At 62.1% G+C, this 111,859-nt stretch carries 107 protein-coding genes, 3 tRNA genes, 6 pseudogenes and 1 riboswitch (1 of these 117 cut by a window edge); of the genes and pseudogenes, 62 read left to right on the top strand and 54 right to left on the bottom strand.

The window, feature by feature from the left end:
• The 5 genes and pseudogenes from QM694_RS05135 to QM694_RS05115 form a co-directional block, all read right to left on the bottom strand.
• A protein-coding gene (locus QM694_RS05135) for a DMT family transporter (RefSeq protein ID WP_415005877.1) crosses the window boundary here: on the bottom strand, window positions 1-646 show its 5' portion. It extends 1,154 nt beyond the left edge of the window; 646 of the gene's 1,800 nt are visible here — the first part of the coding sequence; its start codon is at window positions 644-646; its stop codon lies off the left edge, out of view.
• Window positions 647-649: 3 nt separating this feature from the next.
• Window positions 650-1,546: a DMT family transporter gene (locus tag QM694_RS05130; RefSeq protein ID WP_415005876.1), complete on the bottom strand. Its 897-nt coding sequence runs from the start codon at window positions 1,544-1,546 to the stop codon at window positions 650-652.
• Window positions 1,546-2,448: a DMT family transporter gene (locus QM694_RS05125; RefSeq protein ID WP_415005875.1), complete on the bottom strand. Its 903-nt coding sequence runs from the start codon at window positions 2,446-2,448 to the stop codon at window positions 1,546-1,548. Before QM694_RS05125 ends, QM694_RS05130 begins: the two co-directional genes overlap by 1 nt.
• Window positions 2,449-2,537: 89 nt before the next feature.
• Window positions 2,538-2,868: pseudogene (grxD, locus tag QM694_RS05120) on the bottom strand (Grx4 family monothiol glutaredoxin).
• Window positions 2,869-3,069: 201 nt separating this feature from the next.
• The gene (locus tag QM694_RS05115) at window positions 3,070-3,306 is read right to left on the bottom strand and encodes a BolA family protein (protein WP_415005874.1); all 237 of its coding nucleotides are present in this window, start codon (window positions 3,304-3,306) and stop codon (window positions 3,070-3,072) included.
• Between the two features lie 131 nt (window positions 3,307-3,437).
• Here QM694_RS05115 and QM694_RS05110 point away from each other — a divergent pair, with 131 nt between their 5' ends.
• Window positions 3,438-4,130 carry a CDGSH iron-sulfur domain-containing protein gene (locus QM694_RS05110; RefSeq protein ID WP_415005873.1) on the top strand — a complete coding sequence of 231 codons (693 nt, stop codon included), beginning with the start codon at window positions 3,438-3,440 and terminating at the stop codon, window positions 4,128-4,130.
• Window positions 4,131-4,323: 193 nt separating this feature from the next.
• On the top strand, window positions 4,324-4,494 hold the full coding sequence (locus tag QM694_RS05105; protein ID WP_415005872.1) for a DNA-binding protein: 171 nt from the start codon (window positions 4,324-4,326) through the stop codon (window positions 4,492-4,494).
• Window positions 4,495-4,502: 8 nt separating this feature from the next.
• Here QM694_RS05105 and QM694_RS05100 read toward each other — a convergent pair whose 3' ends face one another.
• The 3 genes from QM694_RS05100 to QM694_RS05090 all read right to left on the bottom strand — a co-directional run bounded on the left by QM694_RS05100 (window position 4,503) and on the right by QM694_RS05090 (window position 7,342).
• Window positions 4,503-4,820, bottom strand: a complete 318-nt coding sequence (locus tag QM694_RS05100; protein ID WP_415005871.1) for a hypothetical protein — start codon at window positions 4,818-4,820, stop codon at window positions 4,503-4,505.
• Between the two features lie 88 nt (window positions 4,821-4,908).
• Window positions 4,909-7,134 carry a phosphoribosylformylglycinamidine synthase subunit PurL gene (purL, locus tag QM694_RS05095; protein WP_415005870.1) on the bottom strand — a complete coding sequence of 742 codons (2,226 nt, stop codon included), beginning with the start codon at window positions 7,132-7,134 and terminating at the stop codon, window positions 4,909-4,911.
• A 52-nt stretch (window positions 7,135-7,186) separates the two neighbouring features.
• Entirely contained in the window at window positions 7,187-7,342 is a 156-nt protein-coding gene (locus tag QM694_RS05090; RefSeq protein WP_415005869.1) for a hypothetical protein, read from the bottom strand.
• 168 nt (window positions 7,343-7,510) lie between these two features.
• Here QM694_RS05090 and QM694_RS05085 point away from each other — a divergent pair, with 168 nt between their 5' ends.
• The gene (locus QM694_RS05085; RefSeq protein ID WP_415005868.1) at window positions 7,511-7,987 is read left to right on the top strand and encodes a serine O-acetyltransferase; all 477 of its coding nucleotides are present in this window, start codon (window positions 7,511-7,513) and stop codon (window positions 7,985-7,987) included.
• On the opposite strand, the gene QM694_RS05080 is transcribed toward QM694_RS05085, so the two are convergent.
• The 5 genes from QM694_RS05080 to purC all read right to left on the bottom strand — a co-directional run bounded on the left by QM694_RS05080 (window position 7,988) and on the right by purC (window position 10,866).
• Window positions 7,988-8,539, bottom strand: coding sequence for an NADPH-dependent FMN reductase (locus QM694_RS05080; RefSeq protein WP_415005867.1), 552 nt, complete (start codon window positions 8,537-8,539; stop codon window positions 7,988-7,990). It abuts the gene before it with no gap.
• Between the two features lie 92 nt (window positions 8,540-8,631).
• Window positions 8,632-9,294, bottom strand: a complete 663-nt coding sequence (gene purQ, locus QM694_RS05075; RefSeq protein ID WP_415005866.1) for a phosphoribosylformylglycinamidine synthase subunit PurQ — start codon at window positions 9,292-9,294, stop codon at window positions 8,632-8,634.
• Window positions 9,291-9,839 (bottom strand): RNA 2'-phosphotransferase, encoded by a 549-nt coding sequence (locus QM694_RS05070; protein WP_415005865.1) that lies wholly within the window; start codon window positions 9,837-9,839, stop codon window positions 9,291-9,293. Before QM694_RS05070 ends, purQ begins: the two co-directional genes overlap by 4 nt.
• Window positions 9,840-9,850: 11 nt before the next feature.
• Window positions 9,851-10,093, bottom strand: coding sequence for a phosphoribosylformylglycinamidine synthase subunit PurS (gene purS, locus QM694_RS05065; protein WP_415008575.1), 243 nt, complete (start codon window positions 10,091-10,093; stop codon window positions 9,851-9,853).
• Window positions 10,090-10,866, bottom strand: coding sequence for a phosphoribosylaminoimidazolesuccinocarboxamide synthase (gene purC, locus QM694_RS05060; protein WP_415005864.1), 777 nt, complete (start codon window positions 10,864-10,866; stop codon window positions 10,090-10,092). The genes purS and purC overlap by 4 nt, the downstream gene beginning before the upstream one ends.
• Before the next feature lie 218 nt (window positions 10,867-11,084).
• Between purC and QM694_RS05055 the strand changes: the two genes are divergently transcribed.
• The 6 genes from QM694_RS05055 to QM694_RS05030 all read left to right on the top strand — a co-directional run bounded on the left by QM694_RS05055 (window position 11,085) and on the right by QM694_RS05030 (window position 15,479).
• Window positions 11,085-11,408: a DUF1476 domain-containing protein gene (locus tag QM694_RS05055; protein ID WP_415005863.1), complete on the top strand. Its 324-nt coding sequence runs from the start codon at window positions 11,085-11,087 to the stop codon at window positions 11,406-11,408.
• A gap of 1 nt (window position 11,409) precedes the next feature.
• A complete protein-coding gene (locus tag QM694_RS05050) occupies window positions 11,410-12,183 on the top strand; it encodes an HpcH/HpaI aldolase family protein (RefSeq protein WP_415005862.1) in 774 nt (257 codons plus the stop codon).
• Window positions 12,184-12,214: 31 nt separating this feature from the next.
• The gene (locus QM694_RS05045) at window positions 12,215-13,468 is read left to right on the top strand and encodes a hypothetical protein (protein ID WP_415005861.1); all 1,254 of its coding nucleotides are present in this window, start codon (window positions 12,215-12,217) and stop codon (window positions 13,466-13,468) included.
• A gap of 21 nt (window positions 13,469-13,489) precedes the next feature.
• Entirely contained in the window at window positions 13,490-14,314 is an 825-nt protein-coding gene (locus QM694_RS05040; RefSeq protein ID WP_415005860.1) for a hypothetical protein, read from the top strand.
• A gap of 128 nt (window positions 14,315-14,442) precedes the next feature.
• Entirely contained in the window at window positions 14,443-14,889 is a 447-nt protein-coding gene (locus QM694_RS05035; protein ID WP_415005859.1) for a L,D-transpeptidase, read from the top strand.
• Window positions 14,889-15,479 (top strand): dimethylsulfonioproprionate lyase family protein, encoded by a 591-nt coding sequence (locus QM694_RS05030; RefSeq protein ID WP_415005858.1) that lies wholly within the window; start codon window positions 14,889-14,891, stop codon window positions 15,477-15,479. Before QM694_RS05035 ends, QM694_RS05030 begins: the two co-directional genes overlap by 1 nt.
• Here QM694_RS05030 and purB read toward each other — a convergent pair.
• The 10 genes and pseudogenes from purB to QM694_RS04980 all read right to left on the bottom strand — a co-directional run bounded on the left by purB (window position 15,476) and on the right by QM694_RS04980 (window position 24,553).
• Window positions 15,476-16,783: an adenylosuccinate lyase gene (purB, locus tag QM694_RS05025; RefSeq protein ID WP_415005857.1), complete on the bottom strand. Its 1,308-nt coding sequence runs from the start codon at window positions 16,781-16,783 to the stop codon at window positions 15,476-15,478. The genes QM694_RS05030 and purB overlap by 4 nt on opposite strands.
• Window positions 16,784-16,840: 57 nt before the next feature.
• Window positions 16,841-17,584, bottom strand: a complete 744-nt coding sequence (locus QM694_RS05020; RefSeq protein WP_415005856.1) for a DUF2259 domain-containing protein — start codon at window positions 17,582-17,584, stop codon at window positions 16,841-16,843.
• The gene (locus QM694_RS05015) at window positions 17,584-17,820 is read right to left on the bottom strand and encodes an Lrp/AsnC ligand binding domain-containing protein (RefSeq protein ID WP_415005855.1); all 237 of its coding nucleotides are present in this window, start codon (window positions 17,818-17,820) and stop codon (window positions 17,584-17,586) included. The genes QM694_RS05020 and QM694_RS05015 overlap by 1 nt, the downstream gene beginning before the upstream one ends.
• Before the next feature lie 50 nt (window positions 17,821-17,870).
• Window positions 17,871-18,974, bottom strand: coding sequence for a branched-chain amino acid ABC transporter substrate-binding protein (locus tag QM694_RS05010; protein ID WP_415005854.1), 1,104 nt, complete (start codon window positions 18,972-18,974; stop codon window positions 17,871-17,873).
• A 117-nt stretch (window positions 18,975-19,091) separates the two neighbouring features.
• Window positions 19,092-20,207 (bottom strand): branched-chain amino acid ABC transporter substrate-binding protein, encoded by a 1,116-nt coding sequence (locus tag QM694_RS05005; protein ID WP_415005853.1) that lies wholly within the window; start codon window positions 20,205-20,207, stop codon window positions 19,092-19,094.
• 121 nt (window positions 20,208-20,328) lie between these two features.
• Window positions 20,329-20,676 (bottom strand): DUF6867 family protein, encoded by a 348-nt coding sequence (locus QM694_RS05000; protein ID WP_415005852.1) that lies wholly within the window; start codon window positions 20,674-20,676, stop codon window positions 20,329-20,331.
• 2 nt (window positions 20,677-20,678) lie between these two features.
• Window positions 20,679-21,401, bottom strand: a complete 723-nt coding sequence (locus QM694_RS04995) for an ABC transporter ATP-binding protein (protein WP_415005851.1) — start codon at window positions 21,399-21,401, stop codon at window positions 20,679-20,681.
• Window positions 21,402-21,406: 5 nt separating this feature from the next.
• Window positions 21,407-22,231, bottom strand: a pseudogene (locus QM694_RS04990) (ABC transporter ATP-binding protein); the annotation flags it as partial.
• Complete coding sequence (gene livM, locus QM694_RS04985) at window positions 22,231-23,631, bottom strand: high-affinity branched-chain amino acid ABC transporter permease LivM (RefSeq protein WP_415005850.1); 1,401 nt, start codon at window positions 23,629-23,631, stop codon at window positions 22,231-22,233. The pseudogene QM694_RS04990 and the gene livM, both read right to left, overlap by 1 nt.
• 3 nt (window positions 23,632-23,634) lie before the next feature.
• A pseudogene (locus QM694_RS04980) lies at window positions 23,635-24,553 on the bottom strand (ABC transporter permease subunit).
• Window positions 24,554-24,847: 294 nt separating this feature from the next.
• On the opposite strand from QM694_RS04980, the gene QM694_RS04975 reads away from it, so the two are divergent.
• From QM694_RS04975 to QM694_RS04965, 3 genes are read left to right on the top strand one after another with little or no spacing between them, the layout of a single operon-like run.
• Window positions 24,848-25,384 (top strand): PadR family transcriptional regulator, encoded by a 537-nt coding sequence (locus QM694_RS04975; RefSeq protein ID WP_415005849.1) that lies wholly within the window; start codon window positions 24,848-24,850, stop codon window positions 25,382-25,384.
• A gap of 13 nt (window positions 25,385-25,397) precedes the next feature.
• Complete coding sequence (locus QM694_RS04970; RefSeq protein ID WP_415005848.1) at window positions 25,398-26,540, top strand: efflux RND transporter periplasmic adaptor subunit; 1,143 nt, start codon at window positions 25,398-25,400, stop codon at window positions 26,538-26,540.
• 15 nt (window positions 26,541-26,555) lie between these two features.
• Window positions 26,556-29,750: an efflux RND transporter permease subunit gene (locus QM694_RS04965; protein WP_415005847.1), complete on the top strand. Its 3,195-nt coding sequence runs from the start codon at window positions 26,556-26,558 to the stop codon at window positions 29,748-29,750.
• A 42-nt stretch (window positions 29,751-29,792) separates the two neighbouring features.
• Here the strand turns inward: QM694_RS04965 and QM694_RS04960 are convergent, their stop codons facing one another.
• Together QM694_RS04960 and QM694_RS04955 are read right to left on the bottom strand one after the other, a co-directional pair.
• Complete coding sequence (locus QM694_RS04960) at window positions 29,793-30,128, bottom strand: hypothetical protein (protein ID WP_415005846.1); 336 nt, start codon at window positions 30,126-30,128, stop codon at window positions 29,793-29,795.
• 83 nt (window positions 30,129-30,211) lie between these two features.
• A complete protein-coding gene (locus QM694_RS04955) occupies window positions 30,212-31,486 on the bottom strand; it encodes a pyridoxal phosphate-dependent aminotransferase (protein ID WP_415005845.1) in 1,275 nt (424 codons plus the stop codon).
• On the opposite strand from QM694_RS04955, the gene QM694_RS04950 reads away from it, so the two are divergent.
• Window positions 31,485-31,841, top strand: coding sequence for a hypothetical protein (locus QM694_RS04950; protein WP_415005844.1), 357 nt, complete (start codon window positions 31,485-31,487; stop codon window positions 31,839-31,841). The genes QM694_RS04955 and QM694_RS04950 overlap by 2 nt on opposite strands.
• Here QM694_RS04950 and QM694_RS04945 read toward each other — a convergent pair.
• Window positions 31,799-32,353: a GNAT family N-acetyltransferase gene (locus QM694_RS04945; RefSeq protein WP_415005843.1), complete on the bottom strand. Its 555-nt coding sequence runs from the start codon at window positions 32,351-32,353 to the stop codon at window positions 31,799-31,801. The genes QM694_RS04950 and QM694_RS04945 overlap by 43 nt on opposite strands.
• Window positions 32,354-32,404: 51 nt before the next feature.
• On the opposite strand from QM694_RS04945, the gene QM694_RS04940 reads away from it, so the two are divergent.
• Together QM694_RS04940 and QM694_RS04935 are read left to right on the top strand one after the other, a co-directional pair.
• The gene (locus tag QM694_RS04940; RefSeq protein ID WP_415005842.1) at window positions 32,405-34,381 is read left to right on the top strand and encodes a carbamoyltransferase C-terminal domain-containing protein; all 1,977 of its coding nucleotides are present in this window, start codon (window positions 32,405-32,407) and stop codon (window positions 34,379-34,381) included.
• Window positions 34,378-34,710 carry a hypothetical protein gene (locus tag QM694_RS04935; RefSeq protein WP_415005841.1) on the top strand — a complete coding sequence of 111 codons (333 nt, stop codon included), beginning with the start codon at window positions 34,378-34,380 and terminating at the stop codon, window positions 34,708-34,710. Before QM694_RS04940 ends, QM694_RS04935 begins: the two co-directional genes overlap by 4 nt.
• 179 nt (window positions 34,711-34,889) lie before the next feature.
• Here the strand turns inward: QM694_RS04935 and QM694_RS04930 are convergent, their stop codons facing one another.
• The gene (locus QM694_RS04930) at window positions 34,890-36,197 is read right to left on the bottom strand and encodes an NAD(P)/FAD-dependent oxidoreductase (protein WP_415005840.1); all 1,308 of its coding nucleotides are present in this window, start codon (window positions 36,195-36,197) and stop codon (window positions 34,890-34,892) included.
• A 31-nt stretch (window positions 36,198-36,228) separates the two neighbouring features.
• Window positions 36,229-36,900, bottom strand: coding sequence for a 5,6-dimethylbenzimidazole synthase (gene bluB / locus QM694_RS04925; protein ID WP_415005839.1), 672 nt, complete (start codon window positions 36,898-36,900; stop codon window positions 36,229-36,231).
• 45 nt (window positions 36,901-36,945) lie between these two features.
• Window positions 36,946-37,124, bottom strand: a riboswitch (cobalamin riboswitch).
• Window positions 37,125-37,196: 72 nt separating this feature from the next.
• Between bluB and QM694_RS04920 the strand changes: the two genes are divergently transcribed.
• Window positions 37,197-38,414, top strand: coding sequence for a multidrug effflux MFS transporter (locus QM694_RS04920; RefSeq protein ID WP_415005838.1), 1,218 nt, complete (start codon window positions 37,197-37,199; stop codon window positions 38,412-38,414).
• A 1-nt stretch (window position 38,415) separates the two neighbouring features.
• The gene (locus QM694_RS04915; protein ID WP_415005837.1) at window positions 38,416-38,964 is read left to right on the top strand and encodes an SRPBCC family protein; all 549 of its coding nucleotides are present in this window, start codon (window positions 38,416-38,418) and stop codon (window positions 38,962-38,964) included.
• A 2-nt stretch (window positions 38,965-38,966) separates the two neighbouring features.
• Here QM694_RS04915 and QM694_RS04910 read toward each other — a convergent pair whose 3' ends face one another.
• On the bottom strand, window positions 38,967-40,145 hold the full coding sequence (locus tag QM694_RS04910; RefSeq protein WP_415005836.1) for a hypothetical protein: 1,179 nt from the start codon (window positions 40,143-40,145) through the stop codon (window positions 38,967-38,969).
• 130 nt (window positions 40,146-40,275) lie between these two features.
• Between QM694_RS04910 and QM694_RS04905 the strand changes: the two genes are divergently transcribed.
• Together QM694_RS04905 and QM694_RS04900 are read left to right on the top strand one after the other, a co-directional pair.
• Window positions 40,276-41,073 (top strand): oxidoreductase, encoded by a 798-nt coding sequence (locus tag QM694_RS04905; RefSeq protein WP_415005835.1) that lies wholly within the window; start codon window positions 40,276-40,278, stop codon window positions 41,071-41,073.
• Window positions 41,070-42,227, top strand: coding sequence for an MFS transporter (locus QM694_RS04900; RefSeq protein WP_415005834.1), 1,158 nt, complete (start codon window positions 41,070-41,072; stop codon window positions 42,225-42,227). Before QM694_RS04905 ends, QM694_RS04900 begins: the two co-directional genes overlap by 4 nt.
• Here QM694_RS04900 and gcvA read toward each other — a convergent pair.
• Window positions 42,175-43,092, bottom strand: a complete 918-nt coding sequence (gcvA, locus tag QM694_RS04895; RefSeq protein WP_415005833.1) for a transcriptional regulator GcvA — start codon at window positions 43,090-43,092, stop codon at window positions 42,175-42,177. The two genes, QM694_RS04900 and gcvA, sit on opposite strands and share 53 nt — an antisense overlap.
• 109 nt (window positions 43,093-43,201) lie before the next feature.
• Between gcvA and QM694_RS04890 the strand changes: the two genes are divergently transcribed.
• Window positions 43,202-43,375: a hypothetical protein gene (locus QM694_RS04890; RefSeq protein WP_415005832.1), complete on the top strand. Its 174-nt coding sequence runs from the start codon at window positions 43,202-43,204 to the stop codon at window positions 43,373-43,375.
• Window positions 43,376-43,550: 175 nt separating this feature from the next.
• A complete protein-coding gene (locus tag QM694_RS04885) occupies window positions 43,551-45,317 on the top strand; it encodes an oleate hydratase (RefSeq protein WP_415005831.1) in 1,767 nt (588 codons plus the stop codon).
• 39 nt (window positions 45,318-45,356) lie between these two features.
• On the opposite strand, the gene QM694_RS04880 is transcribed toward QM694_RS04885, so the two are convergent.
• The 9 genes from QM694_RS04880 to QM694_RS04840 form a co-directional block, all read right to left on the bottom strand.
• Window positions 45,357-45,986 carry a hypothetical protein gene (locus tag QM694_RS04880; protein WP_415005830.1) on the bottom strand — a complete coding sequence of 210 codons (630 nt, stop codon included), beginning with the start codon at window positions 45,984-45,986 and terminating at the stop codon, window positions 45,357-45,359.
• A 140-nt stretch (window positions 45,987-46,126) separates the two neighbouring features.
• Window positions 46,127-47,008 (bottom strand): metallophosphoesterase, encoded by an 882-nt coding sequence (locus tag QM694_RS04875; RefSeq protein ID WP_415005829.1) that lies wholly within the window; start codon window positions 47,006-47,008, stop codon window positions 46,127-46,129.
• A gap of 25 nt (window positions 47,009-47,033) precedes the next feature.
• A complete protein-coding gene (locus QM694_RS04870; protein WP_415005828.1) occupies window positions 47,034-47,816 on the bottom strand; it encodes a carnitinyl-CoA dehydratase in 783 nt (260 codons plus the stop codon).
• A complete protein-coding gene (locus tag QM694_RS04865; RefSeq protein WP_415005827.1) occupies window positions 47,813-49,849 on the bottom strand; it encodes an acetate--CoA ligase family protein in 2,037 nt (678 codons plus the stop codon). Before QM694_RS04865 ends, QM694_RS04870 begins: the two co-directional genes overlap by 4 nt.
• A 162-nt stretch (window positions 49,850-50,011) precedes the next feature.
• On the bottom strand, window positions 50,012-51,175 hold the full coding sequence (locus QM694_RS04860) for an acyl-CoA dehydrogenase family protein (RefSeq protein ID WP_415005826.1): 1,164 nt from the start codon (window positions 51,173-51,175) through the stop codon (window positions 50,012-50,014).
• A gap of 4 nt (window positions 51,176-51,179) precedes the next feature.
• Complete coding sequence (locus tag QM694_RS04855; RefSeq protein ID WP_415005825.1) at window positions 51,180-51,947, bottom strand: SDR family oxidoreductase; 768 nt, start codon at window positions 51,945-51,947, stop codon at window positions 51,180-51,182.
• A 10-nt stretch (window positions 51,948-51,957) separates the two neighbouring features.
• Window positions 51,958-52,311 (bottom strand): VOC family protein, encoded by a 354-nt coding sequence (locus QM694_RS04850; RefSeq protein ID WP_415005824.1) that lies wholly within the window; start codon window positions 52,309-52,311, stop codon window positions 51,958-51,960.
• A gap of 6 nt (window positions 52,312-52,317) precedes the next feature.
• Window positions 52,318-53,793 (bottom strand): 3-hydroxyacyl-CoA dehydrogenase NAD-binding domain-containing protein, encoded by a 1,476-nt coding sequence (locus tag QM694_RS04845; RefSeq protein ID WP_415005823.1) that lies wholly within the window; start codon window positions 53,791-53,793, stop codon window positions 52,318-52,320.
• A 2-nt stretch (window positions 53,794-53,795) separates the two neighbouring features.
• Window positions 53,796-54,686: a 3-keto-5-aminohexanoate cleavage protein gene (locus QM694_RS04840; protein ID WP_415005822.1), complete on the bottom strand. Its 891-nt coding sequence runs from the start codon at window positions 54,684-54,686 to the stop codon at window positions 53,796-53,798.
• An 87-nt stretch (window positions 54,687-54,773) separates the two neighbouring features.
• On the opposite strand from QM694_RS04840, the gene QM694_RS04835 reads away from it, so the two are divergent.
• On the top strand, window positions 54,774-55,709 hold the full coding sequence (locus QM694_RS04835) for a GlxA family transcriptional regulator (RefSeq protein WP_415005821.1): 936 nt from the start codon (window positions 54,774-54,776) through the stop codon (window positions 55,707-55,709).
• A gap of 2 nt (window positions 55,710-55,711) precedes the next feature.
• Here QM694_RS04835 and QM694_RS04830 read toward each other — a convergent pair whose 3' ends face one another.
• The 3 genes from QM694_RS04830 to lipB form a co-directional block, all read right to left on the bottom strand.
• Window positions 55,712-56,287: a DUF2585 domain-containing protein gene (locus QM694_RS04830; RefSeq protein ID WP_415005820.1), complete on the bottom strand. Its 576-nt coding sequence runs from the start codon at window positions 56,285-56,287 to the stop codon at window positions 55,712-55,714.
• Window positions 56,288-56,378: 91 nt separating this feature from the next.
• Window positions 56,379-56,987, bottom strand: a complete 609-nt coding sequence (gene gstA / locus QM694_RS04825) for a glutathione transferase GstA (RefSeq protein WP_415005819.1) — start codon at window positions 56,985-56,987, stop codon at window positions 56,379-56,381.
• Between the two features lie 58 nt (window positions 56,988-57,045).
• A complete protein-coding gene (gene lipB / locus QM694_RS04820) occupies window positions 57,046-57,726 on the bottom strand; it encodes a lipoyl(octanoyl) transferase LipB (RefSeq protein WP_415005818.1) in 681 nt (226 codons plus the stop codon).
• A 127-nt stretch (window positions 57,727-57,853) separates the two neighbouring features.
• On the opposite strand from lipB, the gene QM694_RS04815 reads away from it, so the two are divergent.
• The 4 genes and pseudogenes from QM694_RS04815 (at window position 57,854) to tsf (ending at window position 61,092) form a co-directional block, all read left to right on the top strand.
• Window positions 57,854-58,096, top strand: coding sequence for an acyl carrier protein (locus tag QM694_RS04815; protein WP_415005817.1), 243 nt, complete (start codon window positions 57,854-57,856; stop codon window positions 58,094-58,096).
• Window positions 58,093-59,178, top strand: coding sequence for a hypothetical protein (locus QM694_RS04810; protein WP_415005816.1), 1,086 nt, complete (start codon window positions 58,093-58,095; stop codon window positions 59,176-59,178). The genes QM694_RS04815 and QM694_RS04810 overlap by 4 nt, the downstream gene beginning before the upstream one ends.
• Window positions 59,179-59,347: 169 nt before the next feature.
• Window positions 59,348-60,097: pseudogene (gene rpsB / locus QM694_RS04805) on the top strand (30S ribosomal protein S2); the annotation flags it as partial.
• A gap of 74 nt (window positions 60,098-60,171) precedes the next feature.
• Complete coding sequence (tsf, locus tag QM694_RS04800) at window positions 60,172-61,092, top strand: translation elongation factor Ts (RefSeq protein WP_415005815.1); 921 nt, start codon at window positions 60,172-60,174, stop codon at window positions 61,090-61,092.
• Window positions 61,093-61,247: 155 nt separating this feature from the next.
• Here the strand turns inward: tsf and QM694_RS04795 are convergent, their stop codons facing one another.
• Complete coding sequence (locus QM694_RS04795) at window positions 61,248-61,718, bottom strand: DUF805 domain-containing protein (RefSeq protein WP_415005814.1); 471 nt, start codon at window positions 61,716-61,718, stop codon at window positions 61,248-61,250.
• 149 nt (window positions 61,719-61,867) lie between these two features.
• On the opposite strand from QM694_RS04795, the gene pyrH reads away from it, so the two are divergent.
• The 8 genes from pyrH (at window position 61,868) to fabZ (ending at window position 69,051) form a co-directional block, all read left to right on the top strand.
• Window positions 61,868-62,587 (top strand): UMP kinase, encoded by a 720-nt coding sequence (gene pyrH / locus QM694_RS04790; protein WP_415005813.1) that lies wholly within the window; start codon window positions 61,868-61,870, stop codon window positions 62,585-62,587.
• 5 nt (window positions 62,588-62,592) lie between these two features.
• Window positions 62,593-63,159: a ribosome recycling factor gene (gene frr / locus QM694_RS04785; protein ID WP_415005812.1), complete on the top strand. Its 567-nt coding sequence runs from the start codon at window positions 62,593-62,595 to the stop codon at window positions 63,157-63,159.
• A 14-nt stretch (window positions 63,160-63,173) separates the two neighbouring features.
• Window positions 63,174-63,911, top strand: a complete 738-nt coding sequence (locus QM694_RS04780; protein WP_415005811.1) for an isoprenyl transferase — start codon at window positions 63,174-63,176, stop codon at window positions 63,909-63,911.
• Entirely contained in the window at window positions 63,911-64,759 is an 849-nt protein-coding gene (locus tag QM694_RS04775; RefSeq protein WP_415005810.1) for a phosphatidate cytidylyltransferase, read from the top strand. Before QM694_RS04780 ends, QM694_RS04775 begins: the two co-directional genes overlap by 1 nt.
• Before the next feature lie 163 nt (window positions 64,760-64,922).
• Window positions 64,923-66,050 (top strand): RIP metalloprotease RseP, encoded by a 1,128-nt coding sequence (gene rseP / locus QM694_RS04770; RefSeq protein WP_415005809.1) that lies wholly within the window; start codon window positions 64,923-64,925, stop codon window positions 66,048-66,050.
• 105 nt (window positions 66,051-66,155) lie between these two features.
• The gene (locus QM694_RS04765) at window positions 66,156-66,452 is read left to right on the top strand and encodes a POTRA domain-containing protein (RefSeq protein ID WP_415005808.1); all 297 of its coding nucleotides are present in this window, start codon (window positions 66,156-66,158) and stop codon (window positions 66,450-66,452) included.
• Window positions 66,382-68,502 carry an outer membrane protein assembly factor BamA gene (gene bamA, locus QM694_RS04760; protein ID WP_415008574.1) on the top strand — a complete coding sequence of 707 codons (2,121 nt, stop codon included), beginning with the start codon at window positions 66,382-66,384 and terminating at the stop codon, window positions 68,500-68,502. Before QM694_RS04765 ends, bamA begins: the two co-directional genes overlap by 71 nt.
• A 72-nt stretch (window positions 68,503-68,574) precedes the next feature.
• Window positions 68,575-69,051 (top strand): 3-hydroxyacyl-ACP dehydratase FabZ, encoded by a 477-nt coding sequence (fabZ, locus tag QM694_RS04755; RefSeq protein ID WP_415005807.1) that lies wholly within the window; start codon window positions 68,575-68,577, stop codon window positions 69,049-69,051.
• Window positions 69,052-69,055: 4 nt separating this feature from the next.
• Here fabZ and QM694_RS04750 read toward each other — a convergent pair whose 3' ends face one another.
• The 3 genes from QM694_RS04750 to gltX form a co-directional block, all read right to left on the bottom strand.
• Entirely contained in the window at window positions 69,056-70,606 is a 1,551-nt protein-coding gene (locus tag QM694_RS04750) for a serine hydrolase (RefSeq protein ID WP_415005806.1), read from the bottom strand.
• Window positions 70,607-70,682: 76 nt separating this feature from the next.
• Window positions 70,683-71,984 (bottom strand): citrate synthase, encoded by a 1,302-nt coding sequence (gene gltA, locus QM694_RS04745; RefSeq protein ID WP_415005805.1) that lies wholly within the window; start codon window positions 71,982-71,984, stop codon window positions 70,683-70,685.
• 55 nt (window positions 71,985-72,039) lie between these two features.
• Window positions 72,040-73,461 (bottom strand): glutamate--tRNA ligase, encoded by a 1,422-nt coding sequence (gene gltX, locus QM694_RS04740; protein ID WP_415005804.1) that lies wholly within the window; start codon window positions 73,459-73,461, stop codon window positions 72,040-72,042.
• Window positions 73,462-73,561: 100 nt separating this feature from the next.
• On the opposite strand from gltX, the gene QM694_RS04735 reads away from it, so the two are divergent.
• From QM694_RS04735 to QM694_RS04725, 3 genes are read left to right on the top strand one after another with little or no spacing between them, the layout of a single operon-like run.
• Window positions 73,562-75,715 (top strand): ComEC/Rec2 family competence protein, encoded by a 2,154-nt coding sequence (locus QM694_RS04735; protein WP_415005803.1) that lies wholly within the window; start codon window positions 73,562-73,564, stop codon window positions 75,713-75,715.
• Window positions 75,716-75,767: 52 nt separating this feature from the next.
• Entirely contained in the window at window positions 75,768-76,058 is a 291-nt protein-coding gene (locus QM694_RS04730) for a chorismate mutase (protein ID WP_415005802.1), read from the top strand.
• 6 nt (window positions 76,059-76,064) lie between these two features.
• Window positions 76,065-78,008, top strand: a complete 1,944-nt coding sequence (locus tag QM694_RS04725) for an FAD-dependent oxidoreductase (RefSeq protein WP_415005801.1) — start codon at window positions 76,065-76,067, stop codon at window positions 78,006-78,008.
• Between the two features lie 146 nt (window positions 78,009-78,154).
• Here the strand turns inward: QM694_RS04725 and QM694_RS04720 are convergent, their stop codons facing one another.
• Window positions 78,155-78,895: a TrmH family RNA methyltransferase gene (locus QM694_RS04720; RefSeq protein WP_415005800.1), complete on the bottom strand. Its 741-nt coding sequence runs from the start codon at window positions 78,893-78,895 to the stop codon at window positions 78,155-78,157.
• 35 nt (window positions 78,896-78,930) lie between these two features.
• Here QM694_RS04720 and QM694_RS04715 point away from each other — a divergent pair, with 35 nt between their 5' ends.
• Both QM694_RS04715 and QM694_RS04710 read left to right on the top strand, forming a co-directional pair.
• Complete coding sequence (locus QM694_RS04715; protein ID WP_415005799.1) at window positions 78,931-81,021, top strand: molybdopterin-containing oxidoreductase family protein; 2,091 nt, start codon at window positions 78,931-78,933, stop codon at window positions 81,019-81,021.
• 110 nt (window positions 81,022-81,131) lie between these two features.
• A complete protein-coding gene (locus tag QM694_RS04710) occupies window positions 81,132-81,386 on the top strand; it encodes a hypothetical protein (RefSeq protein ID WP_415005798.1) in 255 nt (84 codons plus the stop codon).
• A gap of 45 nt (window positions 81,387-81,431) precedes the next feature.
• Here the strand turns inward: QM694_RS04710 and QM694_RS04705 are convergent, their stop codons facing one another.
• On the bottom strand, window positions 81,432-82,376 hold the full coding sequence (locus QM694_RS04705) for a nucleoside hydrolase (protein ID WP_415005797.1): 945 nt from the start codon (window positions 82,374-82,376) through the stop codon (window positions 81,432-81,434).
• A gap of 121 nt (window positions 82,377-82,497) precedes the next feature.
• Here QM694_RS04705 and QM694_RS04700 point away from each other — a divergent pair, with 121 nt between their 5' ends.
• On the top strand, window positions 82,498-83,211 hold the full coding sequence (locus QM694_RS04700) for a helix-turn-helix transcriptional regulator (RefSeq protein ID WP_415005796.1): 714 nt from the start codon (window positions 82,498-82,500) through the stop codon (window positions 83,209-83,211).
• Between the two features lie 190 nt (window positions 83,212-83,401).
• Here the strand turns inward: QM694_RS04700 and QM694_RS04695 are convergent, their stop codons facing one another.
• From QM694_RS04695 to purM, 4 genes are all read right to left on the bottom strand, one after another.
• Window positions 83,402-83,731 carry an ArsR/SmtB family transcription factor gene (locus tag QM694_RS04695; protein ID WP_415005795.1) on the bottom strand — a complete coding sequence of 110 codons (330 nt, stop codon included), beginning with the start codon at window positions 83,729-83,731 and terminating at the stop codon, window positions 83,402-83,404.
• Window positions 83,718-84,164, bottom strand: coding sequence for an SRPBCC family protein (locus QM694_RS04690; protein WP_415005794.1), 447 nt, complete (start codon window positions 84,162-84,164; stop codon window positions 83,718-83,720). The genes QM694_RS04695 and QM694_RS04690 overlap by 14 nt, the downstream gene beginning before the upstream one ends.
• Before the next feature lie 250 nt (window positions 84,165-84,414).
• The gene (gene purN / locus QM694_RS04685) at window positions 84,415-84,996 is read right to left on the bottom strand and encodes a phosphoribosylglycinamide formyltransferase (RefSeq protein ID WP_415005793.1); all 582 of its coding nucleotides are present in this window, start codon (window positions 84,994-84,996) and stop codon (window positions 84,415-84,417) included.
• Window positions 84,993-86,069: a phosphoribosylformylglycinamidine cyclo-ligase gene (purM, locus tag QM694_RS04680; RefSeq protein WP_415005792.1), complete on the bottom strand. Its 1,077-nt coding sequence runs from the start codon at window positions 86,067-86,069 to the stop codon at window positions 84,993-84,995. Before purM ends, purN begins: the two co-directional genes overlap by 4 nt.
• Before the next feature lie 150 nt (window positions 86,070-86,219).
• Here purM and QM694_RS04675 point away from each other — a divergent pair, with 150 nt between their 5' ends.
• From QM694_RS04675 to ppx, 6 genes and pseudogenes are all read left to right on the top strand, one after another.
• Window positions 86,220-87,311 carry a DUF2066 domain-containing protein gene (locus tag QM694_RS04675; RefSeq protein WP_415005791.1) on the top strand — a complete coding sequence of 364 codons (1,092 nt, stop codon included), beginning with the start codon at window positions 86,220-86,222 and terminating at the stop codon, window positions 87,309-87,311.
• A complete protein-coding gene (locus tag QM694_RS04670) occupies window positions 87,308-87,859 on the top strand; it encodes a CDP-alcohol phosphatidyltransferase family protein (RefSeq protein WP_415005790.1) in 552 nt (183 codons plus the stop codon). Before QM694_RS04675 ends, QM694_RS04670 begins: the two co-directional genes overlap by 4 nt.
• A complete protein-coding gene (locus QM694_RS04665; protein ID WP_415005789.1) occupies window positions 87,856-88,986 on the top strand; it encodes an AI-2E family transporter in 1,131 nt (376 codons plus the stop codon). The genes QM694_RS04670 and QM694_RS04665 overlap by 4 nt, the downstream gene beginning before the upstream one ends.
• Entirely contained in the window at window positions 88,983-89,675 is a 693-nt protein-coding gene (locus tag QM694_RS04660; protein ID WP_415005788.1) for an HdaA/DnaA family protein, read from the top strand. Before QM694_RS04665 ends, QM694_RS04660 begins: the two co-directional genes overlap by 4 nt.
• A 76-nt stretch (window positions 89,676-89,751) precedes the next feature.
• Window positions 89,752-91,928: pseudogene (locus QM694_RS04655) on the top strand (RNA degradosome polyphosphate kinase).
• Entirely contained in the window at window positions 91,925-93,436 is a 1,512-nt protein-coding gene (gene ppx, locus QM694_RS04650; RefSeq protein WP_415005787.1) for an exopolyphosphatase, read from the top strand. The pseudogene QM694_RS04655 and the gene ppx overlap by 4 nt, the downstream one beginning before the upstream one ends.
• Here the strand turns inward: ppx and rnd are convergent, their stop codons facing one another.
• Complete coding sequence (gene rnd, locus QM694_RS04645) at window positions 93,437-94,612, bottom strand: ribonuclease D (protein WP_415008573.1); 1,176 nt, start codon at window positions 94,610-94,612, stop codon at window positions 93,437-93,439.
• Between the two features lie 310 nt (window positions 94,613-94,922).
• Between rnd and QM694_RS04640 the strand changes: the two genes are divergently transcribed.
• From QM694_RS04640 to rpoC, 13 genes and pseudogenes are all read left to right on the top strand, one after another.
• Window positions 94,923-95,007 (top strand) — tRNA-Tyr (locus QM694_RS04640).
• A 48-nt stretch (window positions 95,008-95,055) separates the two neighbouring features.
• A tRNA-Gly gene (locus QM694_RS04635) sits at window positions 95,056-95,129 on the top strand.
• Window positions 95,130-95,177: 48 nt separating this feature from the next.
• Window positions 95,178-96,368 carry an elongation factor Tu gene (gene tuf / locus QM694_RS04630; RefSeq protein ID WP_415005786.1) on the top strand — a complete coding sequence of 397 codons (1,191 nt, stop codon included), beginning with the start codon at window positions 95,178-95,180 and terminating at the stop codon, window positions 96,366-96,368.
• A 57-nt stretch (window positions 96,369-96,425) separates the two neighbouring features.
• Entirely contained in the window at window positions 96,426-96,746 is a 321-nt protein-coding gene (locus tag QM694_RS04625) for a YbjQ family protein (protein ID WP_415005785.1), read from the top strand.
• A 67-nt stretch (window positions 96,747-96,813) separates the two neighbouring features.
• A tRNA-Trp gene (locus QM694_RS04620) sits at window positions 96,814-96,889 on the top strand.
• A gap of 13 nt (window positions 96,890-96,902) precedes the next feature.
• Window positions 96,903-97,100: a preprotein translocase subunit SecE gene (secE, locus tag QM694_RS04615; protein WP_415005784.1), complete on the top strand. Its 198-nt coding sequence runs from the start codon at window positions 96,903-96,905 to the stop codon at window positions 97,098-97,100.
• A gap of 24 nt (window positions 97,101-97,124) precedes the next feature.
• Window positions 97,125-97,655 carry a transcription termination/antitermination protein NusG gene (gene nusG, locus QM694_RS04610; protein ID WP_415005783.1) on the top strand — a complete coding sequence of 177 codons (531 nt, stop codon included), beginning with the start codon at window positions 97,125-97,127 and terminating at the stop codon, window positions 97,653-97,655.
• Window positions 97,656-97,750: 95 nt separating this feature from the next.
• Window positions 97,751-98,179 (top strand): 50S ribosomal protein L11, encoded by a 429-nt coding sequence (gene rplK / locus QM694_RS04605; RefSeq protein ID WP_415005782.1) that lies wholly within the window; start codon window positions 97,751-97,753, stop codon window positions 98,177-98,179.
• A gap of 4 nt (window positions 98,180-98,183) precedes the next feature.
• A complete protein-coding gene (rplA, locus tag QM694_RS04600; RefSeq protein WP_415005781.1) occupies window positions 98,184-98,885 on the top strand; it encodes a 50S ribosomal protein L1 in 702 nt (233 codons plus the stop codon).
• 343 nt (window positions 98,886-99,228) lie between these two features.
• Window positions 99,229-99,747 carry a 50S ribosomal protein L10 gene (gene rplJ, locus QM694_RS04595; RefSeq protein ID WP_415005780.1) on the top strand — a complete coding sequence of 173 codons (519 nt, stop codon included), beginning with the start codon at window positions 99,229-99,231 and terminating at the stop codon, window positions 99,745-99,747.
• 50 nt (window positions 99,748-99,797) lie between these two features.
• Entirely contained in the window at window positions 99,798-100,175 is a 378-nt protein-coding gene (gene rplL, locus QM694_RS04590; protein ID WP_415005779.1) for a 50S ribosomal protein L7/L12, read from the top strand.
• A 147-nt stretch (window positions 100,176-100,322) separates the two neighbouring features.
• Window positions 100,323-104,418, top strand: a pseudogene (gene rpoB, locus QM694_RS04585) (DNA-directed RNA polymerase subunit beta).
• 99 nt (window positions 104,419-104,517) lie between these two features.
• Window positions 104,518-108,684, top strand: a complete 4,167-nt coding sequence (gene rpoC / locus QM694_RS04580; RefSeq protein ID WP_415005778.1) for a DNA-directed RNA polymerase subunit beta' — start codon at window positions 104,518-104,520, stop codon at window positions 108,682-108,684.
• Between the two features lie 77 nt (window positions 108,685-108,761).
• Here the strand turns inward: rpoC and QM694_RS04575 are convergent, their stop codons facing one another.
• Window positions 108,762-109,166, bottom strand: a complete 405-nt coding sequence (locus QM694_RS04575) for a VOC family protein (RefSeq protein ID WP_415005777.1) — start codon at window positions 109,164-109,166, stop codon at window positions 108,762-108,764.
• Between the two features lie 472 nt (window positions 109,167-109,638).
• On the opposite strand from QM694_RS04575, the gene rpsL reads away from it, so the two are divergent.
• The 3 genes from rpsL to fusA form a co-directional block, all read left to right on the top strand.
• Window positions 109,639-110,010: a 30S ribosomal protein S12 gene (rpsL, locus tag QM694_RS04570; RefSeq protein WP_415005776.1), complete on the top strand. Its 372-nt coding sequence runs from the start codon at window positions 109,639-109,641 to the stop codon at window positions 110,008-110,010.
• Between the two features lie 21 nt (window positions 110,011-110,031).
• Window positions 110,032-110,502, top strand: coding sequence for a 30S ribosomal protein S7 (gene rpsG / locus QM694_RS04565; RefSeq protein ID WP_415005775.1), 471 nt, complete (start codon window positions 110,032-110,034; stop codon window positions 110,500-110,502).
• Window positions 110,503-110,522: 20 nt separating this feature from the next.
• On the top strand, window positions 110,523-111,859 hold a 1,337-nt coding region (fusA, locus tag QM694_RS04560), incomplete at its 3' end, for an elongation factor G (RefSeq protein WP_415005774.1).

The raw sequence follows: 111,859 nt of genomic DNA, 5'->3' as shown, positions 1-111,859 counted from the left end.
GCCAGTTGCTCACCGACATGCCCTGAATGGTATGCAGCGTGGAGGGCCGTGCGAGCATCGCCATCATCGCCAGCGTGGCAATGATGATCGACCATGCGGAAATGCTGTAGGCGCCATATTTCCGGATCAGCGGCTTGGTGAGCACCACATAGAGCGCCCAGCACAGGCCGGAGACGAACACGAACGCCGAGCCCAGCAGCATGGTGTTGCCGCCGTTACCGAAGCCGATGTCGCGCCACACCAGAAGGCCGGTGCCGGAAAAGGCCAGCGCCAGCCCGGCGATGGCCGGGAGGGAAAGTTTCTCGCGGGCGATCACGCTGCCCAGGAGCGCGATCAGCAGCGGCTGCGTGCCGATGATGAGGCTGCCGATGCCGGCCGTGACCTTCTCAAAGCCGAAGGCGGAGCCGAGGTTGTATCCCAGCATGCCGACCAGCGAGAGCAGCAGCAGGCGCGGCCAGTCTTCTCTGGCGATCCGCCAGTTGCCCATCACCAGCAGGCCCACGGCGTAGATCAGGCTCACGATGCCATAGCGGATCACCAGATGATCGCCCGGCCCCAGCGCCACCGACAGGGAGCGGATGAACACGGGCCCGATGCCCCACACCACCACGGTGAACAGAAGGGCAAGGAGGGCTTTGGTCTGCATCGCCTAGTTTTGCCCGAGAAGGCGGGGGCCGAATTGTGCGGCGGCGACGCCCGCCAGCATCAGCGCGCCGCCCAAGATCACATGAAGCGTCACGGGTTCTGCGAGGATGAGCGCGCCGCTCGTGACCGCAATCACCGGGATCAGATAGAGGAAGGTGCCTGTAGCCGCGCCCGGCAATTGTCGGCTGCCATAGTTCCACAACCATGTGCCGAGGATGCCGTTGGGAATGATGAGATAGAACAGCTCCGCCCATTGCCGCGCATCGAGTTTCGCCGCCAGCGCAGGGAGTGGCTCGGAGGCGAGGCCGATCAGCACGGGGGCGGCGATGATCATGGTGAGGGCGGTGATGGAGAAGCTGCCATATTTCACCAGCAGCGGCTTCGCCGTGATGGTGTAGATGGCCCAGCAGATACAGCAGAGAAGCAGCATCAGCACGCCCATGGGCGGCACGGCGGAAGGCGTTGCGGAGGTCAGGTCCTGCCAGAACAGGACGACAGCGCCCGCGATGGCTACGCCAACGCCAATCAGGATGAAGCGCGACAAGGGTTCACGCAGCAGCAGGAAGGCAAGTGCCGCAATCAGCAGCGGTTCCACCGTCATCACGATGGTGCCGACGCCCGCGGGCACCAGCGCGAAACCGGCATTCACGAAATGATTATATCCCGCCATGCCGGCGAGGCTGGCGAACAGCAGCCGCGGCCAATCCCGTTTCTCGATCCGCCAGCCGCCGGTGATGGCAAGGCCAATGACGTTGATGACGGTGAGGATGGCATAGCGCAGCGCCAGCGAATTTTCCGGCGAGAGCGCCAGCGCCAGCGTGCGAAGGAACACGGCGGCCGAGCCCCAGAACAGCATGGTGAGGAGGAGAGCCGCGATGGCCAGCTGTTTCTGCCGGTCCATCAGCGGCTTCCGGCGCGGCGGCAGATGAGGATGCCGATCAGGATCACCGCCGCGCTCACAAATTTGAGGAGCGTAAGTGACTCGCCCAGAATGGCCCAGGCGGCCACAACCGCGACGGCCGCCTGCATCAGCTGCGTCATCGAGGAATAGGCGGCGGGGAGATGCGCCAGCGCATAGGTCATGGTGGCCTGCCCGCCGACATGGCTGACCAGCGCCATGGCCAGCAAAATGCCCCATCCCGCGAGTGAGCCTGAGATCATCGTCGGCGCGGTGAACAGCGCCAGCGGGAAGAGCAGGGCAGCCGAAACGAGGGTTGTATAAAGCATGATGCGCTGCGTGCCATGCTTGCGGCGCAGCTTCGAGAGCAGCAGCAGGTAGGTGGCGTAGCTCATGGCCGCGCCGACGGCCAAGGCATCGCCCGTCAGCCGGTCAATCGGGGCCGCACTTCCGGCCTTCTGAATGGCGAGGGAGAAGACGCCCGCCACCGCAAGCGCCAATCCCATGATGAACATGGGATTCATCCGCTGGCCGAAGATCAGGAAGGCGCCCAGCGCCACCATGATGGGGGCGGTGTTGGAGATCAGCGTGGCGTCGGCGACGGTCGTATAGGCAAGCGCCAGGTGCCAGCAGATGATGTCGAGGCCGAAGATCAGGCCGGTGAAGATCAGCAGCCCGCGCTCCTTCGCCGTGAGCGGGCCTGACGGCGCATCGGGATAGAGCCTGGCGAGCAGCAGGACGGCGGGATAGGCCAGTGCCAGCCGGTAAAAGCCCGAGGCGATGGGCGAGAGATCGGAAAGCCTGACGAAGATCGGTGAAAAGCCCACCGCCACGCCCCCGGCGATCAGGGCCAGAAACGGCAGGCTCGAGGATTTGACGGGCGCGGTGACGGAGGGGGCGGTCATTGGCGATGAGGCATGAGATTTGTTCAACCCATGCCTGCAAGAGCGCCACCGGTCAATCGGGTGGCGGCGCTCGCCTGTTATGCGCGTCCTCAGGCGGCGGCCTGGATACCCTTTTCGGTGAGCAGCGTCTTCAACTCCCCAGTCTGGTACATTTCCATCATGATGTCCGAACCGCCGATGAATTCGCCTTTCACATAGAGCTGCGGCACGGTGGGCCAGTTCGTGTAATCCTTGATGCCCTGGCGGAGCTCGTTCGAAGTCGAGCACGTTCACGCCCACGAAGGGCACGCCGAGGTGGCTGAGGATTTGCACCGAACGGCCGGAGAAGCCGCACATCGGCATTTCCGGTGTGCCCTTCATGAAGAGCACCACGTCATTCGTCTTCACTTCATTGTCGATCCAGCTCTGGATGTCGGTCATTTTTTACCTCGGGCGTAAGTTGGTGCGATAGAGCAGCGATGGTTTGGGAACTGAATTCTTCTTTAGCACTGTCGTGACGGGAGGATCGGACTTCGTTGCCAGAAGATCGTAGAAATCACTCGTCCGGTTGCGGTTCTCTCTAACCCGTTTGTAGCTCACTAACTCAAAGAGGAAGGCAATCAACTCCAGAAGTGAGCCCATTTATCCCTCCGGCGCCGCCGTCTGCAAGGCCAGCGCGTGAAGCTCCCCGCCCATGCGGCCCTTGAGGGCGGCATAGACCATCTGATGCTGCTGCACGCGCGATTTGCCCTTGAAGGCTGACGACACGATGTTGGCGGCATAATGGTCGCCATCTCCGGCGAGATCGCGGATCTCGACCCTGGCGTCGGGCAGCGCTTCCTTGATGAAGCGTTCGATTTCGGTGGCGGACATGGCCATGCGGAACGATCCGGCAATTGTTCGGTTGGGATCAAAAATAGGTGATGCCGGGCCTGATTGCCAGTCATTTGAAATGGGCGCAGCTTGGGGGCGTCCATGTCCCAGCCATCAGCCAGGCCACAGGAGGCTCCATGTCCAAGCCCGCCGTCACCGTTACCGTCACCAGGGATGGCCCCTATGAGGTGTCGGGCGCCGTTCCCATCGCCCAGCAGATCATCGGAACGGACCGGGCAGGCAAGTCGGTGAAATGGGAGGAGGGCAAGGCCTTTCCGGCCAAGCCGAAGGTGTGGCTCTGCCGCTGCGGGCATTCGGCAAAGAAGCCGTATTGCGATGGCAGCCACAGCCGCGTCGGGTTCGACGGCACGGAGACGGCTTCTCGCCAGCCCTATCTGGCGCAAGCCAAGGTGCTGGACGGGCCGATGATGCAGTTGACCGACGCCGAGTCGCTGTGCGCCTTCGCCCGTTTCTGTGACCCTCGAGGCCAGGTGTGGGCGCAGGTGGCGGAGACGGATGATCCGGAGGTGCGCAGGACCTTCGTGAAGCAGACCTGCGATTGTCCTTCGGGCCGTCTCGTGGCGTGGGACAAGGCGACGGGCAAGGCCATCGAGCCGGAGCTGCCCGTATCCATCGGCCTCGTCGAAGACCCGCAGGAAGCGTGCAGCGGCCCCCTCTGGCTGCGTGGCGGCATCGCGGTGATCGCCGAAGACGGCTTCGCCTATGAAGTGCGCAACCGCGTCACCCTCTGCCGCTGCGGCGCCTCGCAGAACAAGCCCTATTGCGACGGCAGCCACGCCGCGATCAAGTTCACGGACGGGATAGGATAGGTTTCGCGCAACAAGTTTATTCATTCGGAGCGGAATGGCTTTATACTTGATGCTTGGCCATTTCCCCCTCTCTCCATGGCAGCCCTTGCGGCTGCCATCCAGAACTCTCAGACAGTCTCGACGTTGAAGTGCTGGATGGCTGGGTCAAGCCCAGCCAAGGAGAGGGTCAAAATAGGGGACAGGAATTGGAAACATGAAGAAGATATTGAAAACACGAAAATCCGATGCCGCGAATTATCTTCGCAGCGAAGAGGCGGCGCAGACATATCTTGAGGACATTTTCTCCAGCAAAGACCCCGCACTGATTGCTCACGGTTTGGCCGTTGTTGTCCGCGCAGGGTTTGCTGGAGCCGTGTCTCGCTAAATTTAAGACTATGCTTTGGGGTCTGACGGAAAAGTCGTCACCGTCACATCAAGCGGGAAAGTTGCGAGCTTTTGCAGGAGCGCCGCAGGCAAAGTGACCGACCACGCCGCATATTCCGTGCTGGCGAAATGGCCGATATCAAGTTCCGCATCCACGAATCCCGGCGCTGCGAGAACGCTTCGCAATTCGCCGGCGTAGCTTTCGAGAAAGGCGATCAGGCGGTCACTGAGGATGGCAATGCCTTCATCGACCGTGGCTTCGGCAACCGCAAGCGTAATGCCCAGGTGACCGTCCTTCTGGCGCTTTTCGTGAAGCTGCAGCGCCAACAATCCGGGCTGTCTCTCCGGCGAAAGCGCGGTGTAAGTCACAATCCGCAGCAATGCGCTAAAAAGCGAAGGTGAGTCCGCCACCCGTCTAAAGTTCCCCCGCCATAAAGGCCGGGAACCATGTTTCATGCGCGGTGCGGAGGTCCGAGAGGGGAATGGCAGTATGTCCCAGAATATTCAAAATGGGCTTCTCCGCAACATGCCCAATATCAAGAACAGCAACTCCAGATTTTTTTGCTTGACCGAAAATGTTAAGCAGGTTTTCTCTTCTACATGTCACAATATATCTAGCTTGATCTTCTGAAAAAAGCTGAACATGCGCAATATTTTGGCGGGGTGGTTTGGATGCGTCATGTCCCAGCCTGATATCTGCGCCTAGTCCTGACGCCAGCGCCATCTCGATCACCGCCGCGGCGAGGCCGCCGTCGGAAATGTCGTGCACCGCCGTCACCTGATGCGAGCGGATCAGCCCGCGCACGAAATCGCCGTTGCGCTTTTCAACCGCCAGATCAACGGGCGGCGGCGGGCCTTCCTCGCGGCCCAGCACCTCGCGGAGATAGATGGACTGGCCGAGATGCTTTCCCTCGCCGCCGATCAGGATCACTGCATCATCAGCCTGCTTGAAGGCGATGGTGGCCATCGCCGTGAGATCGCCGATAAGGCCGATGCCGCCGATGGCGGGGGTGGGAAGGATCGCCTGCCCATTTGTCTCGTTGTAGAGCGACACATTGCCGGACACGATGGGGAAATCCAGCGCCGTGCAGGCCTCCGAAAGGCCCTGAATTGCGCGCACGAACTGGCCCATGATCTCGGGCTTTTCGGGATTGCCGAAATTCAGGTTGTCGGTGATGGCGATGGGCTCGGCGCCCACGGCGGTAAGGTTGCGCCAGCATTCGGCCACCGCCTGCTTGCCGCCTTCAAAGGGATCGGCCTCCACATAGCGGGGCGTCACATCGGTTGAGACGGCGATCGCCTTTTTATCGCGGATGCGCACCACGCCCGCGTCGCCCCCCGGGATCTGCGCGGTGTTGGACTGGATGAGGTGGTCATATTGCTCCCACACCCAGCGGCGCGACGCCATGTCTGGCGAGCCCATGAGCTTGAGGATCGCCGCTTTCAAATCGTTGGGGGCTGGCACATCGCCGAGTGGGGCCGGTTTCTTCGGCTCCACCCACGGCCGGTCATATTCCGGGGCCTGATCGCCCATCTGCTTGATCGGCAGGTCAGCCTTCACCTCGCCGCCATGTTTGATGACGAAGCGCAGCGTGTCGGTGGTCTTGCCGACGATGGCAAAATCCAGCCCCCATTTGTGAAAGATGGCTTCCGCCTCTTTCTCTTTCGCGGGATCGAGCACCATCAGCATGCGTTCCTGCGATTCCGACAGCATCATTTCGTAAGCCGTCATGCCTTCCTCGCGGCAGGGCACCTTGTCGAGATCAAGCTCGATGCCGAGGTCGCCCTTGGCGCCCATTTCAACGGCGGAGGAGGTGAGGCCTGCTGCCCCCATGTCCTGAATGGCGATCACCGCCCCTGACGCCATGAGTTCCAGGCAGGCTTCGAGCAGGCATTTCTCCGTGAACGGATCACCCACCTGCACGGTGGGGCGCTTTTCCTCCGCCTTGCCGTCGAATTCGGCGGAGGCCATGGTGGCGCCGTGAATGCCGTCACGCCCCGTCTTGGCGCCGAGATAGACCACAGGCAGGCCCACGCCCTTGGCCTTGGAATAGAAAATCGAGTCGGCGCGGGCGAGGCCCACGGCCATGGCGTTCACCAGAATGTTGCCGTTGTAGCGGGAATGGAAATTCACTTCACCGCCCACCGTCGGCACGCCGAAGGAATTGCCATAGCCGCCGATGCCATGCACGACGCCCGAAACGAGATGGCGCGTCTTGGGATGCGACGGTTCGCCGAAGCGCAGCGCGTTCATCGCCGCGATGGGGCGCGCGCCCATGGTGAAGACATCGCGCAGGATGCCGCCCACGCCGGTGGCCGCACCCTGATAGGGCTCGATGAAGGAGGGGTGATTGTGGCTTTCCATCTTGAAGACGATGGCATCGCCGTCGCCAATGTCGATAACGCCCGCGTTCTCGCCCGGGCCCTGAATGACCTTCGGCCCTTTGGTGGGCATGGTCTTCAGCCATTTCTTGGAGGATTTGTAGGAACAGTGCTCGTTCCACATGGCCGAGCAGATGCCGAGTTCGGTGAAGCTCGGCTCGCGGCCCAGAAGCTTCACGAAGCGATCATATTCATCAGGCTTGAGGCCGTGCTGCTTGACGAGGTCCGGGGTGATCTTGGGTTCGGGGGCGCGGGTCATGGCCCGGCTTTAGCGCCCCCTCCGGCGAATCTCAAATGCCGATTGCGGGCTGTCAGGCGGCGCGCGCGGAAGGGCGTTGGGCAGGCGTATTGACGATCTTGTCGATGCGGTTCTGCAGGGCCTGGCGGGTCTGCGCGGCACGGGCCTGTTCCTCGGCCGAGGTTTCCTTCGTCTTGCGGTCGAAGAGGGTCTTAAGAATGCTTGCCATGGTGCGCGTCCCCGATTTTTCGCTGTGGCCGTTAAGAAGTGGGCAACCACATCAAGCCCGGTTTTTCAGCGTTAATCCATGTTTAACGCCAAATGCGGTGAAGCAGCCGTGAAGCCGATCCATAAAATTTTAGGCAATCCGGGATATGGACTGCTGATGGGTAACACGATGGCCGAATTCTCTCGCATTTCCGCCGACGTGCCGGACTGGACGCGGGAAGCAAAAGGATTTTTCGAGTGGAATCCCGGCAAGTCGCTGGTGGCAACGCTCCGCGCCTATCAGCGCGCGCCCAAAATCTTGCGTCCATGGCATGTGCTGCGGCACCGCTTCTGGTCAGCCTTGTCGGGGGCTGACATTCCGCTGAACTGCCAGATCGGCGGGGGATTTCTCATTCCGCATCCCAATGGGATCGTCATTCACCCGGCCAGCCGCATCGGCCCCAATTGCCTCCTGTTCCAACAGGTCACGCTGGCGGGCACCGTAGTGCTTGAGGGCCATGTGGATGCGGGGGCAGGGGCCAAGCTGCTGGGGCCGCTGACGGTGGGCAAGCATTGCGAGATCGGCGCCAATGCCGTAGTGACGCGCGATGTTCCGGCGGGGAGCATTGCCATGGGCGTCCCCGCCAGAGTTTTTGCGCGCGCCTGACTACTTCACGTAGCGCTTGATGAGCGCGTCGAAGTTCTGCAGGAACTGGCCAAGGAACTCCTTGGTCTCCTGCTTCGCCAGCCCGCCCTTGTCATCGAGAAGCGCCGCGGCGTTGCTGATATAGGCTTCCGGTTGCGCCAGCACATGCATGTTCAGGAAGGCGAGCGTTTGGCGGAGGTGATGGTTGGCACCGAAGCCACCCAGGCCGCCTGGCGAGACGCTGAGGATGGCGGCGGGCTTGCCGTTCCAGGCGCTCTTGCCATAGGGCCGCGATCCGACATCCAGCGCGTTCTTGAGAACGCCCGGCACCGAGCGATTATATTCCGGCGTGGCGAACAGCACGGCATCGGCCTTCTCGATCGCCGCCTTGAAGGCGGTGACGGCGGCGGTGGGGCTTCCTTCATGGTCCTGATTGTACAGCGGCAGGTCGCCGATCTTCACGTCAACGAATTTCATGTCCTTGGGGGCCAGCGGCTCCATGGCCTCGGTGAGCTTGCGGGTGAACGAATCCTTGCGGAGGCTGCCGATGACAGTCGCGACGGTGTAGGCCATGAATGCTCCTTGATGTGTATGAAGGGAAGTTACGCTTATACCAGTCGACAACCGGATCAAGCGTGGAAAGTTTCACGGTTTCGTGAAGAGCCTCAGGCCGCCAGCAGGCTTTCAAACAGCGGGCGGCAATCGGTCTTGCCATGCAGCGGCTCGATCATGTTTTCGGGATGCGGCATCATGCCGATCACCGTGCCCGCCTCATTCATCACCCCGGCGATGTCGTTCATGGCGCCATTGGGATTTGTGCCCTCGGTGTAACGGAACACCACGCGGTTTTCGCCTTCCAGCCGCTTCAGCGTCTCGGCGTCGCAGATGTAATTACCCTCGCCATGCGCCACGGGGCAGGAGACAACCGCGCCTTTCGCCATGCGCTTCGTGAAAAACGTGCCGTTGTTCTCGACCTTCAGCTTCACCTCGCGGCACACGAAGCGGAGCTGCGCATTGCGCACCAGCGCGCCCGGCAGCAGGCCTGCCTCGGTGATGATCTGGAAGCCGTTGCAGACGCCCAGAACCTTGAGTCCTTTCAGCGCCTTGGCGCGGATATCTTCCATGATGGGCGAGCGCGCCGCGATAGCGCCGCAGCGCAGATAGTCGCCATAGGAAAAACCGCCGGGCACCACCACCAGATCAACCTTCGGCAATTCCGTTTCCGTATGCCAGACGCTGACGGGCTTCGCGCCCGTGACTTTCTCGAGCGCCAGCATCATGTCGGTTTCGCGATTGATGCCGGGGAAAACGACGACGGCGGATTTCATTTCTTACCCCACGCTTTCTCAAGTTGCAGATATTCCGGTGCAACGGCGTCAGTCAACCACACACCATTTTCCGACATGAAGAACGAAGCACCATCGGCTGCCATTTTTCCCGCGCTGATCGAAAGCAAGGCCCAGGGACCCCGCCGCCTTACAGCTGTTTTCTCCGCCGTGGCTCTATCCAGCGATAGATGCACATGAGTCCTGTCGATTTTCTTCAGCCCTTCCAGACGTATCTTTTCGTAGGCCTGCTCCGTGGTGCCGTGAAAGAGCATGGCGGGGGGAGGGCGCGAGTCCAGTCCGAGGTTCACTTCAACGGAATGACCCTGATTTGCCCTTATCAGGCCATCCCGTATGACGAACCGCTTCTTGGGATTGGTCGCCACGAGGCGAACCAGATCTTGTTCAGTGACACCAAATCGGGCGTTCATGCGTGAGGCAAAGTCGGCAAAATCTGTCCAACCCTCACGGTCCAGCTTGATCCCGAGTGCTTCGGGCTGATGCCGCAACACGAGGCTCATGAACTTGCTGATGCGAACCTCATCCATGAACCCAAATGTCAGGCCAGTTCGATCTCGTAATTCTCGATCACCGTGTTGGCGATGAGCTTTTCGCACATCGCTTTCACTTCATCTTTCGCCTTTGCCTTGTCCGTCTCGGCCAGTTCGATCTCGAAATATTTGCCCTGCCGCACTTCGCCGACGCCGCCGAAGCCCAGATGGCCCAGCGCGCCCTCGATGGCTTTTCCCTGCGGGTCCAGCACGCCCTTCTTGAGGGTGACCTTGATCCTGGCTTTCATCAGTTGTCCGTCTTCACAAGCTTGGGGCGGGAGCGTTCGGGCTGTTCGGTGGCCGAGATGATGCCAAGCCGGCGCGCCACTTCCTGATAGGCCTCGACGAGGCCGCCCATGTCGCGGCGGAAACGGTCTTTATCCATCTTGTCGTTGGTCTTGGTGTCCCACAGGCGGCAGGAGTCGGGGCTGATCTCGTCGGCCAGCACGATGCGCATCATGTCGTTTTCATAGAGCCTGCCGAATTCGATCTTGAAGTCGACCAGCTTGATGCCGATGCCAAGGAAGAGGCCGGACAGGAAATCATTGATGCGGATCGCCATGTGCATCATGTCGTCGATCTCCTGGGGCCCGGCCCAGTTGAACGCCGTGATGTGCTCTTCGGAGACCATGGGATCGCCCAGCGCATCGTTCTTGTAATAGAATTCGATGATGGAGCGGGGAAGCTGGTGGCCTTCATCAAGGCCGAGGCGCTTGGCAAGAGAACCCGCCGCCACGTTGCGCACCACCACTTCAAGCGGGATGATTTCCACCTCGCGCACCAGCTGCTCGCGCATGTTCAGCGTGCGGATGAAATGGGTGGGCAGGCCAAGCTCGTTCAGGCGCGTGAAGATATATTCGGAAATGCGTTGGTTGAGGACGCCCTTGCCCTCGATCACGGCTTTCTTCTGCGCGTTGAAGGCGGTGGCGTCGTCCTTGTAGTGCACGATCACCGTGCCGGGCTCCGGGCCCTCATAGAGGATCTTGGCCTTGCCTTCGTAAATGCGCGTGCGCCGGCTGTTCATCTGGAAAATCCTCATCAAAACCTCAACCGCCCTCCCACATTAGGACGGGGAGGAAATTCACACCACTCATATGTCCCGAAACCGGCCGAGTCGACAGCGGCATCGCCGGAGGGAGGGCTCCTTATAACACATTGCTGCGGCGCACAACGCCCAGAACTCATTGCCTTGGAAGGCCGCACTGGCTATTTCAGGGCGCAAGGAACCAACAGGAGACGTTCATGACCACTTTCGATGAGCGGGGCGAAGGTTTTCAGCGCAAATTCGCGCTGGACGAGGAACTTCGCTTCAAGGCCACCGCCCGCCGCAACAAGCTTCTGGGCCTCTGGGCCGCTGACAAGCTTGGGCTTTCCGGCACCGCTGCGGATGATTACGCCAAAGAGGTGGTAAAGGCCGATTTCATCGAGGCGGGCGAGGAAGACGTGTTCCGCAAGATTCGGGCTGATTTCGACGCCAAGAAGGTCGCACAGTCCGATCACCAGATCCGCCGCACCATGGACGAGCTGATGGCCGAGGCCGTGCAGCAGATCAAGGCCGGGGCGTAACGTGCAGGCGCATTATGACCTGAAGGCAAGGCTCGGCAAACCCGGGCCTTTCCTGTTTTCGTGGCTCACCATGCCGTCGGGCGAACTGGCGGCGCAATCTGCCCGCCTGCCGCTCGATGGCGTGTGCCTGGACATGCAGCACGGCATGATCGGCTTTCCGGACGCCGTGCCGATGATCGCCGCCATCAACGCCGCAGGCCGCCCCGCCATCGTGCGGGCGCTGTGGAACGATCCGGGGCTGATCGGCCAGTCGCTGGATGCGGGCGCTGCCTGCGTGATCGCCCCGATGATCAACAGCCCCGCGCAGGCGCAGGCGCTGGTGAAGGCGGCGAAATATCCGCCCATCGGAGGCCGTAGCTGGGGCGGCTATACGGCACTTCAGGCCTCGGGGCTGACGGCCCCCGAATATCTGGCGCAGGCCAACCGCTTGACCCAGGTGTTCGCCATGATCGAGACGGTCGAGGCGCTGGATCAGGTGGAGCAGATTGCCGCCACGCCGGGTCTCGACGGGCTGTTCGTGGGTCCCAGCGATTTGTCGATCACACTCTCCAATGGTGCTGCCGTTGCCAAGACGGGCGAAGCGACGCTCGCCGCCATGCGGAAGGTCTCGAAGGCGGCCAGGTCCAACGGGCTGGTGGCCGGGGCTTTCGCGGGCAATGCCGATGTCATCAAGACCTACCTTGGACTGGGCTTCACCTTCCTCGCCGCGGCGGTGGATGTGGACCTCATGCAGTGGGGCTGCGCCAGGCTCCTTGAGGAGATCAAGAGCGTTTGACCTTTTTGCGCGTTTCGGCTGAAAGTGCGGCATGGACAAGCAACCGTCACTTCCCGCCGAAACCGCTGCCATCCTCGACAGGCTCGCCGACATCGCCCTGAGCGCCTGTCCGATTCCAGCCCAGACCGACAAATATTTCACCAACACCAGCCGCATCGTTTCGGCCCATGGCGATGCGCAGGTGACGTTTGCCGTGTTCATGCGCCGCCGCGTGGTGGCCGCGCTGGAGCCGACCATACGCCTGATCCGCCGCTTCGTGCCGGACGTGCAGATCAAGCGCTATTGTCAGGAAGGCGACATCGTTCCCTCCGAAAGCAAGATGATGGAGATCACCGGCTCCATGGCGAAGCTCTCGGAAATCGAGACGCTGCTGCTGCAGAAGACGGGCTTTCCCTGCGTCTCCGCCAACAACGCCTATGAGATGTGCCGGGCCATTCCCTCGGCCGGCTTCATGGACATGCACGCCCGCCACGGCAGCGGGGCAGAAATGAATATTCTCGCCGCCTATGGCGCGGCGGTGGGCAGCATGGCGGCGAAGAAGGCCGATCCGGCGGTAAAGGGCTTCGTCGGCTCCTCGCAGGATTTAACTGCGCCATTCTTCGGTCCGGGCGGCGGCATGGGCACCATGCCCCATGCGCTGATTGGCTACACCGGCGGCGATGTGCTGAAGGCGATGAAGCTGTTCGCCGAAACCATCCCCGAAGCCAAGGCGCTGATCGCCCTCGTCGACTACACGGGCGAGGAAATCACCGACTCGCTGCGCTGCGCGCACTGGTTCTATGAGCAGGCGAAACTGCAGGAGCAGGGCAAGACCTACGGCATCCGCCTCGATACGCATGGCGGGCGGTTTGCCGAAGGCCTCGACTATGAGAAATCCGTCGATACGGTTGGCCACTGGCTGGGCGTGCAGGGCGAATACAACATCGTCGAGCAGGTCCTGGGCGGCAGGGCGGTGCAGCTTGATCCCAACAACATCCTGATCGACAAGGTGCGCCGCATCCTGTTCGGCAAGGGCGTGTCGGTGGCCTCGATCATCCATGCCCGCCTCGCGCTGGACCGCGCAGGCTACAAGGAGGCGCAGATCGTCGCTTCGTCCGGTTTCGATCCGCAGAAGTGCCAGATCATGGGAGCAGCCAATGCACCGCTCGACATGGTAGGCACCGGCAGCTTCCTGCCCGCCACGTTAACCGAGACTTATGCAACCGCTGATATCATCGCCTATGATGGTGTGCGGCGCGTCAAGGTCGGGCGGGAGTTTCTGTTCGACGGGGCATCACAGAAATAGCCAAATAGGGCCGCGAAAACCATGCCGGCGACAACATCGTTCACACGCCCGATCTGGATCGCTTTCAAAGCCTGTTTCGCGACGGATGAAAAAAGACGCCAGATTGTAAAAGAGAACGAGTTGGACGTTTATCGTGCCGCGTCCATGGCGTCCTACTTGTTTCGCTGGATGGGATTGCCGCTTACATGGATATTTTTCCTGAATGGCACAGACAAGCACAGGGCAGGCGGACATCGATACGCACCGCACTACAAGCGGTTTTTCGGGCCTTACCGCTGGCGAAAGATCAAGCTTCTGGAAATTGGAATTGGTGGCTACAAAAACAGCATTGGCGGCCGTTCCATCACCGCCTGGAGGTGGTATTTCCCGTTTGGGAAGATTGTCGCGTGCGACATCCAGGATAAAAAAATACTCGAGACCCGTGGCGTCACTATCTACAAAGTCGATCAATTCAGCGATCAGGATCTATCACGTCTGATAGAATCGGAGGGCGCGTTTGATATTATCATTGATGATGGCTCCCATTTTAGCGAGCATCAGATATTTACGTTCGAAAAACTGTTTCCCTCCCTGAAGGATGGCGGAACGTATGTCGTGGAGGATATACAAACATCGTATTGGCCCGACTGGGGCGGGCGATTGATAGGAGACGGCGGCGAGACCTGCATGACGTATTTCCAGCGTCTTACACACTATCTCAACGCGTGCGAATTCACCGGGGAATCTCCGCGGAATCCGAAGCTCGAAGCGCTGGGCGATCAGATATCCACGATCTCTTTTCATCATAATTTGATTTTTATTCAGAAAGAACTGCTAAAAAAGCAATCCAATGTCATTGTTGCCTAGCATGCTTGCGGTTTTAATGGGGATTTTTAGGAATCTGGGCAGAATGCGGGAATTCGCTTTTCCTGTCTGTTCCGAAGGCAGACGCAAGACTTCCATCCAGAGAGGGGGCTCTCAGAGGTGATGTTAAAATGCTGAAGCAATTGAGTGCGGTTTTCGCCGTGTTTTTCCTCCTGCTGCAACCGGCGGCAGGGCCTGCGTCGGCCAGTTCGGCGGCGCCTGAGGTGGAGATCAATATCAACATCTCCAGCCAGTCCATGGCGGTGAACGTGAACGGCTGGCCTTATGGCCGGTGGAAGGTCTCAACTGCGCGCGATGGCTACCACACGCCGCGTGGCCGCTACCGTCCCTTCGCGCTCAGGCGCGTTTACTATTCCAAGAAATACGACAATTCGCCAATGCCGAATTCCATTTTCTTCTATGGCGGCTACGCGATCCACGGCACCTATTATGTCAAGAATCTCGGTCGTCCGGCGTCGCATGGCTGCGTGCGCCTGTCGCCCGAGAATGCCGCAAAGCTCTTTAACCTGGTTCAGCAGCATGGCCTCGGCGCCACGCGCGTGAGCATCACCGACTGATGCGCAGCAGGCCGCTCCAGCGCTTCATCGATCTGACCGAGCAGGCCATTGCCGCCCGCGCGCGCGATTGTGCCGGAGCCCAGCCCGCCGCTGACAGGATCTTTGGGGCGCTGCGTGCGCGGGGTGGAGGCCCCGGCAAGCTCGCGCCGCAGAGCTTGCCAATCACCATCGAACTGCCCGCCGCGCTCAGGCTCGCGCAGCTGGCCGATGCGCCCGTGCCGGAACTCGCACGGGCGCTTGCCTCCCTCTCGGGTGATCTGCATTGGTCACCGCGCAAGGGATCGGAGGCCGATCCCAATTTCCACTACAAGCATGCCAATGCCATGGTGGTTGGCCCGGGCGGGCTGGAAGAGCGCGAAGACGTGTGGATCGGCCTGACGCTGATGGCCCCTGAAACGTTCTATCCCAATCACCGCCATCCGCCGGAAGAGGTCTATGTGGCGCTCACCGATGGCGGATGGTGGAAGGAAGGCCATGACTGGTCATGGCCAGGCCCCGGCGGGCTGATTTACAATGAGCCCGGCGTGACCCACGCCATGCAATCGCGCAAAGACCCGATGCTGGCGATCTGGAGCCTGTGGGTAGGTTAAGCCTCGCCGAAGACGCGGCGGAAGATCGTGTCGACGTGTTTCAGATGATAACCCAGGTCGAAGAGGCTCTCGAGTTCGGTATCAGACAGATGGGCTGAGACTTCCTTGTCCTTCTTGAGGAGATCGAGAAAGTTTCCTTCGCCGCGCCACACCGGCATGGCGTTGCGCTGCACGGCGGCATAGGATTCTTCCCGGCTCATGCCTCTCTGCGTCAGCGCCAGCAGCACGCGCTGCGAATGGATGAGGCCGCCAAGGCGATCCAGATTCTTCTGCATGTTGCCGGGATAGACGAGCAGCTTATCGATCACGCCGGTCAGCCGCTTCAGAGCAAAATCCAAGTGGATAGTGGCGTCCGGCCCGATGCCGCGTTCCACCGAGGAGTGGGAAATATCGCGCTCATGCCAGAGCGCCACGTTTTCCAAAGCGGGCGTCACGGCGGAGCGCACGAGGCGGGCAAGGCCGGTCAGGTTTTCGGTCAGCACGGGGTTCCGCTTGTGCGGCATGGCGGAGGAACCTTTCTGGCCGGGAGAAAAATATTCCTCCGCCTCCAGAACCTCCGTACGCTGAAGATGGCGGATTTCGATGGCCAGCCGTTCGATCGAACTGGCGACCACCGCAAGCGCCGCGAAATACATGGCATGGCGGTCGCGCGGGATGACCTGCGTGGAGACGGGTTCGGGCTGAAGCCCCATTTTCTCCGCCACATATTCCTCAACGCGCGGATCAATGTTGGCAAAGGTGCCGACAGCGCCCGAGATGGCGCAGGTGGCGATTTCCTTCCGCGCCATTTCCAGCCGCGCCCTGCCGCGCGAGAACTCGGCATAGGCCTGCGCCAGCTTGACGCCGAACGTGGTGGGTTCGGCATGGATGCCGTGGCTGCGGCCCACAGTCGGTGTCATCTTGTATTCAAAAGCGCGGCGCTTGAGGGCGGCGAGAAGCCCGTCCACATCGGCGATCAGCAGATCGGCGGCGCGCATGAGCTGCACGTTGAAGCAGGTGTCGAGCACGTCCGAAGACGTCATGCCCTGATGCACGAAGCGGGCTTCAGGCCCGACGATTTCCGAAAGGTGGGTGAGGAAGGCGATCACGTCATGCTTGGTGACGGATTCGATCTCGTCGATGCGCGCCACGTCAAAGACAGCATCCTTGCCCATGGCCCAGATTTTGGCTGCCGCCTCCTTGGGCACCACGCCCAGTTCCGCTAGGCAATCGGTGGCGTGGGCCTCGATCTCGAACCAGATGCGGAAACGGGTTTGAGGGTCCCAGATCGAAGTCATTTCCGGGCGGCTGTAGCGGGGGATCATGCGGGCACCTTGTTGAACGGCCCGCTTCTACAAACGATCAGCCGCCGTTGCAAATGCTCAAGGGTCGGCGAAGGGAACGGCGATGTAGCGCCGGTCCTGGCCCTCGAAACCGCGCGTGTAGACGGCGATCAGCGCCACCAGCCTGCGGGTTTCGGGATAGCCGCTCGGGCCATAGACGGCGGCGATGTCGTAACCCAGGGCGCAGCCGCGCGAGGCGGGGAGCGCCGCATCGGAATGAACGGTAGCGGGCTGCGCCTGCTCACCGCGTTTCATGGTGAGGGTGAAGCCTTTCACGGGCTCTTCATAGGCCTTGCAGTTTTCCGGTATTGCCACCTCCGCCGTGGACAGGGCCAGCTCCATGCGGATTTCCGCATTGGCGGTTCCGTCCTCCGCGCCGCCGCCCGTGCTGTTGTAGTAGCGGTCAAATTTCACCATGTTGCGCGGCAAGCCCACCTGCGTGGCGGGGAAGGCGGCGAGGAGTTCCGCCGGTTCGGTGATGCCAGCCGATTTCAACAATGGAGCGGCGCGTTCAAGCGCCCTGGCATGCGAGAGGCCCAATTTGCCCGACTCATCTTCCGTCATTTCGCGGATGGGTGATCCCTTCACCCATTCGTTCTTCTCGGTGTCGATGATGAAAACATCGGCATAGGAAAACCCCGAGCCGTCCTGAATGCCGAACTGCTCGAAGGCGAAATAGCGGGCGTCAGGCGAAAATCCCAAGGCCTGGAACTGCGCGCCATCCGCGGCCTCGGCAATTACCGGGCACAGGCAGAGCAGAAGGGCGAGGGCAAGCCGCCGCATCAGAAAGCCTGGAAGGTGATAATCGTATAGGTGTCCCTGATGCCGGCAATGGGCTGGATTTTCTCGGCGATGAAGCGCCCCACGTCTTCGGCTTCGTCAAGGTAAAACTTCACCAAAAGGTCGTAACCGCCTGCGGTGGAATAGATTTCCGATGCCAGTTCGCTGTCGGCGATGGCCGTGGCCACCTGGTAGGATTTGCCGAGTTCACATTTGATCTGGACGAAGAAGGCGCTCATGGGATTATCCCGCTGAGAAGGGGTGATGGTGGGTCAAGGCGAAGCCGCCGTCAATGCACATCTGGCGCTTCCACATAGCGCCCATCCGTCCAGCGGAACCACACGAAGGGCTGCTCCAGCAAATCGCCTTTGGCATCGAAGCCGATGTTTCCAAGAACTGTTTGCACGCGGTTTCCGGCATGCAACCAGTCGGCGATCCTGTGAGCATCGGTGCCGCCTGTCGCTTCCGCCGCCTGCACGAACACCTGCACGGCGGCATAGGCATTCAGCGTATAGCCTTCCGGCTGGAAATCATCATTCGCGAAATGCTGCAGCACAGCCTTGGCGGCATCGCCCCGCTGCGGGTCGGCGGCAAAGCTCATCAGCGTGCCATCAGCCGCATCCTTGGCGATGTTACCGAACTCATCCGTGACGAGCGCGTTGCTGCCGATCAACTGGATGCCCGAGCCCATATCCCGCAACTCGCGGATGATCAGCCCGGCCTCCACATAGGTGCCGCCGATATAGAGAACGGCAGCGCCGGAATTCCGGAGCTTCACGGCGATGTCGCCATAGTCCTTGGCGCCCGGAGTGTAGGTCTCATCGATCACCGGCGTCATTGCGGCGGCCGAGAGGGCCTGCCGCACCTTTGCGGCCAGCGCCGCGCCAGAGGGTGATTTGTCATTCAGAATGGCGATCTTCTGGTCCCGGTAATGCGCGGCGATATATTTGCCCGCGAAGGTGCCTTCGGCGTCGTCACGCTGGCAGACGCGGAAGACATTCCACAAGCCGGCATCCGTCAGCTTGGGATTGGTGGATGCGGGCGAAATCATCAGGATGTTGGCCTGATTGTAAACCTTGGCAGCCGGCACCGAAGCGCCTGAGCAGAAATGGCCCGCCACCAGTTTCACGCCCTTCGACACGAAATCGGTCGCCACATCCACGGCCTTGCGCGGCTCGCACCCATCGTCCGACGCGATGAGTGACAAAGGCTGGCCGGATAGGCCGCCCGACGCATTGTAATCATCGACAGCTCTTTGCGCGCCGCGCCGCATCTGCTCGCCGAAGCTGGCGTTGGCGCCGCTCATCGGCCCTGCCGTGCCGATCAGGATATCGGCGCGCGCGGGCAGGGCCAGCAGCAGGGCAGCGCAGAGCAGGGCGGCAATCGGTTTCATGCTGCGATCCGTAAAGCCTCATGGGCCTTGCCGCAACAGCCGTATGCGGGGCTTGCGAAAAAGAAAACCCGCGCGAAGTGGTTCGCGCGGGTTTCCGGCATGGGAAAAATCCCAGGCTTAGTTGAGGGTATCGTCTTCCGTGTACTTGCCGTCGTGGAACTTGTAGAACACGTACTTGGCGTCCTTGATGTCGCCCTTCTCGTTCAGCTGCAGGTCGCCCAGCACTGTGTGAACGGTGTTGCCGGCGCGCAGCCATTCCGAGATCTTCTTGCCGTCGGTGCTCTTCAGCGCATCGGCAGCCTGGGCCCAGGCCTGGATCGCGGCATAGGCATAGAGGGTGTAGCCTTCCGGATCGTAGCCAACCTTCTTGAACTCATCCACCACGTCCTTGGCGGCCGGGTTGTTGCGGGGTTCGGGCGCGAAGGTGAAGATCATGCCTTCACCGGCGGGGCCGGCGATGGTCCAGAACTCTTCGGTGTTGAACGCGTCGCCCGAGATCATCTGGGCACCCATGCCCTGTTCACGCATCTGGCGCAGGATAAGGCCGCCTTCGGTGTGATAGCCGCCGAGATACACGGCGTCGATGCCCGCTTCCTTCATCTTGGAGACGAGGGCAGTGTAGTCCTTTTCACCGGCGGTGTAGGACTCGTCCATCACTTCCTTGACGCCCGCGGCGTTCAGCGCCTTGCGGGTTTCATCCGCGAGGCCTTTGCCATAGGGAGACTTGTCGTCGAGGATGGCGATCTTCTTGTCCTTGTAATGCTTGGCCAGGAAGTTGCCGGCGACAACGCCCTGCGCATCGTCACGGCCGCAGACGCGGTTGGTGTTCCACAGGCCCTGTTCGGTGAACTTCGGGTTGGTGGACGCAGGGGTGATCTGCACGATGCCTTCTTCGGCATAGATCGCCGAAGCGGGGATCGAGGAGCCGGAGCAGAAGTGGCCGGCCATGAACTTGATGCCCTTCGACACCATCTGGTTGGCAACCGCCACGGCCTGCTTCGGATCGCAGGCGTCGTCGCCCACTTCGAGAACGATCTTCTCGCCGTTCACGCCGCCCTTGGCGTTGAGGTCGGCAACGGCCTGCTCGGCGCCCTTCTTGAGCTGTTCGCCGAAGGAGGCATAGTCGCCGGTGATCGGGCCTGCGACGCCGATGCTGACATCGGCCAGCGCCGTCGAGGCGGAGAGCGCGGCGGCAAAGCCAAGCGCGATGCCCGACAACAGATATTTCTTCATTCGAAGTCTCCCTTGAGTTTCTTGACCGTCTGGTCTTCGGGGTTTGCGCACCCCTTGGGGCGAAAGTCTAGGCCCAAAGACGTGCGATTGGGAAGGGCCAGAAAATGGCCTTTTCCCGAATTTAAGTTGAGGATTTGGCCCTCCATGAAAAGGGCCCCGCGCGCTCCCACGCCCAGGGATATTGCGTCACCATCTGCTTCACGCGGGTGAGGCGGTAGCCCAGCAGGGAACCGGCGATCAGCACCAGCGTGTCGGTGATGAAATAATGGAGAGACAGGAGGTCGCCGTTGAACAGCGCGTAATGAAAGAAGCGCAGCGCCATTCCCAGCGGGATCATATAGAGGACGGCGGAGAGCATGGGCCGCCATTTGCTGGCCAGGCTGCGGCCGGCGAGAAAGGCAGCGCCGCCGCCGAGGATGACCGTCATGATGATGAACACCGAGAGCTTGTCTTCGACGAAGAGCTGCATGTTCAATGGCTCCCTTCGAGATAGGCGGCGCGGATTTCAGGCCGTGACAGCAGCTCGCGGCCGGTGCCGGTCATGGTGATGTTGCCGTTCACCATCACATAGGCGCGGTGGGCGAGCTTCAGCGCATGGAAGGCGTTCTGTTCCACGAGGAAAACGGTCAGGCCTTCCTTTTCGTTCAGTTCCTTGATGGCGGCGAAGATCTGTTTGACGATCAGCGGCGCCAAGCCCAGCGAGGGCTCATCGAGCAGCAGGAGCTTGGGCCTCGCCATCAGCGCGCGGGCGATGGCGAGCATCTGCTGTTCGCCGCCCGAGAGCGTGCCGCCGCGCTGGCTGCGGCGCTTTTCGAGAATGGGAAACATGCCGAAGACGCGCGCCAGATCCTGCTCGTAGAATTCGGGCTTGGAGACGGTGGCGCCCATCTGGAGATTTTCCTCCACCGTCATGCGCGGAAAGATGCGGCGGCCTTCGGGGGATTGCGAGATGCCCAGATGCACGATCTCATGCACGGGCGTCTGGGTGATATCCTTGCCCTCGAAGGTGATGCTGCCGGAGCGGGCGCGGGGCGTGCCGCAGATCGTCATCATCAGGGTGGATTTGCCGGCGCCGTTCGAGCCGATCAGGGTGACGATCTCGCCCTTGTTCACGTCAAGGTCGATGCCCTTCAGCGCCTGGATCTTGCCGTAGAAGGTTTCAACGCCGCGAACCTCAAGCATGGCCCCGCTCATGGCTTTGCTCCCACGGCGAGATCGACTTCCTCTTCATCCTCCACACCCAGATAGGCGCGGATGACGGCGGGATCATTCTTCACATGCGACGGGGTGCCGTCGGAAATCTTGACGCCGTAGTCGAGCACCACGATGTGGTCGGAAATGCCCATGACGACGCTCATGTCATGCTCGATCAGCAGAATGGCGATGCCCTGTTCCTTGCGGATGTCGAGGAGCAGGCGGTTCAGCGCGTCGGACTCGCGCGGGTTGAGGCCAGCCGCCGGTTCATCGAGGCAAAGCAGGAGAGGCTTCGTGCACATGGCGCGGGCGATTTCGAGCCGCCGCTGGTCGCCATAGGGAAGTTCGCCCGCCGGATCGTCGGCGCGGTCGATGAGGCCGATCTTTTCCAGCCAGTATTTGGAAAACTCCACCGCTTCCTTGCTGGCCCGCTTGTATCCGGCGGAACCGAAGAGGCCCAAGAAAGTGAAGCCCGAAGCCTTCATCAGCGCGTTGTGCTGCGCCACCATCAAGTTTTCCAGAACCGTCATGCCGGCGAAGAGGCGGATGTTCTGGAAGGTGCGGGCCACGCGCGCATGGCGGGCGATGCGGAAGTCATCCATCCGTTCAAGGAGGAATTCCTTGCTGTCGTCATGGGTGAGGATGATGCTGCCTTCGGTGGGCTTGTAGAAGCCGGTGATGCAGTTGAACACCGTCGTCTTGCCCGCGCCGTTGGGTCCAATCAGCGCCGTGATGTCATTCTTGTTGGCGCTGAACGAGAGATCGCCGACAGCCGTGAGGCCGCCGAAACGCATGGTCAGGTGTTCGACACGAAGCAGAGGCACAGTCATCAGCCGTGGCCCTCGGCGACGAGATCGGCGGAGACGGCTTTCTTCTCCTTGAGATAGACGGTCGGGTCACGCCGTGTCACGAAGCCGCGCGGCTTCCAGCGCATGATCAGCACCATGGCGATGCCCACGAACAGCATGCGGTACTGCACGGGGTCAAAGCCTTCCGGCATGACGGCGGTGAGGAAGTCCATTTCGCGGAACGCCTCGAAGGTGCCGATGATGACGATGGCGGAGACGACCACGCCGATCTGCGAGCCGAGGCCGCCCAGCACCACGATGGCGAGGATGATCGCCGATTCCATGAAGACGAAGCTTTCCGGCGATACGAAGCCCTGCCGTGTGGCGAAGAAGCTTCCGGCGAAGCCCGCAAACAGCGCACCGGTGGCGAAAGCGGTGAGCTTTGTGGACGTGGTGTTGATGCCAAGCGAGCGGCAGGCGATCTCATCCTCGCGCAGCGCCTCCCAGGCGCGGCCGATGGGCAGCTTGCGGAGCCTCAGCGTCACCAGATTGGTGATGAGCGCCAGCACGAGAATGACATAGAACAGGAAGTCGATGCGGTAGATCGGTTTGTGTTCAAGGCCGAAGAAGGCCGCGAAGCCATCGTCGCCCGCCGTGAAGGGCAGGCCGAAGAAGGAGGGCCGGGGGATGTTGCCGATGCCCGCCGGGCCGCCGGTGAAATCCACCCAGTTGATGAGGATGACGCGGATGATTTCGCCGAACGCCAGTGTCACGATGGCGAGATAATCACCACGCAGGCGCAATACGGGGAAGCCGAGGATTACGCCCCACAGGGCGGCGAGGATGCCCGCGAGGGGAAGCGTGATAAAGAAGGCCCATGGGATGATGCCATCGCCGAACCACGCCGGAAGGTACACCGTCGAAAGCAGGGCGTAGGTATAAGCGCCCACCGCATAGAAGGCGACGTAGCCGAGGTCGAGAAGCCCTGCGAGACCGACGACGATGTTCAGGCCCCAGCCCAGCATGATGTAGGTGAGAATGAGGATCGACAGGTCCATGATCTGCCGTTCGCGCGTGCCGGTGAGACTGGCGAGGAAGGGGAGCGCGATGGCGAACAGGAGGAGGGCAGGCCCCACGAAGCGGCCATAGTTCGGGCCGGTGGCGCTGGCGGCCTTGGCGGGCTTTGCTGCTGCAGGTTTGTTCCATGACACGAGATGGAAGAACAGGCGGCCCGCAACGACGATGCCGACAAGAATGGCAACCCAGCCCCAGCGCGTCTGCAGCGCCAGCGTGCCGGTCGCCGCCACGGTCTTGAGGCCGACGATGGGGCCGAGGATCACCGTGGCGAGGATCGCCGTGAACACCAGATCCTTGATGATCGAGGCTGCGTCCTGTTTGCCGGAGTCAGCCATGACGGCGGTGGATTTCGGAGCACCCGCCATGCGTCAGACCTTCTCCACTTCAGGTTTGCCGAGGAGGCCCTGCGGCAGGAAGATCAGCACCGCCGCCAGCATGGCGAAGGCGGCGACGTCCTTGTACTCCACCGAGAAATAGGCCGACCAGAAGACTTCCACGAGGCCGATGATGATGCCGCCGATCATCGCGCCGGGCAGCGATCCGATGCCGCCCAGAACGGCTGCGGTAAAGGCCTTCACGCCCGCCAGGAAGCCGACGCGGAAATCGGTGACGCCGTAATAGAGGAAGAACATCAGCCCGGCGACGGCGGCCAGAGCCGCGCCCATGACGAAGGTGATGGAGATCGTCTTGTTCACGTCGATGCCCAGCAGCGAAGCCATCTTCATGTCCTGCTCGCAGGAGCGCTGGGCGCGGCCAAGCGAGGTGCGGGTAATGATGGCGGTGAAGATGGCCATCAGCGCCAGGGTGGTGACGATGATGATGATCTGCATGTTGGAGAGGCGCACCACGAAGGCCCCCGGCGCATTCAAAGCCGCCCGTCACGATCGGCTGCAGGGGCTTGGGGCGGCCGTCCTGGGCGATACGGACGAATTCCTCCAGCACGATCGACATGCCGATGGCGGAGATGAGCGGGGCCAGCCGGAAGGAACCGCGCAGTGGGCGGTAGGCGACGCGCTCGATCGTCCAATTGTAGGCGGCGGCGATGATCATGGCGATCAGCACCACCAGCAGCAGGGCGAGGATGGTGAAGGCCAGCCCGGAATTGCCGCTGACGCCCATCGCCACGATGGCAATGAGGGACACGAAACCGCCGACCATGAAGACGTCTCCATGGGCGAAGTTGATCATGCCGATGATGCCGTAAACCATCGTATAGCCGATGGCGATGAGCCCGTAGATCGAGCCGAGTGTGATTCCATTGATGAGCTGCTGGAGAAAATACTCCATCCACTCCCCCTTCCTGTTTGCCCCTATGGCCGCTTTAACGCTGCCAATTTTATTGTCTGCATTGTCTCTTAAACGGCCTTTGGGCAATGCACAAGCCAACCGGGAAGCTGATAGTCACTTGCTGAGCGCTATTTTTCAGTGGAAGTCACTATCAATTGGCAGAAAGTCACGCTGCTTTCCGCTCTTTGCGAGGCTTGTTCAGTGGTGGTTGCAATTTGACCGGAAAATCAAAAACCGGTTGACTCTATACCGGAACGATATATTCCCGAGCGGAATATAGCGGACGAGTAGAAGATGAACGTCAGAACCCTGTGCCTTGGCGTCCTCACCCTTGGGGAGGCCAGCGGATATGAGATCAAGAAGGAAATCGAGGAGGGCATGTTCAGCCACTTCATCGATGCCAGTTTCGGATCGATCTATCCAGCACTCACCCAGCTTCTCGCCGAGGGCTATCTGACGGTCCGGGCCGAACAGAAAAGCGGCAAGCCGGAAAAGAAAATCTACGCCATCACCGAGGCCGGGCGGAAGATGCTGCAGCAGTCGATTTCCGCGCCGCCGGCGCGCGATAAGTTCAAATCGGAATTCCTGTTCCAGATGCTGCTGACAGAATTCGTGACGCCTGATGTCATGCTGGGGGCGATTGACCGGCAGCTTGCCAATCTGCGCTCCGACCTTGGGCGCATCCACGCCTGCGAATGTGTGCCGCAGAAGCTGGCGGGTGCTGCCTTCATCGCCGGATATGGTGAGGCCGTGATGTCGGCCTCGGTCAAATACCTTGAACGCAAACGGGCGGAACTGGTGGCCGAAGCCCCCGCCCATGCCGCTGAATAACGGAGCCTGATTGATGATCCGCCGCTTTCTTTACCTGATCCTCGCCACCGTCATCCTGGGCGGCCTCGCGGGTGGGCTTTATTATTATGCCTTTATCTTCAAGCCGAAGATGATCGCCGGTATCATTGGCAGCGCGCCGAAGCCGGTTGAAACCGTGTCCGCCGCGGATGCAAAGATGGAGACGTGGCAGCCGCAGATTTCCGGCATCGGCACGCTGGTGGCGACGGACGGCATCGACATCACGCCGCAGATCGGCGGTGTGGTGCAGAAAATCCAGTTCGACTCCGGCCAGAAGGTGAAGAAGGGCGACCTGCTCGTCGAGCTTGACCATGATACCGCCGATGCGACGTTGCGCAGCCTCGAAGCGCAGCTCGCCAATGCGCAGAGCGACCTTGATCGCCGTCAGGGCTTGGCCGACAAGGGCCTGGCGCCGCGCACCGAGATTGACCAGCTCCGTTCGCAGCGCGACAGCCTGAAGGCGCAGGCCGATCAGGCGAAAGCGCTGATTGACCAGAAATATATCTATGCGCCATGGGATGGCACGGTGGGCCTCAGGTCCATCTCGCTCGGCAGCTACGTCGCGCCGGGGCAGAAGATCGTGTGGCTGCAGAAGACCGATCCGATCTATGCCGATTTCACTGTTACGGAAGCCGACTATGGCCGCATCAAGGATGGCCAGCCGGTCACGGCCACGTTTAACGCCTGGCCCGATAAATCCTTCAAGGGCACGGTGAAAACCACCGATTCAAAAATGTCGGACTCCACCCGCATGATCACCGTGCGCGCCACGCTGGATAATCCCGATGGCAAGCTGTTGCCCGGCATGTATGCGAATATACTGGTTGATGCGGGCACGCCGGAGCAGGTGATGACCGTGCCGCAGACGGCCGTGGTCTTTTCGCTCTATGGCGACAACGTCTTTGTCGCCGTTCCAGCCAAGTCGCCGCCCGCCGGTTCTACCGACAAGGTTTACGACATCGAACGCCACTTCGTGAAAGTCGGGCCGGTGCGCAACGGGCAGATTTCCATCCTGAGCGGCCTCAAGGAAGGCGATCACGTGGTGACTGTCGGGCAGAACAAGATCGACCAGGGATCGATGGTCAGGATCGACAATTCGGTGGCGCTCAAGATCACCAAGACCGACACCATTCAATAGGGCGGAACTGCGCACATGCACTTTACCGATATTTTCGTCCGCCGGCCGGTACTTGCCACGGTCGTGAGCCTGCTTATCCTGCTGGCCGGTTTGCAGGCGGTGTTCAAGCTGCCCATCCGGCAGTTCCCCTATGTGTCGGATACCAAGATCGAAATCACCACCACCTATCCGGGCGCCAACGCTGACCAGATCAAGGGCTTCATCACCACGCCGATCCAGCAGGCCGTGGCGTCGACGGAAGGTGTCGACACCATTTCATCCACCTCGTCGCAGAACGCCTCGGTGGTGACCCTCAAGCTCAGGCTTGACGCCAACGCCGACCGGGCGCTGGCCGACGTGCTGTCGAAGGTCAACGAAGTCAAAAGCATTCTGCCCAGCGACGCCAACGACCCGATCGTCAAGCGCACCACCGGCTCCGGCTTTGACCTGATGTACATCAGCTTCAAGAGCGAGCAGATGACGTCGCCGCAGATCAGCGACTATCTCAACCGCGTCGTGCAGCCGAAGCTCCAGGCGGTGAACGGCGTGGCGGCGGCGGAAATCCTCGGCGGTTCGACCTTCGCCATGCGCGTGTGGCCCGATCCCGACAAGATGGCGGCGCTGTCGATCACCCCGCTCGACATCCGCAACGCGCTGGCCGCCAACAACTTCACGACCGCCGCCGGCACCATCAAAGGCGATTTCACGCAGACCAACATCAACGCCCAGACCTCGCTCGACACGCCCGAGGAGTTCGAGAATATCGTGATCGCCACGCGCGGCGATACGGTGATCCGCCTGGGCCAGGTGGCAAAGGTCGATCTGGGGCCGGAGAATTTCGACTCCCGCTCGAACTTTGACGGCCTCAAGGCTGTGTTCATGGGCATCCAGTCGTCGCCCGACGCCAACCCGCTGACAGTCATCAAGGCGGTGCGCGATGCGATGCCGGAAGTGCAGCGCGGCCTGCCGAACGGGCTCACCGCCAACATCGCCTATGACGCGACGGAGTTCATCAACGCCTCGATCTGGGAAGTGGCCAAGACGCTGGGCGAAGCGGCGGTCATCGTCATCGTGGTGATCTTCCTGTTCCTCGGCAACCTGCGCTCGACGCTGATCCCGGTTGTCACCATCCCGCTGTCACTGGTGGGCGTGGCGCTGGTTCTCGTGGCGCTCGGTTATTCGATCAACCTGCTCACGCTTCTGGCGCTGGTGCTGGCCATCGGCCTCGTGGTGGACGACGCCATCGTGGTGGTGGAGAATATCCACCGCCACATCGAGGAAGGGCTGACGCCTTTTGAATCGGCGTTGCGGGGTGCGCGGGAAATCACCGGCCCGGTCATCGCCATGACCATCACGCTGGCCGCCGTCTATGCGCCGATCGCCTTCATCGGCGGCCTCACCGGCGCGCTGTTCCGCGAATTCGCGCTCACGCTCGCGGGAGCCGTGGTTGTTTCGGGCATCATCGCCTTGACTCTATCCCCGATGATGACCTCGAAGCTGCTGAAATCGCATGAGCATCAAAGCTGGTTCGGCCGTCTGGTTGAAAACACCTTCGGCAAGCTGCAGCGTTTTTATCGCCGCAGGCTCGACGGTACGATCCGCCAGCGCGCGGTGTTCGCATGGATTGCGGCGCTGACCATTGTGCTCTCGGGCATTCTCTATTCCGCCATCCAGAACCAGCTTGCGCCCAACGAAGACCAGGGCGTGCTGTTCGCCTTCGTCAATGCGCCGGAACATACGAACCTCGATTATCTGACGACCTACACCGACCAGCTCACCAAGACGATGATGGCGGTGCCGGAGAAACAGAACCTCTTCGCTATTGACGGCTTCCCGACATCGCATGGCGCCTTCATGGGCCTGATCCTCAAGCCGTGGGAGCAGCGCACGCGCTCCGATCTTTCGGTGATGGCGGAGTTGCAGCCGAAGTTCAAACAGGTGGCGGGCGTCAACATCTTCGCCACGGCGCCCTCGGCGATTCCAGTGGGCGCGGGCGACCTGCCGGTTGAATTCGTGCTCACCTATCCCGGTGAATATTCGCGGCTGGCCGAGACGCTCGACACGCTGAAGAACGAGGCGATGAAGAGCGGGCTCTTCATCTTCGCCAACGCCGATCTGCGTTTCGCAACACCGCAAGCCGAATTCGTGATCGACAAGGACCGCGCCAACAAGCTGGGCGTCACCATGTCGGATATCGGCGCCACGCTGGCAACGCTTCTGGGCGGCAACAATGTGAACCGCTTCACGGTGCAGGGCCGCTCCTATGAAGTGATTGCGCAGGTGCCGCGCTCGTTGCGTTCGACCACCGACCAGATTTTGAGCTATCGCATCCGCGCGACGGATGGCACGATGGTGCCGCTGTCGGCCTTCATCACGGTCGATCATTCCGTGCAGCCCAACACGCTGGCGACATTCCAGCAGCTCAATGCCGCGACGCTGCAGGGCGTGCCGTTCCCCGGCCACACGGTGGGCGAGGCGCTGGCCTTCCTGCAGAAGAAGTCGAGCGAGATCATGCCGCAGGGCATGAACGTTGATTACAAGGGCGAGAGCCGCCAGCTCGTCAAGGAAGGCAATGCGCTGGCCATCGTCTTCGCCTTCGCGCTGCTGCTGATCTATCTCGTGCTCGCGGCACAGTTCGAAAGCTTCCGCGATCCGCTGGTCATTCTGGTGGGCCTGCCGGCCACCGTGTTCGGCGCCCTGTTCGTGCTGTTCATATTGGGCGAGATCAACGGCGCGATGCAGAACAATCCGCCAATCAACCTCGGCTCCGGCACGATCAACATCTATACGCAGATCGGCCTCGTGACGCTGATCGGCCTGATCGCCAAGCACGGCATCCTGATGGTGGAGTTTGCCAACAAGCTCCAGGAAGAGAAGGGCCTCGACAAGTATGAGGCCATCAAGGAAGCGGCGGCCACGCGCCTTCGCCCCATCCTGATGACCACCGCCGCCATGGTGATCGGCGTCACGCCGCTGCTGGTCGCCAATGGCGCGGGCGCCCACAGCCGTTTCGACATCGGTGTGGTGATTGCCGCGGGCATGGGCATCGGCACCATGTTCACGCTGTTCATCACCCCCGCCATCTATTCCTTTATCGCGGCAGACCGGCGTCCGCAGGCGGTGAAGGATCGCGCGAAGGCGGAAAAGGAAGCGGCGCGGGCCGCCAAGGTGGCGCCTCCGCCCGAGCCCGAAATCGAAGACCTGCCGCCCCTCAAGGAAGCAGCGGAATAATCAGAGAAGAAACCCCAAGGGCCGCAGCAATGCGGCCCTTTCTCATTCGAGACGGGTTTCAAGCGCCGCGCGATAATTCCCTTCCGCAAACCTGAAAGGGCCGATGTTCGTCAGCGGGATGAAGGGAACCTCTTGCAGTTCGCCTGGCCTTTCAACACCAAGATCACTCCAGATGAACTGGTGATCTTCACGCGTAACCCGGGCGGAGATGACGCCGCAATCATAGCCGCCGCATTGGGAGCAAACATAAAGAGCAACCCGCCCGGCTTCGAGCGCATCAGGCCGCTCCAGAAGAAGCTGCTGTCTGACTGTCGCATCCACCGGCACGGACGCTGTTCCCGTTCTTGGAACAAGACCGTGCCCCGCGCGCTCGACCATGTTCCACAGCGAACGGCCTGAAATGAAAAAATCCGGCCGCCGGCCGTGACGATTGCTGTCCGCCCAGCGGATTGAGAGCTCTTTCACTGCAGCGAGCCAAGGGCCGCAGCGATGCGGGTCAGGGCTTTTTCAAGATCCGCCTCGCTCGCCGCGAAGGAGAGGCGGATGGAGTTGGGCGCGCCGAAGGCGGTGCCGGGCACAGTCGCCACGCCATGCTCTTCCACGAGCCAGTCGCACAGACGGTCGGTGGTATCCATCACGTGGTTTCCAGCCTTTTTGCCGAGTAGTGCCGAAACATCGGGGAAGGCATAGAAGGTGGCGGGAATATCGCCGATCTTCACGCCGGGAATGGCGCGGAGACCTTTCAGCACCATGTCGCGGCGCTGCTGATAACGCTGGCGCATGTGCTCCACGTCATCGCGGGGGCCGGCCAGCGCTTCCAGTGCGGCGCGCTGCACGAACTGGTTGGCGCCGGTGGTGATGGTGCCCTGCATGCGCATCATCGCCCTGGTGATCGGCTCGATGGCGGCGGTGTAGCCCAGCCGCCAGCCCGTCATGGCGAAGCCCTTGGAGAAGCCGTTGACGGTGATGGTGCGCTCCTTCATGCCGGGCAAGGATCCGATCGACACCATCTTGCCGCCGAACATGATGTATTCGTAGATTTCATCCGACAGCACCATCATGCGGGGATGCGCCTTGACGATGGCCGCGATCTCTTCCAGTTCGGCGCGGTTCCACACGGCGCCCGTGGGGTTGGAGGGCGAGTTGAGGATCAACAGCTTGGTGCGGGGCGTTACCGCTGCGGCGATGCGTTTGGCGGGAACCTTATAATCCTCATCCACCGAGGCATGCAGGATCACCGGCGTGCCGCCCGCGAAGCGCACGGTGATTTCATAGGACACCCAGAAGGGCGCCAGCATGATCACCTCGTCGCCGTGATCGATCAGCGACAGCACGGCATTGGCAATCGCCTGCTTGGCCCCGTTGGTGAGGCAGATTTCGGCGGGCGAATAGTCAAGGCCGTTTTCATCCTTCAGCTTCTTCGACAAAGCGGCGCGGAGTTCGGGAATGCCGGCCACCGGCGAATAATGGGTGAAGCCCTCGCGCATGGCTTTGGTCGCCGCCTCCTGGATGTTCAGCGGCGTGTCGAAATCGGGCTCGCCCACGGTGAGGCTCACCACATCCTGCCCTTTTGCGCGGAGATCGCGGGATTTCTGCGCCATGCGGATGATGGCGCCTTCATCGGCGGATTGGGTACGGGCGGTGAGAAGGGAGGTGGGATCGAAGCTGGTCATGATGGCGGCTCTATAGGACGGAAGCCTTGCCCGGTCGAGGCTTCGCGGGCATAAGGCGGCCATGCGATTTGCGACACCCCTTCTGATGATTTGCGCCGCCGCCGCTCTCACCGGCTGCAAGACCTCCAACGACATCAAGATCACCAATGAGACGGCGGTGCAGGAGCAGCGGAAATCGCGCTCCGAGCCGATCTTCTACAACGGCAAGACCTATCATCTGGATTTCAGCTTCAACTCCGGCAGCAACGCTTTTGACATGCGCGTCTCCGGCATGGGGCCGAAGCAGGGCAAGGATGCCGTGCAGCTTGGCACCTCCAGCCTCCGCTATTTCGCCTGCACCGACCGGCAGACATCGCAAGCGGTGGGCGAGGCGCGTTATGTGTCCAATGTCTGGGTGTTCCCGGCCCGCTGCGTGTGACCGGCGCGGAGCAGGGCGTAGATTGCGTCGTCCGCCCATTCCCCTCTGAACCATTCGCTTTCGCGAAACAGCGCCTCGCGGCGGAAGCCTGCTTTTTCCAGAACGCGGCAGGAGGCGGTGTTTCGCGGATCGACAGAGGCGGTGATCCGGTGCAGCGGGAAGGCGGCAAAGGCATAATCCAGAAACGCCTTCACCGCTTCTGTGGCATAACCTTTGCCCCAGTGCGGTTTTGCAATGGTGTAGCCGATCTGGGCGAGGCGCGGGTCATCTAGAATGCGGAAACCCAGATCGCCGATGAATGCGCCCGATGCCGTGAGGGCGAACTGGAACCAGCCGGGATCGCCGGGCTGCTTCGCGTCCATGTCCTTCAGAAAGGCCTCTGCCTCGGGCAGCGTATAGCTTTCCCATGACTGGTAGCGCGCCACGTCAGGGTCGTTCCGTATGTCCATGAAGCCGGCAAGGTCAGCGACCATGAAGCGGCGCGCGATGAGGCGTGAAGACTGGAAATACATGGGCCGGGAATGGCTCTATAGTGAAACCGAGTCAATTGCGGTGAGGACGGGTTGAGCGGGCGCAGCATCATTCTGGGGGTTTCGGCGGGGCATGATGGTGCGGCCTCGGTGCTGGTGGATGGCAGGGTTGCCGCCCATATCCTGCGCGAGCGGCAGACCGGCATCCGCCATCACTATGGCATTGACCGCGATACGGTCGAACGGGCGCTGCGGGAGGCTGGCGTTTCGGCCGCCGATGTCACGCAGGTGGCTTTCACGGCGACGCAGATCGTGCCGGGCCTTGTCGATGACTGGGACTATCTGTCCTTCTCCGCGGCAGAGTCGGTCAGCCCTGATCCGTCATTCCAGAATGTCATCGCTCCGGGCAAGAGCCACCTCCTGCGCAGCATCGTGCGGCGGGGCGACAGGCAGCCCGGCTGGGTGAAGGGTTTCGTTGAAGAGTTGCAAGGTTTCTGGCGCATTCCGCCGGAGACGCACCGCGACTGGTGCATGTTCATGCATCTCTCGCCGCTGGTTGGCCCGCTGCTGTGGCAACAACCTTTCACACTGGCAGAAATGCAGGCCCGCATGGCCGCCTTCATCACCGCCGGAGTGGAGCGCGCCGTGATGCACATGCCCCTGAAGGTGCGCCTTGCCGGGCGTGAGCTTCCGGGCGTGTTCGTCAACCATCACACCTGCCATGCCGCTTCAACCTTCTATGCCTCACCCTTCGATGAGGCGACGATCATCACCCATGATGGCGGCTATGGCGCGGATGCGGGCATGGTGTTCCGGGGCCACGGGGGCCGGATCGAAGCGGTGGGGCCGCATTATCTCGACAACGGCCAGTTCTACGACACGGTGGCGGAGTTTCTGGGGTTGGGCCTGATGGGCGGTGCTGGCAAGCTCATGGGGCTTTCCGGCTATGGCAGCGGGCAACTCGCGGATGCTGTTCCTCCGGGTACGGAGGAAGATTGGGCGCGTTTCGCTCAATCGCGCTTGCCGGGCTGGACGCCGCAGACCGATTTTTTCCCCGAACTGGTGACGGCACTTCGCGCGGCGGCTGAGCGTGCGGGGCTGGATATCCGCCAGCTTGGTAACCGCCATGCTTTGCCGGAACCTGCCGCCAATGAGATCGCGGCGGCGGCTCAGGCCGTTGTCGAGCGCAGCATTCTGGCTGCGGCCAGGGCGGTGCATGGGGCGTTCAAAACTGCCGGATTGCTTGCGGATTCGCTGTGCCTGTCCGGAGGCGTGGCGCTCAATTGCCCGGCCAATACGCTGGTCCATGACGAGTTCGGTTTTTCCAGCGTCTTCATCGAGCCGCATTGCGAGGATGGCGGCATTTCGCTGGGGGCGGCGCAATATCTCCATCATGCACTGATGAACAACGGCAGGGCTGCGGACGGCAAGGCGCGGCTGAGTTCCCATGCCATGATGGGACCGGCGCATGATGTTCTGGCGGAACTCGCAGCCGCGTCCGCCACCGGATTGACTATAACGCCCCTTGAGGATTGGCCTGCCGATGCCGCGCGGATGCTGAGGGATGACAGGATCATCGGCATTTTTCAGGGCCGCTCAGAGAATGGCCCGCGCGCGCTTGGCCATCGCTCCATTCTTGCCAATCCATCGCAGGGTGCAAACTGGGCGCGGGTGAATGTCGTGAAAGGCCGCGAGGCATGGCGGCCCTTCGCGCCGGCCGTTCTGGCCCACCGCCTGCGGGACTGGTTCACGCGCGGGCCTGAAGCATCGCCCTTCATGCTCTTCACCTACACCTGCCCGGAGGACAAGCGCTCCCGCATTCCCGCCGTCATCCATGCCGATGGCACCAGCCGCGTGCAGACCGTGGAGCGCGAAGACGGCGCGCTGTTTTCAATTCTCGAACAGTTCGAGGCGTTGACCGGCCTTCCGCTTGTGCTGAACACCAGCTTCAACGGCCCGGGCCAGCCCATCATCGAAACGGTCGAGCAAGCCCTTGCCATGCTGCGCGCGACGGCGCTGGACGCCGTCTATTTCGGCGGCGAGGGCAGGGGCGTGAAGGTGATGAAATGATAGAATGGGCGAAGCGCGAAAATAATTTCGTTCCCGATCTCATCGCAGATATTTATCTCTACCCGTCCCACCTTAGTAGCAGAAAAACACCAATTCCTCCCGGCTACGGCTGTCCGTTAACCACCGGAAATCAACCTCCATTCCAAGGTTGGGATGTAAGATTTTTCCTGGCCGGCCAATCCATGGCGCTGGGCAGCAGGCGAAGATTGGGGATGATCTTTCTCTCCCGCGAAGGCTTTCAAGAGATCACCGCGGCGCAAAATTTCTTTCTTTGGGAGGCAGGGATCATCGGTGAAGGCGTGGTTGTTTCAATCGCTCCTCAGCGATAAGCCCGCCGGACACAAAATTGCGAGCGGGAAGTATCGAGCGAAGGCTTAAAACCTCAACAAAATCGTCATCCCCGCGCAGGCGGGGACCCCGCTTTCAAGCGAAAATGCGTGGCATCAAAGCGGGTTTCCCGCCTGCGCGGGAATGACGGAGCATGAAATGAAATCGAAGAGTTAGCGCTTTAGTTAAACCGCCTGTCCATCCAATCCCTCGTGCGGAAGTAGCGGCCGATCCATGGCAGAAACCATGTGTTGCCGGTATAGAGCGGGTGATCGGGAAATTCCGGCCGGTCGAAGGCGCAGACGCTGTTCACCTTGCCGGCGATCTTGCGCGCCGTCTGGTGGCCCAAATAGCTCATCATGGCGACGCCCGAGCCGTTGCAGCCCAGCGCATAATGCAGATTGTTGAACTTCCCCATGTGGGGAATCTCATCCAGCGTGAAGGCCACATTGCCCGTCCACGCATGGGTGATCTTGGTGCCCTTGAGCTGCGGAAAACGGTCAGTCATGAACTGATGGAGGATGGGCGCCGTCTCCACCGGATCGGTGTGGCCGAACTTGGCGCGGCCGCCGAAGATCAGCCGCTTCCTGTCGGGTGACAGGCGGTAATAGGTGAGCACCCGGCGCGTATCGGCGAAGGAGCGGTTCCTTGGGCTTAGCGATGCGGCGAGATCGGGAGACAGTTCTTCCGTTGCGATGATGTAGGAGCCGACCGGCACCACGCGGCGCTTGAGGTCCGGCGTCACATCGCCGGTATAGCCATTGGTGGCGATGATGACATCGCCTGCCTGGATCGTGCCGCGCGGCGTTTGCACCTGCCAGCCCGCTCCGCTTTGTGTGATCTTGGTGGCTGGCGTTTTCGATGCGATGGCCACGCCCCGCTTCACGCAGAGGTCGAGCAGGCCCTTGTAGAACAGGGCAGGGTGCAGATGGGCGGCGCGGCCCACCACCATGCCGCCCCGGTAATAGTCCGAGCCGATTTCCTCGCGCTGCTTTTCCGGCGGCACCAGATAGGCGTCGGACTTCGCATATTTGTTCAGTGTGCTGACCTTCTTGGCCATGCCGTCGAAATGGCTCTTGCACCAGGCGCCGAGGAAGTATCCTGCGCGCGTCCAGCCGCAATCGATCTTTTCGCGGGCGATCAGATCCTCGATCATGCCGAAGGCATCGGCGGCGTCGGAGAGATAGGGCGCGGATTCCTCTTCGGTCAGCGCCTTTGCCATGTAGCGCTTGCCAACATTGACACCGCCCGACACCATGCCGCCGTTGCGCGTCGATGCGCCGAAGCCCGGTTCGCTGGCGTCCAGCACCACGCAGTCAATGCCCTCGCGGTTAAGCTCCAGCGCCGCATTGAGCCCGGCATAACCCGCCCCCACGATCACCACGCGCGCTTCTTTGGGAACCGGGATTTCGGGAAGGGATTGGGGCGTGAAGGCCTCCCACCAGAAGGGGCGGGCCTTGAAATCGGACGTAAAGATGGGGGAATTCACGATAAAATCCTTTGGCGCTGCGGCGCGCACATTAGGCGGAATTTCCCCAGCGGTCCATGAAGACAAGCTCCTTGAGCGGCAGGCGCTGGCGCCAACCTTTGGTTGCCAGCTCAGGCTCGGCATAAAGCTCATCCACATAGCCAAGGCAGAGATAGGCGACGGGCACCACATGGCCGGGGAGGCCAAGGATGGCGCGCAGTTCGGCGTCGCGGAAAATGCTCACCCAGCCGACGCCCACGCCTTCCGCGCGCGCGGCGAGCCACAGGTTCTGCACGGCGCAGACGGTGCTGTAGAGATCGGTGTCGCGGTTGTGGGTGCGGCCCAAGACTACCGGCCCGCCGCGCTCCCGGTCGCAGGTGATGCAGAGGTTGAGCGGCGCATCGGTGATGCCCTGGAGCTTGAGGCGGGAGTAAAGCTCCCGCCGCTCGCCAGCGAACAGATGAGCCGCCTCGGTGTTGGCGGTTGAAAACGCATCGGCCACCCGCTGCTTCACGCGAGGCTCGGCGATCACCAGAAAATTCCACGGCTGCATGAAGCCAACGGACGGCGCGTGATGCGCCGCATCAAGGAGGCGGTGCAGCACCCCTGGCGGAATGGGCCGTGGCTGGAACTGGCTCCGCACATCGCGGCGGGTGAGTATGGCGCGGTAGACGGCGTCACGCGCGTCATCTGAAAAGGGGGCGGCAGGCGAAAGGTCGGGCATTGGCGGCTCTTTCAACACGGCAGTCCGCAAGCCCGCCGTCCACGCGGGATTGCCGTGTTGTCTGGCCGGTCTTCTGGCTCGGCTTCGTTTGAGGCGGCGCCTTCCCGGCTTGCGCCAGTGGCCTTGCCGCCCCATCCGCCTTACAGCGCTGGGCGCGCCGCGGGGTTTCACCGCGTTCCCGATTCTCCGGTTCTGCAACCGGCACCAGACGTCGATGTTCTAGCCCGCACGCAATGGTCCGGGCAAGGGTTGAACGGAAGAGGGGCGTCGTCTATCCCGCCCGCATGACTCAATCGATGCGCAACACCATGCTCTCCCTCGCGGAGTTCATTCCGCTGATGGGACTGATGACGGCGCTCGATGCGCTCAGCATCGATTCCCTGCTGCCTGCCTTTCCGGCGATCTCGCGTGATCTTTCGGTGGCATCGGGCAACAGCATCCAGCTGCTGGTTTCTGCCATGTTTTTCGGCATGGCCTTCGGGCAGATCATCGGTGGCCCTGCGTCTGACGCTTATGGCCGCCGCCCGGCGATTATCGGCGGCCTCATCGTCTATGCGCTGGGAAGTGCCCTCGGATACATGGCGCAGAGCTTCGAGGTGCTGCTGATCGCGCGGGTGATGCAGGGCTTCGGCGCGTCGATCCCCGTCGTGGTGATGACGGCGCTGGTGCGCGATCTTTATGAAGGCGCGCCGATGGCGCGCATCATGTCGTTCATCGGCACGGTGTTCATCATCGTGCCGATCCTGGCGCCATTGGCGGGGCAGGGCATTCTCCTGGTGTCGACATGGCGGACGACCTTCCTGCTCTATCTCGTCCTCGCCGCCATGTCGGCGCTGTGGTTCACGCTCCGCCAGCCGGAGACGCTGCCGAAAGACAGGCGCATGGTGCTTTCGCTTTCATCGCTGTTCGGTGCTGCAATGACGGTGCTGAAAAACCGCGTCGCCATCGGCTATATCGTGGCGGGCGGGCTTCTGTTCGGGGCCTTCCTCGGCTATCTCAATTCCGCCCAGCAGATTTTCCAGCAGACCTATGACATGGGCATTTATTTCGTGCTGCTGTTCTCCACGCTGGCGCTTGCCATCGGCGCGGCGCTGTTGACCAATGGCTGGCTGGTGGAGCGTTTCGGCATGCAGAAGATGACGCTGGCCGGATTTGCAGGGGTGGCGGGCGCGTCGATCATCTTCCTGCCCGTGGCCTTTGCGTTCAACGGCGTGCCGCCGCTGTGGCTCACCATGCTTTATCTCGCCGTCAGTTTCTTCAGCGTCGGCATCCTGTTTGGAAATCTTCAGGCGCTGGCCATGGAGCCGTTGGGCGAGGTGGCGGGCGTGGGTGCGGCAATCGTGAGCTTCGCGCAGACGATCTTCGGCCTGCCGCTCGGAACTTACATCGGCCAATCCTATGATGGCACGGTGATCCCGCTGGTGTCGGGATTCGCATTGCTGTGTTCGCTGGGCCTTGCGGCCATGTGGCTCGCGGAACGCGGGCGGGGTTTCAACGTGCAGAGGGAGAGCTGAGATGAAGCGGCTGGTGAAATGGATTGTCGGAATCGCGCTCGCGCTCTTGGTGATCGTGGCGGGCGGGGCCTATGTGTTGCCCGGCGAAGCGCATGTGGAACGCTTCACGGTGATCTCCGCCACGCCGGCGCAGATCTTCGCGGTGGCAAGCTCGCTCAAGCGCTTCAATGAATGGTCGCCGTGGGCCGGGATCGATCCTGCCACAACTTACACTTATGGCGGGCCTGACAGCGGCGCGGGCCAGACGATGAGCTGGGTTTCAAAGAATCCCAATGTCGGTTCCGGCACGCAAACCATCACCGATGTGCAGGACAACGAACGCGTGGTGAGCACCATCGATTTCGGCAGCAGGGGCAAGGCCGTCACCACCCTGTCACTGGCGCCGGTGCTGGGCGGCACGGGCGTCACATGGCGGTTCGATGCGCCGCTCAACGGCATTTTCGACCGCTGGGCCGGGTTGATGTTCGACAGCGCGCTGGGCGGTGATTTTGAAACCGGGCTTCGCAATCTCAAGGCGGTCGTGGAGAAAGCCAATCCGCCCGCGCAATGATGTCAGCGCTTCTTCGTCGTATAGGGCCCGTTGGCAATGACATCGGGATCGATGATCCACCACGGCCAGCAATAATCGCGGCGTGGATTGTAAACCAGCAGGGCCGGGCATTTGCGATGCACGGCGGCAACCGGTTTGGCGGCGCGCGGCGCAGCCTTTGTGCGATGCGCCTGCGGCCTGGGCTTCCTTGGCGGAGCGACGTGTTTCATCTTTGGCGCGCAATTGTTGATGCAAACAGATGCCGTGCGCGGCGGCTTGCGGCGGTAGGAGGGTGCTGCTGGGGCCGGAGGAACGGTTTGCGTGACTGTCTGCACCACAGGCTGCGTTTCGGCATGTTGGGGAGAGGCGAGAGCTTCGCAGGCTTCCGTTTTGGGATTCCACAGCGGCGCATCCGCCGTGCAGATGCAGGCACTATCAGGTGATGCCGTTCGCCCGCCGCTGCAGCTCAATTGAACAGGTGCGGCGCATTGGCGGAGCGAAGGATCAAAACTTTCTCCCGCAGGGCAAGCGCAGTCCTTTTTCGCCACGTCGAAGCTCCGGCCGCCGGTGCATTGCGCCGAAGCCTCGGCACACTCTCCGTCACGCAGCAGTTGACCGGCGGAACAGGCCGGCGTTTCCCGATCATTGTAACCGATGGCAACGCTCACACAGCCGCTGTCATTGGCGGAGCGGAGATCGCCGGTTCCCCATTGGCCGAACACGGCGGGAAAGAGCTTCCGGTCTTTCTGCGCCGTGCCCAGCGCGTCTTTCAGCGCCGCGAAGGCGGGCGTTCCGGGGCCGGTCCAGCCGAAAGACAGGCAGGCCTTCATCTCCGAACGCGGCGTGGGCAGCAGGCGGAAGGTGATGACGAGGTTGGCCACCCCCGCGGGCGGCAGCGTGAATGATTTGGCGGCGCAGGACAGCCGGGTGTACGTCAGTTTCCGGCACTCCCAGCCTGATGCGTCCTGTGGGCCGGGCACGGCGGCCGAGGTGAGATCGACCGCAAGGGTGAGCGGGCCATCATAGCCTGCCGAACCCAAATTCTCGATCCGCATATTCACGCGGCAATCATCAGCCGGGAGGCATGTTTTCGTCGCACGCGACACGGTGATGGAAAGGTCCGGCGCTTTGGGGGGCCATGCGGCCTCGGCATGTCCCATCAACACGGCGGCGAACAGCACGGCGAGACACAGACGCAGCATCACCCATTTCCTCTCAGGCCAGGCGTTGCCCGCCGCCGGACCCCCCGCCATTTATGACAGACCTTAACGGATCGCATTGGTGCGGGGCAACCGAATCCACTAGCTTGGGCCGTGAGCTTGGGGGGATTTCATGACGGATCAAAAGGGGCGGATCGCGCTGGTCACCGGCGGCGCGCAGGGCATCGGCGCCGCCACGGCACGGCGGTTTCTGGCGGACGGCTTTGCAGGCGTGCTGCTGGTGGACCGCAATGCCGAAGGCCTGGCAGCGGCCAAGGCATCGCTCTCGGTCCTCGGACGGGTTGAAACGCTGGCCGGAGACCTGCTGGACGCATCGCTTCCGGCCAGGGCGGTCGCGGCGGCGCTCAAAGCCTTTGGACGCCTTGATGTTCTGGTGAACGCCGCCGGCAATACGGAACGCTGCGGGCTGGACGACACGACGCCGGAGTCCTTCGACCGGCTGTTCGGCGTCAACGTCAAGGCGCCGCTGTTCATGATGCAGGAGGCCGTGAAGGCGATGCGCGGGCAGGGCGGCGGGGTAATCGTCAATGTCTCGTCGATGCTGGCGCATGGCGGGCCGCCCAACCTTGCCACCTATTCAGCCTCCAAGGCGGCGCTGGTAACGCTCACCCGCGCCTCCGCCAATGCCGTGAAGCGCGAGGGCATCCGCATCTTCGCCATCAACCTCGGCTGGGCGCTGACGGAGGGCGAGCAGAAGCTGCAAACCACCTTCCACAAGCTGCCTGAGGACTGGTCGAAACAGATCGGCAAGCGCATGCCGTCCGGCCGGCTCATCCTTCCCGAAGATGTGGCAGGGGTCATGGCATTCCTCGTGTCGCCGCCCGCCTACATGATGACCGGTGCTGTGATCGACTATGAGCAGATGCCGGCAGGCACCTTCAATTCTCATCCCGCCCTCGCGCCCGAATGACATCGCCACGCCCGCTGGCGCTGCTGATGCTGAGCATCGCGGCGGTCGGCATCCAGGCCCTCATGCTGTCGCCGCTGGTGCCCGACATTGCGTCGGGCCTTAACACCACGGCAAAGCATGTTGGCTTCGCGGCTGGGGCCTATGGCATCGGCGTGGCGCTCGCCGCGCTGATCGCCGCGCCCCGGCTTGGACGGTGGCCGAAGCGGCTGGCCATCGCCAGCGGTTTTGCCGTGCTGGCGGCAAGCCTTGTGGTGTGCGGGCTGGCGTTTCACTGGCAGGTGCTGGTGGCCGGGCAATTCATGGTGGGGCTCGCCTCGGGCGTCATCATCCCCTCCACCTATGCGCTGACCGGTGACATTTCCCCGCCCGAAACGCGCGCGCAGGCCATGGGTCGGGTGCTGTTCGGCTGGTCGATCTCGCTGGTGATCGGCGTACCGCTGGCCGCCGTCCTCTCCGCCTTCGTGGGCTGGCGCGGCACCTTCCTGCTGGTGGCCGCAGCTGCCGCGCTGATGGTGCCCGGCGGGCTGATGCTGCCGCGCGTCGAGGGGGCGGCAAGTTCAGGCCCGGTGCGGTTTTGGGACGTGCTGCGCATTCCCGGCGCGCTGCTCGGTTATTTCTGCACCTTCTGCTACATGATCGGCTTCTACCAGACCTACACCTTCATCGGCGATCATGTGCGCACGCTGCATCATGTGGGCGCGTGGCTGGGCGGCGCCATCGCGCTCTCCTATGGCGTGGGCTTTGGGCTGGCGGTGTTTGGCGACCGCTGGATTGACCGCACCGGCCCCCGCCGCGTCATGCCGCTGGGGCTGGCGCTGGTGGGCATCAATTACCTGCTTCTGCCCTTCGCCGCGGAGTGGTGGCAGGTGATCGCCGTCTATCCGTTTTTCTGGGGCGTCGTGAATCACCTCGCGATGACGGCCATCGTCGCCTTCGTGAACTCGCTGTCAGCCGAACGCCGGGGCGCGCTGATGGGGCTGTTCTCCTTCACCACCTATGCCTCGCTCGGCACGGCGGGCGCGGTCTACGGAACGGTCTATGACGATCACGGCTTCTTCGCCGTGAGCCTTGCCGCAGCGGCCACGCTGTTCGTGGCGGCGATCAGTGCGGGGTGGCCGCTGCTTCAGCGGCAATCCACTCGCGGAACGCCTTGACCATCGGGCGGCTGGCAGAATCTTTTGGGTATACGAGGTAATAGCCGAATTCCGGCGGGCTCTTGAGGCTCAGCTCAAACGGCTTGATGAGGCGGCCCGCCGCCAGATCGTCAGCGGAGAGGGATGAGTCACCCAGCGCCACGCCATGGCCGTCGATTGCCGCCTGCAGCGCCAGCGAGGAGTGGCTGAAATGCATGCCGCGCGTGCCGATGAAGTCATTCACGCCCGCCGCCTGCATCCACATGCGCCAGTCCGGCCACACGGCGCCTTGGCCCTCCCAGTCGAGATGGATGAGCGGATAATTCAAAAGATCGCGCGGCTCCCGCAGGGGTTTGCGGCCTTTCAAAAGATCAGGGCTGCACACCGGAAACATGGTGTCCTGAAACATTTTTTCCACATGAAGGCCGGGGTAATCGCCCTTGCCGAAGCGGATGGCGATATCGGTATCGTCGCGGTCGAAATCCACGGTTGTCGAGGACACATCGATTCGCACGTCGGAGCCGGGGACGGAGGCGAGGAACCTGTCCAAGCGGGGCACCAGCCATTTGGCGGCAATCGAGGGCGAGGTTGAGACCTTGAGCTGCGAGGGGTTTTCAAGCTGGCGTATGCGCTGAAGCGCCTTGTTCAACCCGGCCAGGGCTTCGGATACCGCCGTTTGCAGCACCTTGCCTTCGCGCGTCAGGTCCATGGAGCGGCTGGTGCGCGTGAACAGCGACACGCCGGTCTGTTCCTCCAACTCCTTGATCTGGTGGCTGATGGCGGCGGGCGTCACATTCAGCTCTTGCGCGGCGCGGGTGAAATTCAGGTGCCGCGCCGCTGCGTCAAATGCCTTCAAAGCCTGCAGGCCGGGGATGTGCCTAATCATTGATCTTCAAGCCGTATTAAACGATGATTCAAGAACTAGTCGTTTGTCGTTGAAATCACAATGGCTTATATTAGGGACAATTCAAACTTCTTAATGGGAATTAACGATCATGTCTCGCTCCGCCACGCTCTCCACCACCGCAGTTGCCGGTCTTGGGCTCTGGAGCCGCCTGGAAAAGGCCTTCAGCAGCCTCAACACGATGTTTCAGGCCAATGCCGATCTTGAAGCGGTTCTCCGCCAGACCGACAGCGTCCGCATCGCCAGCCGCAACCCGCTGATCTGAATATTCCCGCATACCGTCTCTCCCCGGGACGGATACGCGCTGAGCCCGCCGAACTGGCGGGCTCTTTTTCATTCAACATGCTGACGCGGGTGCGATCAAAATTCTGCCCCTTACGTGAACAACATTTGGCATAGGATCGCCAGAAGGGTTTTGTTTCAAGCGGGAGGTGTTGAACATGCAGTATGGCAGCGGCAACTATTATGCTTTTGCCCGGCCCCGCAAGCCCGCGGGCGTTGAGAAGAAGACGGCATGGTTCGTGGGCTCAGGGCTTGCCTCGCTGGCGGGCGCGGCGTTTCTGATCCGCGATGGCCAAATGGCCGGCAACAAGATCACCATTCTTGAGGAATTGAAACTGCCGGGCGGCGCGCTGGATGGCATTAAGGAGCCGGAAAAGGGATTTGTGATCCGCGGCGGGCGGGAAATGGAAGATCATTTCGAATGCCTGTGGGACTTGTTCAGGTCCATTCCCTCGCTCGAGGCAGAGGGTGCGAGCGTGCTGGATGAATTCTATTGGCTGAACAAGGACGATCCGAACTTCTCGCTCCAGCGCACCACGCAGAACCGCGGGCAGGACGTCCCCGACAAGGCCCTGCTGACGCTGAACGACAAGGCCCAGAAGGATTTGCTGCGGCTCTTTTTCGCCACGCGGCAGGAGGTGGAGAACAAGCGGATCAACGAAGTGCTCGGCAAGGATTTCCTGGCCAGCAATTTCTGGCTCTACTGGCGAACCATGTTCGCCTTCGAGGAATGGCATTCCGCGCTGGAAATGAAGCTCTACGTGCACCGCTTCATCCATCATCTGCATGGGTTGGCGGATTTCTCGACGCTCAAGTTCACGCGTTATAACCAATATGAATCGCTTGCGCTGCCGCTGGTGAAATGGCTGCAGGAACAGGGTGTCAAATTCCGCTACGGCGTCGAGGTGAAAGATGTCGATTTCGATATCGGTCCCGGGCGAAAGCAGGCGACCCGCATTCATTGGATCGAAAATGGCGCAGAAGGTGGCGTTGATTTAGGCCCCGACGATCTGGTGTTCATGACCATTGGATCGCTGACCGAGAATTCCGACAATGGCGATCATAAGACCCCGGCCAGGCTCAAGACTGGCCCGGCGCCAGCGTGGGATTTCTGGCGCCGCATCGCAGCCAAGGACCCGGCGTTCGGGCGTCCCGATGTGTTTGGCGCCCATATTCCCGAAACCAAGTGGGAATCTGCAACCATTACGACGCTTGATGCGCGCATTCCCGAATATATCCGGAAGATCACCAAGCGCGATCCCTTCAGTGGCCATGTGGTGAGCGGCGGCATCGTCACCATCAAGGATTCAAACTGGCTGTGCAGCTGGACGGTGAACCGCCAGCCTCATTTCAAGCAGCAGCCCAAGGACCAGATCGTCATCTGGTTCTATTCGCTGTTCGTGGAAAAGCCGGGCAACTATGTGAAAAAACCCATGCAGGATTGCACGGGCGAGGAGATCACGCAGGAATGGCTCTATCACCTCGGTGTGCCACTTGAAGATATTCCGCAGCTTGCGGCAACGGGCGCCAGGACGGTGCCGGTGATGATGCCCCATATCACCGCCTTTTTCATGCCGCGGCAGGCAGGCGACCGGCCAGACGTGGTGCCGGAAGGCGCCGTGAACTTTGCCTTCATCGGCCAGTTTGCGGAATCGAAAGAGCGTGATTGCATCTTCACCACGGAATATTCCGTGCGCACGCCGATGGAGGCTGTCTACACCCTTCTCAATGTCGAGCGGCGGGTGCCGGAGGTTTTCAATTCGACCTATGACGTCCGCTCGCTGCTGGCGGCAATCAGCCCACTGCGCGATGGCCAGCAGCTCGACATTCCAGGGCCTGCGTTTGTGCGCCACCTGCTGATGAAAAAGCTGGAAGGCACCGAGGTCAGCAATCTGATGAAAGAGTATAATCTCATCAGTGAATGAGTATGGAGCCCGCTTTGTTGGCGGGCTCCTTTTTGTTGCTTAGCGCGCCGCCATCTGGCGGCAGAGGCTGACGAGGCCCGCTTCGTAGGAGGCCGGGCTCGACATGATTTTCATGCAGGTCAGCGGAATGTTCTTCGCTGTCTTGCCGCCAGTGCCACCATTGCCCGTCTTAGGCGGCTGCACCGGTGTGGCGACCGCGGCGCGGGTGACGCCGCAGCTTCCGCCAGCCGACACGCACAAGGAAATGAGCTGGTTGCGATTGAGGACATTCAGGCGGGCGTCAATCAGCTTGCGCACCTGTGCCGGAGTGCCGGTCCCGCAACCTTTGCCGCCACCGGCCGTCAGGCAGAGCCGGACGAGCTGCTTCGGCGTGAGGACGCCCAGCCGGGCGTGGATGCCGCCGATCAGGGCGGAATCCGCCTTGACGCTCACGAGGGAGTTTGCCGTTCCGACAGTGGCCGATGCCGTCGTCGAGACGCTCTTGGTGACGCCGCCAACAGTGTTGCCGAGCCCGCCCACGGTATTGCCGACAGTGTTCCCCAAGCCGCCCACCGTGTTGCCGACGGCGTTCCCCAGTCCACCGAGGCCGTCAGCATATGCGCCAGCCGCCGAAGCGAGAAAGGCGATGGAGGCGATAGTCAGCACGTTCTTGCGAAAATTCGTACGCATGTAACTCTCCATAAGGTTGTGAGGTTGAGGGAAGCACGTTCTGCTATCTCAACGTCACCCCATGGAGATTGGGTTCACGCCACCTTGGCGTGTGATTTCTGCAAACTTAACAAAGCCGATGCGATTTTTCGCAAATTGACTCAGCCGAGATCCACCACCGTGATCTCCGGCGGCACGCCGATGCGCACGGGAAAGATGCTGCAGCCCAGCCCGCCCGAGACGATCAGATGGCGGCCATTCTCGACGATGTGCCCATAGGCATAGCGGTTGCCGAATTGCGACGGCGTGACGGGCGACCAGCCGAAGATCCGCACCTGCCCGCCGTGCGTGTGGCCCGAGAGCGTCAGCGAAACGCGATCGGGAATGCCGGTGAACAGGTCCGGCTCATGCGCGAGGTGGATGATCGGCGCGTCATCCGTCACCTGCGCCAGCGTCCCGGGAAGATCGTCGCGGCCTTCAAAGCGGCCGTGGCCCTTCTTGATCGCCACGATGCTGTCGGTGCCGGTCAGCCAGAAGGGCGTTCCGTCCTTGGTCAACCGCACCGCGCGGTTGGCGAGAACCGGAATGCCATTGGCCTCCATGGCGCGCTGCGCTTCGGGCGGGCCTTGCTCGGAAAGCTGGGCGAAACGGTCGTCCCACCAGTCATGATTGCCGTTGATGGAAAAGACACCGAGAGGGGCTTTCAACGCGGCGGCGGCGCGCGCCGTCTCGGCCACGGGGATAGTGCCGGTGCGGAGGATTTGGCCCGACACGTAATCGCCCATCAACAGGATCAGGTCACCGCCCAGCGTGTTGGCGCGGGCGATGATTCTTTCCCACCGCGCCAGTGGCATGTGCGGTTCGACGAGATGCGGATCGGCCAGCAGCACCAGCCTGAGTTTCAAGCCGTTCGTCCAGCGCGGCGGGGTCAGCGCATAGTTTTGCGTGCGCAGCAGGAAGCCCGGCTCGATGACGATGCTATAGGTGGCGAGGGTGGCCCCGGCGAGGCCCAGCCATTTCAGAAATCCGCGGCGGGTGATCATCCGCCGGGGATAGCAGGAAAAGCGTTCAGCGTCCCTTCCATTCGGGCTTGCGCTTTTCGGCAAAGGCGCGCGCGCCCTCAAGCTGGTCATCGCTGGAGTAAAGCTTGTCCACCGTCTTGAGCTTGCGCTTGGTCACCATGTCGAAGGCCTGCTGGATTGGCAGGTGCATGGTTTCGCGCAGCGTTTCCTTGATGGCCGCATAGACGAGCGGCGGCCCGCCCGCCAGAAGCTCCGCCACCTCGCGGGCGCGCGCCATCAGCGTCTCCTTCGGCACCACCTCATTGACGATGCCCCAGTGCTTGGCCTCCGTCGCGTCGAAGCGCCGCCCGGTGAACAAAAGTTCGGTCGCGACGTGATAGGGAATGAAGCGCGGCAGCTTGATGGTCGCCGCATCGGCCAGCGTGCCGGAATTGATTTCGGGCAGCGCGAAGGTGGCATGCTCGGCGGCGATGATGATATCGGCGGAAATCATGATCTCGAAGCCGCCGCCGAAGGCCAGCCCGTTCACCGCCGCGATCACCGGCTTGTTGAGGCCGGGCAGTTCCTGCAGGCCGCCGAAGCCGCCCACGCCATAGTCCGAGTCCGGCGCTTCGCCTTCCGCCGCCGCTTTCAGGTCCCAGCCGGGGCAGAAGAATTTTTCGCCCGCTGCGGTGAGGATCGCCACACGCAGTTCGGGATCGTCGCGGAAGCTTGCGAACACATCGCCCATGATGCGGCTGGTGGCGGCGTCGATGGCATTGGCCTTGGGGCGGTCGATGGTGACTTCAAGCACGCGGTCCCGGCGTTCGGTGCGAATGGGTGTGGTCATGGTGTCCTCATCTTGATGAGCGCGTCGACGGCGATGGCGTTATCGGGGAGGACGAGCAGGGGGTTGACGTCCAGTTCCTCGATCAGGCCGCGATGGGCTTCCGCAAAAGCGGCAATGGCTTCGACGGCGCGGATGACGGCGGCCTGATCGCCGGATTTGCCGCGGAAGCCCTGGATCAGCGTCCACACCTTCAGCCGCGCAAGCGCCCGGGTGATTTCGGCGCGGCTGGTGGGAAGCATGAGCGTGACCGAATCTTTCAGCAGTTCGGTGAGGATGCCGCCCGCGCCGATCACCAGCGCCGTGCCGAATTGCGGATCGCGGGTGAGGCCGATGATGAGTTCGGCCACCACGCCCGTCACCATGCGCTCCACCAGAACATCGGGTGCGAGTTTCGCCATGCGGGCAGCGGCGGCTTTCACGTCGTCCGCCGTCTTGAGGTTCAGCGCCACGCCTCCCGCTTCCGTCTTGTGGGCGATGGCCGCCGACGACACTTTGAGCGTGACGGGAAAGCCCAGCTTTTCTGCCGCCGCCACGGCATCAACAGCCTTACAGACGATGCTTTCCGGCACCGAAAGCCCGAAAGATTTCAGAAGCTGTTTCGCCTCATATTCGCTGAGGGAAACATCGCCGCTGCCACGCGTTTCTTCCTTCGTCACCGCCGGCAGGGCATCGCTCCGCGCCCAGTTCCGGCCGATGAAGCTCGCGGCTTCAAAGGCGGTCAGCGCATCGTCAAAGCCCATCATCGGCGCCACGCCATTGGCCGACAATTCGGCGGCAAGGGTCAGCGGCATGCCTTCCGGCAGCGACGAGACGACCGCCGCGCGCGCCCCCGTGGCCTTCTGCGCACGCATATAGGCTCTTGCGGTGGTGATCCATGAGGCGGGCGTCATCTTGGGGTTGGTTGGCGTGTCGAGGATCAGCATGCCCACGTCGAAGCCGCCGGAGAGCACGGCGGTGAAGGTGGCCTGGAGTTTCTCCGCCTGGCCCCAGATGAAGGTGTGATAGTCGAGCGGATTGTCGATTGACACATATTCATTGAGCGTCGCCGCCACTTTTGGCTTCGTCTCGGCGGGGAAGGGCGGGAAGCTCACGCGCTTTTCCAGCGCCATGTCGGCTACCAGTGCCGCCTCACCGCCGGAGCAGCTCATGGAAACGAGGCGGCTGCCGGCGATCGGCCCGCCGAGATGCAGGAACTTCAGCGTTTCGACGAAGGCGGTGACGGATTTCATGCGCGCCACGCCATAGCGCTCGAATAGCGCATCGTAGAGCGTGTCGGCGCCGGCCAGCGAGGAGGTATGGCTCATCGCCACCTTGGCGCCCTGTTCGGAGCGGCCGGTCTTGAGCGCGATCACCGGCTTCTTCAATTGCCGCGCCACGGCTGCGGCTTCCGCGAAGCGTGGCACATCGGGCAGGCCTTCGATGTGAAGGCCGATGGCGGTGATCCTCGGATCGCGCGCCAGCGCTTCCACCATCTGGCCCATGTCGAGATCGGCCTGGTTACCGATGGCATAGACGCAGGCGAGCGGCAGGGCGCGCATCGTCATGGTGAAGTTGCAGGCGATGTTGCCGGATTGGGTGATGATGGCGACGCCCGAGTCGCATGGCTCGATGCCATGCTCGTCCGGCCACAGTGCGGCGCGGGCGAGGCCGTTCACGAAGCCATAGCAGTTCGGCCCCATCAGCGGCATGCCGTCCGCTGCCGCCAGCAATTCCTGCTGCAAATGCTCGTCGCCCGTTTCGGCAAAGCCCGAGGCATAGATCACAGCACCACCGCAGCCCTTGGCTTTCAGTGCACGGACGATCTCGATGGTGGGCTCGCGCTTCACGGCGATGAAGGCGGCATCGACGGGGCCTTCGATGTCATCCACCGACTTGACGGTGGGAATGCCGCCCAGTTCCTCGCGCTTGGGATGGACGGCCCAGATCTTGCCGGTGAAGCCCAGTTCGCGCGTGCGGGTGATGGCGATGTTGCATTCCGCCCCGCCGATAAAGGCAATGGAGCGGGGATGGAGCAGGGGCGTCAGATTCCTCATCATCCTCTCCCGCTTGCGGGAGAGGAGGGGGACCCATTGCAAAGCAATGGGGAAGGTGAGGGGGCCGGCGCGGGCAGGCCCTCACCTCCCCTCCGCTTGCGGCGGAGGATCCCTTCCTCTCCCGCAAGCGGGAGAGGACGTTGTGCGATCTCCATGTTCATCTTATCCCCCCAGCGGGCGCAACAGGCTGCGCGAGATGATGTGGCGCTGGATTTCGGAGGTGCCCTCCCAGATGCGCTCCACGCGGGCGTCACGCCAGATGCGCTCGAGCGGAAGATCAGACATCAGCCCCATGCCGCCGTGAATCTGGATCGCCTCATCGGCCACGAAAGCGAGGACTTCGGTGGCTTTCAGCTTCGCCATCGCCATGTCCATGTCCTCAACCGTGCCGTGGTCGAATTTCCATGCCGCTTCGAGGGTGAGCAATTCCGCCGCCTTCAGTTCCAGCGCCATGTCGGCGAGCTTGAACGACACGCCCTGAAACTTGCCGATCTGCTGGCCGAATTGCTGGCGGTCCACCGCATATTGCTTGGCATGTTCAAGGGCGCGTTCGGCGCGGCCAAGGCAGGTTGCCGCCACCTGAAGCCGCGTCGCCCCCAGCCATTCGTTGGCGACGTCAAAACCTTTGTGCAATTCGCCGAGGATCTGGCTCTTATGCACGCGGCAATCGGTGAATTCGAGAATGCAGTTGTTATAGCCTCTGTGCGACACGTTCTTGTAACCGGGGCGCACGGTATAGCCCGGCGTTCCCATGTCGATCAGGAAGGCGGTGATGAGTTTCTTTTTGCCGCGCGGCGTCTCCTCCTCGCCGGTCGCGGCGTAGAGGATCACGAAATCGGCTTCATCCGCATGGCTGATGAAATGCTTGGTGCCGTTGATGACGAAGAAATCGCCATCGGCCTTCGCCGTCGTCTTCATGCCGCGCACATCGGAGCCGACGCCCGGTTCGGTCATCGCCATGCAGTCGATCTTTTCGCCGCGCACGCAGGGGAGCAGGTATTTCTCGCGCTGTTCGCCCTTGCAGGCCATCAGAATGTTGGACGGCCTTGCCACGCAGTTCCAGTGCAGCGCGTAATTGGCGCGGCCCAGTTCCTTTTCGTAAAGCACCCATGTCAGCGTATCGAGCCCGGCGCCGCCCACTTCGGCTGGCATATTGGCGGCATAGAGGCCGGCCTCGATGGCCTTCCTCTTGATCTCATCGCGGAGATCGGGGCGGAGCACGCCTGTTTCCTCCACCTCCGCCTCATGCGGGTAAAGCTCGTTGACGACGAAATCGCGCGTCGTCTTGACGATCATCTGCTGTTCTTCGGTGAGGGAGAAATCCATGGCGTTATCCCAGATGGAAAGTTTCGGTGTGACCGTCGATGGCCAGTTCCTGGCCGGAAATGGTGCGGGCGGCGGGCGAAGCGAGGAAGACGCACAGGCCTGCGATCTCATCCGCCTCGATGAAGCGCTTGATCGACTGCCCGGAAATATATTCAGCTTCCACCTTCTCGAAGGAAACGCCGCGCTGCTTCGCCTCCGCCTCCATCACGCGGGCCATGCGGGGGCCGCGCACTGTGCCGGGGCAGATGGCGTTGCAGGTCACGTCATAGGGCCCAAGCTCGATGGCCAGCGATTTGGTGAGGCCGATCACCGCCCATTTCGCCGCCGCATAGGGCGAGCGCGCGCCATAGCCGAATTGCCCGGCGGTGGAGGAGAGATTGATGATGCTGCCGCTCTTCTGTTTCTTCATCACCGGGGCGGCGCGTTTCGCGCAGAGGAAATGCGAGTCGAGGCACACTTCGATGCATTCGCGCCAGTCGGCATAGTTGATGTCGTCCACCAGCGCGGTCGGACCCTTGATGCCGGCATTGTTCACCAACACATCGAGGCCCCCCAGATCAGTAAGCGCCGTGTCGAACCAGCCGTTGATCGCACCTTCGCTGCGGAGATCAACATGGCTTGCCGCGATGCCCGGATTTTCGGCGCGGAAGGCTGAGAGCGCATCCTCGCTCACATCGCAGACATGCACCTTCGCACCCGTCGCCGCGAAGCCCAGGGCGATGGCGCGGCCGATGCCGGCTGCTGCGGCGGTGATCATCACGCGCTGAGCCATCGAAACCTCCTCAACCCTTGTGCTGGAGAATGTTGACGAGCTTGCCAAAGGGATCGCGCACATAGAAGCGGCGCACGCCCCACGGTTCGTCGGCAGGGCCATAGGCAACCGGCAGCCCCGCCTTCCTCACGCGCGCCAGCGCCTCTTCCACATCATCCACCTCGACCGACAGATCGGGCACCGGCGTGCCGGAGCCGCCTTCCGACGCGACGCTCACCTGCACCTGCATGTTCGAGGGCGCGGCCCAGGTTTGAATCCAGCCGTGATCCATCTCCAGCGCAAGGCCGAGGATGCCATGATAGAAATCATGGCCCCGCTGCACATCCGGCGCGGCAATGTTGGCGACGATGCGGTTCACCTTCATCGGCTGCTACTTGCGCTTCACCTTCATCTGGCTGCCTTGTTCTTTGGGCTGCTCCAGCTTCTGGTGCTTCTCCCAGATGGCGGAGAGCGCCTCGAACAAGGCGGGCGACATCGGGCACACCTTGTTCTCTTTCTGGTTCACGTGAAGCTGCATGATCTCGTTGGTGGCAACGAGATCGCCCGTCACCCCATGATACATGCGGTGGAACAGGTGCATGCGCTTTTCATCGCAGCCGATCACCTGCGTCTCGATGCGGAAGGGCTCGCCCGCCTTCATTTCCTTGTAGTAGTTGATATGCGTTTCGGCGGTAAAGAAGGTGTTGCCGGTCGCGCGGTAGGCCTCGTCATCGCCGATGAAGCGGAAGAAGGCGTCAAGCCCGTCTCCGAAGGCATAGAGATAGGCGGCGTCGGTCATGTGGCCGTTATAGTCGAGCCACGAGGTCAGCACCTCGCCATCCCAGAGATGCAGCGGCTTTGAAACATCCGCGCCCTTCGTCCAGCGGGCATAGCCGCCGCGCGATTTCGCTTCATCGCGCGCCAGCACGTTTCCTGCGCCCACGCCGTGCTGGCGGAACAGCTTCATCATGTCGACCAGCACATCGTTGCGCTTGGCTTCGAGTTCGGCCACCGTCTTGCCTTCGGCCTGCGCCTCGCAGCCCTCGACAAGGCGCTTTTCCAGCGCGTCGTTCCATTTGGGATAGGCAAGATCCGTCCACGGAAGCTCCAGCGTCGGATCGAACTGCGAGATGAAGTGGCGCATGCCGCCGGGGCCGCCCGCCACGTGATAGGTCAGGAACGAGCCCATGAAGGCCCAGCGCATGCCGGCGGAATAGACGATCGAGTCATCGATGTCGCCGGTGGTGGCGATGTCCTTGTTGAGCACATGCAGCGCCTCGCGCCACAAGGCCTCCTGCAGGCGGTCGCAGATATAGCCGTCGATCTCCTTCTTGAGCCTCAGCACATGCATGCCGATCGACTCATAGTAATGGCCGGCACGGTCCATCACGGCGCTCGAGGTCTTTTCCCCCGGCACGGTTTCCACCAGCGGCAGGAGATAAACGGGATTGAAGGGATGGCCGATGATCACCCGCTCGGGGTGCTTGCATTCCGACTGGAGGCGGGTGGGCAGGAAGCCCGACGACGAGGACGAGATGATCACCTCTGGCCGCGCCACCGCGTCGATGTCACGGAACAGCTTGATCTTGAGGTCTTCGCGCTCGGGCGCTGCCTCATGCACGAAGTCAGCCTTGGAGGCCATTTCCTTGAGGTCGGTCGTAAAGCTGAGATTGCCCTTGGGACCCGTCTTGCCCAGCAGGCGCTGCATGGAAGGCCAGGCCACGTCGATGGCGGCGCGGAGCTTGGCTTCGGCGGCGGGCGAGACGTCATAGGCGATCACGTCGAAGCCGCGGATCAGCAGGCGGGCCGCCCAGCCCGCGCCGATGAGGCCGGTTCCGGCAATGCCGACGGTCTTGATGGCGGTCATGATTATTTCCTCGGCGCGAGTTTGAGGATTTCGCGGCCCTCATCGGGGCTTGCCACTTTGGTGCCGAGAATTTCGATGATCTTCACCGCCTTCTCCACCAGCGTTCCGTTCGAGGCGTGAACGCCCTTCTCCAGCCAGAGATTGTCCTCGAGGCCGACGCGCACATGGCCGCCCAGCAGCACGGCCTGCGCCACGGCGGGGAACTCGTTGCGGCCGATGCCGAAGGCCGCCCAGATGGCATCTTTGGGCAGTTGCGACTTCTGATAAGCCATCGTCTCGCTGTCGTAGGGCGCGCCCCACGGAATGCCGAGGCAGAGCTGGAACAGCGGCGGGCTGTCGATCAGCCCTTCGGCGCAGAGCTGCTTCGCAAACCAGAGATTGCCCGAGTCGAAAATTTCCATCTCGGGCTTGACGCCGTAAGACTTGATGAGTTTCGCCTGCTCGCGAAGCTGGGCGGGGGTCTGCACCACGATGGAATTGCCGTCACCGAAGTTCAGTGTGCCGCAATCGAGGGTGCAGAGTTCGGGGCGGAGTTCCTTGATGTGGACGAGGCGTTCCTCCGGCCCCACGCAATCGGTGCCCGGCCCGAAATCAAGCGGCTTGGCGCCGGAACCGATCTCCACATCGCCGCCCATGCCGGCGGTGAGGTTGATGATCACTTCCTTGTTCTTGGCGCGGATGCGCTCCATCACCTCGCGGTAATATTCGGTCTTGCGCGAGCCCTTGCCTGTCTTGGGTTCGCGCACGTGGCAATGCACCACCGTGGCGCCTGCACTTGCGGCTTCGAGCGCCGAATTGGCGATCTGCTCGGGCGTCACGGGGATGGCGGGGTGCTTGCCGACGGTATCGCCCGCACCGGTCACGGCGCAGGTGATGATGATCTTGGGGTTCATGGAGTCCTCCTCTGGATAGCGCGGAGACTAGGCCGGAGGTGAACGGGGGATTTGACTTTTTCCGCCTTTGGCTTATCGAAATCCGCCATGGCCCGATACGACATCGCCGTTCTGCTGGTGCCCAAGTTTTCGATGATCGCGCTTTATGGCGCCATCGAGCCCTTGCGGGTGGCGAACCGCTTTGCCGGGGAAACCTTTTCGTGGCGCTTTCTCTCCATGGATGGCGAACCGGTCGCGGCCTCGAACGGTATCCCGGTGTCGGTGTCGGGAAATCTGTCGGCCATCGGGCGGCCAGACATGGCGGTGATCTCCGCCAGCTATGAACCGGAGCAGGGCGTGCAGAGGCCGATGCTGGCGGCGCTGCGCAGGCTCGCGCACGACAAGGTGCTGATGGCGGCGATGGATACCGCGCCCTTCCTTCTGGCCGAGGCTGGCGTGCTCGATGGCTACCGCGCCACCTGCCATTGGGAAAGCCTGCCCGGTTTTCGCGAAAGCTATCCGAAGGTGCTGGCCGAGCAGGCGCTTTATGTGACGGACCGCGACCGCATGAGCTGTGCGGGCGGTGCTGCGGCCATCGACATGATGCTGGACTGGATCGGGCGGCTCTTGGGCAAGCCGTTGGCCGTCACGGTGGCGGACCAGCTCGTGCATTTCCGCTCGATGGAGCAGCCGGGGCAGGCGAGGCTTCCGGTTGCCGCGCGTTTCGGCACGGCAGACCGGCGGGTGCTCGCCATCCTCGCCGCCATGGAAGAGCAATGCGAAGACCCGCTCGATGCGGAGGCGCTTGCCGCGCTGGGCGGCATTTCGCAGCGGCAGATGGAGCGGCTGTTCCGGCAGGAGCTCAACCGGCGTCCCATGGAAATCTACCTGGCGCTCAGGCTCGAAAAAGCCGAGCGCCTTCTCACCTATTCGCAGATGAACATGCGCGATGTCGGCCTTGCCTGCGGCTTCTCATCTCTGCCGCTGTTTTCCAGAAACTTCAAGGCGAAGCACGGCAGGCCGCCATCGGCCTTCAGGGGCTGAATTCACGCGCCCGCCTGCCACTGCTTGATGGCGTCGAGCGGCCACAGCAGCATGATGACGTTGAGGGTGAGGTTGTCGCGGATCATGAAGCCCACGAAGAGTTCAAACGCGATGGCGAGCGAGATGGTGAGCCACACGGGCAGGCGCATGGCGAGATAGAAGCCCAGCACCATGGCGAGAATGTCGGATGTCGAATTCAAGACGCTGTCGCCGAAATAATCGAGCGAGATGGTGGCCTCGCGGTAGCGGTTGATGATGATCGGCGAGTTCTCGAGAATCTCCCATCCCGCCTCGATGATGACGGCGATGATCAGCCGGTTGCCCACGCTCAGGCGCTTCGCCACCAGCGACAGCACGCCATAGAAGATGAAGCCGTGGATGATGTGCGAGAAGGTGTACCAGTCGGTGAGATGCTGGGAATTGCCGGGGCTCTGCACCACGCCTTCCCAGAGTTTCACATAACCGCATTTGCAGATCGGCACGCGCCCCATGGCGAGCAGGATCGCCGCCGTGGCGGCGATCAGGAGCAGGACGATGAGAATGTTGTTGCGGGAGATCGAGGGACGCGTGGCTTGCATCGCGCCATGATGAGAGCATCAGGTTAAGCATTGCCAAACGGTAAGCGAAGGCCTGTGCGATCCCGTTGCGGGATGGCACAGGGCAGATCGTTTAGGCCGCGAGGCCTTCCTTCTTCAGCGCCGCCTTGACGGCGGGGCGGGCGCCCACGCGGTCCATGAAGGCGGTGATGTGGGCATATTTCGAGAGGTCCACATTCACATGCCTGCACCAGCCCAGCACGGTGAAGGCATAGGCATCGGCCACTGAATAGTTTTCGCCCAGCACGTAAGGGTGCTTGGCAAGCTGGCTGTCGAGCCAGGCGAGGCGAAGCGCGAGGCGCGCCTTGATCGCCGTCTTGCCCTCTTCAGGCATCGCTGCGTTGAACAGGCCGCCGATGCCCTTGTGCAGTTCGGTGGCGATGAAGTTCAGCGTTTCCATCGCGCGGTAGCGCTCGAGCGAGCCGAATTTCGGAAACAGCTTGGCGCTCTCGGCATGGTCGGCGAGATATTGCAGGATGGTGGCGACCTCGGTCAGTACCTTGTCCTTGGCGAGTTCAAGCGTCGGCACATAGCCTTTGGAATTGATGGCCTTGAAGTCCGAGCCCGTCTCGGTGGTCTTCTTGCCGAGATCGACCTTCTCCAGCGCATAATCCTCGCCCAGTTCGTTGAGCACGATATGCGGGGCAAGCGAGCAGGCACCGGGCGAATAATAGAGCTTCATGGATTCCTCCAGAGGTTGCGGATGCGCGCTCTCTAGCAGAGAATTGTAATCGCGCAAGTCACCGATCTGCAATGCTGCCGAATGTTTTGCGAAAGGCGGCTTCAAGCGCCACATCGGCGTCGGCCATGGTCACAGGCAAGCCGAGGTCAACGAGGCTGGTCACGCCGTGTTCGGGCACGCCGCAGGGCACGATGCCGGTGAAATGATCGAGGTCGGGATCGACGTTCAAGCTGATGCCGTGAAAGGTCACGCCATGCCGCACGCGGATGCCAAGGGCGGCGATCTTGTCTTCGCGGTCCCCGCGTTTCACCCACACGCCCACCCGGTCCTCGCGGCGTTCGCCCTTCACGTTGAAGGCGTCAAGCGTGTCGATCAGCCATTGCTCGAGGCCCGCCACGAAGGCGCGCACGTCGCCACCGCGCTGTGCCAGGTTCAGCATCACATAGGCCACCCGCTGGCCGGGGCCGTGATAGGTATATTGCCCGCCGCGGCCCGTCTGGAAGACGGGAAAGCGGTCCGGCATCACCAGATCCTTCGGGTCGGCGCTGGTGCCCGCCGTATAAAGCGGCGGATGTTCCAGCAGCCACACCCGCTCGGGCGCCGATCCTTCGGCGATCTGCTTCACCTCGCGGTCCATCCGCGCCACCGCTTCAGGGTAGGGCACGAATGCAGGGGCAATCTCCCATGCAACGGGTGACGCGCCCGTCAATTTGGGAATGATGTGTTCACGAAGCACCATGATGGCGGTTGTTCCAGTTTCGGGCCATTGCGGCAAGAGTTGCGGGAATGCCCTGTTGTGGACTTGCCAGCCCTCGCCGTCTCTTGCATTCTGACATTTCCGTAATGTAGGGGCGGGAGAGGCAATTTTGCAGCGCGACGAGGTGGAGACACAGGTGCGGCGGATGCTGGCGGACATCAAGCCTGATCTCGGCGTGGAGACGGCGGCGGCGGACTACGATCTGAGCGAAGCCGGTTTCGATTCCCTCGACGCCGCGAACCTCATCGAGGCGATTGAAGATCAATTCTCCGTGGAGATTTCCGACGCCGAAGCCATGTCGTTCACCTCGATCGGCGCCATCACCTCGATCATCGCGGCGCGTGCGGCGTGAACATCATCCAGCCGCCGGCGGAAACCGAAGCGCCAAAGCCCCTCGCGGTCTTCAAGGCAAAACTCCTGCAGGCCTTGCGCCGCCGCGAAGACTGCAACGCCGCCAAATGGCTGGAGCGGGTCAGAATGCGGCTGGCCCGCAAGGCGCGCGACAAGGAGTTGCGCGCCGCGGAACTGCTGCTGGCGGCGGAGCAGGGCGAAACGCTTGATGTCAGCACGATTGCAGGACCGCTGGCGGCGAAAATGATGGCGTGGATCATCGGTACGGGGCGGCTCAAGGGCGCCCTGGCGGTGCTCGACGCGTTTCAGCAGAAGCGCGAAATCCCCACGCTTGTGCCGCTGCATGAGGCGCTGCGCCTGCATCCGCGCCTGCCGGTCCTGTTGAAAGGATTTCTCGATCAGGAGGACCGCACCTTCCAGTGCGTGCCGGGCAAGAATCCCGGTTCGCACGCCATGGCCGTGTGTTTCTGCGGCGCGGGTGATCGCATGGGCATGCCGCTCAATGCGCTGCATCCCTGGCTGCAGCCGCAGTTCGCGCAGATCGCCTACGTCCGCGACAAGTCGCGCACGCTGTTTCTCGATGGCGTCGAGGATTTGGGCTCCATGGAACAATCGGTGGCGGAACTGCGCCGCATCGCGGAAGAGGCGGGCTGCATGCGCATCGTCTGCATCGGCTCGTCGGCGGGGAGTTTCGGCGCATTGGTCTATGCGCCGAAGCTTGGCGCGCAGCATGTACTGTGCCTTTCCGGCGTCACCGATCTCGATCTCCTGGCCGAGGCGCGCGGGGATGATTTCCGGAAATTTCTCGCCATCCAGAAACAGAAATACGGTTTTTCCATTCCCGACCTCCGGGTGCTCTACGCTGGCAATTCCGCCATCCGCGTGCGCTACATCTATCCCGGCGAAAATCCCGTTGATGCCGCGCAGGCGGAAATTCTGGAAAACCTGCCGCTCGTCGAGCTTCACCGGCTCGCCAACAGCGATGAGCACAATGTGCTGGGAACGATGCTTCAGCGCAGGCTGTTCCGCCGCGAACTCGTTCTGGCCGCCACCGGCAAGCGTCTGGCCCAAAAGGCTGCCTGAGCGCTTGCCTTTCCCGCCGCTTCCCGCTATACGCCGCGCCGTTAACTCACACGCGGGGTCAGGCTCCGGCACATGAAGGGCAACCTTCCACATAGTGCCTGAACCATCCGGTGCCGGATCATCCGGTCACACAGCTCCGCGGCGGATCAACCGGAAAAGGAAATACCGCATGGCCGTGCCAGAATTCACCATGCGTCAGCTCCTCGAAGCTGGCGTGCACTTCGGACACCAGACCCACCGCTGGAACCCGAAGATGAAGAGCTACATCTACGGAAGCCGCAACGGCATTCACATCATCGACCTCGCGCAGACGGTGCCGATGCTTCACCAGGCGCTGCTCGCCGTCACCGACACGGTGGCCAAGGGCGGCCGGGTGCTGTTCGTGGGCACCAAGCGCGCCGCCTCCGAGCAGATCGCCGATTCCGCCAAGCGGTCGGCGCAGTATTATGTGAACTCCCGCTGGCTGGGCGGCATGCTCACCAACTGGAAGACCATTTCCAACTCGATCAAGCACTTGCGCCAGATTGATGAGACAGTGAGCAAGGAAGGCTCGGGCCTCACCAAGCGCGAGCTCCTCACCCTCACGCGCGAGAAGGAAAAACTCGACAAGGCGCTGGGCGGCATCAAGGACATGGGCGGCACGCCCGATCTGCTGTTCGTGATCGACACCAACAAGGAACAGCTCGCTATCAAGGAAGCCAACCGCCTTGGCATCCCGGTCATCGCCATCATCGACACCAACAGCGATCCCGCCGGCGTCACCTATCCGATCCCCGGCAATGACGACGCGGGCCGCGCCGTGGCGCTCTATTGCGATCTCATCAGCCGCGCCTGCATCGAGGGCATCTCGATGGCGCAGACCGGCCATGGCGTCGACATCGGCGCTTCCGAAGAACCGGCTGGCGAAGAGCTTCCCGCCGCCTGATCCCACGCATCATTCGCGGGCCCGCCATCCGGGTGGGCCCGTTTCACACTTTCTGAAAGGTAGAGATCATGGCTGACATCACAGCTGCTATGGTGAAAGACCTGCGCGAGAAGACCGGCGTGGGCATGATGGATTGCAAGGCGGCGCTGGCCGCCACCAATGGCGACATGGATGCGGCGGTCGACTGGCTGCGCGCCAAGGGCCTCGCCAAGGCCGCGAAGAAGTCCACCCGCGTGGCCGCCGAAGGCCTCGTCGGCATCGCCACATCAGGCACCAAGGGTGCGGCGGTAGAGGTTAATTCCGAGACCGACTTCGTGGCGCGGAACGAACTGTTCCAGGCCATGGTGGTGCAGATTTCCAAGCTGGCGCTGGCCGCCGACGGCGATCTGGAGAAGCTGAAAACCGCGCATTATCCGGGCTCGCAGCACGCCGTTGCCGAGCATGTGGCCGAAATGGTCGCCACCATCGGCGAGAACATGACGGTGCGCCGCACCTCCGCGCTTTCGGTGACGGATGGCGTGGTCGCGTCTTATGTGCACAACCAGGCGGCCCCCGGCATGGGCAAGATCGGCGTTCTCGTGGCGCTCGAATCGACCGGCAACAAGGATGAGCTGGCCGGTTTCGGCCGCCTGCTTGCCATGCATGTCGCGGCGACAAACCCTGTGTCGATGGACCTGACCGGCGTTCCCGCCGAAACGCTGGCGCGCGAGAAGGCCATTCTCGAAGAGAAGAACGCCGGCAAGCCCGCCAATGTCATGGAAAAGATCGTGGCGTCGGGCCTCAAGACCTTTGCCAAGGAAAACTGCCTTCTCGAGCAGGCCTATGTGCATGACGGCGCAAAGACGGTGACGCAGGCCATCGCCGAAGCCGGCAACAAGGCGGGCGCCCCCGTCAAGCTCACCGGCTATGTGCGCATGCAGCTTGGCGAAGGCATCGAAAAAGCCGCCGGTGACGATTTCGCCAGCGAAGTGGCGAAACTCGCAGGCTAAGTTACATCAGAGCGAACCAAGTAAAACAGGCCCCTTCCGGGGCCTGCTTTTTTTGTTTCTGTCATCCCGGCGATAAGCCGGGACCCAGACTTTCAACCGGCACGCCCGGCCCAAGTCTGGGCACCGGCGTTCGCCGGTGTGACAGGTGGAATACATCAAACACGCTTGCCGAAGCTGGGGCGGCTTGTTGCGGCGTTCCACGCCACGGAGGGACGCTCAATCACCTGCTGTGAAGCCTCGCCGGATTGGGCACGCAAATTGTTGATGTCTTCGCCAAGGTTAAGGCCTGGGCCGGGGCCATAATCATTGTCATGCAGGTCGCCGCCCAGGAAACCGCATTCAATGAGTTGCCAGATCGCACCGATCAACGGGATAAAGGCGATGAGATACCACCATCCGGATTTGTTCCGGTCATGGTAGCGTTTGATCGTCACGCAGACCGCCGACCACGACAGGGCAAGTGCGGGCAGCAGCAGGCCGTAGAACAGCGGCGTCGGATTAGCATCATTATCATGCTCATCCATGATGATGACGAAAATTCCGATCAGCAGCCCGGCTATGAGTTGCACCAGCCACCACTTGCCACGGCCGATGCGGCCAGCAGGGTTGAAAAACAGATTGAACATGCTCGCCTCCCGGTGGAATTCTATTCGTGAAGTGTTTTCGTTCGGTGAGAGCGACCTGAAAAATTGAATAGATTGGTCTTGATCCGCCGCCCCATGACGAATTGGGCCAAATCGCCGATAAGCGCCGGACCGTCAGCCAGAGGCCGCCCATGACCCGCAAACCCTACACGCGCATTCTCCTCAAGGTCTCGGGCGAGGTGCTGATGGGGGAAAAGCCCTTCGGCATCGATCTCGAAACGGTGGGCCGCATTGCCGATGAAATCATCACCTGTGCCGACAGGGGTGCCCAAGTGGCGCTGGTGATCGGCGGCGGCAATATTTTCCGGGGGCTTGCGGGTGCCGCAAAAGGCATGGACCGGGTGGCCGCCGACCATATGGGCATCATGGCCACGGTGATGAATGCGCTGGCCATGCAGGGCGTGCTGAAATCAAAGGGCAGGGATGCCCGCGTGCTCTCGGCCATCGCCATGCCAACGGTGTGCGAAACCTATTCGGCCTCCAAGGGCATCCACCATCTGGAGGCTGGGCGCATCGTCATCTGCGCGGCGGGCACCGGGCTTCCCTTCTTCACCACCGATACGGGTGCGGCGCTCCGGGCCTGCGAGCTCCAGTGCGATGCGCTGTTCAAGGGCACCAGCGTCGACGGCGTCTATTCCGCCGATCCCAAATCCGATCCCTCAGCCAAGCGCTTTGAACACATCACCTTTTCGGAAATCCTGTCGCGGGACTTGCGCATCATGGACCCCGCCGCGATCGCCCTTGCGCGGGATAACGGGATTCCGGTAGTGGTGTTTTCGATCCGGACGCCGGGCGCCGTGGCGGATGTGCTGAACGGCGGCGGCCGCTTTACCACCGTGACGAAGGACTGACTGCCATGGCGAAACCGCAACCCTTTAACGCATCCGACATCAAGCGCCGCATGACCGGCGCCGTCGATGCCCTGAAACATGATTTTGGCGGCCTGCGCACCGGCCGCGCCTCCACGAGCCTGCTCGAGCCTCTGCAGGTCGATGCCTATGGCGCCATGATGCCGATCAACCAGGTGGCCTCGATCTCGGTGCCGGAGCCGCGCATGCTGCAGATCAGCGTGTGGGACAGGGGGCTGGTGATCGCCGTTGAAAAGTCGATCCGCGCCTCCAATCTGGGCCTGAACCCGGCCACCGAGGGCCAGGTGATCCGCCTGCGCATGCCCGATCTCACGCAGGACCGCCGCAAGGAACTGGTAAAGGTTGCGCATCAATATGCGGAAAAGGGCCGGGTGGCGGTGCGCAATGTCCGCCGCGACGGCATGGACCAGCTCAAGGCGCTCGAGAAAGAGCACATGATCAGCGAAGACGAACAGAAATCGAAGGCCGACGAAGTCCAGAAGATGACCGATGACACGATCAAGGAGATCGACACGGCGCTGAAGGGCAAGGAAGCCGAGATCATGCAGGTCTGAGGATTCGAGCCTTCATGCCGGCCACGCAACCACCGCCGCAGCCCGTTCCGCGCCATGTCGCCATCATCATGGATGGCAATGGCCGCTGGGCGTCGGAGCGCGGGCTGCCGCGTCAGGCCGGCCACAGGCAGGGGGTGGAGGCGCTGCGCCGCGCCATCCGCACCTCGGCCGATCTCGGCATCGAATATCTCACCGTCTATTCCTTCAGTTCCGAAAACTGGTCGAGGCCCAAGCCCGAGATCGCCTTCCTGCTCGATCTCCTGCGGCGCTTCATCCGCACCGATGTGGCGCAGCTTCACGAGGCGGGCGTCAAAATCACGGTGATCGGCGAGCGGGCAGGGCTTGAGCCCGGCCTCGTCAAATTGCTGGAAGATGCCGAACAGCTCACGCGCGACAACAAGGCGCTCAACCTGGTGGTGGCCTTCAACTATGGCAGCCGCAACGAGATCGCCCGCGCCGCGCAGGCCCTGGCCCGCAAGGTGGCCGAGGGCAAGATTGCGCCTGAGGATGTGACGGCCGCCGTGGTGTCCAACCATCTCGACACGGCGGGCATGCCGGACCCGGACCTCCTGATCCGCACCGGCGGCGAACAGCGCATCTCCAATTATCTTCTCTGGCAGTGCGCCTACACGGAGTTCGTGTTCGTGCCGGAATACTGGCCGGATTTCAGCGCCGACATCCTCAAGCGCGCCATCGCTGAATTCCACTGCCGTGACAGGCGCTTCGGCGGCCTCAGCGTCCAGCGCGCCTGATGGCGGAGAACGTCCCGGCATCGCCGCCGAAATGGGCCGACCTTGGCGTGCGCGCGCTGTCTGCCGCCGTGCTGATCCCGGCGGTGCTGGCCGACGTATGGTTCGGCGGCATCTGGTTTGAACTGCTGGTGGCGCTGCTCGCCATCCTGATGGCGATGGAATGGACGGCGATGGCCAATCGCGCCGATCCGCTGCAATTCGCGCTTCATGCCGCAGCGGCGCTCTGCGGCACCTTCCTGCCGCTCCATGCCGGGGCGTCGTCGGCGCTTGTTGCCGTTGCGGTGATATGGGCCGTCTCGGCGCTGCTCGCGGCGCGGCCTGAAACGGGCATGGGCGCATGGCGGTTTCTCGGCGTTCCCTATGTCAGCCTGCCCGCCGCGGCGCTGGTGATCCTGCGCAATGATCCGCTCTATGGCGCCAAGGCCATCGTGTGGGTGATGGTCATCGTGTGGGCTGCCGATACGCTGGCCTATTTCGCAGGCCGCATCATCGGCGGGCCGAAACTGGCGCCCGTCCTGTCGCCCAAAAAAACCTGGGCCGGGCTCGGCGGGGCAATCGCCGGAAGCGCCATCGCATCGGCGATTTTCGCCTCCGTGGCCGGACTGCCGGCCATCCTCTGGCTGGCAATCCTGGCAGGCCTTCTCGCGCTGGTGGAGCAGGCAGGTGATCTCTTCAAATCGGCCTTGAAGCGCCGCTGCGGAGTGAAAGATTCAGGCCGTATCATTCCGGGCCATGGCGGCATCATCGACAGGGTGGATGGCCTCGTGGCGGTTGCCGTGGCGGCTGCGATCATCGGAATCCTTCATGGTGGCCTTTCGGCAACAGGCGGCGGACTCCTCCTGTGGTAACCATAATTTGCCGAAATATTGACGTATTGCCCGGCTCTCGTGGTTAATAGACCGTAAACGCACATCGCGTTTTGGCACAGGCCTTGCGACGTTAAGGTCAGGTGCCGCGACGCCGGGACAATCAAGCCCCAGCGCGCGCCACAAGGGGACTGGACCAAAGGCCATGCAACTCGAAACCCTCCTTGCCCTGCCGCCGTTCTATTTCGTGTTCGCGGTGATGGCATTCCTGGTGGCGCTCGTCGTTATCGTGTTCATTCACGAGCTCGGGCATTTTCTGGTGGCGCGCTGGTGCGGCGTGTCGGTGGAAGCGTTTTCAATCGGCTTTGGCCGTGAAATCTTCGGCTGGAACGACCGTCACGGCACGCGCTGGAAGGTGGGCTGGCTGCCGCTCGGCGGCTATGTGAAATTTGTCGGCGACGCGAATGCGGCCAGCATGCCCGGAAGCGAGATCCAGAACAGCGCGCCCGGCAGTTTCCATTCTACTGCATTGTGGAAGCGCGCCTTGGTGGTGGCGGCTGGCCCGATGGCCAATTTTCTTTTGGCGATGGCGATTTTTGCTGGTGCTTTCATGTTTTACGGCGTGCCAGTGGCGCTTCCGGTCATCGGCGAAGTCGTCGGGGGAAGTGCCGCAGAAGAAGCCGGCATGAAGCCCGGAGATATCATCGTTTCCATTGATGGCCGCCATATCGCGACATTTGAGGATTTGCAGCAGGCCGTTTTCATGCGGCCCGGCGAACATCTTGCCATTGTTCTCGATCGCGGCGGCACGCAAATTACTGTTGATGCCGTGCCAAAGATGACCGAGCAGGACGATGGCCTCGGCGGCAAGATGAAAGTTGGCCTTCTCGGCATCAAGAACAGCGAGAACAATCCGATAAAAATCGAAAAGCTGGGTCCGTTTGGAGCCGTCGCAAAAGCTGCCGACCGTGTGTGGTTCCAGATTTCCACCACGTTCAAATATATCGGCAAGATGTTTGCCGGGGCCGAGAGCATAAAAGGCCTGAGAGGCGGCATCGGCATTGCTCAGGTCGCTGGTTCGGCGGCTTCCATGGGGCTTTTCCAGTATGTCTGGATCATCGCATTTTTATCGGTGAATATCGGACTCATTAACCTCTTCCCAATCCCTATGCTCGATGGTGGTCACCTGGTGTTTTACGGCATCGAGGCGGTGCGCGGAAAACCGCTCGGACCCACCACGCAGGAGTGGGCTTTCAGGGTTGGGCTTTCGCTGGTCATCATGCTGATGATGACGGGGGCGTGGAACGATATTTCGCGGCTTTTGGGAGGCTGATTGCAGAGGGCGAATTTCATTTGCAATCAAGGGCAAAGCAGATAAAACGGCTGGCGGCGGCGGGGATTTTTTGGGGACGGCTAGGTGCGGGGAAGTGGCCTGTAGATGAAATACCGGTTTGTTATCGTTGCGGTTCTGGCATTCCTCCTGGCCGGGCTTTCGCCCGTGCTGGCGCCGCAGGCGTTTTCTTCAGCGGCTTATGCCGACACGATTTCGCAGATTGCCATTCAGGGCAATCAGCGCATCGAAAACGAAACCATCCTCTCCTACCTGCAGATTCAGCCGGGCGAGACGGCAACCAGCGAAAAGATCGACGAGTTCCGTCAAGGCGCTGTTCCAGACCGGCCTGTTTTCCGACGTCCAGATTTTCCCGCGCGGTCGCGTGCTGGTCGTGAAGGTTGAAGAGAACCCGCTCGTCAACCGGGTGAACTTCGAAGGCAACAGCGAGGTGAAGGACACCGACCTCGCCAAGGAAGTCGAGCTGAAAGAGCGCAGCATGTTCACGCGCGCCAAGGTTCAGAGCGACGTCAACCGCATCATCGCCCTTTACCGCAAGAGCGGATATTACACCGTCACCGTATCGCCGAAAATCATCCGCCTGTCCGAGAACCGCGTTGACCTCGCCTTCGTCATCAATGAAGGCGGCGAGACCACGGTGGGGTCGATCAATTTCGTCGGCAATACGAGCTTCGATGCAAGCCAGCTTCACAGCGTGATCGGCACCGCCGAGCACAAGTGGTGGAAGTTCTTCTCCCGCAACGACACCTATGATCCCGACCGTGTCGAATACGACAAGGAACTGCTGCGGCGTTATTACCTCAAGAACGGCTTCGCGGATGTGCAGGTGGTTTCGGCCTCCGCCGACCTGGCGCCGGACGGCAAGCATTTCGTCGTCACCTTCACCATCGTCGAAGGCCCTCGCTACACGGTGTCCGACGTGGCGGTGAATGTCGGCCAGGCCAAGCTTGACGGCGATGGCCTCAAGTCCGGCATCAAGACGGGAGTTGGCGACAGCTACGACGCGACGAAGGTCGACAAGTCGGTCGAAAACCTCACCCTCGAAGCGGCGCGGCAGGGCTTCGTGTTCGCCAAGGTCGATCCGCAGATCGACCGTCATCCCGGTCAGAACAGCCTCAGCATCACCTACAACATCGTCGAGGGCCCGCGCACCTATATCGAGCGCATCGACATCGTCGGCAACCTGCGCACCGAGGATCAGGTGATCCGCCGCGAGCTGCAGCTTTATGAGGGCGATGCCTTCAACCGCGTGCTCATCGAGCGCGCCCGCCGACGCCTGACGGCGCTGGACTTCTTCGACAAGATCGATTTCCGCGAGGATCCCGGTTCCGCGCCCGACAAGATCGTGCTGGTCGTGGCCGTTCAGGAAAAATCCACCGGCTCGATCAACTTCTCCATCGGCTATTCGACGGTCGAGGCGATTGTCGGTTCCGTGTCGTTGGAAGAGCGCAACTTCCTCGGCAAGGGTCAGGACCTCAAGCTCGACACCTCGCTCAGCTTCAAGCGCCAGCAGGTGGATTTCAGCTTCACCGAACCCTATTTCCTCGGCATGCCGATTTCCGCTGGCGTCGATGCCTTCGCCACGAAGACGGACAATCTGTCGGTGTCTTCCTACAAAAGCACGCAGGTCGGCGGCGCATTGCGCGCCGGCTTCAATCTCGACGAATATTCGTCGCTCGGCTTCAAATACGGGCTGACGTACCGCAAGATTTCCGGCGTCGACCCCACGGAGGCGTCGCCCACCGTGATCGACAGCCAGGGCTCGTCCATCAAATCCTATGTGGACGCGACCTACACCTGGGACGATCTCGACAGCCCGGTGCGCCCGACCAACGGTTTCCGTGGCCAGCTTGAGGCCGAAATCGCCGGGCTTGGCGGCGATGTCTATACCGCGAGTGCCGAAGCACATGCCTGGTACTTCGTGCCCATCTATGAAGATGCCGTTGTCTTGAAACTCGAAGGCAACGCGGGCCACATGCTGTCGCTGAACGGTGACGATGTCCCGATTGAAGACCGCTACTACAAGGGCGCCGATACATTCCGCGGCTTCGCCCTGTCGGGCGTGGGCCCGAGGCAGACCCGCAACGGCGACGGCACGGACGCCATCGGCGGCACGACCTATGCGATCGGCACCGTCGAAATGACCTTCCCCATCGGGCTGCCCGAGGAGTGGGGCATTTCCGGCGAAGTGTTCTCCGACTTTGGCACGGCGTTTGGCGCGCCCGAGAAGTCTCTCGCATCCGGAGAGGGTAGTTGCACCAATTCGATCGGCTGCAAGGTGTTCGATACGATGGCCTTCCGCGCCTCCATCGGCGCCGGCCTGATCTGGCAGTCGCCGTTCGGACCGCTGCGCTTTGAAGCGGCCTATCCCTTCATGAAGGCCAAGTATGACGAAACGGAGTGGTTCCGCTTCTCGATCGGCACGGCATTCTAAGAGGCCCGCGCGGCAGGACGATCATCAACACGGACGGTCCATGGGCCGTCCGTCTTTTTTGGAGAAGGCGGCATGGCTGACAGCGCTGAAGGCAAGGTGTTGGGAACGGCGGACATCAACCGCATCATGAAGCTGCTGCCGCACCGCTATCCTTTCCTGCTCATCGACAGGCTGGTCGATCTCGATGGCGAGGAGAGCGGCACGGCCATCAAGAACGTCACCATCAACGAGCCGTTCTTCCAGGGCCATTTCCCCGGCCGCCCGGTGATGCCGGGTGTACTGCTGGTCGAAGCCATGGCGCAGACGGCGGGCGCTCTGGTGCTCAATCACCTTGGCGATGCGCACGCGGGCAAGCTGGTGTTCTTCATGTCGATCGACAAGTGCCGCTTCCGCAAGCCGGTTGAACCGGGCGACCAGGTGCGCTTTCACGTCAAGCTGTCAAACAAGCGCCCGCCGGTGTGGAAATACTGGGCGGAAGCGCATGTCGACGGCAAGAAAGTGGCCGAAGCCGAAATCGGCGCCATGCTGATGAACGAACGCGGCGGCTGAAACGTCACTCGCTTTTTCTCTGCAGCACGCCGAGACCCAAGCCATTGAGAAAATCAATGGTGACAGCCGACGCATTGCCATCTGGCCCTTGGGTGAATTGCACGGAAGAGGGAACGTCCGGCATCTCGGCAAAGGGATAGGCGAGGAAGATGTCGCGGTCGAAATGGGTGAGCTTGTACGATGACTTGCCATCTGGGCCGAGCTTCAGCAGCAGGCCATCGGCGCTTTCGCTCACATCAGCCGTTCCCGCATAGCTGTTCTCAAATCGCCCGGCATAGGAGGAGAGCGGGCGCGCCTTTGACGGTTCCGCCGGAGGCTTTGCGTAGAGTTCCTTCGTGGCGGCGATCGCCGGCTCGAAAAGCGCGCTGTACGCTTCATTCCATGGCCCAAACCAGTCTTGCGCAACCTCGCCACCGAATGCCTGGTCGAAAAAATTGTCGGCAATCCCTTCCGGCACGCCGGTCGGAAAGCCATTGCTCAAGATCACGATGCCCAGTTGCTCGTCCGGATAGATCGTCACCAGCGTGCGGGCGCCCATGCTGAACGCGCCCGCATGGCCCCATGACAGGCCGTGCCTGCCGAATTCCACATTCCAGCCGAGTCCATAAAAGGAGCTGGCGCCGGTGACGGGATTCTTGCCGCGCGCCATCAAGGGTTCATGCGTGGCGTCGAGTGCGGCGGAGGAGATCACCTGTTTTCCGCCGAAGTGCCCAAGGCCGATCTCGAGCTTCAACCATTGCGCCAGATCGCGGGCGCTGGAACTCACGCCGCCAGCGGGCGCCTGGGCATCGGCATCGCGTTTCACCAGCGCCGTCCATTTGCCGTTGACGCGGACATGCAGCGCGGCGCTGTTGGGGCGAGCGGCGAAATCCGAATAGCGCGAACTGGTGGAGGCCATGCCGAGCGGCGTGTATAGCGCCTCTTCTGCAATATCTTCCCATGGCTTGCCCGCGGCTTTGGCGGCTGCCAGCGCGCCTTCGGTAAGCCCCATGTTGCTGTAGGCATAGCCGCCCCGGAAGCTCACCCAGGCGGGCACGAAGCGCAGGCGATGCATGATCTCCGCGCGGCTGAAGCCGATCTGCTCGAGATCGTTTCCGGCATCGCCCGGCAGGCCGCTGCGATGGGAAAAGAAATCGCGCACCGTCACTTCTGCCGTCGGGTAGGCATCGTGCAACTGAAATGACGGATCAAGATCGGCGATGCGCGAATCCCACGACAGCTTGCCATCGCTCACAAGCCTGGCGACCACGGTGGCCGAGACGGGTTTGGACAGCGACGCCAGTTGAAAGACCGTATCGGCATCAACGGCTGCGGATTTGCCCGCTTCGCGCACGCCGAAACCTTTGAGGAAAATCACGTCATCCCTGTAGACGACCGCAATCGAGAGACCGGGAACGGCGCCGGAAGAGGTCATCTCCTGCGCCATGGCTTCGAGTCCGGGCAAGGCGGCTTCGATCTTTGCGCGCGTCAGTGTTTCCGCCTGTGATGGCAAGGCGAGAACGCCGCAGCATAAGCAGCAGAAAACCAGATAGGGGAACGCCCGCTCGCCAAACATGCTGCCTCATCGCTTCGCTTGCCGGACGGGAAGCTTACAATACGGCGGGCGGGGATCAAGCCGGAGGCGCTTGGCCTTACTTTCCGCGCCTGCTTGTCGGCACGTAGTCGCGCCGGGTCGGGCCGGTATAGAGCTGGCGCGGGCGGCCGATCTTCTGGTTCGGATCCTCGATCATTTCCTTCCACTGCGAAATCCAGCCCACCGTGCGCGCCAGCGCGAACAGCACGGTGAACATCGAGGTCGGGAAGCCCAAAGCCCTCAGGATGATGCCGGAATAGAAATCCACATTCGGATAAAGCTTGCGCTCGATGAAATAGGGATCGGAGAGCGCCGCCTTCTCAAGCTCGCGCGCCACGTCGAGCAGCGGATCGTCCTTGATGCCCAGTTCCGCCAGCACCTCATGCGCCGTCTTCTGCATGATCTTGGCGCGCGGATCGTAGTTTTTGTAAACGCGGTGGCCGAAGCCCATCAGGCGGATGTGCGAGGTCTTGTCTTTCACCTTGGCGATGAACTCGTTGACCTTCGAGGGATCGCCGATCTCCTTCAGCATCTGCAGCGCCGCTTCATTGGCGCCGCCATGCGCCGGGCCCCACAGGCAGGCGATGCCGGCGGAGATGCAGGCGAAGGGATTGGCGCCCGATGAGCCCGCCAGCCTCACGGTTGAAGTGGAAGCGTTCTGCTCATGATCGGCGTGCAGGATGAAGATGCGGTCCATGGCGCGCGCCAGGATGGGGTTCACCACATAGTCCTCGCAAGGAACGGCGAAGCACATGCGCAGGAAGTTGGCCGCGTAGGAGAGGTTGTTCTGCGGATAAACGAAGGGCTGGCCGATGTGATATTTATAGGCCATCGCCGCGATGGTCGGCAGCTTGGCGATCATCCTGTGCGAGGCGATCTCGCGCTGGCGCGGATCGTTGATGTCGGTCGAGTCGTGATAGAAGGCCGACATGGCGCCGACCACCGCCACCATGACGGCCATGGGATGCGCGTCGCGCCGGAAGCCCCGGAAGAACATGGCCATCTGCTCATGGACCATGGTGTGATAGGTGATGTTGCGGTCAAACTCGCGGCGCTGGGCGGGGGTGGGCAGTTCGCCGTAATAGAGAAGATAGCAGGTCTCGAGGAAGTCGCCGTGCTCGGCCAGCTGCTCGATGGGATAGCCCCTATAGAGCAGCACGCCCTCGTCGCCGTCGATATAGGTGATCTTCGATTCACACGACGCCGTGGACGTGAACGCCGGATCGAAGGTGAACATGCCCGACTGGCCATAGAGCTTGCCGATGTCGATCACATCGGGTCCGATGGTGCCGGATTTCAGCGGCAGGTCGAGGTGCTTGTCGCCGATCGTCAGGCTGGCAGTTTTCGCAGTGTCGGCCATTGCGGGTTCTCCTCACTCGCCGCGCACACTATTGCGCTGCACCAAAAAGGTCAACTTACCTGACCTGATCTGCGAGGCGGTCCAGTGCCTCCTCGCGGCCAAGTACTTCCAAAACATCGAAAATTCCCGGTGAGACGCTGGCGCCGGTCAGGGCTGCGCGCAACGGTTGGGCAAGCTTGCCCAATTTCAGGCCAGCGGCTTCGGCATGGGCCTTCACCGCCGCCTCGAGATCATGCGCCTGCCAGTGAGGCACGGCGGAGATCACCGGCACAAGGCTTTTCAGCGCCTCCGCGCCGCCGTCGGCGATGATCTGCTTCGCCTTTTCATCCAGCGCCAAAGGCCTGGCGGCGAATAAAAACTGAGCGCTTTTCATGAGTTCCACCAAGGTCTTCGCGCGCTCCTTGAGGCCGGGCATGGCCTTCAGCAGCTTGGCCTTCATGGCATCATCCAGCCTGCCCAGCATCGCCTTGCCACCCTCCGCATGGGGCAGGAAATCGATCAGGGCCTGGAGGAGTTCCGCATCAGGCGTATGGCGGATGTAATGGCCGTTGAGGTTTTCCAGCTTGGCGAAGTCGAACCGCGCCGGAGACTTGCCAATCGACTCGAGGTTGAACCACTCAACCAGTTGTTCCGTCGAGAAAATCTCATCGTCACCATGGCTCCAGCCAAGTCTCGCCAGATAGTTCCGCATGGCGGCGGGAAGATAGCCCATGGCGCGATAGGCCTCGACGCCCAGCGCGCCATGGCGCTTGGAAAGCTTGGCTCCGTCCGGCCCGTGGATCAGCGGAATATGCGACATCTCGGGCACCCGCCAGCCCATCGCCAGATAGATCTGCGTCTGCCGCGCCGCATTGGTGAGATGGTCGACGCCGCGGATGATGTGCGTCACCCCCATGTCGTGGTCATCCACCACCACCGAGAGATTATAGGTGGGATTGCCGTCGGAGCGCAGGATGATGAGGTCATCGAGATCCTTGTTGGGGATGACGACGCGGCCCTGCACGCGGTCATCCACCACCGTCTCGCCCTCTTGGGGGGCGCGGAAGCGGATCACCGGCTTCACACCTGCGGGCGCTTCCGAAGGATCGCGGTCGCGCCATGTGCCGTCATAGCGGATGGGCCGCTTCTCGGCCTCGGCCTTGGCGCGCATGGCGTCGAGTTCGGCGGGCGAGCAATAGCAGCGATAGGCCTTGCCCTGCGCCAGCAGTTCCTCCGCCACCTGCCGGTGCCGGGCGGCGCGGCCGAATTGCGAGACGGGTTCGCCCGCCCAGCCAAGGCCCAGCCAGGTCAGGCCCTCGATGATCGCGTCAATGGCGGCGGCGGTCGAGCGTTCGCGGTCGGTGTCCTCGATGCGCAGCAGCATGGTGCCGCCGGTATGTTGCGCATAGGCCCAGTTGAACAGGGCCGTGCGCGCGCCTCCGATATGCAGGAAGCCAGTGGGCGAGGGCGCAAAGCGCGTGACGACGGGCGAAGACATGGACGCCGGACTCCGGATATGCTGTCGTTAGGGAATGCGGCCCAACCGGCCGCGGGGGCGGATTAGCACAGTGCAGCGCAGCGTGTAAGGGGACGGAGCCGTGGTGGCCCTTGGCTGGGAAGAGGCCCGCGATGCGCCGGTGCAGGGCGGGCGCATTCGCCTGTGGTTGCAGGAGAGGCTGGCCGAGCAGCAGGGCCGCGCCTTCCTGTGGGCGCCCATCGCGCTCACCTTCGGCATCTGGATTTATTTCGCGCTGATGGTTGAGCCGTCATGGCTCGCACTGTCGCCTCTTGGTGTCATTGCCGCCGCGCTGCTGTGGCTGGGGCGCTTCCGCCCATGGCTGCTGATCGTGGCGCTGGTTCCCGTTGGCCTGCTGCTGGCGAAGGCCGGAGCGGATAATGGCGCAACGCCTGTACTGCGCATGACCATGCCGGAGAAGACCGTCACCGGCACGGTGGAGGATCGCGCGCTCAGCGGCCGGGGGCGGCAGACATTTGTCCTGCGCGTCGAAGCCATCGAAGGCGTTGTTCCGGCCGAGACGCCGCTCAAGCTTCGCATATCGGCCAGTGCGAAGCAGGGCGAGGTGAAGGTGGGCAGCCATGTCTCCTTTAAGGCCTTCCTCGCGCCCTTGCCCACGCCGGTGTTTCCCGGCGGCTTCGATTATGGCCGCCAACTCTGGCTCGATGGCATCGGCGGCACGGGCCGCGCGGTGGGGCCGATCACGGCGAGCACCGATGCGCCGCCATGGAGTCTCTGGCTCGATGCAAAGCTTGAGGATGTGCGCGGCCTCATCGGCGGCCGCATCCGCGCCGTCCTGCAAGGCACCGATGCGGCGATTGCCGAGGCGCTGATCACCGGAGAGCGGAGCGCCATCCCCAAGGATGTGAACCTGTCGTTCCAGATTTCAGGCCTCGCCCATGTCCTCTCGATCTCCGGCCTTCACATGGCATTGGCGGCGGGCGGGGTGTTCTGGCTGGTGCGCGCCATGCTGGCGGCGTTCCCGCGCCTGGCGCTCAATTTCCCGATCAAGAAATGGGCGGCAGCCGCAGCATTGCTGGCCGGATTTTTCTATATGCTGCTGGCAGGCTCGGGCACCGCCACGCAGCGCTCCTATATCATGATCGCCGTCATGTTCTTTGCCATGCTGGTAGACAGGCCCGCCGTGTCGGTCAGGAACCTCGCGCTGGCGGCGGTCATCATCCTCGTGCTGCAGCCCGATGCGGCGATCTCGGCCAGCTTTCAGATGTCTTTCATGGCGGTTCTGGGCCTCACAGCTTTTTACGAATTCTGGCGGGAGTGGAAGCAGCGGCGCGGCGCCGCGCCGGTCGAGCAGCGCCATTGGGGGGCAAAGATCGCGCTCAGGATTGCGGGCGGCGTCGTGGCGGCGCTTGTCACCACCATCATCGCGGGCGCTATGTCGTCGATCCCGGCGGCCTATCATTTCGGCAGGCTGTCGCCCTACAGCATTCTGGGCAATGGGCTGGCGCTGCCAGTCATCAGCCTCATCATTATGCCTTCGGCGCTCGCCTCGGTGATCCTCATGCCGCTGGGGCTTGAACACTGGCCGCTGTGGCTCATGGGCAAGGGCATCGCGTTGATGATGGCGATCTCGGACTGGGTGGCGCATCTCCCCGATGCGGCGCTGCTGGTGCCGCAGCTTCCCGCCCTCAATGCCATCACCCTTGCCACGGGCGCGGCGCTGTTCTGCCTGCTGCGCGGGCGCTTGCGGCTGGTGGGGCCGGTGATTGCACTTTCCGCCGTCCTCATGCCCCATGCCGCGGCCTTGCCCGATATTCTGGTGGACCGCACGGGCGTCACCATGGCGTTCCGCAATGAGGCGGGTGATCTCGTCCCCGCGCCGGGCCGCAAGGGGCGCTTCTCGGTCGAGAAATGGCTGGTGGCCAATGGCGATGAAACGCCGCCCGCCGAAGCCGTGAAGCGCGTCGGCTGGGCCTGCGATCAAACCGCCTGCACGGCAAAAGTTTCCGGCAAGGCGCTGGCCTTCTGGCGGGTGGAAAATTCCCCCGGCGCCTGCGACGGCATCGACATTCTCATCGCCGCCTTCCCCTTGCGGCGGGCGTGCCCCGACATTCCCATCCGCATTGACCGCTTCGACCTGTGGCGGAACGGCGCGCATGGCATTCGCATTGCAGGGGATGATACGCTAACGGTTGAAACGGCACGCGGCCTTGCGGGCGACAGGCCATGGTCGCAGAAGCCGCTGCCGCGCAAAGGACCCTATGTGAAGCGATGACGCGACTCTCTTACGCATTGCCGTTCAGAACCCCGGTTGGCAGGAGAGCGCCATGACCCCTCAGCCCACCAGCATGGCCGATATCCGCCGCGAGATCGACCGCATCGACGAGCAGTTGATCAAGCTTCTCGCCGAGCGGCAGCGCTGCGTTGAAGCGGCGATCGTCGTGAAGAAGCGCGAGAACATTCCCGCCCGCGTGCCGGAACGCTTCGACCGCGTCATCGACAATGTGCGCGTGCTGGCGCGCGCCCACAAGGTTGATCCCGCCATGGTGGAGGCGATGTGGACCGAGATGGTGGAGTGGTTCATCGCCCATGAAGAACGCACCCTGGGCAAGGGCTGAGCGCCGGTGTTCCCCAACCTGTTCTCGCCCTACACGCTCAAGGGCACCGAAATCCGCAACCGCATCATGTCCACGGGCCATGATACCTATCTGCCCGAAGCCGGACTGCCGTCCGAGGCTCTGATCGCCTACCACCGTGCGCGCGCCAAAGGCGGCGCGGGGCTCATCGTCATCCAGGTGGTGGGCGTCCATGAAACGGCGCGCTACACCGAAAGCCTGCTGATGGCGTCTGATGATGACGCGATCCCGCTCTACCGCGGCCTCTTCAATGCCATTCACGATCAGGGGGCGCGCTGTTTCGTACAGCTCTTTCATCCCGGCCGTGAACTGGTGGGCCGTCCCGATGGCGTGCTGCAACCCGCTTTCGCGCCGTCCCATGCACCGTCTGAACGCTTCAAGGTGGTGCCGCGCGCCATGTCCACGTCGCTGATCGGCGAGATCATCGATGGTTACGGCCAGGCAGCGCGGCGCATGGCGGAAGTAGGGGCCGATGGCGTGGAGATCATCGCCAGCCACGGCTATCTCCCGGCACAATTCATGAACGCGCAGGTGAATGTGCGCGAAGACGCCTATGGCGGGTCCTTCGACAACCGCCTGCGCTTCACGCGCGAGGCGATTGCGGCGGTCAGGGCCTCGGTCCCGCCGGAGTTCATCGTCGGCCTTCGCCTGTCGGGCGATGAGCATGATGAAACCGGCATGACCGAAGACACCACACTCTCGATCTTCCGGTCGCTCGCCCCCGAGCTTGACTATCTGAACGTCATTGCCGGAACCTCCGCCACGCCCTCGGGTGCGGCGCATATCGTTCCCTCGATGGCCAATGCCCATGGCTATGTCGCGCCCTATGCGCAGAAGGTGAAGCAGGCGACGGGCAAGCCCGTCTTCGTGGCGGGCCGCATCAACCAGCCGCAAGTGGCGGAGCAGATTCTCGCCGATGGCGCGGCGGATATGTGCGGCATGACGCGCGCCATGATCTGCGATCCCGAAATGGCCAACAAGGCGAAAGCGGGCAGGGTGGATGACATCCGCGCCTGCATCGGCTGCAACCAGGCCTGCATCGGCCATTTCCAGTTGGGCATCCCCATCTCCTGCATCCAGCATCCCGAGACGGGCCGCGAAATGCTCTATGACGCCAAGCCCCATGTGGCGAAGCAGAAGCGCATCATGGTGGTGGGCGGCGGCCCTGCTGGCCTCAAAGCCGCTGCCGTTGCCGCCGAGCGCGGGCACAGCGTCGATCTCTATGAGCGCGACGGGCAGACGGGCGGGCAGGCGAGGCTGGCGCAGCTTCTTCCCACCCGCGCCGAATTCGGCGGCATCGCCACCAATCTCACGGCGGAAGCCGAGCGTTACGGCGCGCGCATTCACCGCCGTCACGCCATCACGGCTGCCTTCATCGAAAGCGAAAAACCCGATGCGGTGATCCTCGCCACCGGCAGCCGCCCGCACATTCCGCCGATGGAAGGCGAGGCGGCGCAGATGGTCCATGCCGTGGACATTCTCGCAGGCCGCGCCCGCACGGGCCCCCGCGCCGTGGTTTACGACTGGCATGGCGAATGGACGGGGGCGGGCATTGCCGAAAAGCTGGCGGGCGAGGGCGTGCAAGTGCGGATGGCGGTCAACGCCGCATCGGCTGCGGCCAGCGTCCAGCTTTACGTGCGCTTTGAAATCATCGGCCGCCTGCACAAGGCGGGTGTGGAGGTGCTGCCATATCTCAGGCTTTATGGTGCCGATGGCACGACGGGCTATTTCATCCACACGCCATCGCGCGAGGCTGTGGTGCTGGAGGACATGGACACCCTCGTCCTCGCCGCCCCCAACATCCCCGAGGATGATCTCTCCGAAGCTGTGAAGGCCATGGGAATCCCCGTCCACCTCGCCGGCGATTGCCTCAGCCCCCGCACGGCGGAAGAGGCGGTTTATGAAGGCATGATGGCAGGCTTCGCGGTTTAACTCCCTTTACCTGTCACACCGGCGAAAGCCGGTGCCCAGGCTAGCCATCGGTGTGCGGGTTGAAAGTCTGGGTCCCGGCATCAGCCGGGAAGACAGGTGAAGGAAAGCTGTTTCTCCCAGCAACGCGGACAGGGAGGACTTACGCATCACTTTGGCTTCGCAATCTCATACAGCATGAGACCCGTCGCAATCGCGAGGTTGAGGGACTCCGGCCCCTGCCGCATCGGGATGCGGACGAGGCGCGAACAGGCCTTGGCCAGCTCCCCGGAAAGCCCGGCCCCTTCGCTGCCCATCACCAGAAGCGCAGGGCTCCGGTAGGCACCGCGATAATCCCGCTCACCCTCCAGATGCGTGCCCACGCAATCACCCGGCCACGCACGGCAGAGCGCGATCAACTCCTGAACACTCATCCGCAGCAGCGGCACGGCGAAGATCGAGCCCATGGTGGCGCGCACGCAGTCCGGCCCCCAGGGATCGCAACTGTTGCCGGCCAGAATCACCCCCTCGGCCCCCACCGCATCCGCCGTGCGCAGGATCGTCCCGAGGTTGCCGGGATCGCGCACATCCTCCAGCGCCAGCCACAACCCGCTTTGCGAAACCTTCTCCGCCCACCGCTGCGCATAGATTGCGAGCAGGGAAGGCGGATTGTTCTGTGCACTGAGGGTTGCCATCACTTGTGGGCTCACCTCCAGCGTCACCTGCTGGCCCAGATCGGGCGGCCTGCCGGTGCTGACCAGCGTTTGCGGCAGCCAGCCCATGTCCTTGGCGCGGGCCAGCACCTTTTCGCCCTCGGCCACGAAAAGCCCCTGTTCCGCCCGGTGTTTTTTCTGGGCGAGGGCGCGGATCGCCTTGATGGCGGGGTTCTGGGCTGATGTGAGAAGCGGCATGACGGTGAGTTTAGCTTCCGCTATATTCCCCGTCCATGAACATGCTGCCCAACATCAAGATCGGCAAATCCGTCTGCCCGCATGATTGCCCCTCCGCCTGCGCGCTCGACGTGGAAGTGCTGGACGAGCGCACCATCGGCCGCGTCCGGGGATCGAAGGAAAATTCCTATACGCTGGGCGTCATCTGCGAAAAAGTGAGCCGCTATGCCGAGCGCATCCACCACCCGGACCGCCTGCTTCATCCGCTGAAGCGCAAGGGCCCCAAGGGCTCGGGCGAATTCCAGCCCATCTCCTGGGACGATGCGATGGGCGAAACGGCGGAAGCCTTTCTCAAGGCCGAGGCCGAATATGGCGCCGAAGCCGTGTGGCCTTACTTCTACGCCGGCACCATGGGCTTCGTGATGCGGGACGGCATCAACCGCCTCCGCCATGCCAAGGGCTATTCGCGGCTTTATGACACCTTCTGCGTGGCGCTGTCGTGGGCTGGCTACAAGGCGGGCACCGGCAAGCTGTCGGGGCTTGATCCGCGCGAGATGCACAAGTCCGACCTGATCGTCATCTGGGGCGGCAATCCGGTGAATACGCAGGTCAACGTGATGACCCATGTGCAGCTTGCCCGCAAGGCGCGCGGCACCAAGGTCGCCTGCGTCGACATCTATGAAACCGGCACCATGAAGCAGGCCGACATCAAAATGATCATTCGTCCGGGTACGGACGGTGCGCTGGCCTGCGCGGTGATGCATGTGCTGTTCCGCGACGGTCATGCGGATTGGGACTATCTCGAAAAATACACCGACGCGCCGCGCGAATTCGAGGCGCATCTGAAAACCCGCACGCCCGAATGGGCCTCCGCCATCACCGGCGCAACCGTGGCCGAGATCGAGGCCTTCGCTAGGGCGATCGGCGAAACGAAGCGCAGCTTCTTCCGCATCGGCTATGGCTTCACGCGCTCGCGCAATGGTGCTGTCAACATGCACGCCGTCACCTGCATTCCCGCCGTCACCGGGGCATGGGCGCATGAGGGCGGCGGGGCGCTGCATTCCAACAGCGGCATGTACAAGTTCAACAAGACGATGATCGAGGGGCTGGATGTGGCGAAGCCCGGCATCCGCGCCATCGACCAGAGCCGCATCGGCCCGGCGCTCCTCAACGATCCTTACGACCTCCGGGGCGGCCCGCCGGTCAAGGCGATGATTTTCCAGAACACCAACCCGGCCTGCGTCGCGCCCGACCAGACGAAGGTGAAGCAGGGGCTGGCGCGCGAGGATCTCTTCACCTGCGTGCATGAGCAGTTCATGACCGAGACGGCGAAATTCGCCGACATCGTCATCCCTGCCACCATGTTCCTCGAGCATGACGATCTCTATCAGGGCGGCGGCCACAGCCACATTCTCTATGGCCGCAAGCTCGTCGATGCGCCGGGCGAATGCCGCAACAACCATGAGGTCATCTGCGATCTGGCCAGGCGTGTCGGCGCGGAGCATCCAGGCTTCGCCATGAGCCCGCGCGAGCTGATCAGCTGGACGCTCGATCACTCGCACCGCCCCGGCCTTGACGTGTTCGACGCGGAAAATTTCGTCGATGTACCGCAGGAGTTCGACAAGGCGCATTCGCTTGATGGCTTCGGCTTCGCGGACCAGAAATTCCGCTTCCGGCCGGACTGGCAGGCCACGCGCTACAAGGATGGCCTCGGCCCCTTCGGCCCCGTGGACGAGATGCCGAAATTCCCCGACCATTGGGGGGTGATCGAGGAGCGCACCGAGGATTATCCCTTCCGCCTCGCCACCAGCCCGGCCCGCACATTTCTCAATTCCACCTTCAATGAAACGCCGTCCTCCATCAAGCGCGAGGGCAGGCCCGGCGTCATGGCGCACCCCGATGATCTCGCGGCGCTGAACATCGCGGAAGGCGACCGCGTGCGGGTGGGCAGCGCGCGCGGCAGCGTGGTGCTGCATGCGAAAGCCAATCCGGGCTTGCGGCGCGGCGTGCTCATCGCCGAGGGCATCTGGCCCAATGATGCCCATGAAGAAGGAAACGGCATCAATACGCTCACGGGCTGCGACCAGCCCGCGCCTGCGGCCGGCGGCTGTTTTCACGACAACCGGGTGTGGATGCGCCCGGCCTGAACATGAATGGCGGATGAACGGCGGGCTCAGGTAGCGCTCAGCCGGGAACTTGTAATGTGGCTTCCAGGTTCACACTTGGGGCGCATTCACAGGCCCCGCCGGAGAGACTGATGAAGCGCCTGACATTCATGCTGATCGCCGCCGTGCTGGTGGTCGCCACCGCCGCCACCACCGTTACGGCCTTCGCCACGGTCAAGAAAATCCCGCGCAATGCCGTCTCGGAGCAGGTCGGTGATAACGTGAACGACAGTTCGCAGCTCATCAACCGCCAGAAACTGCCGAAATATACGAACCCGGATGTCATCCAGCGCGCGCCTGCACCAGCCCCCGTGCCGCCACCGCCAGCCCCGCTGCCGCCGGGTTAACCTCTTTACCCTTCTCCCCGCGTCCCGCGTGGAGAAGGGTGAAAATCACGGCAGCTTGCCAATCCGCTCCGTCAGCAGCGTGAAAAATCCATCGGCATCAAGGCTGCGGATCACCGTGGCGTTGGGCGCGCGGCCGGTCACGCGCCACCAGTCCACCACCGTCATGCCCATGGTGAGTTCCGACTCGCATTCGATCGCCACATTCACATGGCGGCCCTGGAACAGCTCCGGCTTCAGCAGCCAGGCGATCACGCAGGGGTCATGCAGCGGGCCGCCGTCGGTGCCGTATTTCTGCTCGTCGAAGCGCTCGAAGAAATCGAGAAGTGCCGCCGTCGCCTGGCCGGACCTGTTGTTCATGGCGCGGAAGGCCGCCACGCGCTTCGCCGTGGTCAGCGCCTGGTGCGTGCAGTCCAGCGGAATGAGCGTGATGGGAATGCCGGACTCGAACACCATCCGCGCCGCCTGCGGATCGACATAGATGTTGAACTCGGCGGCGGGCGTCACGTTGCCGCCCTCGAAATAGCCCCCGCCCATCGCCACGATCTGCTTGATGCGGGGGGCGATGCGTGGCTCCTGCACCAGCGCAAGCGCGATGTTGGTGAGAGGCCCCAGCGTCGCCAGCGTCACCGTGCCGGCCTCGCGGGCCATCAGCGTGTCGATGATATAGTCCACCGCATATTGCGTTTGCAGCGGCATGGTGGGCGCGGGCAGGGTGGGGCCGTCCATGCCGGTTTTGCCGTGCAAATATTCCGCTGTCACCAGCGGGCGCAGCATGGGCTGCACCGCCCCGGCATAAACCTTGATGTCGGGCCTTCCGGCAAGCTCGCAGATCTTGCGCGCATTCACTTCGGTGAGCGCCACCGGCACGTTGCCCGCCACCGCGGTGATCCCCAGCACCTCGATCTCAGGCGAGGCGAGGGCGAGAAGAATTGCCACGGCATCGTCCTGCCCGGGATCGGTATCGATAATGATGGGAAGCGGCTTGGTCATGAGGCACCCTGTACGAATCGAGCCTCCTTTTAGTCGAGGCCCCCTTGCCGGGGCAACGCCGGAGCCTCATGCTGCCACGCTGCTGACAGTTTCTGACAGGAAGGCACTCTAGCCTCTGCCCATGCGACGCGCTGAACGATTGCTGCAATTGATCCAGATCCTCCGCCGCCACCGCCGCCCGGTGACGGGCGAGGTGATCGCGGCAGAGCTTGAGGTGTCGCTCCGCACCGTCTACCGCGACATCGCGGCGCTGATCGCCGACCGCGTTCCCATCCGGGGCGAAGCGGGCATTGGCTATGTGCTGGGCGATGGCTTCGACCTGCCGCCCCTGATGTTCACGCCCGATGAGCTTGAGGCGGTGATGCTGGGGCTTCGCTGGGTGGCGCGGCGGGGGGATCAGGATTTGTCCCGCGCCGCGCAGGATACGGTGGCCAAGATCGGCTCGGTGCTGCCCGAGAAGCTGCGCCCCTTCCTCTTCGATGCGGCGCTGCTCGTGCCGCCGCATTTCCGGCTGGTGGAGGATCGCGTGAACGTCGCGCTGTTGCGCAGCGCCATCCGCGAAGGCCGCAAGGTGAAGCTCGGCTATCGCACCGAAGAGGGCCGCGAGACGGAGCGGATGATCTGGCCCTTTGCGGTTGCCTATTTCGATGCCCAGCGCCTCATCGTCGCATGGTGCGAATTGCGCCAGGCCTTCCGCTCCTTCCGCACCGACCGCATGATCACCATGGCGGTTCTCGACGAGCGCTATCCCGCCCGCCGCAAGGCGCTTCTCAAACAGTGGCAGGAAGAATCAAAGAAAGCCGGAGACATGCCGCAGGTAGACGTCTTCGCGTAAGCTCTCCGTCTTCCCTCCGCGCGAGCGGGGGGAAGAAGGGGACCCATCGCGCAAGCGATGGGGGAGAAGAGGGGCACCCGGTCTCTTTGTGAGAACATCCGTTCGCCCCTCTCCTATCCCATCGCGTTGCGATGGGCCCCTTTCCTCTCCCCGATAAATCGGGGAGAGGACGTTTTGACAGGCAATGTGTTCAATTCCCTTCCACGAACATCTTCAGCCGTCCCAGCGCATCGTCCCACTGGCGGGACATGGCGGCGAGATAGTCGCGGGCACCTTCCAGAGGTTCGGGCACCAGCGTGAAACGGTTCTCGCGGCCCACCTTCACACCCCGCACCACGCCCGCATCCTCCAGCACGCGGAGATGCTTGGTCACCGCCTGCCGCGTGAGATCGGTGCGCTCGCTCAGCCGGGTGATCGATTGCGGCTCGCCCTCGCTGAGGCGGGTCAGCATGGCAAGGCGCGTGCGGTCGCCCAGTGCGGCGAAGAGCGTGGCGTTGGCTGAAATGTCAGGACTTGGCATAGGCTTTGATATTCTTCATCTGCCCCTCCCAGCCGCCGGTGTTCATGCGGAACGCTTCCGGGCGGCGGTGGGCGGGAACCTTGTCAAAGCCCGATTCCACCACCTTCAGCAATGTGCCATCGGCCATCGGCGTGAGCGTGAACTCGACCAGCGTGGGGTCTTCCACCGAATAGTCGAAATCGGGATCGCTGGGGTAGGGGTGCCACGCATAGGCGAAATAGGTTTCGGGCGTGATCTTCCGCACCATGACGACGAATTTCAGGTGGTCATAGCCGGGAATGGTCACCTTGCCGTTCGAGGTCTTTCCCTCCACGAAGGGCTTGTCGATTTTGGCACGGAACCAGGTGCTGAACTGCGTGTGATCGGTCAGCGCCTTCCACACGCGCGACGGGCTGGCGTTGATGGTGATCTCTTTTTCGATGCGGTCAGACATTTGCAACTCCTTGGTTGCGCGTGATGTAACACCGATTTTTCATTTACGCAACTAAAAAGTTGCTCGTTGTCATCTTGAGAAATTGACAGAGTCAATTTGCCAAGCCTCGCGCAGGCATCCTTACACCAACAAAAATGCATGTTTTTTGCATCGTTTCACGCCGCAAAAACGCGGAAATGCATCGAAAAATCGCAGCGAAATCAGCGTAGGAATATGTTCCACGTGAAACATCGGCGCGCAAAATCCGCCGCTAGTTTTTCACGCGCTCCGCCACCAGTGCGAGCGCCTGCGGATAGATGCGGTGCTCTTCCACCAGCACCCGCGCCGCCAGTTTGTCCGCCGTATCGCCCGGCAGCACCGGCACCCTGGCCTGCAGCACGATCGGCCCGTCATCCAGTTCATCGGTCACGAGATGCACCGTGCAACCATGTTCCGTGGCGCCATCGGCCAGCGCCCGCTCATGCGTGTGAAGCCCCTTGTAGGCGGGCAGCAGGGAGGGGTGAATGTTCAGCATCCGGCCGGGAAAGCGGCGGATCAGGGCAGGGGTGATGATCCGCATGAAGCCCGCGCAGGCAACAATATCAACCTGCTGGCTTTGCAGATAATCGCCCAAAGCGCGGTCAAACGCCTCGCGCGAGGCGTAAGCCTTGTGGTCGATCACTTGCGTTGCGATGCCATTTGCTTCGGCAAAGGCAAGGCCCGCCGCATCGGCGCGGTTGCTCACCACGCAGACGATGTCCGCCGGACAATCAGCGGCTTTCGCCGCCTCCACCAGCGCCATCATGTTGGACCCGCGCCCCGAGATCAGGACGCCAACCCGCGCCTTCTTCATTTCACGGAAAGCGCGCCGGTCACGGCCACCTGCGCCTCATCGCCCTTGCGCTTGCGGATCGCGCCCAGCGTGACAACCGTTTCGCCCGACTTTTTGAACCGCGCCGCAATGGCCTTCGCTTCTTTCGCGTCCACCACCACGATCATGCCGATGCCGCAGTTGAAGGTGCGCAGCATTTCCCGCTCATCCACGCCGCCCTGGTCCTGAAGCCATTGAAAAACAGGCGTGAAAGGTACTTCCGACAGATTGATCTCCGCCACCGTCTTCTTCGGAAGCACGCGCGGAATATTCTCCAGAAAACCGCCGCCCGTGATGTGCGCCAGCGCCTTGATGCCCTTTGACGCCTTCAGCGCCTTGAGGACCGGCTTCACATAAATCCGCGTCGGCGCCAGCAGCGCCTCGCCAAGGCTTTGTGTGGGCGAGAAGGGCGCCGCATCGGTGTATTTGACGCCGCTCATCTCAACGAGCCTCCGCACCAGCGAGTAGCCGTTGGAATGAGGTCCGGAGGACGCAAGGCCAAGGATCACGTCGCCCGCGCCCACATCCTTGCGGGGCAGCAGTTTCTTGCGCTCGGCAGCGCCCACCGCGAAGCCCGCGAGATCATAGTCCGCCCCGTGATACATGCCGGGCATTTCCGCTGTCTCGCCGCCGATCAGCGCGCAGCCCGCCTGCTTGCAGCCATCGGCAATGCCGGCAATCACCTCACGCGCCGCCGCCACGTCAAGCTTTCCGGTGGCGAAATAATCGAGGAAGAACAAAGGTTCCGCGCCCTGCACGATCAGGTCGTTCACCGACATGGCAACGAGGTCGATCCCCACGCCGTGATGCCGTCTCGTCTCGATGGCAAGCCTCAGCTTGGTGCCCACGCCGTCATTGGCGGCCACCAGAACCGGGTCCTTGAAGCCGCAGGCCTTGAGGTCGAACAGCCCGCCAAAGCCCCCAAGCGCCGAATCGGCTCCCTTGCGGCGGGTGGATTTGGCCAGGGGCTTGATCGCCTCGACCAGGGCATTGCCGGCGGAGATATCCACGCCCGCATCGGCATAGGTGACGCCGTTCCGTTTTGCTTGTTTCACGCCGCCCATGCCGCTAGTTTGCCCCAATTCTCGTGTGGTTATGCGCCAAGCGGCGTGCATAGCCCGAAGCGCTTGCCGAATAAAGCGTGTTCAGTTACGGCACGGCCCTCCCGAAGGCGGAAGGCCGCGGGCTGTGGAGTGACGACTGGTATGACGGTTCGAGGCCTTTCAGGGCCAATTCTGGCTTCGCTGCTGATGGTGTATGGCTTGGGCGCGGCGTGGGCAGCAGGGCCTGTCGAAACTAATATCTTCGCCGTGCAGGGCGTGCCCGTGGACGTCACCAGCACCGACGCGACGGCGGCCAAGAATCAGGCGCTGATGGATGTGCAGGTGAAGGCCTTCTTCATGCTCGTCTCGCGGCTTGGGTCTGACGACATCGCCAAGTCACTCGCCAAGATGAAACCTGCGGAGATCGCGCCCTATCTGAAATCGCTGTCGATCGAGCAGGAAACCTCGGCCCCCGGGCGCTACATCGGCACCTTCACCGTGCGCTTCATGCCCGACAAGATGCAGAAGCTGCTGGGCGGCTTCAATATTCACGTACCGACCAAGCAGTCAGACCCGCTGGTGATCCTGCCGGTGTTCCGCGATCCGTCCGGCTCGAAGCTCTGGGAGGACAATCCCTGGCGCAAGGCATGGCTTGATCTTCATGCCGAACAGTCTCTTGTTCCAGTCATCGTTCCGCTGGGCGATTTCGACGACACCAGCACGCTCACCGCTGAAGACGCCTTGAACGATGATCCGATCAAGATCGAGGCGATCCGCAAACGCTATGAATCGCCCAGTATTCTGGTGGCGGTAGCGGAGCCCGCGGAGGGCGGCGGCCTGCATGTGGTGATGGTGGGCGACACGAAGCTCGGCCATATGCAGTTCAACAAGGTCTATACCGCCGATGACGGCACCATTGCCGGAGCTGCAGCGCAGGCTGCCGAGCGCATCCACCAGCTGATGATCGACAAATACAAGGCGGATGAGGACAAGATCGCCGCCGCCGATAATACGCCCCACACCCTGTCGGTGACTGTGCCGTTCGGCAGCCCTACGGAATGGAATTCCATCCGCGCCCGCATCCTCTCGACGCCCAATGTGATGAATGTGGATGTCTCGACGCTCTCCATCGACGGCGCGGTGATCAAGCTGCTCTACCGCTCATCGGTGGATGCGCTGCAGTCCAACATGCAGAAAACAGGGCTTGTTTTGTCGCAGAACGGGCAGAACTGGTTTATCCAGCCCACCCTATGAACCTTCCTAACCTCATCACCATCGGACGCATTGTGCTGGTGCCGGTGACGGTGTGGCTGATACTGACCCGTTCCTATGACTGGGCCTTTTTCGCCTTCCTCGTGGCAGGCGCGAGCGACGCGGTGGACGGCTTTCTGGCCAGGCGCCTCAAGATGCGCTCCAGCCTTGGCGCCCATCTCGATCCCATTGCCGACAAGCTGCTGCTCGTCTCGGTCTATGTGGCGCTGGCCATCTTGCGCGAACTGCCAGCCTGGCTGGTGATCCTCGTGGTGGCCCGTGACGTGTTGATCGTGGGCGCCGTGCTGCAGTCATGGATGATGGCGAGGCCGCTCGTCATCAAGCCGCTGTTGGTGAGCAAGGCGAATACCGCCATGCAGATCGTCTTCATCGTGGCGATGCTGGGCGGGCTCGCCTTCGATCTCAACTCTGCTGTCTTGAGGCATGCGGGCGAAATCCTCGTCGCAATCTTGACCGTGCTGTCGGGCGGCGCTTACCTGATGGAGTGGCTGGGCCACATGGGCAATGAGAGGGAAACCGGCCGCGGATGACATTGCAACGGCAAATCGGCTTCTGGATCGGCGCGCTGCTGTTCGTGGTGCTCGCGCTGTGGCTGCTGAGCCCCATCCTGCTGCCCTTCCTCGCTGGCCTAGCGCTGGCCTATTTTCTCGATCCCGTGGCCGACTGGCTGGAGCGCCGAGGCCTGCCGCGCCTTGCCGCCACTATGCTTATCCTGATCGCCGCTGTGCTGGTGGTCGTTCTGGCGCTGGTCGTTCTCATTCCGGCGGTGGGAAACCAGCTCGCCAAGCTCGCCGCCGACCTGCCGAATATGCTGAAAGGCGTAACAGAGCAATTCGACCAGTTGGCGCCGCAATGGCTCAAGGACCTCATCGCCTCGACCGGTACCGATGTGCAAGGCAACCTCTCGGATATCGCGTCCAAGGGGCTGACCCTGTTCATTACGCTATTCTCTTCCGTCATCTCCGGCAGCATGGCGGTGGTGAACGTCGTTTCGCTGCTGATCGTGACGCCGATCGTGGCATTCTATCTGCTCGCCGACTGGGACAGGATGGTAGCAATCATCGACGGCTGGCTGCCACGTGATCATGCCGAAACCATCCGCGCCATCTTCCGTGACATTGACACGTCGCTGGCGGGCTTTATTCGCGGGCAAGGAACGGTCTGCCTGCTGCTCGGCACGTTCTATGCCGTCGGGCTGTCGCTCGCCGGGTTGAAATTCGGCTTGGCGATTGGCATCGTCGCTGGGGCTTTGACCTTCATTCCCTATGCCGGCGCTCTGATTGGCGGCGTGCTGGCCATCGGCGTGGCGATTTTTCAGTTCATGCCGGATTACATGAGCATCCTAATCGTGGTGGGCGTCTTCGCTCTGGGCCAGTTTATCGAGGGCAATATCCTGTCGCCCAAGCTCGTTGGCGAAAGCATCGGTCTTCATCCCGTATGGCTGATGTTTGCGCTATTCGCGTTCGGTTACATTTTCGGCTTCGTGGGGTTGTTGCTGGCTGTGCCGCTCGCGGCAGTGACGGGCGTTCTGGTGCGCTTTGCGTTGGGGAAATATCTCCATTCAAATCTTTATCTCGGAACAGATAAGGGGCCTGAAGCGCTGCCGCCGCCTGCTCCCTCTGAAATCAGGAAACCGGCAAAGCGCCGCGTCAAATGACACCGTCCCGCCAGCTTGTGCTGGAGCTTCCGCACCGCGCCGCATTCGGGCGCGAGGATTTTCTGGTCACCGATTCAAATGCTGCCGCGGTGGCAATGATCGACCGCTGGCCGGATTGGCCCGCCCATGGCGTGGTGCTGGTGGGACCATCGGGCAGCGGTAAGTCGCATCTGGTGGAGGTGTGGCGCGCGCGCTCGCAGGCCACGCGCATAGCCGCTTCCGAACTGACGCTTGCAATGGTACCGGAGATTGTTGCGTCGGGTGCCGTGGCCATAGAGGATGCGCCGTCGGAGCTTGATGAAGCCGCGCTATTCCATCTGCTCAATGCCGCGCGGGCCGAGGGCGCGCAAGTGCTGATCACCAGCGAGGCGCTGCCGTTGGGCTGGAGCCTCCGCATTCCCGATCTCCTCTCACGCCTCAAGGCCCTGCCGGTTGCCCAACTGGGCGCGCCTGATGATGCGCTGCTGCGTGGCGTGCTGGTGAAGCTGTTTGCCGACCGGCAATTGGCGGTGGAGGAGGCGGTGATTTCCTATCTGCTACTCCGCATGCCCCGCCAGCTTGCCGCCGCCAACGCCATTGTCAGCGAGATTGACCGCAAGGCGCTGGAGGAGAAAGCGGGCGTTACCAGGCCTTTCGTGTCACGGGTACTCCAGGGCTTCACGGAACCCGGCTTTTCTGATGAGGATTGAGTCCCAAGGCCGGGCTTCATCCCATCGTCATATCGGCGTAATATCGGCAGGCCGACCGGCATTTTGGGGATTTACCATGAACGAGATGACGCCGCTGGACGCCCATCCGGGCCTCACCGCCCCCTCCCGCTTCATCAACCGGGAAATCTCCTGGCTGGGCTTCAACATGCGCGTTCTGGAAGAGGCGCGGAACCTCAATCATCCGCTGCTGGAACGGCTGCGCTTCCTGTCGATTTCCGGCAATAATCTCGACGAGTTTTTCATGGTGCGCGTGGCAGGCTTGGCAGGTCAGGTGCGCGAAAAACCGCCGGAGCTTTCCCGATGATGGCCTGACGCCCGCGGAACAGCTTGAGCGCATCCGCATCGTAGCGCAGGAACTGATGGCCGAGCAGGACCGCCGCTGGCTGCAACTGCGCGGCGAACTGGCGGAAAACGGCATCGTCATCGTAGATGCGGCTGACCTGACCGCTGCGGAACGCCAATGGCTGGACCAGCGCTTCCTCGAACAGATATTGCCCGTTGTCACGCCCATTGCCATCGACCCGGCGCATCCGTTTCCGTTCATTCTTAACCGGGGCTTCCTGATTTGCCTTGAACTCATGCGCAAGCGTGATGGCGGCAAGATGAACGCGCTGCTGCCCATTCCGCCGCAGCTTGAGCGCTTTATCCGTTTGCCGGCAGGCCGAAGCGGGCGTCTCCGCCCGTTTCATTGCACTGGAAACCATGCTCACGCTGTTCATCCCGCGCCTGTTCCCGGGCTACGAGGTGATGGGCGACGGACTTGTCCGTATCATCCGCGACAGTGACATCGAAATCGAGGAAGAGGCGGAAGATCTTGTCCGCGTGTTCGAAAGCGCGCTGAAGCGCCGCCGCCGCGGGTCGGTGATCCGGATGGAAGTGGATCGCGATTGCCCGCCGTCGCTTCGCAGCTTCCTCGCCGAGGAACTGGACGTGCCTGACAGCGTGATCGTCACCTGCGAGGGGCTGGTCGGCTATTCCGACACCAAACAGCTTATTCTCGATGAGCGGCCTGATTTGCAGTTCAAGCCTTATGTGGCGCGGTTCCCGGAGCGCATTCGCGAACACGGCGGCGATTGCTTCGCCGCCATCCGCCAGAAGGATATTCTCGTCCACCACCCTTACGAAAGTTTCGATGTCGTCGTGCAGTTCGTGCTGCAAGCGGCGAATGACCCCGACGTGGTGGCGATCAAGCAGACGCTCTACCGCACCTCGAAACACTCGCCCATCGTCGCGGCACTTGCCAAGGCTGCTGAGGCGGGAAAATCCGTGATGGCGCTGGTGGAGCTGAAAGCGCGCTTCGACGAGGAAGCGAATATCCAGTGGGCGCGCGATCTTGAGCGCGCGGGCGTGCAGGTGGTGTTCGGCTTCCTCGAGCTCAAGACCCATGCCAAGGTCTCGATGGTGGTGCGCCGCGAGGGCCAGCAGATGCGCTCCTATGTGCATTACGGCACCGGCAACTATCACCCCATCACCGCCAAGATTTACACTGATCTCTCCTTCTTCACTTGCGATCCGGCGCTGGCGCGCGATGCGGCGCGGCTTTTCAACTTCATCTCAGGCTATGCGCAGCCCGAAGACCTCGAAAAGATTTCGCTCTCCCCCATCAATCTGAAAAGTACGCTCCTAGCGCGCATTGACGATGAGATCGCGCACGCAAAAGCGGGCCGTCCGGCGCAGATCTGGGCCAAGGTCAATTCGCTGGTGGACCCTGGCATCATCGACGCGCTTTACGCGGCAAGCCAGGCGGGCGTGCAAATCGACCTGATCGTGCGCGGCATCTGTTGTTTGAGGCCTGGCGTCAAAGGCTTGTCAGAAACCATTCGCGTCAAGAGCATTGTGGGCCGCTTCCTCGAACATTCCCGCATCGTGTGCTTCGGAGCGGGGCACGCGCTGCCGCATAACAAGGCCAAGGTGTATATCGGCTCTGCGGACTGGATGCAGCGCAATCTTCACCGCCGCGTGGAAACCCTGATCCCCATCGAGAACCCCACGGTGCATGACCAAATTCTCGACCAGATCATGATGGCCAACCTCAAGGATAACCAGCAGAGTTGGGTCCTGCTGCCCGATGGCAGTTCGCGCCGCATTGCGCCGGGGCCGGATGAGGAAGCTTTCAACGCTCACGATTACTTCATGAACAATCCCTCTCTCTCTGGACGGGGCAGGGCGCTTGAGGGTAACAACCCGCCGGAAATTCCACAGCACAAGAAGAAGGCCAAGAAAAGCGCGTGAGTTGGCATACGGGCTTCCGGACCGAGCCCCCGAAATACCGGCCTGTCGCGGTCGTCGATATCGGATCGAATTCCGTCCGCCTTGTCGTCTATGACGGCCTGCGGCGTTCGCCCACGCCTGTCTTCAACGAAAAAATTCTCTGTGGCCTGGGGCGGGGCGTCGCGACAAAAGGCAAGCTGGGGGAAGACGCGATTGCGCGGGCTCTCAAGGCGCTCCGGCGTTTTCGCGCGCTGGCGCGGCAGATCGGTGCGCGGGACGTGTTCGCGGTTGCGACAGCCGCAGCGCGTGAAGCTTCGAACGGCGAGGACTTCGTTGATGCGGCTGAAAAAGCCCTGGGCACCGGTATCGATGTGCTGACCGGCAAGGAGGAAGCGCGCTATGCAGCACTTGGCGTGATCGCCGGCATTCCGGGCGCCGATGGCGTGGCAGGCGATCTGGGCGGCGGATCGCTGGAACTCATCGACATCAAGGATGGCAAGCTGCGCGACGGCATCACACTGCCGCTCGGGCCCTTGCGCCTGATCGACATGTCGGGGGCTTCAATCGACAATGCGCGAGACATCATTGATGACTATTTCTCGAAGGCTTCGATCCTCGAACAGTTGAAGGGCCGCACCTTCTATGCCGTGGGCGGCACATGGCGGAATCTCGCCAAGCTGCACATGGCGCAGGCGCATTATCCGCTGCATGTTCTGCACGGCTACCGCGTGACAAGGCCGCAAGCCTCGGGCGTCGCCAATCTCGTCTCGCATCTTTCCGCATCATCCTTGCGCGATGTGCGTGAAGTTTCGAAGAGCCGCGCCGATACCATGCCCTATGGCGCACTTGTGCTGGAGCGGTTGCTGACTCACAGCCAGCCGGCGGCGGTGGAGGTTTCGGTCTTCGGCGTCCGCGAGGGCCTGCTCTACGCCAAGCTGCCGCGCCGCAAGCGCGAGAGCGATGCGCTACTCTCATCCTGCTGGGATTTCGCCCGCCGCTATGCGCGCTCGCCCGAGCATGAGCTGGAGCTCTGCGACTGGACCGACCAGCTGTTCACTGGCACCGGCGCTCTCAGTGAAACGCCGGAGCAGAAGCGCCTGCGTTATGCCGCCTGCCTTCTCGCCGATATCGGCTGGCGTGCCCATCCCGATTACCGCGCCGAGCGTTCGCTGGGCATGATTTCGCAAGCAGCCTTCGTGGGGGTGGATCATCCGGGCCGCGTGTTTCTGGCGCTCACGATTTTCTATCGCTACGATGGTGAGACGGAAAGCGACGGGCTCGACCGCTTGCTCGATGACGAGCAGCACCAACGCGCCCATCTGCTCAGCAACATGTTCCGTCTGGCTTACATTCTCTCTGCCGCCATGCCCGGCATGCTGCCGAAAATCGGACTGAAACTCACCGATGGCAAGACACTGGTTTTGAAGCTGCCGAAGAAACTCGCTGACTTGGGCGGCGAGCGCGTGGACAAACGACTCTCAAGCTTAGCCGCCGAACTGGGGCGGACGGGGAAGATCGTGGTGGGCTGATTATTCGGCCGCCACCGTGAGCGCGGGTTTCTCCAGCCTGACAATCTGGGTCTTGCCGTTCTTGAAACCGATCAGTGCTTCACCGTGCTTGAGGGCGAGGGCGAGGTCGCCGAACAATTCTTTCCGCCAGCCATGCATCAGCGGAATGTCGGCGTTGTCATCTTCGGCGATGGCTTCAATGTCGGCGGCATTGGCCACAAGCTTGGGGGCAAGTCCTTCTTTCTCACACACCACCTTGAGCGCCAGCTTCAGGATTTCCGCCGCCGCCTGCGCCTGATCTGACATCTCATCGCGGCCATGCTCAAGCGGCGGCAGTGATTTTGCATCCATCGCCAAGCCTTGCGCCACCGCTTTCAGGATGCCATCGCCGACGCGTGAGGTTGCAAGGCCGCGGGGCAGGGCGCGCAATTCACTCAATGATTCGCGCGACTGCGGAATCTGCGTGGCGATTTCGCCAACCGCATCATCCTTGATGATGCGCGAGCGCGGCACATTCCTCTCCTGCGCCTCGCTTTCACGCCAAGCGGAAACAGCCACGAGAACGCCAAGCTGCTTCTTGGATTTGATGCGCACCTTGATGCGCTTCCAGGCATCTTCAGGCTCGGTGCGATAGGTGGCGGGGTTGGCGAGAATATCCATCTCCTCCACCAGCCATGGCTCGCGGCCCGTCTTGTCGAGCTCGGTCTTCAGCTTTTCGTACACGGTGCGGAGATGCGTGACGTCGGAAAGCGCATAGACGAGCTGCTTCTCGGTGAGCGGGCGGCGCGACCAGTCGGTGAAGCGCGAGGATTTGTCGATCTGCACCTTGGCGAGGCGCCGCACGATCGCCTCATAGCCTACCTGATCGCCAAACCCGCACACCATCGCGGCAATTTGCGTGTCGAATACCGGGTGCGGCACGACGCCGGAGCGGTGCACCATGATTTCGATGTCCTGCCGCGCGGCGTGAAAGACCTTCAGCACCTTGGGATCATTCATCAAGGCGAAGAAGGGGGCTAGATCAATGCCCGGCGCCATCGGGTCGATCAGGCCGGTGAGCGTTTCACCGGCAATCTGGATCAGGCAGAGGTCGGGCCAATAGGTGCTTTCCCGCATGAATTCGGTATCGACGGTGATGAAAGTCTCACCTTTGAGCCCCTCGCACAGGCGGGCCAGCGATTCGGTGGTGGTAATCAAATCCATGGATCGAAGGAAGCGCAGCCCGGGTGACGGGTCAATGCTTAAATGAGGGCACCTACCATGCACGGAAAATCAAGGTAAAACATGAAGGTAAATACAGATCCTGTGAGTTTGTGTGAGAAGCAAGAACGATTGCTGCAGAGCGCATTGAAATCGCCATGCCGGCGCCTCATGGCGGTGCTAACCAAGTGCTTGACTTGCAGGGGCTTCCCTTGCATAACCCGCCGCACTCAAGGGCCGGGAGTTAAATCCCGGCTCCTTGGCGTTTGGCTCAAGCTTGGGTTTGCCCGCTTTCGAGGGGCGATTCGGGGGAGTGTCCCGAGTGGCAAAGGGGGCGGACTGTAAATCCGCTGGCTTCGCCTTCGTAGGTTCGAGTCCTACCTCCCCCACCATCGCTTGGGGCCGGACGCCAGAGACTGAAGTGTGAGACGGATTTTCCGGCGGGTGTAGCTCAATGGTAGAGCAGCAGCCTTCCAAGCTGAATACGAGGGTTCGATTCCCTTCACCCGCTCCAGAACTTGAAACGTGTTGACGCCGCAGGCGCGGCAAACAGGGTAGCAAAATGGCCAAAGAGAAATTCAACCGCGACAAGCCGCACTGCAACATTGGGACGATTGGGCATGTTGACCATGGCAAGACGTCTCTGACGGCTGCGATTACGAAGGTTCTGGCGGAGACGGGCGGTGCGACGTTCACGGCCTATGACCAGATTGACAAGGCTCCTGAGGAGCGGGCGCGCGGCATTACGATTTCGACGGCGCATGTCGAGTACCAGACGAAGAACCGGCACTATGCGCATGTGGATTGCCCGGGGCATGCCGACTATGTGAAGAACATGATCACGGGTGCTGCGCAGATGGACGGCGGCATTCTGGTTGTTTCGGCGGCGGACGGCCCGATGCCGCAGACGCGCGAGCACATCCTGCTGGCCCGCCAGGTTGGCGTTCCGGCGTTGGTGGTGTTCATGAACAAGGTGGACATGGTTGACGATCCGGAGCTTCTGGACCTGGTGGAGATGGAGGTGCGCGAGCTTCTGTCGAGCTATCAGTTCCCGGGCGATGACATTCCGATCATCCGTGGCTCGGCGCTGTGCGCGCTGGAGGGGACGAAGCCTGAGATCGGCCATGACGCGATCCTCAAGCTGATGCAGGCGGTTGACGAGTACATTCCGCAGCCGGACCGTCCGAAGGACCAGCCGTTCCTGATGCCGATCGAGGACGTGTTCTCGATCTCGGGCCGCGGCACGGTGGTGACGGGGCGCATTGAGCGCGGCGTCGTGAAGGTTGGCGAGGAAGTCGAGATTGTCGGCATCCGCGATACCCAGAAGACGACGGTGACGGGCGTCGAGATGTTCAGGAAGCTCCTGGACTCTGGCGAGGCTGGCGACAACGTGGGTGCGCTGCTGCGCGGCGTTGACCGTGAGGGCGTCGAGCGCGGGCAGGTTCTGGCCAAGCCCGGTTCTGTGAAGCCGCACAAGAAGTTCAAGGCGGAAGCCTATATCCTGACGAAGGAAGAGGGGGGCCGGCACACGCCGTTCTTCGCCAACTACCGTCCGCAGTTCTACTTCCGGACGACCGACGTGACGGGTGTTGTGACGCTGCCGGAAGGCACGGAGATGGTGATGCCGGGCGACAACATCTCGTTTGACGTCGAACTGATCACGCCGATCGCCATGGAGGAGAAGCTGCGCTTCGCCATCCGTGAAGGCGGCCGCACCGTCGGCGCAGGCGTCGTCGCCAAAATTACGGATTGAGACGAAAACGCCCCGGCGGGGATACCGCCGGGGCATTTGATCCACGGAGACTCCAAGATGCTGGTTGTCACCACGAACGATCTTCCCGGCTACCGGGTCGTCAAGGTGATCGGGCTGGCAAAGGGCATCACGGTCAGGTCGCGGAGCGTCATCGGCAACATCGGCGGCGCGCTGCAATCGCTCTTCGGGGGAAATATCTCGGTTTACACCAATCTGGCCGAGACGGCGCGGCAGGAGGCCTTGGACCTTCTCATCCGTCACGCTCAGGAAAGCGGCGCAAACGCGATCATCGCCATGCGCTACGAGGCGAACGAGATCATGGACGGCATCACCGAAGTGCTGGCATACGGCACGGCGGTCGTCGTTGAAAAGGCATAGATTTATATCCATCTGACGGGTTGCGCCGCTGCCGAAGTGCAGCTATGAACCCCGCCCGGTGGACTGAAGGGGTATAGCTCAGTTGGTAGAGCGGCGGTCTCCAAAACCGCAGGTCGTGGGTTCGAGCCCTACTGCCCCTGCCACGAACCAGGAAAGATGATGGCCAAGACGAACCCGTTTACGTTTCTGCAGGAGGTCCGCGAGGAGACCGCGAAGGTCACCTGGCCGTCCCGGCGCGAGGTCATGATCTCGACCATCATGGTTCTGGTGATGGTGACTGTGGCGTCGCTGTTCTTCTTTGTGGTGGATGCCATCATCAAGTATGGCGTCGACAAGCTTCTTTTCGGACTCTAACCGGCGGACAGGCAGACATATAAAATGACGAAGCGCTGGTACATCGTTCACGCCTACTCGAATTTCGAGAAAAAGGTGATGGAGTCGATCAAGGAACAGGCGGTCCAAAAGGGTCTGGGCGAACTGTTCGAACAGGTGCTGGTGCCCACCGAGGAAGTGGTGGAGGTGCGCCGCGGCCGCAAGATCAAGAGCGAGCGGCGATTCTTCCCGGGCTATGTGCTGGTGAAGATGGACCTGACGGACCAGGCTTTTCACCTGATCAAGAATACGCCCAAGGTCACGGGCTTCCTGGGCGGCGACAAGCCGCAGCCGATCAAGGACGAGGAAGCCGCACGCATCCTCAACCAGGTGGCTGAAGGTGTAGAGCGCCCCAAGGCGTCGATCTCTTTCGAGGTTGGCGAGCAGGTGCGCGTGGCCGATGGCCCCTTCGCCTCCTTTTCGGGGCAGGTGGAAGAGGTTGACGAGGAGCGTTCGCGTCTCAAGGTGGCGGTGTCGATTTTCGGCCGGCCCACGCCGGTTGAACTGGAATACGGGCAGGTGGAGAAAATCCGCTAGCCCGCGGAAGGCTTTCTCCCGCAGGGAGGAAGAAGTTGTAACCCGTGGGAGGCCTTGCAAGCCCGACCACGAACCTCAGAAAGAGGGAAAGACAAATGGCTAAGAAAGTCGTCGGCTATATCAAGTTGCAAGTGCCGGCGGGACAGGCAAATCCGTCTCCGCCGATCGGTCCCGCGCTCGGTCAGCGTGGTCTCAACATCATGGAATTCTGCAAGGCCTTCAACGCCGCCACGCAGAAGATGGACCCGGGCACCCCGGTTCCGGTGGTCATCACAGCCTTCCAGGACAAGTCATTCACCTTCGAGATGAAGTCGGCGCCCGCGTCGTACTATCTGAAGAAGGCGGCGAAGATCAACGCGGGCTCCAAGGAGCCGGGCAAGACGGTGGCCGGCAAGGTTACCATGGCCCAGTGCCGCGAGATCGCCGAACAGAAGCTCAAGGGCATGAACGCGCGCGACCTTGATGCCGCAGCGCGTGAAATCGCCGGTTCCGCCCGGTCGATGGGCCTGCAGGTTGTGGAGTAAGACGATGGCCAAGATTGCAAAGCGCATCGCCAAGAATATGGATGGCATCGACCGCACCAAGGTCTATGGCCTCGACGAAGCCGTGAAACTGGTGAAGGCCCGCGCCAACGCCAAGTTCAACGAAACCATCGAAATCGCCATGAACCTGGGCGTTGATCCCCGCCACTCCGACCAGATGGTCCGCGGCGTGGTGAACCTGCCGAACGGCACCGGCCGCACGCTGCGCGTCGGCGTGTTCGCCAAGGGTGCGAAGGCCGAGGAAGCGAAGAAGGCGGGCGCCGACGTTGTGGGCGCCGAGGATCTCTTCGAAATCGTCAACAAGGGCACGATCGACTTCGACCGTTGCATCGCCACGCCGGACATGATGGGTCTCGTCGGCCGTCTCGGCAAGGTGCTGGGCCCCCGCGGTATGATGCCGAACCCCAAGGTCGGCACCGTGACCATGGATGTCACCGCTGCCATCAAGGCGGCCAAGGGCGGCGCTGTCGAGTTCCGCGTTGAAAAGGCGGGCATCGTCCAGGCTGGCGTCGGCAAGGCCAGCTTCTCTGACGAACAGATCGCCGGCAACATCAAGGCGTTTGTTGACGCCGTGATCAAGGCGAAGCCGTCGGCGTCCAAGGGCACCTACGTCAAGAAATTGTCTATTTCTTCGTCCATGGGGCCCGGCCTCAAGCTTGATCTGGCCAGCGTCACCGCTGCCGCCTGATCGGTGAAACAAGTTTCCGGTTGAAAGAACCTCAAGTTCTTTCAACCGGTTAAACAAGGCCCTTAAAGCCTTGGATTACCTGTCCGAGATTGCTGGCGCAGGGGAAAGCCCTGCTTAAAACGCAAAGCCCGCATGAGATGGGTGTCGAAACGGAATTCGGACCCTATATACCGGGGTCCCAAGTCGGTTTGGACCTCAGAACCCTTGATGCGCTCCCGCGCTGAACAGGGGGACAGGCACGTGAGCGCCGCTCGGCGCCGCTGCCTTTGCAGGTCAGCGGTGTTGAACGGTTGGTCCAACGGCGTGAAGCGTTTTTTGTTTCGCGCCAAAAAGGAGAGAGCAAGTGGAAAGAGCTGAAAAGACAGGGCTCGTCGCAACGCTCAACCAGGTGTTCAAGACCACCGGTGTGATCGTTGTGGCCCACAACAAGGGCCTCACTGTGAACCAGGTCAACGACCTGCGTAACAAGATGGCCCAGGCGGGGGCGACCGTGAAGGTCGCCAAGAACCGTCTCGCCAAGCTTGCTCTGGACGGCACTGACGCAAGCGGGATCAAGGACCTGTTCACAGGCCCGACCATGGTGGCTTACGCCGCCGATCCCGTATCGGCTCCGAAGGTCGCCGCGGCCTTCGCCAAGGGCAACGAAAAGTTCGTTGTTCTCGGCGGCGCGCTCGGCAAGACCGTGATGGACGCCAATGCGGTCAAGGCACTCGCGGAACTCCCCTCGCTCGACCAGCTGAGGGGCAAGCTGATCGGCCTCATCCAGGCTCCGGCCACCCGCATCGCGGGCGTGCTGGCGGCTCCGGGTGGGCAGGTCGCCCGCGTCATCAATGCCTATGCCACGAAGGAACAGGCGGCCTGACGGCCTCCGCATCGTTGTCAACAAACCGACTGAAAAAGTGAGAAACTCAAATGGCTGATCTCAGCAAGATCGTAGACGAACTCTCGAGCCTGACCGTGCTCGAGGCCGCCGAGCTGTCGAAGCTCCTCGAAGAGAAGTGGGGCGTTTCCGCCGCCGCTCCGGTTGCCGTTGCCGCCGCTGGCGGCGGCGCTGCCGCTGCCGCTCCGGCGGAAGAGAAGACCGAATTCACGGTCGTTCTCACCGCTGCCGGCGACAAGAAGATCGAGGTCATCAAGGAAGTCCGCGCCATCACCGGCCTGGGCCTCAAAGAAGCCAAGGATCTGGTCGAGGGCGCTCCCAAGACCGTCAAGGAAGGCGTGAACAAGGCCGATTCCGAGGCGATGAAGAAGAAGCTCGAGGCGGCTGGCGCCAAGGTTGAGCTGAAGTAGTTTTCTACCTGCGGTGCGGGACTTTCAAACAGTTCCGCACCGCTGGCCCAGTTCTGCGTCGATCCGCGGCGGCTTGCCTGACCCCTTTGAAAGAGGGGCCCGGCGAGCTGCCGATACTGCTGTTTTATAGTCCTGCAAGGAACACACATGGCCGAGACATATTCCGCCGCTAGCCGCACACGCATCCGCAAGTTCTTCGGCAAGGGCATCGAAGTCGCCGAGATGCCCAACCTGATCGAAGTGCAGCGTGAATCCTACGACCAGTTCCTGCAGATGAAGGAGCCGGTTGGCGGACGCATCAATGACGGCCTGCAGGCGGTGTTCAAATCGGTTTTCCCGATCACCGATTTCTCCGGCCAGGCGATGCTGGAATTCGTACGCTATGAATTCGAGGCGCCGAAGTTCGACGTGGACGAGTGCCAGCAGCGCGGCATGACGTTCGCCGCGCCGCTCAAGGTGACGCTGCGCCTGATCGTCTTCGAAATCGATCCCGACACCCAGGCCAAGTCGGTGAAGGACATCAAGGAGCAGGACGTCTACATGGGCGACATTCCGCTCATGACGGCTAACGGCACCTTCGTGGTGAACGGCACCGAGCGCGTGATCGTCTCGCAGATGCACCGCTCGCCGGGCGTCTTTTTCGATCACGACAAGGGCAAGACCCATTCCTCGGGCAAGTTGCTGTTCGCTGCACGCGTCATCCCCTATCGCGGCTCGTGGCTCGACTTCGAGTTCGACGCCAAGGACATCATCCACGCGCGCATCGACCGCCGCCGCAAGCTGCCAGTGACGACGCTGCTTTATGCGCTGGGCTATGACGCCGAGCAGATCCTGCACATGTTCTACAAGAGCGTGCCGCACACGCTGGCGAAGGATGGCTGGACGACGCCTTATTCCGCCGACCGCTTCAAGGGCATCAAGCCAACCGTTGACCTGGTGGACGCAGGCACGGGCCAGGTGGTTGTCGAAGCCGGCAAGAAAATCACACCGCGCCTTGCCCGCAAGCTCACCGAAGACGGTGTGAAGGAATTGCTGGTGCGTGATGAGGATCTTTACGGTCACTTCATCGCCGATGAACTCGTCGACGACAAGACCGGCGTAATCTTCGCCGAAGCCGGCGATGAACTGGACGAGAAGCTTCTCAAGAAGCTGAAGGAAGCCGGTTTCGCCAGCCTCAACCTGCTCGACATCGATCACATCAACACCGGCGCCTATATCCGCAACACGCTCAAGGCCGACAAGGCCGAGAGCTACGAGCAGGCGCTGATCGAAATCTACCGCGTCATGCGCCCCGGCGAGCCGCCGACGCGCGAGACGGCGGAAGCCCTGTTCAACGGCCTGTTCTTTGACGCCGAACGCTACGATCTTTCGGCCGTGGGCCGCGTGAAGATGAACATGCGCCTCGAACTCGACGTGCCCGACACTATGCGCGTGCTGCGCAAGGAGGACATCATCGAGGTCATCAAGACGCTGCACGACCTGCGTGACGGCAAGGGCGAGGTGGACGACATCGACCATCTCGGCAACCGCCGTGTGCGCTCGGTGGGCGAGTTGATGGAGAACCAGTATCGCCTGGGCCTCGTCCGCATGGAGCGCGCCATCAAGGAGCGCATGTCCTCGGTCGATATCGACACGGTGATGCCGCATGACCTCATCAATGCCAAGCCTGCGGCTGCGGCGGTGCGCGAGTTCTTCGGTTCCTCGCAGCTCTCGCAGTTCATGGACCAGACCAACCCGCTCTCCGAGATCACCCACAAGCGCCGCCTTTCGGCCCTTGGACCTGGCGGCCTGACGCGCGAGCGCGCCGGCTTCGAAGTGCGCGACGTGCATCCCACCCACTATGGCCGCATCTGCCCGATCGAAACGCCGGAAGGCCCGAACATCGGCCTCATCAACTCGCTCGCCACCTATGCGCGCGTGAACAAGTACGGCTTCATCGAAACGCCTTACCGCAAGGTGGTAGATGGCCGCGTGAGCGATGACGTGCTCTATCTCTCGGCCATCGAGGAGACGAAGCATTACATCGCTCAGGCCAACGTGGCGCTGACCAAGGACGGCAAGTTCGCCGAAGACCTGGTGATCGCCCGTCATGCCGGCGACGTGCTGCCTGTTCCCGCTGACCGCGTGGACTTTGTGGACGTGTCGCCGAAGCAGCTAGTCTCTGTTGCTGCGGCGCTTATCCCGTTCCTCGAGAACGACGACGCCAACCGCGCGCTCATGGGTTCCAACATGCAGCGCCAGGCGGTGCCGCTGGTGCGCACCAATGCGCCGCTTGTCGGCACTGGCATGGAGGCGGTCGTGGCGCGCGACTCTGGCGCTGCAATCGCTGCCCGCCGTACTGGCGTCGTGGACCAGGTGGACGCCAAGCGCATCGTGATCCGCGCCACGGCGGAAACCGATCCGTCGAAGTCGGGCGTCGACATCTATACGCTCGCCAAGTTCCAGCGCTCCAACCAGAACACCTGCATCAACCAGCGCCCGCTGGTGCGCGTGGGTGATGCGGTGAAGGCAGGCGACATCATCGCCGATGGTCCGTCCACGGACCTTGGCGATCTGGCGCTCGGCCAGAATGTGCTCGTCGCGTTCATGCCGTGGAATGGCTACAACTTCGAAGACTTCGATTCTCCTGTCAGAGCGCATCGTGAAGGATGACGTGTTCACCTCCATCCACATCGAGGAATTCGATGTGATGGCGCGCGACACGAAGCTGGGTCCTGAGGAAATCACCCGCGACATTCCGAACGTCGGCGAAGAAGCCCTTAAGAACCTCGACGAAGCCGGCATCGTTTACATCGGCGCCGAAGTGAAGCCAGGCGATATTCTCTGCGGCAAGATCACGCCCAAGGGCGAAAGCCCGATGACGCCGGAAGAGAAACTCCTCCGCGCCATCTTCGGGGAGAAGGCCTCGGACGTGCGTGATACCTCGCTCCGCCTGCCGCCCGGCGTTGCCGGAACGGTTGTTGAGGTGCGCGTGTTCAACCGTCACGGCGTCGACAAAGACGAACGTGCGCTGGCCATCGAGCGCGAGGAGATCGAACGCCTCGCCAAGGACCGCGACGACGAATTGGCGATCCTCGACCGCAACTCCTATGGCCGCCTGCGCAGCTTCCTGCTGGGCAAGGAAGCAACCGGCGGCCCGCGCGGCCACAAGGTGGAAGGCGTGCTGTCGGAAAAGACGCTGGACGATGTGCCGCGTTCGCAGTGGTGGAACCTCGCGCTTGGCAACGAAAAAGCCATGGGCGAACTCGAAGCCATGAAGCAGCAGTACGAAGACTCGAAGAAGCGCCTCGAAACCCGCTTCCTTGACAAGGTCGAAAAGCTGCAGCGCGGCGACGAATTGCCGCCGGGCGTCATGAAGATGGTCAAGGTCTTCGTGGCCGTGAAGCGCAAGATCCAGCCGGGCGACAAGATGGCCGGCCGCCACGGCAACAAGGGCGTCGTGTCACGCATCGTTCCGATCGAGGACATGCCGTTCCTGGAAGACGGCACGCATGTCGACATCGTGCTGAACCCGCTGGGCGTGCCCTCGCGCATGAACGTGGGCCAGATCCTTGAAACGCATCTGGGCTGGGCTTGCGCCGGCATGGGCAAGAAGGTCGGCGACATGCTGGACGCTTACCGTGACAGCAACAATGCCAAGCCGCTGCGCGACGGCCTTTCCAAGATCTATGGCAAGAACGAGGAACTTGATGGCCTCGACGACGGCCAGATGGTGGAAGCTGCCAACAATCTGCGCCGCGGTGTTCCGATTGCCACGCCCGTCTTCGACGGCGCGCGCGAGGAGGACATTGCCGCGATGCTCAAGGAAGCGGGCCTCAATTCGTCCGGCCAGGTGCGCCTGTTCGATGGCAAGAGCGGCGAGGAATTCGACCGCAATGTCACCGTCGGCTACATCTATATGCTGAAGCTGCACCACCTCGTGGACGACAAGATCCATGCCCGTTCCATCGGGCCTTACTCGCTCGTCACCCAGCAGCCGTTGGGCGGCAAGGCGCAGTTCGGCGGCCAGCGCTTCGGCGAAATGGAAGTCTGGGCGCTCGAGGCTTATGGCGCGGCTTACACGCTGCAGGAAATGCTCACCGTCAAGTCGGACGACGTGGCGGGCCGCACCAAGGTTTACGAAGCCATCGTGCGTGGCGACGACACCTTCGAAGCGGGCATCCCCGAAAGCTTCAACGTGCTGGTCAAGGAAATGCGCTCGCTCGGCCTCAACGTCGAGCTGCAGAATTCCAACAACACCTAAAGTTCCGGCGGGCGCGCGAGAGGTTGCGCGCCCACCGCTTCCGCCGATTTGTTTTACCCCCTGCGGGCACCATCCCCCGCGCAAAGGAGCAAGTGACCGATGAACCAAGAGGTCATGAACGTCTTCAACCCGGCAACCCCGGCGCAGACTTTCGATCAGATCCGCATCTCGATCGCCAGCCCCGAGAAGATCCTCTCGTGGTCGTTCGGCGAAATCAAGAAGCCGGAAACGATCAACTACCGCACCTTCAAGCCGGAGCGTGACGGGCTGTTCTGCGCCCGCATCTTCGGGCCCGTGAAGGACTACGAGTGCTTGTGCGGCAAGTACAAGCGGATGAAATACAAGGGCATCATCTGCGAAAAGTGCGGCGTGGAAGTCACCCTGTCCAAGGTGCGCCGCGAGCGCATGGGCCATATCGAACTGGCCGCGCCTGTCGCCCACATCTGGTTCCTGAAATCGCTACCAAGCCGCATTTCGACGCTGCTCGACATGGCGCTGAAGGACGTGGAGCGCGTACTCTATTTCGAACAGTATATCGTTCTGGAGCCGGGCCTGACGCCGCTCAAGCCCTATCAGACGCTCACCGAGAGCGAATACATCAAGGCGCAGGAAGACTATGGCGACGACAGCTTCACCGCCTCGATCGGCGCTGAAGCCGTACGCGAAATGCTGATGGCGATCAACCTCGAGCAGCTTCGCGACCAGCTTCGCGAGGAGCTCAAGACCGCCACCGGCGATCTCAAGCCCAAGAAGATCGCCAAGCGCCTCAAGATCGTCGAGAGCTTCATTGAATCCGGCAACCGCCCGGAATGGATGATCCTCACGCAAGTGCCGGTCATTCCGCCGGAACTTCGTCCGCTCGTTCCGCTGGATGGCGGCCGCTTCGCGACATCCGATCTCAACGATCTCTACCGCCGCGTCATCAACCGCAACAACCGCCTGAAGCGCCTGATCGAGCTTCGTGCGCCCGACATCATCGTGCGCAACGAAAAGCGCATGCTGCAGGAAGCCGTTGACGCGCTGTTCGACAACGGCCGCCGCGGCCGCGTCATCACCGGCGCCAACAAGCGCCCGCTGAAGTCCCTGGCCGACATGCTGAAGGGCAAGCAAGGCCGCTTCCGCCAGAACCTGCTTGGCAAGCGCGTCGACTATTCCGGCCGTTCGGTGATCGTCGTCGGTCCGGAACTCAAGCTGCATCAGTGCGGCCTGCCGAAGAAGATGGCGCTCGAACTGTTCAAGCCGTTCATCTATTCGCGCCTCGACGCCAAGGGCCTGTCGTCCACCGTGAAGCAAGCCAAGAAGCTGGTTGAAAAGGAAAAGCCGGAGGTTTGGGATATCCTCGACGAGGTGATCCGCGAACATCCGGTTCTCTTGAACCGCGCGCCGACGCTTCACCGTCTCGGCATCCAGGCCTTCGAACCGGTGCTGATCGAGGGCAAGGCGATCCAGCTTCACCCGCTGGTCTGCACGGCGTTTAACGCCGACTTCGACGGCGACCAGATGGCCGTGCACGTTCCGCTGTCGCTTGAAGCACAGCTGGAAGCGCGCGTCCTCATGATGTCGACCAACAACGTGCTGCATCCCGCCAACGGCCAGCCAATCATCGTGCCGTCGCAGGATATCGTTCTTGGCCTCTACTATCTCTCGATCATGCGCAACAACGAGCCGGGCGAAGGCAAGGCTTATTCCAGCATGGCCGAGCTTGATCACGCATTGGCGGCGGGCGTCATCACGCTGGCCAGCAAGATCAAGGGCCGCATCAAGGAAGTTGGCCCAGAAGGCAAGATGATCACCCGCATCGTGGAAACAACTCCGGGCCGCATGAAGATCGGCGAGCTTCTGCCGAAGGCGCCGAACATCTCCTATGATCTGTGCAACAAGCTGATGACAAAGCGCGACATCTCGAAGATGATCGACGCCGTCTATCGCCACTGCGGCCAGAAAGAGTCGGTGATCTTCTGCGACCGCATCATGGCGCTCGGCTTCTATAACGCCTACAAGGCGGGCATATCGTTCGGCAAGGACGACATGATGATCCCGGCGACGAAGGAAAAGTTCGTCAACGAGACCCGCACCCTCGCCAAGGAATACGAGCAGCAGTACATCGACGGCCTGATCACTCAGGGCGAGAAGTACAACAAGGTCGTGGACGCCTGGGCGAAGTGCACCGACAAGGTGGCCGAGGAGATGATGAAGGAAATCTCCGCCGTCCGCATTGACGACAAGACGGGCCGCGAGAAACAGATCAACTCGATCTACATGATGAGCCACTCGGGTGCGCGCGGTTCGCCGGCGCAGATGAAGCAGCTCGCCGGCATGCGCGGCCTCATGGCCAAGCCGTCGGGCGAGATCATCGAAACGCCGATCATCTCGAACTTCAAGGAAGGCCTGTCGGTTCTCGAATACTTCAACTCGACGCACGGCGCCCGCAAGGGCTTGGCCGATACGGCGCTCAAGACGGCGAACTCGGGCTATCTGACCCGCCGCTTGGTTGATGTGGCGCAGGACGCGATCATCTCGGAAGAGGATTGCGGCACTGAAGCCTCGATCACCGCGCGGCCGATCATCGACGCGGGCGAGATCATCGCCTCGCTGGGCATGCGCGTTCTGGGCCGCACCGCGGCAACGGATGTCGTTGACCCGGCCACGGGCTCCGTGATCGTGCCGAAGGGCGAGGAGATTCTCGAATCGCATGTCGAGAAGATCGAAAAGGCGGGCATCACCGAAATCCGCATCCGCTCGGTGCTCACCTGCGCCACCAAGTTCGGTGTGTGCGCCAAGTGCTATGGCCGTGACCTGGCGCGCGGCACGCCCGTCAACATGGGCGAGGCGGTGGGCGTCATCGCGGCGCAGTCGATTGGCGAGCCGGGTACCCAGCTCACCATGCGCACCTTCCATATCGGCGGCACGGCGCAGGTGCTCGACCAGTCCTTCGTGGAATCGAACCACGAGGGCAAGATCGTCATCCGCAACAAGAACATCGTGCGCGACTCTTCGGGCCGCCTGATGGTGATGGGCCGCAACGTGGCGCTGGTCGTCGTCGACGCCAAGGGCAACGAGCGCGCCGTTCACAAGGTGGGCTACGGCACGCGGCTGTTCGTGGACGAGGGCGATCAGGTGAAGCGCGGCACCAAGCTGGCCGAGTGGGATCCTTACACCCGCCCGATCATGACGGAAGTGGACGGCACCGCCGAGTTCGAGGACGTGGTGGACGGTATCTCGGTGAACGAGGTGGCCGACGAGGCGACCGGCATCACCAACCGTGTCATCATCGACTGGCGCTCCAACCAGCGCGGTTCGTCGCTGAAGCCCGCCATCGTCGTGAAGGACAAGGACGGCAAGGTGCAGAAGCTCGCCCGTGGCGGCGAGGCGCGCTACCTGCTGTCGGTGGAAGCGGTTCTCTCGGTCGATCCGGGCGCCAAGGTCAAGGCCGGCGACATTCTCGCGCGTATCCCGCTTGAGAGTGCGAAGACCCGCGACATCACCGGCGGCCTTCCGCGCGTCGCCGAACTGTTCGAAGCCCGCAGGCCCAAGGATCACGCGATTATCGCGGAAATCTCGGGCCGCGTGGAATTCGGCAGGGACTACAAGAACAAGCGCCGCATCCGCATCGTGCCGCAGGATGAGTCGCTCGAGGCGGTGGAGTATCTAATCCCGAAGGGCAAGCATCTGCCCGTTCAGGAAGGCGACTTCATCGAGAAGGGCGAATACATCATGGACGGTAACCCGGCGCCGCATGACATTCTGGCCATCAAGGGCGTGGAGGAGCTTGCTTCCTATCTCGTCAATGAAATTCAGGAAGTCTACCGGTTGCAGGGCGTGAACATCAACGACAAGCACATCGAGGTGATCGTCCGCCAGATGCTGCAAAAGGTTGAGATCACCGATGCCGGCGAGTCGACGTTGCTGGTGGGCGAGCAGGTGGACCAGATCGAACTCGATCAGGAGAACGCCAAGCTCGAGGCCGAAGGCCGCCGTCTTGCGGCGGGCGTGCCGGTGCTGCTCGGCATCACCAAGGCCAGCCTGCAGACGCGGTCCTTCATCTCGGCTGCGTCCTTCCAGGAAACCACCCGCGTTCTCACCGAAGCCTCCATTCAGGGCAAGGTGGATACGCTCGAGGGCCTCAAGGAGAACGTCATCGTCGGCCGCCTTATCCCGGCGGGCACCGGCGGCATGCTCTCAAGGTTCCGCGTGGTGGCCGAGAAGCGCGACAACCTCATCCTCGAGGAACAGGCCAAGCAGGCCGAACTTCCCGCCGCCGAATAATCACGGCGAAGCGGCGCAAAATCAAACCCGGCGGAGCAATCCGCCGGGTTTTTGTTTTGACGATAACGCCGACGGCGTCAGTGCTTTGCCGCTTCCAGCTCTTCGGCGACCTGCGGCTCGATCAATCCCACGAAAGCGCCGGTCGAATCGCACACCATGGCGAGGCGGCCCACGCCGGGCAGTGTGGCGGCTGGGCGGATGATCTCGCCGCCGGCAACCGATGTAAGGCTCAGCACGCGGTCAAGGTCATTCACGGTCAGATAGCTCATCCAGTGTGAGGGAATGCCGGTGTTGCGCGGCTCCGACAGGCCGAAGATGCCGCCCACCGGCTTTCCATCCTGGCGGGCGATCCAATAGTCGGCGCCGGGAAGGGCGGCGGCCTCGAAATACCATCCCATCGTCAGGCCATAGAAGGCGATGGCCTGCTCGGGCTCCCAGGTATTGAGCTCGTGCCACCAGTTCTTTTCGGCCAAATCCATCATCGGAAACTCCCTTTTGTGATTGGGCTCCGCCGCGCCCTGCAAGCCGCGACTCGCTGAAGGTGCGGGCGGGAGGGGGCAGGGATGGGGCAGGAATGGGATCAATTGTGGCTGCCAAGGCCGTTTAGCCGCCATGATTCCGTTGCAATGCAATATGCAACCGCCGCCAAAGCGCCGGAAAGCACCGAAACCCCGCGAAAATCACTTCAAGATTTAGGAATTGAGGGGTTGACGGTAACGGTATCGGCCTGTAGAACCCGCCTCGCTTTCAAGCAGCAGGCAGTCGGTGCTTCGCGCACCGAAACGCTGGCTGGAAAGCGAGACGTTCACAGTCAAGGTCAAGACCCCTGAGCCCTGCCGGTTCACGGGTCCTCTGGTTTTGGAGCACTGCGCGGTCCAGGAACCCGGACCCGTCAGTGCTTTTGGTTATGTGCAATCGGGTTCGAGACGTTTCGAAGGGCGAGACAAGGCCACAATGCCGACGATCAACCAGCTAATCCGCAAGCCGCGCCTGGCTCCGACATACCGGAACAAGGTGCCTGCGATGCAGTCCTGCCCGCAGAAGCGCGGCGTCTGCACCCGCGTTTACACCACCACCCCGAAGAAGCCGAACTCGGCGCTGCGCAAGGTGGCCAAGGTGCGCCTCACCAACGGCTTCGAAGTGGTGAGCTACATTCCGGGTGAAGGCCACAATCTTCAGGAACACTCGGTGGTCATGATCCGCGGCGGCCGCGTGAAGGATCTTCCGGGCGTCCGCTATCACATCATTCGCGGCATTCTCGATACGCAGGGCGTCGTCAAGCGCCGTCAGCGCCGGTCCAAATACGGCGCCAAGCGTCCGAAGTAAGAGCGGGGAGAGCAAAGTAACATGTCACGCCGTCACCGCGCCGATAAACGCGTTATCAACCCGGACCCGAAGTTCGGCGATCTCGTGCTGTCGAAATTCATGAACAACCTGATGTATGACGGCAAGAAATCCGCCGCCGAAGGCATCGTCTATGGCGCGCTGGACAAGATCCAGTCGAAGTCCAAGCAGGATCCCGTTCAGGTGTTCCACGAGGCGCTGGGCAATGTCGCCCCCTCGATCGAAGTCCGTTCCCGCCGCGTCGGCGGCGCCACCTATCAGGTGCCGGTCGAAGTCCGCGCCGAGCGCCGCCAGGCTCTCGCCATCCGCTGGATCATCACCGCCGCCCGTGGCCGCAACGAAACCACCATGGTTGACCGCCTCTCGGGCGAGCTTCTCGACGCCGCCTCGAACCGCGGCACCGCCGTCAAGAAGCGCGAAGACACCCACAAGATGGCAGAGGCGAACCGCGCCTTCTCCCATTACCGCTGGTAAAGCTACAAGGACCCTGCATCATGGCACGCCAACACGCCATTGAGGACTATCGCAACTTCGGCATCATGGCCCACATCGACGCGGGCAAGACGACGACGACCGAGCGCATCCTCTATTATACCGGCAAGAGCCACAAGATTGGCGAAGTGCATGACGGCGCCGCCACCATGGACTTCATGGAGCAGGAGCAGGAGCGCGGCATCACCATCACCTCCGCCGCCACCACTGCCTACTGGCAGGGCAAGCGGATGAACATCATCGATACCCCCGGCCACGTGGACTTCACCATTGAAGTCGAGCGTAGTCTGCGCGTGCTCGATGGCGCCGTATGCGTGCTCGACTCGAACCAGGGCGTTGAGCCCCAGACCGAGACGGTGTGGCGTCAGGGCGACAAGTACAACGTGCCGCGCATCGTGTTCTGCAACAAGATGGACAAGACCGGCGCCAGCTTCGAGCAGTGCATCAAGGACATCAAGGAACGCCTGGGCGCCAAGCCCGTGCCGATCCAGCTGCCGATCGGCGCCGAAGCCGATTTCAAAGGTATCGTCGACCTCGTCCGCATGGTTGCGGTCGTCTGGGAAAACGAAGCCCTCGGCGCTAATTATCATGACGAAGAAATCCCCGCCGACCTGAAGGACGCCGCCGTGCAGGCGCGTGCCGAGATGATCGAGGCCTGCGTCGAACTCGACGACCAGGCGATGGACGATTATCTGAACGGCAAAGAAATCTCTAACGAGACCATCAAGAAGCTGCTGCGCAAGGCGGTGCTGACCAGCGCCTTCTTCCCGGTTCTCTGCGGCTCGGCTTTCAAGAACAAAGGCGTGCAGCCGCTGCTCGACGCGGTTGTCGATTATCTTCCCTCTCCGGTTGACCGTCCCGCCATCAAGGGCATCGACGTCAAGACGGGCGAGGAAACAACACGTCCGTCGTCTGACGACGCTCCACTGTCGCTCCTCGCGTTCAAGCTGATGGACGACCAGTATGGCGTGCTGACCTTCTGCCGCATCTATTCCGGCTCGCTCAACAAGGGCGTGGCGCTGCTGAATTCGACGCGGGACAAGACCGAGCGCGTGGGCCGCATGGTTCTCATGCACGCCAATAACCGCGAGGAAATCTCGGAAGCCTATGCGGGCGACATCGTAGCCCTCGTCGGCCTCAAGGACTCGCGCACCGGCGATACGCTCTGCGATCCCGCCAAGCCTGTCATTCTCGAAAAGATGGAATTCCCGGATCCCGTCATCGAAATGAAGGTTGAGCCCAAGACCAAGGCCGATCAGGAAAAGATGGCCGTGGCGCTTTACAAGCTCGCTGCCGAAGACCCGTCCTTCCGCGTTTCGACCGAACTCCGAGTCTGGCG

The sequence above is a fragment of the Aestuariivirga sp. genome, from assembly GCF_047602625.1.
Taxonomy (GTDB): domain Bacteria; phylum Pseudomonadota; class Alphaproteobacteria; order Rhizobiales; family Aestuariivirgaceae; genus Aestuariivirga.
This window is presented reverse-complemented; position numbering and strand designations above follow the sequence as displayed.

Excerpts from the sequence above, each read along its gene's own strand:
- QM694_RS05130 (WP_415005876.1), bottom strand. The coding sequence starts at position 1,546 with ATGGACCGGCAGAAACAGCTGGCCATCGCGGCTCTCCTCCTCACCATG.
- QM694_RS05125 (WP_415005875.1), bottom strand. The coding sequence starts at position 2,448 with ATGACCGCCCCCTCCGTCACCGCGCCCGTCAAATCCTCGAGCCTGCCG.
- QM694_RS05115 (WP_415005874.1), bottom strand. The coding sequence starts at position 3,306 with ATGGCCATGTCCGCCACCGAAATCGAACGCTTCATCAAGGAAGCGCTG.
- QM694_RS05110 (WP_415005873.1), top strand. The coding sequence starts at position 3,438 with ATGTCCAAGCCCGCCGTCACCGTTACCGTCACCAGGGATGGCCCCTAT.
- QM694_RS05105 (WP_415005872.1), top strand. The coding sequence starts at position 4,324 with ATGAAGAAGATATTGAAAACACGAAAATCCGATGCCGCGAATTATCTT.
- purL (WP_415005870.1), bottom strand. The coding sequence starts at position 7,134 with ATGACCCGCGCCCCCGAACCCAAGATCACCCCGGACCTCGTCAAGCAG.
- QM694_RS05090 (WP_415005869.1), bottom strand. The coding sequence starts at position 7,342 with ATGGCAAGCATTCTTAAGACCCTCTTCGACCGCAAGACGAAGGAAACC.
- QM694_RS05085 (WP_415005868.1), top strand. The coding sequence starts at position 7,511 with ATGGCCGAATTCTCTCGCATTTCCGCCGACGTGCCGGACTGGACGCGG.
- QM694_RS05080 (WP_415005867.1), bottom strand. The coding sequence starts at position 8,539 with ATGGCCTACACCGTCGCGACTGTCATCGGCAGCCTCCGCAAGGATTCG.
- purQ (WP_415005866.1), bottom strand. The coding sequence starts at position 9,294 with ATGAAATCCGCCGTCGTCGTTTTCCCCGGCATCAATCGCGAAACCGAC.
- QM694_RS05070 (WP_415005865.1), bottom strand. The coding sequence starts at position 9,839 with ATGGATGAGGTTCGCATCAGCAAGTTCATGAGCCTCGTGTTGCGGCAT.
- purC (WP_415005864.1), bottom strand. The coding sequence starts at position 10,866 with ATGAACAGCCGGCGCACGCGCATTTACGAAGGCAAGGCCAAGATCCTC.
- QM694_RS05055 (WP_415005863.1), top strand. The coding sequence starts at position 11,085 with ATGACCACTTTCGATGAGCGGGGCGAAGGTTTTCAGCGCAAATTCGCG.
- QM694_RS05045 (WP_415005861.1), top strand. The coding sequence starts at position 12,215 with ATGGACAAGCAACCGTCACTTCCCGCCGAAACCGCTGCCATCCTCGAC.
- QM694_RS05040 (WP_415005860.1), top strand. The coding sequence starts at position 13,490 with ATGCCGGCGACAACATCGTTCACACGCCCGATCTGGATCGCTTTCAAA.
- QM694_RS05035 (WP_415005859.1), top strand. The coding sequence starts at position 14,443 with ATGCTGAAGCAATTGAGTGCGGTTTTCGCCGTGTTTTTCCTCCTGCTG.
- QM694_RS05030 (WP_415005858.1), top strand. The coding sequence starts at position 14,889 with ATGCGCAGCAGGCCGCTCCAGCGCTTCATCGATCTGACCGAGCAGGCC.
- purB (WP_415005857.1), bottom strand. The coding sequence starts at position 16,783 with ATGATCCCCCGCTACAGCCGCCCGGAAATGACTTCGATCTGGGACCCT.
- QM694_RS05020 (WP_415005856.1), bottom strand. The coding sequence starts at position 17,584 with ATGCGGCGGCTTGCCCTCGCCCTTCTGCTCTGCCTGTGCCCGGTAATT.
- QM694_RS05015 (WP_415005855.1), bottom strand. The coding sequence starts at position 17,820 with ATGAGCGCCTTCTTCGTCCAGATCAAATGTGAACTCGGCAAATCCTAC.
- QM694_RS05010 (WP_415005854.1), bottom strand. The coding sequence starts at position 18,974 with ATGAAACCGATTGCCGCCCTGCTCTGCGCTGCCCTGCTGCTGGCCCTG.
- QM694_RS05005 (WP_415005853.1), bottom strand. The coding sequence starts at position 20,207 with ATGAAGAAATATCTGTTGTCGGGCATCGCGCTTGGCTTTGCCGCCGCG.
- QM694_RS05000 (WP_415005852.1), bottom strand. The coding sequence starts at position 20,676 with ATGCAGCTCTTCGTCGAAGACAAGCTCTCGGTGTTCATCATCATGACG.
- QM694_RS04995 (WP_415005851.1), bottom strand. The coding sequence starts at position 21,401 with ATGAGCGGGGCCATGCTTGAGGTTCGCGGCGTTGAAACCTTCTACGGC.
- livM (WP_415005850.1), bottom strand. The coding sequence starts at position 23,631 with ATGGCGGGTGCTCCGAAATCCACCGCCGTCATGGCTGACTCCGGCAAA.
- QM694_RS04975 (WP_415005849.1), top strand. The coding sequence starts at position 24,848 with ATGAACGTCAGAACCCTGTGCCTTGGCGTCCTCACCCTTGGGGAGGCC.
- QM694_RS04970 (WP_415005848.1), top strand. The coding sequence starts at position 25,398 with ATGATCCGCCGCTTTCTTTACCTGATCCTCGCCACCGTCATCCTGGGC.
- QM694_RS04965 (WP_415005847.1), top strand. The coding sequence starts at position 26,556 with ATGCACTTTACCGATATTTTCGTCCGCCGGCCGGTACTTGCCACGGTC.
- QM694_RS04960 (WP_415005846.1), bottom strand. The coding sequence starts at position 30,128 with ATGGTCGAGCGCGCGGGGCACGGTCTTGTTCCAAGAACGGGAACAGCG.
- QM694_RS04950 (WP_415005844.1), top strand. The coding sequence starts at position 31,485 with ATGCGATTTGCGACACCCCTTCTGATGATTTGCGCCGCCGCCGCTCTC.
- QM694_RS04955 (WP_415005845.1), bottom strand. The coding sequence starts at position 31,486 with ATGGCCGCCTTATGCCCGCGAAGCCTCGACCGGGCAAGGCTTCCGTCC.
- QM694_RS04945 (WP_415005843.1), bottom strand. The coding sequence starts at position 32,353 with ATGTATTTCCAGTCTTCACGCCTCATCGCGCGCCGCTTCATGGTCGCT.
- QM694_RS04935 (WP_415005841.1), top strand. The coding sequence starts at position 34,378 with ATGATAGAATGGGCGAAGCGCGAAAATAATTTCGTTCCCGATCTCATC.
- bluB (WP_415005839.1), bottom strand. The coding sequence starts at position 36,900 with ATGCCCGACCTTTCGCCTGCCGCCCCCTTTTCAGATGACGCGCGTGAC.
- QM694_RS04920 (WP_415005838.1), top strand. The coding sequence starts at position 37,197 with ATGCGCAACACCATGCTCTCCCTCGCGGAGTTCATTCCGCTGATGGGA.
- QM694_RS04915 (WP_415005837.1), top strand. The coding sequence starts at position 38,416 with ATGAAGCGGCTGGTGAAATGGATTGTCGGAATCGCGCTCGCGCTCTTG.
- QM694_RS04910 (WP_415005836.1), bottom strand. The coding sequence starts at position 40,145 with ATGCTGCGTCTGTGTCTCGCCGTGCTGTTCGCCGCCGTGTTGATGGGA.
- QM694_RS04905 (WP_415005835.1), top strand. The coding sequence starts at position 40,276 with ATGACGGATCAAAAGGGGCGGATCGCGCTGGTCACCGGCGGCGCGCAG.
- QM694_RS04900 (WP_415005834.1), top strand. The coding sequence starts at position 41,070 with ATGACATCGCCACGCCCGCTGGCGCTGCTGATGCTGAGCATCGCGGCG.
- gcvA (WP_415005833.1), bottom strand. The coding sequence starts at position 43,092 with ATGATTAGGCACATCCCCGGCCTGCAGGCTTTGAAGGCATTTGACGCA.
- QM694_RS04890 (WP_415005832.1), top strand. The coding sequence starts at position 43,202 with ATGTCTCGCTCCGCCACGCTCTCCACCACCGCAGTTGCCGGTCTTGGG.
- QM694_RS04885 (WP_415005831.1), top strand. The coding sequence starts at position 43,551 with ATGCAGTATGGCAGCGGCAACTATTATGCTTTTGCCCGGCCCCGCAAG.
- QM694_RS04880 (WP_415005830.1), bottom strand. The coding sequence starts at position 45,986 with ATGCGTACGAATTTTCGCAAGAACGTGCTGACTATCGCCTCCATCGCC.
- QM694_RS04875 (WP_415005829.1), bottom strand. The coding sequence starts at position 47,008 with ATGATCACCCGCCGCGGATTTCTGAAATGGCTGGGCCTCGCCGGGGCC.
- QM694_RS04870 (WP_415005828.1), bottom strand. The coding sequence starts at position 47,816 with ATGACCACACCCATTCGCACCGAACGCCGGGACCGCGTGCTTGAAGTC.
- QM694_RS04865 (WP_415005827.1), bottom strand. The coding sequence starts at position 49,849 with ATGAGGAATCTGACGCCCCTGCTCCATCCCCGCTCCATTGCCTTTATC.
- QM694_RS04860 (WP_415005826.1), bottom strand. The coding sequence starts at position 51,175 with ATGGATTTCTCCCTCACCGAAGAACAGCAGATGATCGTCAAGACGACG.
- QM694_RS04855 (WP_415005825.1), bottom strand. The coding sequence starts at position 51,947 with ATGGCTCAGCGCGTGATGATCACCGCCGCAGCAGCCGGCATCGGCCGC.
- QM694_RS04850 (WP_415005824.1), bottom strand. The coding sequence starts at position 52,311 with ATGAAGGTGAACCGCATCGTCGCCAACATTGCCGCGCCGGATGTGCAG.
- QM694_RS04845 (WP_415005823.1), bottom strand. The coding sequence starts at position 53,793 with ATGACCGCCATCAAGACCGTCGGCATTGCCGGAACCGGCCTCATCGGC.
- QM694_RS04840 (WP_415005822.1), bottom strand. The coding sequence starts at position 54,686 with ATGAACCCCAAGATCATCATCACCTGCGCCGTGACCGGTGCGGGCGAT.
- QM694_RS04835 (WP_415005821.1), top strand. The coding sequence starts at position 54,774 with ATGGCCCGATACGACATCGCCGTTCTGCTGGTGCCCAAGTTTTCGATG.
- QM694_RS04830 (WP_415005820.1), bottom strand. The coding sequence starts at position 56,287 with ATGCAAGCCACGCGTCCCTCGATCTCCCGCAACAACATTCTCATCGTC.
- gstA (WP_415005819.1), bottom strand. The coding sequence starts at position 56,987 with ATGAAGCTCTATTATTCGCCCGGTGCCTGCTCGCTTGCCCCGCATATC.
- lipB (WP_415005818.1), bottom strand. The coding sequence starts at position 57,726 with ATGGTGCTTCGTGAACACATCATTCCCAAATTGACGGGCGCGTCACCC.
- tsf (WP_415005815.1), top strand. The coding sequence starts at position 60,172 with ATGGCTGACATCACAGCTGCTATGGTGAAAGACCTGCGCGAGAAGACC.
- QM694_RS04795 (WP_415005814.1), bottom strand. The coding sequence starts at position 61,718 with ATGTTCAATCTGTTTTTCAACCCTGCTGGCCGCATCGGCCGTGGCAAG.
- pyrH (WP_415005813.1), top strand. The coding sequence starts at position 61,868 with ATGACCCGCAAACCCTACACGCGCATTCTCCTCAAGGTCTCGGGCGAG.
- frr (WP_415005812.1), top strand. The coding sequence starts at position 62,593 with ATGGCGAAACCGCAACCCTTTAACGCATCCGACATCAAGCGCCGCATG.
- QM694_RS04780 (WP_415005811.1), top strand. The coding sequence starts at position 63,174 with ATGCCGGCCACGCAACCACCGCCGCAGCCCGTTCCGCGCCATGTCGCC.
- QM694_RS04775 (WP_415005810.1), top strand. The coding sequence starts at position 63,911 with ATGGCGGAGAACGTCCCGGCATCGCCGCCGAAATGGGCCGACCTTGGC.
- rseP (WP_415005809.1), top strand. The coding sequence starts at position 64,923 with ATGCAACTCGAAACCCTCCTTGCCCTGCCGCCGTTCTATTTCGTGTTC.
- QM694_RS04765 (WP_415005808.1), top strand. The coding sequence starts at position 66,156 with ATGAAATACCGGTTTGTTATCGTTGCGGTTCTGGCATTCCTCCTGGCC.
- fabZ (WP_415005807.1), top strand. The coding sequence starts at position 68,575 with ATGGCTGACAGCGCTGAAGGCAAGGTGTTGGGAACGGCGGACATCAAC.
- QM694_RS04750 (WP_415005806.1), bottom strand. The coding sequence starts at position 70,606 with ATGTTTGGCGAGCGGGCGTTCCCCTATCTGGTTTTCTGCTGCTTATGC.
- gltA (WP_415005805.1), bottom strand. The coding sequence starts at position 71,984 with ATGGCCGACACTGCGAAAACTGCCAGCCTGACGATCGGCGACAAGCAC.
- gltX (WP_415005804.1), bottom strand. The coding sequence starts at position 73,461 with ATGTCTTCGCCCGTCGTCACGCGCTTTGCGCCCTCGCCCACTGGCTTC.
- QM694_RS04730 (WP_415005802.1), top strand. The coding sequence starts at position 75,768 with ATGACCCCTCAGCCCACCAGCATGGCCGATATCCGCCGCGAGATCGAC.
- QM694_RS04720 (WP_415005800.1), bottom strand. The coding sequence starts at position 78,895 with ATGCCGCTTCTCACATCAGCCCAGAACCCCGCCATCAAGGCGATCCGC.
- QM694_RS04715 (WP_415005799.1), top strand. The coding sequence starts at position 78,931 with ATGAACATGCTGCCCAACATCAAGATCGGCAAATCCGTCTGCCCGCAT.
- QM694_RS04710 (WP_415005798.1), top strand. The coding sequence starts at position 81,132 with ATGAAGCGCCTGACATTCATGCTGATCGCCGCCGTGCTGGTGGTCGCC.
- QM694_RS04705 (WP_415005797.1), bottom strand. The coding sequence starts at position 82,376 with ATGACCAAGCCGCTTCCCATCATTATCGATACCGATCCCGGGCAGGAC.
- QM694_RS04700 (WP_415005796.1), top strand. The coding sequence starts at position 82,498 with ATGCGACGCGCTGAACGATTGCTGCAATTGATCCAGATCCTCCGCCGC.
- QM694_RS04695 (WP_415005795.1), bottom strand. The coding sequence starts at position 83,731 with ATGCCAAGTCCTGACATTTCAGCCAACGCCACGCTCTTCGCCGCACTG.
- QM694_RS04690 (WP_415005794.1), bottom strand. The coding sequence starts at position 84,164 with ATGTCTGACCGCATCGAAAAAGAGATCACCATCAACGCCAGCCCGTCG.
- purN (WP_415005793.1), bottom strand. The coding sequence starts at position 84,996 with ATGAAGAAGGCGCGGGTTGGCGTCCTGATCTCGGGGCGCGGGTCCAAC.
- QM694_RS04675 (WP_415005791.1), top strand. The coding sequence starts at position 86,220 with ATGACGGTTCGAGGCCTTTCAGGGCCAATTCTGGCTTCGCTGCTGATG.
- QM694_RS04670 (WP_415005790.1), top strand. The coding sequence starts at position 87,308 with ATGAACCTTCCTAACCTCATCACCATCGGACGCATTGTGCTGGTGCCG.
- QM694_RS04665 (WP_415005789.1), top strand. The coding sequence starts at position 87,856 with ATGACATTGCAACGGCAAATCGGCTTCTGGATCGGCGCGCTGCTGTTC.
- QM694_RS04660 (WP_415005788.1), top strand. The coding sequence starts at position 88,983 with ATGACACCGTCCCGCCAGCTTGTGCTGGAGCTTCCGCACCGCGCCGCA.
- tuf (WP_415005786.1), top strand. The coding sequence starts at position 95,178 with ATGGCCAAAGAGAAATTCAACCGCGACAAGCCGCACTGCAACATTGGG.
- QM694_RS04625 (WP_415005785.1), top strand. The coding sequence starts at position 96,426 with ATGCTGGTTGTCACCACGAACGATCTTCCCGGCTACCGGGTCGTCAAG.
- secE (WP_415005784.1), top strand. The coding sequence starts at position 96,903 with ATGATGGCCAAGACGAACCCGTTTACGTTTCTGCAGGAGGTCCGCGAG.
- nusG (WP_415005783.1), top strand. The coding sequence starts at position 97,125 with ATGACGAAGCGCTGGTACATCGTTCACGCCTACTCGAATTTCGAGAAA.
- rplK (WP_415005782.1), top strand. The coding sequence starts at position 97,751 with ATGGCTAAGAAAGTCGTCGGCTATATCAAGTTGCAAGTGCCGGCGGGA.
- rplA (WP_415005781.1), top strand. The coding sequence starts at position 98,184 with ATGGCCAAGATTGCAAAGCGCATCGCCAAGAATATGGATGGCATCGAC.
- rplL (WP_415005779.1), top strand. The coding sequence starts at position 99,798 with ATGGCTGATCTCAGCAAGATCGTAGACGAACTCTCGAGCCTGACCGTG.
- rpoC (WP_415005778.1), top strand. The coding sequence starts at position 104,518 with ATGAACCAAGAGGTCATGAACGTCTTCAACCCGGCAACCCCGGCGCAG.
- QM694_RS04575 (WP_415005777.1), bottom strand. The coding sequence starts at position 109,166 with ATGATGGATTTGGCCGAAAAGAACTGGTGGCACGAGCTCAATACCTGG.
- rpsL (WP_415005776.1), top strand. The coding sequence starts at position 109,639 with ATGCCGACGATCAACCAGCTAATCCGCAAGCCGCGCCTGGCTCCGACA.
- rpsG (WP_415005775.1), top strand. The coding sequence starts at position 110,032 with ATGTCACGCCGTCACCGCGCCGATAAACGCGTTATCAACCCGGACCCG.